The 115343-nt window shown below is 51.0% G+C and carries 84 protein-coding genes, 1 tRNA gene and 7 pseudogenes (2 of these 92 cut by a window edge); 49 read left to right on the top strand and 43 right to left on the bottom strand.

Translation table 11 applies throughout. The features are described 5' to 3' along the window. The 5 genes from glnP to GTPT_RS00810 form a co-directional block, all read right to left on the bottom strand. A protein-coding gene (gene glnP, locus GTPT_RS00830; RefSeq protein WP_025903898.1) for a glutamine ABC transporter permease GlnP crosses the window boundary here: on the bottom strand, positions 1–18 show its beginning. Its footprint begins 639 nt before the window's first position; only the first 18 of its 657 coding nucleotides appear in the window; it begins with the start codon at positions 16–18; its stop codon lies beyond the left edge, outside the window. Positions 19–72: 54 nt separating this feature from the next. Further along, on the bottom strand, positions 73–825 hold the full coding sequence (gene glnH / locus GTPT_RS00825; RefSeq protein WP_071780093.1) for a glutamine ABC transporter substrate-binding protein GlnH: 753 nt from the start codon (positions 823–825) through the stop codon (positions 73–75). A 273-nt stretch (positions 826–1098) separates the two neighbouring features. Next, entirely contained in the window at positions 1099–1659 is a 561-nt protein-coding gene (locus GTPT_RS00820; protein WP_241964865.1) for a carboxymuconolactone decarboxylase family protein, read from the bottom strand. Beyond that, positions 1656–2996 carry an aspartate aminotransferase family protein gene (locus GTPT_RS00815; RefSeq protein ID WP_029989745.1) on the bottom strand — a complete coding sequence of 447 codons (1341 nt, stop codon included), beginning with the start codon at positions 2994–2996 and terminating at the stop codon, positions 1656–1658. The genes GTPT_RS00820 and GTPT_RS00815 overlap by 4 nt, the downstream gene beginning before the upstream one ends. Before the next feature lie 107 nt (positions 2997–3103). Next, positions 3104–3967 (bottom strand): MurR/RpiR family transcriptional regulator, encoded by an 864-nt coding sequence (locus tag GTPT_RS00810; protein WP_025903902.1) that lies wholly within the window; start codon positions 3965–3967, stop codon positions 3104–3106. A gap of 1973 nt (positions 3968–5940) precedes the next feature. On the opposite strand from GTPT_RS00810, the gene GTPT_RS00805 reads away from it, so the two are divergent. Further along, a complete protein-coding gene (locus GTPT_RS00805) occupies positions 5941–6456 on the top strand; it encodes a GNAT family N-acetyltransferase (RefSeq protein ID WP_051170706.1) in 516 nt (171 codons plus the stop codon). 416 nt (positions 6457–6872) lie between these two features. Here the strand turns inward: GTPT_RS00805 and GTPT_RS17380 are convergent, their stop codons facing one another. The 4 genes from GTPT_RS17380 to pepA form a co-directional block, all read right to left on the bottom strand. Further along, positions 6873–7358: a putative adhesin gene (locus GTPT_RS17380; protein WP_338116812.1), complete on the bottom strand. Its 486-nt coding sequence runs from the start codon at positions 7356–7358 to the stop codon at positions 6873–6875. A 389-nt stretch (positions 7359–7747) separates the two neighbouring features. Beyond that, positions 7748–10603, bottom strand: coding sequence for a valine--tRNA ligase (locus GTPT_RS00795; protein ID WP_025903905.1), 2856 nt, complete (start codon positions 10601–10603; stop codon positions 7748–7750). A gap of 5 nt (positions 10604–10608) precedes the next feature. Continuing rightward, complete coding sequence (locus tag GTPT_RS00790) at positions 10609–11067, bottom strand: DNA polymerase III subunit chi (RefSeq protein ID WP_025903906.1); 459 nt, start codon at positions 11065–11067, stop codon at positions 10609–10611. A 121-nt stretch (positions 11068–11188) separates the two neighbouring features. After that, on the bottom strand, positions 11189–12700 hold the full coding sequence (gene pepA, locus GTPT_RS00785; RefSeq protein WP_025903907.1) for a leucyl aminopeptidase: 1512 nt from the start codon (positions 12698–12700) through the stop codon (positions 11189–11191). A 265-nt stretch (positions 12701–12965) separates the two neighbouring features. Here pepA and lptF point away from each other — a divergent pair, with 265 nt between their 5' ends. Together lptF and lptG are read left to right on the top strand one after the other, a co-directional pair. After that, positions 12966–14066, top strand: coding sequence for an LPS export ABC transporter permease LptF (lptF, locus tag GTPT_RS00780; protein WP_025903908.1), 1101 nt, complete (start codon positions 12966–12968; stop codon positions 14064–14066). Then, positions 14066–15142, top strand: a complete 1077-nt coding sequence (lptG, locus tag GTPT_RS00775) for an LPS export ABC transporter permease LptG (RefSeq protein WP_025903909.1) — start codon at positions 14066–14068, stop codon at positions 15140–15142. Before lptF ends, lptG begins: the two co-directional genes overlap by 1 nt. A 57-nt stretch (positions 15143–15199) precedes the next feature. Here lptG and GTPT_RS00770 read toward each other — a convergent pair whose 3' ends face one another. From GTPT_RS00770 to GTPT_RS00760, 3 genes and pseudogenes are all read right to left on the bottom strand, one after another. Next, positions 15200–18724: a S6 family peptidase gene (locus GTPT_RS00770; protein ID WP_051170707.1), complete on the bottom strand. Its 3525-nt coding sequence runs from the start codon at positions 18722–18724 to the stop codon at positions 15200–15202. A 268-nt stretch (positions 18725–18992) separates the two neighbouring features. Beyond that, positions 18993–20282: pseudogene (locus GTPT_RS00765) on the bottom strand (DUF445 domain-containing protein). 107 nt (positions 20283–20389) lie between these two features. Further along, positions 20390–21307 carry a LysR family transcriptional regulator gene (locus GTPT_RS00760; RefSeq protein ID WP_025903913.1) on the bottom strand — a complete coding sequence of 306 codons (918 nt, stop codon included), beginning with the start codon at positions 21305–21307 and terminating at the stop codon, positions 20390–20392. A gap of 158 nt (positions 21308–21465) precedes the next feature. Here GTPT_RS00760 and GTPT_RS00755 point away from each other — a divergent pair, with 158 nt between their 5' ends. Both GTPT_RS00755 and GTPT_RS00750 read left to right on the top strand, forming a co-directional pair. Next, a complete protein-coding gene (locus tag GTPT_RS00755; protein WP_025903914.1) occupies positions 21466–22893 on the top strand; it encodes a M20 family metallopeptidase in 1428 nt (475 codons plus the stop codon). Further along, complete coding sequence (locus GTPT_RS00750) at positions 22890–24152, top strand: MFS transporter (RefSeq protein WP_029991159.1); 1263 nt, start codon at positions 22890–22892, stop codon at positions 24150–24152. The genes GTPT_RS00755 and GTPT_RS00750 overlap by 4 nt, the downstream gene beginning before the upstream one ends. 59 nt (positions 24153–24211) lie before the next feature. On the opposite strand, the gene GTPT_RS00745 is transcribed toward GTPT_RS00750, so the two are convergent. The 3 genes from GTPT_RS00745 to GTPT_RS00735 all read right to left on the bottom strand — a co-directional run bounded on the left by GTPT_RS00745 (position 24212) and on the right by GTPT_RS00735 (position 27519). Next, positions 24212–25711, bottom strand: a complete 1500-nt coding sequence (locus tag GTPT_RS00745; protein ID WP_029991158.1) for a helicase HerA-like C-terminal domain-containing protein — start codon at positions 25709–25711, stop codon at positions 24212–24214. Between the two features lie 377 nt (positions 25712–26088). Continuing rightward, positions 26089–26763, bottom strand: a complete 675-nt coding sequence (locus tag GTPT_RS00740) for a MarC family NAAT transporter (RefSeq protein ID WP_029991157.1) — start codon at positions 26761–26763, stop codon at positions 26089–26091. A 240-nt stretch (positions 26764–27003) separates the two neighbouring features. Further along, complete coding sequence (locus tag GTPT_RS00735; protein WP_025903918.1) at positions 27004–27519, bottom strand: YjjA family protein; 516 nt, start codon at positions 27517–27519, stop codon at positions 27004–27006. A gap of 483 nt (positions 27520–28002) precedes the next feature. Here GTPT_RS00735 and GTPT_RS00730 point away from each other — a divergent pair. The 9 genes from GTPT_RS00730 (at position 28003) to GTPT_RS00690 (ending at position 38757) form a co-directional block, all read left to right on the top strand. Then, positions 28003–28087: transfer RNA gene (locus tag GTPT_RS00730), tRNA-Leu, on the top strand. A 199-nt stretch (positions 28088–28286) separates the two neighbouring features. After that, the gene (locus GTPT_RS00725; protein WP_029991156.1) at positions 28287–29546 is read left to right on the top strand and encodes a tyrosine-type recombinase/integrase; all 1260 of its coding nucleotides are present in this window, start codon (positions 28287–28289) and stop codon (positions 29544–29546) included. 258 nt (positions 29547–29804) lie between these two features. Beyond that, positions 29805–29972: a hypothetical protein gene (locus GTPT_RS17375; RefSeq protein WP_156022699.1), complete on the top strand. Its 168-nt coding sequence runs from the start codon at positions 29805–29807 to the stop codon at positions 29970–29972. Positions 29973–30107: 135 nt separating this feature from the next. Further along, complete coding sequence (locus GTPT_RS00720) at positions 30108–30689, top strand: restriction endonuclease subunit S (RefSeq protein ID WP_029991155.1); 582 nt, start codon at positions 30108–30110, stop codon at positions 30687–30689. Positions 30690–30692: 3 nt separating this feature from the next. Beyond that, positions 30693–32216: a type I restriction-modification system subunit M gene (locus GTPT_RS00715; protein WP_029991154.1), complete on the top strand. Its 1524-nt coding sequence runs from the start codon at positions 30693–30695 to the stop codon at positions 32214–32216. After that, positions 32206–33363, top strand: coding sequence for a restriction endonuclease subunit S (locus GTPT_RS00710; RefSeq protein ID WP_071780143.1), 1158 nt, complete (start codon positions 32206–32208; stop codon positions 33361–33363). The genes GTPT_RS00715 and GTPT_RS00710 overlap by 11 nt, the downstream gene beginning before the upstream one ends. A gap of 286 nt (positions 33364–33649) precedes the next feature. Continuing rightward, positions 33650–36931 (top strand): type I restriction endonuclease subunit R, encoded by a 3282-nt coding sequence (locus GTPT_RS00700; RefSeq protein ID WP_029991149.1) that lies wholly within the window; start codon positions 33650–33652, stop codon positions 36929–36931. A 30-nt stretch (positions 36932–36961) separates the two neighbouring features. Further along, complete coding sequence (locus GTPT_RS00695) at positions 36962–37684, top strand: M48 family metallopeptidase (RefSeq protein WP_029991147.1); 723 nt, start codon at positions 36962–36964, stop codon at positions 37682–37684. A gap of 158 nt (positions 37685–37842) precedes the next feature. Next, complete coding sequence (locus GTPT_RS00690; RefSeq protein ID WP_029991145.1) at positions 37843–38757, top strand: restriction endonuclease; 915 nt, start codon at positions 37843–37845, stop codon at positions 38755–38757. Here GTPT_RS00690 and GTPT_RS16850 read toward each other — a convergent pair. After that, positions 38720–38998: a helix-turn-helix transcriptional regulator gene (locus tag GTPT_RS16850; RefSeq protein WP_071780142.1), complete on the bottom strand. Its 279-nt coding sequence runs from the start codon at positions 38996–38998 to the stop codon at positions 38720–38722. The two genes, GTPT_RS00690 and GTPT_RS16850, sit on opposite strands and share 38 nt — an antisense overlap. A 156-nt stretch (positions 38999–39154) precedes the next feature. Next, positions 39155–39724 (bottom strand): inovirus Gp2 family protein, encoded by a 570-nt coding sequence (locus tag GTPT_RS00685; protein WP_029991143.1) that lies wholly within the window; start codon positions 39722–39724, stop codon positions 39155–39157. 495 nt (positions 39725–40219) lie between these two features. Between GTPT_RS00685 and GTPT_RS00680 the strand changes: the two genes are divergently transcribed. The 14 genes and pseudogenes from GTPT_RS00680 to GTPT_RS00625 all read left to right on the top strand — a co-directional run bounded on the left by GTPT_RS00680 (position 40220) and on the right by GTPT_RS00625 (position 49322). Beyond that, positions 40220–41206 carry a hypothetical protein gene (locus GTPT_RS00680; RefSeq protein ID WP_038010629.1) on the top strand — a complete coding sequence of 329 codons (987 nt, stop codon included), beginning with the start codon at positions 40220–40222 and terminating at the stop codon, positions 41204–41206. Between the two features lie 210 nt (positions 41207–41416). After that, positions 41417–42145, top strand: a complete 729-nt coding sequence (locus GTPT_RS00675) for a DUF3944 domain-containing protein (protein WP_029989658.1) — start codon at positions 41417–41419, stop codon at positions 42143–42145. A 59-nt stretch (positions 42146–42204) separates the two neighbouring features. Continuing rightward, positions 42205–42882, top strand: coding sequence for a helix-turn-helix transcriptional regulator (locus tag GTPT_RS00670; protein ID WP_029989656.1), 678 nt, complete (start codon positions 42205–42207; stop codon positions 42880–42882). A 54-nt stretch (positions 42883–42936) separates the two neighbouring features. After that, positions 42937–43401, top strand: a complete 465-nt coding sequence (locus GTPT_RS00665) for a hypothetical protein (protein WP_029989654.1) — start codon at positions 42937–42939, stop codon at positions 43399–43401. Positions 43402–43487: 86 nt separating this feature from the next. Next, complete coding sequence (locus tag GTPT_RS00660; RefSeq protein ID WP_029989653.1) at positions 43488–43847, top strand: hypothetical protein; 360 nt, start codon at positions 43488–43490, stop codon at positions 43845–43847. An 81-nt stretch (positions 43848–43928) separates the two neighbouring features. Next, positions 43929–44141, top strand: a complete 213-nt coding sequence (locus tag GTPT_RS00655; RefSeq protein WP_029989651.1) for a hypothetical protein — start codon at positions 43929–43931, stop codon at positions 44139–44141. Positions 44142–44239: 98 nt separating this feature from the next. Continuing rightward, positions 44240–45061, top strand: coding sequence for a DUF932 domain-containing protein (locus tag GTPT_RS00650; RefSeq protein ID WP_029989649.1), 822 nt, complete (start codon positions 44240–44242; stop codon positions 45059–45061). A gap of 71 nt (positions 45062–45132) precedes the next feature. After that, complete coding sequence (gene radC / locus GTPT_RS00645; RefSeq protein WP_029989648.1) at positions 45133–45603, top strand: RadC family protein; 471 nt, start codon at positions 45133–45135, stop codon at positions 45601–45603. A gap of 12 nt (positions 45604–45615) precedes the next feature. Then, positions 45616–45925 (top strand): annotated as a pseudogene (locus tag GTPT_RS16845) (type IV toxin-antitoxin system YeeU family antitoxin). 33 nt (positions 45926–45958) lie between these two features. Beyond that, positions 45959–46279, top strand: a complete 321-nt coding sequence (locus tag GTPT_RS00640) for a TA system toxin CbtA family protein (RefSeq protein WP_029989646.1) — start codon at positions 45959–45961, stop codon at positions 46277–46279. A gap of 113 nt (positions 46280–46392) precedes the next feature. Next, positions 46393–47229: a DUF4942 domain-containing protein gene (locus GTPT_RS00635; RefSeq protein WP_029989644.1), complete on the top strand. Its 837-nt coding sequence runs from the start codon at positions 46393–46395 to the stop codon at positions 47227–47229. Positions 47230–47550: 321 nt separating this feature from the next. Beyond that, positions 47551–47860: pseudogene (locus GTPT_RS17240) on the top strand (phage integrase central domain-containing protein); the annotation flags it as partial. 159 nt (positions 47861–48019) lie between these two features. After that, positions 48020–48874, top strand: a complete 855-nt coding sequence (locus GTPT_RS00630; RefSeq protein ID WP_029989642.1) for a YPO3983 family protein — start codon at positions 48020–48022, stop codon at positions 48872–48874. Next, positions 48858–49322 carry a DUF943 family protein gene (locus tag GTPT_RS00625; RefSeq protein ID WP_029989640.1) on the top strand — a complete coding sequence of 155 codons (465 nt, stop codon included), beginning with the start codon at positions 48858–48860 and terminating at the stop codon, positions 49320–49322. Before GTPT_RS00630 ends, GTPT_RS00625 begins: the two co-directional genes overlap by 17 nt. A gap of 123 nt (positions 49323–49445) precedes the next feature. On the opposite strand, the pseudogene GTPT_RS00620 reads toward GTPT_RS00625, so the two are convergent. From GTPT_RS00620 to GTPT_RS00575, 11 genes and pseudogenes are all read right to left on the bottom strand, one after another. Further along, positions 49446–49586 (bottom strand): annotated as a pseudogene (locus tag GTPT_RS00620) (transposase); the annotation flags it as partial. A gap of 418 nt (positions 49587–50004) precedes the next feature. Next, positions 50005–50871, bottom strand: coding sequence for a hypothetical protein (locus tag GTPT_RS17750; RefSeq protein ID WP_241964866.1), 867 nt, complete (start codon positions 50869–50871; stop codon positions 50005–50007). A gap of 288 nt (positions 50872–51159) precedes the next feature. Further along, positions 51160–51945: a hypothetical protein gene (locus GTPT_RS00610; RefSeq protein WP_241964867.1), complete on the bottom strand. Its 786-nt coding sequence runs from the start codon at positions 51943–51945 to the stop codon at positions 51160–51162. Between the two features lie 333 nt (positions 51946–52278). Next, a complete protein-coding gene (locus GTPT_RS00605) occupies positions 52279–61047 on the bottom strand; it encodes a hemagglutinin repeat-containing protein (protein ID WP_029989631.1) in 8769 nt (2922 codons plus the stop codon). A gap of 137 nt (positions 61048–61184) precedes the next feature. Continuing rightward, a complete protein-coding gene (locus GTPT_RS00600; protein WP_029989630.1) occupies positions 61185–61760 on the bottom strand; it encodes an Ail/Lom family outer membrane beta-barrel protein in 576 nt (191 codons plus the stop codon). A gap of 25 nt (positions 61761–61785) precedes the next feature. Further along, complete coding sequence (locus GTPT_RS00595; RefSeq protein ID WP_071780091.1) at positions 61786–62376, bottom strand: toxin-activating lysine-acyltransferase; 591 nt, start codon at positions 62374–62376, stop codon at positions 61786–61788. 9 nt (positions 62377–62385) lie between these two features. Next, positions 62386–63465, bottom strand: a complete 1080-nt coding sequence (locus GTPT_RS18015; protein WP_422396447.1) for a ShlB/FhaC/HecB family hemolysin secretion/activation protein — start codon at positions 63463–63465, stop codon at positions 62386–62388. 162 nt (positions 63466–63627) lie between these two features. Further along, positions 63628–64128 (bottom strand): annotated as a pseudogene (locus GTPT_RS18010) (POTRA domain-containing protein); the annotation flags it as partial. A gap of 309 nt (positions 64129–64437) precedes the next feature. After that, positions 64438–64950, bottom strand: a pseudogene (locus GTPT_RS00585) (transposase); the annotation flags it as partial. A gap of 488 nt (positions 64951–65438) precedes the next feature. Further along, positions 65439–66029: an Ail/Lom family outer membrane beta-barrel protein gene (locus GTPT_RS00580; RefSeq protein ID WP_029989625.1), complete on the bottom strand. Its 591-nt coding sequence runs from the start codon at positions 66027–66029 to the stop codon at positions 65439–65441. A 148-nt stretch (positions 66030–66177) separates the two neighbouring features. After that, positions 66178–66768: a ShlB/FhaC/HecB family hemolysin secretion/activation protein gene (locus GTPT_RS00575; RefSeq protein WP_025903939.1), complete on the bottom strand. Its 591-nt coding sequence runs from the start codon at positions 66766–66768 to the stop codon at positions 66178–66180. An 887-nt stretch (positions 66769–67655) separates the two neighbouring features. Between GTPT_RS00575 and GTPT_RS17745 the strand changes: the two are divergent. Then, positions 67656–67776 (top strand): annotated as a pseudogene (locus GTPT_RS17745) (LacI family DNA-binding transcriptional regulator); the annotation flags it as partial. 95 nt (positions 67777–67871) lie between these two features. On the opposite strand, the gene GTPT_RS00560 reads toward GTPT_RS17745, so the two are convergent. Next, on the bottom strand, positions 67872–69305 hold the full coding sequence (locus GTPT_RS00560) for a glycoside hydrolase family 32 protein (RefSeq protein ID WP_029989623.1): 1434 nt from the start codon (positions 69303–69305) through the stop codon (positions 67872–67874). Between the two features lie 215 nt (positions 69306–69520). Between GTPT_RS00560 and GTPT_RS00555 the strand changes: the two genes are divergently transcribed. Then, a complete protein-coding gene (locus tag GTPT_RS00555; protein WP_025903942.1) occupies positions 69521–70441 on the top strand; it encodes an aminoimidazole riboside kinase in 921 nt (306 codons plus the stop codon). A 60-nt stretch (positions 70442–70501) separates the two neighbouring features. Continuing rightward, positions 70502–71758 (top strand): MFS transporter, encoded by a 1257-nt coding sequence (locus GTPT_RS00550; RefSeq protein WP_025903943.1) that lies wholly within the window; start codon positions 70502–70504, stop codon positions 71756–71758. 186 nt (positions 71759–71944) lie between these two features. On the opposite strand, the gene GTPT_RS00545 is transcribed toward GTPT_RS00550, so the two are convergent. Together GTPT_RS00545 and GTPT_RS00540 are read right to left on the bottom strand one after the other, a co-directional pair. After that, complete coding sequence (locus tag GTPT_RS00545; protein WP_029989620.1) at positions 71945–73339, bottom strand: amino acid permease; 1395 nt, start codon at positions 73337–73339, stop codon at positions 71945–71947. A gap of 487 nt (positions 73340–73826) precedes the next feature. After that, positions 73827–74726 carry a LysR family transcriptional regulator gene (locus GTPT_RS00540; RefSeq protein WP_029989619.1) on the bottom strand — a complete coding sequence of 300 codons (900 nt, stop codon included), beginning with the start codon at positions 74724–74726 and terminating at the stop codon, positions 73827–73829. 116 nt (positions 74727–74842) lie between these two features. On the opposite strand from GTPT_RS00540, the gene GTPT_RS00535 reads away from it, so the two are divergent. The 6 genes from GTPT_RS00535 to GTPT_RS00510 all read left to right on the top strand — a co-directional run bounded on the left by GTPT_RS00535 (position 74843) and on the right by GTPT_RS00510 (position 81728). Continuing rightward, the gene (locus GTPT_RS00535; protein ID WP_029989617.1) at positions 74843–75616 is read left to right on the top strand and encodes a serine acetyltransferase domain-containing protein; all 774 of its coding nucleotides are present in this window, start codon (positions 74843–74845) and stop codon (positions 75614–75616) included. Next, entirely contained in the window at positions 75613–76503 is an 891-nt protein-coding gene (locus GTPT_RS00530; protein ID WP_029989615.1) for a VOC family protein, read from the top strand. The genes GTPT_RS00535 and GTPT_RS00530 overlap by 4 nt, the downstream gene beginning before the upstream one ends. Positions 76504–76515: 12 nt before the next feature. After that, on the top strand, positions 76516–77406 hold the full coding sequence (locus tag GTPT_RS00525; RefSeq protein ID WP_029989613.1) for an NAD(P)-dependent oxidoreductase: 891 nt from the start codon (positions 76516–76518) through the stop codon (positions 77404–77406). A 4-nt stretch (positions 77407–77410) separates the two neighbouring features. Then, positions 77411–78928 (top strand): aldehyde dehydrogenase family protein, encoded by a 1518-nt coding sequence (locus GTPT_RS00520; RefSeq protein WP_029989611.1) that lies wholly within the window; start codon positions 77411–77413, stop codon positions 78926–78928. 4 nt (positions 78929–78932) lie between these two features. After that, positions 78933–80096: an amidohydrolase gene (locus GTPT_RS00515; protein WP_029989610.1), complete on the top strand. Its 1164-nt coding sequence runs from the start codon at positions 78933–78935 to the stop codon at positions 80094–80096. A gap of 306 nt (positions 80097–80402) precedes the next feature. Further along, positions 80403–81728 (top strand): DUF3100 domain-containing protein, encoded by a 1326-nt coding sequence (locus GTPT_RS00510; RefSeq protein WP_029991081.1) that lies wholly within the window; start codon positions 80403–80405, stop codon positions 81726–81728. Between the two features lie 66 nt (positions 81729–81794). Here GTPT_RS00510 and GTPT_RS00505 read toward each other — a convergent pair whose 3' ends face one another. Continuing rightward, the gene (locus GTPT_RS00505) at positions 81795–83177 is read right to left on the bottom strand and encodes a M20/M25/M40 family metallo-hydrolase (RefSeq protein WP_029991082.1); all 1383 of its coding nucleotides are present in this window, start codon (positions 83175–83177) and stop codon (positions 81795–81797) included. Positions 83178–83688: 511 nt separating this feature from the next. On the opposite strand from GTPT_RS00505, the gene GTPT_RS00500 reads away from it, so the two are divergent. After that, on the top strand, positions 83689–84348 hold the full coding sequence (locus GTPT_RS00500; protein ID WP_029991084.1) for a DUF421 domain-containing protein: 660 nt from the start codon (positions 83689–83691) through the stop codon (positions 84346–84348). 192 nt (positions 84349–84540) lie between these two features. Here GTPT_RS00500 and GTPT_RS00495 read toward each other — a convergent pair whose 3' ends face one another. The 3 genes from GTPT_RS00495 to GTPT_RS00485 form a co-directional block, all read right to left on the bottom strand. Then, positions 84541–85362: an alpha/beta fold hydrolase gene (locus GTPT_RS00495; protein WP_029991085.1), complete on the bottom strand. Its 822-nt coding sequence runs from the start codon at positions 85360–85362 to the stop codon at positions 84541–84543. Positions 85363–85621: 259 nt separating this feature from the next. Then, positions 85622–87052: an APC family permease gene (locus GTPT_RS00490; RefSeq protein WP_051170873.1), complete on the bottom strand. Its 1431-nt coding sequence runs from the start codon at positions 87050–87052 to the stop codon at positions 85622–85624. A gap of 27 nt (positions 87053–87079) precedes the next feature. Further along, positions 87080–87850, bottom strand: a complete 771-nt coding sequence (locus GTPT_RS00485) for a carbon-nitrogen hydrolase family protein (protein WP_081671484.1) — start codon at positions 87848–87850, stop codon at positions 87080–87082. A 666-nt stretch (positions 87851–88516) separates the two neighbouring features. On the opposite strand from GTPT_RS00485, the gene GTPT_RS00480 reads away from it, so the two are divergent. The 5 genes from GTPT_RS00480 (at position 88517) to btsR (ending at position 95380) form a co-directional block, all read left to right on the top strand. After that, positions 88517–90250, top strand: a complete 1734-nt coding sequence (locus tag GTPT_RS00480) for a sulfatase family protein (RefSeq protein WP_025903946.1) — start codon at positions 88517–88519, stop codon at positions 90248–90250. A gap of 60 nt (positions 90251–90310) precedes the next feature. Continuing rightward, the gene (locus GTPT_RS00475) at positions 90311–91519 is read left to right on the top strand and encodes an anaerobic sulfatase maturase (protein ID WP_029991092.1); all 1209 of its coding nucleotides are present in this window, start codon (positions 90311–90313) and stop codon (positions 91517–91519) included. Between the two features lie 69 nt (positions 91520–91588). Further along, positions 91589–92674, top strand: a complete 1086-nt coding sequence (locus GTPT_RS00470; protein WP_029991094.1) for a porin — start codon at positions 91589–91591, stop codon at positions 92672–92674. A 292-nt stretch (positions 92675–92966) separates the two neighbouring features. Further along, positions 92967–94658, top strand: a complete 1692-nt coding sequence (locus tag GTPT_RS00465; protein WP_025903949.1) for a sensor histidine kinase — start codon at positions 92967–92969, stop codon at positions 94656–94658. Continuing rightward, the gene (btsR, locus tag GTPT_RS00460) at positions 94652–95380 is read left to right on the top strand and encodes a two-component system response regulator BtsR (RefSeq protein ID WP_025903950.1); all 729 of its coding nucleotides are present in this window, start codon (positions 94652–94654) and stop codon (positions 95378–95380) included. The genes GTPT_RS00465 and btsR overlap by 7 nt, the downstream gene beginning before the upstream one ends. 157 nt (positions 95381–95537) lie before the next feature. Here the strand turns inward: btsR and GTPT_RS00455 are convergent, their stop codons facing one another. Both GTPT_RS00455 and GTPT_RS00450 read right to left on the bottom strand, forming a co-directional pair. Further along, positions 95538–95738 carry a YbdD/YjiX family protein gene (locus GTPT_RS00455; protein ID WP_025903951.1) on the bottom strand — a complete coding sequence of 67 codons (201 nt, stop codon included), beginning with the start codon at positions 95736–95738 and terminating at the stop codon, positions 95538–95540. Between the two features lie 52 nt (positions 95739–95790). After that, a complete protein-coding gene (locus GTPT_RS00450; protein WP_029991138.1) occupies positions 95791–97944 on the bottom strand; it encodes a carbon starvation CstA family protein in 2154 nt (717 codons plus the stop codon). On the opposite strand from GTPT_RS00450, the gene GTPT_RS17710 reads away from it, so the two are divergent. Then, positions 97933–98124, top strand: a complete 192-nt coding sequence (locus tag GTPT_RS17710; protein ID WP_145959559.1) for a hypothetical protein — start codon at positions 97933–97935, stop codon at positions 98122–98124. The two genes, GTPT_RS00450 and GTPT_RS17710, sit on opposite strands and share 12 nt — an antisense overlap. Positions 98125–98522: 398 nt before the next feature. After that, positions 98523–99320 (top strand): SDR family oxidoreductase, encoded by a 798-nt coding sequence (locus tag GTPT_RS00445; protein WP_025903966.1) that lies wholly within the window; start codon positions 98523–98525, stop codon positions 99318–99320. A gap of 71 nt (positions 99321–99391) precedes the next feature. Here the strand turns inward: GTPT_RS00445 and GTPT_RS00440 are convergent, their stop codons facing one another. Genes GTPT_RS00440 through GTPT_RS00430 form a run of 3 tightly spaced genes read right to left on the bottom strand, consistent with a single transcriptional unit; the run spans position 99392 to position 103474 of the window. After that, positions 99392–101110 carry a solute:sodium symporter family transporter gene (locus GTPT_RS00440; RefSeq protein ID WP_038010614.1) on the bottom strand — a complete coding sequence of 573 codons (1719 nt, stop codon included), beginning with the start codon at positions 101108–101110 and terminating at the stop codon, positions 99392–99394. After that, complete coding sequence (locus GTPT_RS00435; RefSeq protein WP_029991134.1) at positions 101110–102138, bottom strand: aldo/keto reductase; 1029 nt, start codon at positions 102136–102138, stop codon at positions 101110–101112. The genes GTPT_RS00440 and GTPT_RS00435 overlap by 1 nt, the downstream gene beginning before the upstream one ends. Before the next feature lies 1 nt (position 102139). After that, positions 102140–103474, bottom strand: a complete 1335-nt coding sequence (locus tag GTPT_RS00430; protein WP_029991133.1) for an LLM class flavin-dependent oxidoreductase — start codon at positions 103472–103474, stop codon at positions 102140–102142. Positions 103475–103867: 393 nt separating this feature from the next. Between GTPT_RS00430 and GTPT_RS00425 the strand changes: the two genes are divergently transcribed. Both GTPT_RS00425 and GTPT_RS00420 read left to right on the top strand, forming a co-directional pair. Beyond that, positions 103868–105370: an MFS transporter gene (locus GTPT_RS00425; protein WP_051170881.1), complete on the top strand. Its 1503-nt coding sequence runs from the start codon at positions 103868–103870 to the stop codon at positions 105368–105370. Position 105371: 1 nt separating this feature from the next. Further along, complete coding sequence (locus GTPT_RS00420; protein ID WP_029991131.1) at positions 105372–106475, top strand: oxidoreductase; 1104 nt, start codon at positions 105372–105374, stop codon at positions 106473–106475. A gap of 37 nt (positions 106476–106512) precedes the next feature. Here GTPT_RS00420 and ahr read toward each other — a convergent pair whose 3' ends face one another. From ahr to GTPT_RS00405, 3 genes are all read right to left on the bottom strand, one after another. Then, complete coding sequence (gene ahr / locus GTPT_RS00415; protein ID WP_025903972.1) at positions 106513–107532, bottom strand: NADPH-dependent aldehyde reductase Ahr; 1020 nt, start codon at positions 107530–107532, stop codon at positions 106513–106515. A gap of 150 nt (positions 107533–107682) precedes the next feature. Further along, positions 107683–109335, bottom strand: a complete 1653-nt coding sequence (gene fumA / locus GTPT_RS00410) for a class I fumarate hydratase FumA (protein ID WP_029991130.1) — start codon at positions 109333–109335, stop codon at positions 107683–107685. Positions 109336–109484: 149 nt separating this feature from the next. Then, a complete protein-coding gene (locus GTPT_RS00405) occupies positions 109485–110999 on the bottom strand; it encodes an anion permease (RefSeq protein ID WP_025903974.1) in 1515 nt (504 codons plus the stop codon). 579 nt (positions 111000–111578) lie between these two features. On the opposite strand from GTPT_RS00405, the gene GTPT_RS00395 reads away from it, so the two are divergent. Continuing rightward, complete coding sequence (locus tag GTPT_RS00395; RefSeq protein WP_029990663.1) at positions 111579–114392, top strand: flavocytochrome c; 2814 nt, start codon at positions 111579–111581, stop codon at positions 114390–114392. 32 nt (positions 114393–114424) lie between these two features. Then, positions 114425–115343, top strand: partial view of an FAD:protein FMN transferase gene (locus GTPT_RS00390; RefSeq protein ID WP_051170803.1) — the 5' portion only. Its footprint extends 44 nt past the window's final position; only the first 919 of its 963 coding nucleotides appear in the window; it begins with the start codon at positions 114425–114427; the stop codon falls past the right edge of the window.

The following is a 115343-nucleotide window of genomic DNA, read 5'->3' as shown; positions in this document are numbered from 1 at the left end:
ACTGATGTCAAAATTCATAGTATTACCCGTACAGTGTAAAAAAACGGGGCCAGCCATCGCTGGCCCAAAAACTTACTTAGGTTCTTTATCGAACCATTTCAGATAAATTTTGTTATAGGTACCGTCAGCACGTAATGCTTTCAGTGCAGCATCGACACGGGCGGTGTAAGGGCTGTTTTTCTGCAGGGCAAAACCATACTGCTGCGGCAGCACGCTGTCGGTTTCACCGGTGGCTTTAATTTTTCCGTCACCGGCTGTTTTCACGTAGTAAAGAACGTTTGGTGAGTCGTGAACAACGGCATCAATATTACCGGCCTGCAGATCGAGGTAAGCATTGTCGATGTTCGGGAACTCAACGTAATCGGCTTTTACGTGTGCTTTCATAAAGCTGGCTGCCGCAGTCCCTTGTTTCAGACCAACACGTTTACCGGCCAGATCACTGAACTTAGTGATGCCGGTCGCTAAGCTTTTCACTGCCATCAGCAGGTCAGCGTTATAGTATGGGGAGCTGAAATCCACGACCTGAGCGCGAACCGGTGTAATGGTGATACCCGCCATGGCAACATCGATATTACGCGACTGCAGACCCGGGATCAGACCACTGAAATCCATCGGTTGCAGGGTGTAATCGACGTCCATTTTTTTCGCAATGGCATTCCACAAATCGATATCAAATCCGACGTACTTATCGCCTTGTTTAAATTCAAACGGAACAAACGCAGTATCCACGCCGACGGTTAACTTATCTTTTGCCATCGCATTAAAACTGAATGCTCCGGCCAGTAAAGCTAATGAAATCCCGACAGTATTTATTGTTTTCAGCATAGCGATTCCTTTGTATAGATCGGATGATGTGTGTCAGTCATAGTGATAAAAGCAATATATGTGCCACTATTTTTCCTTTCTGATAAGAAAGGAGAGTGAAAAGTAATATTATGATTTTTAATGTTTTTTAATATTACCCGGCGACTCACGGCTGACAGATTTCAGAAAAAAGGGGCAATAACTTTTACTTATAGGGTGATATGTTCAGGGGGCACTTTTTTGGTGCCCCATTTTGGAAGCGGGAGGATCTTTTTGGTGCCTCCCGGCGGTTGACTAAAAACCGTCAGGCATTGACGAGGGGGGCGTTCCGGCACAGTTCATGACCATAGCGAGCAGAGAGTAATAGCCATTGACGCCAATCAGATCCATCACGGCAGTTTCACCAAAATGGCTCACTGCTTCATGCCACAGGCTATCGCTGACTTCCTGCTGTCGGTGTAGCTGCTGACAGAAGTGGTACACCAGCCATTCATCTGCGGCTAAGTCATCCGGGGCAGGTTGTTGCTGATTGCGGATCGCCAGAATAGCGGCGGCAGAAATCCCCTGTTGCTGTGCCACCGGCGCATGGATCTCCCACTCCACCGGCTGAGACCAGTGCCTGGCGGTGAGCAGAATCGCCAGCTCGGAAAGCCTTTGTCCGATGGCACTCCGGTAGCGCAGATACTCGCCCAAACGCTGGACATGTGACATCAGCTCGGGACTGCGCAGCAATGCCTGAAACGGGGGCAGCAGTGCCCCCCGCGGGCCATTGATCACCTCTTCTGCTAAGAGACGTTGTCCGGGCGTCCACGCTTCCGGGGCCAGGTCAGGCAGGCGGTGAGTTCGTGCCATCATGACTGTCCCGCCGCTTTAGCGGTTTCCCGGATAATGACCTGTTTCAGTGTGCCCACCACAAAATCGAGCTGCGACTGTTCAATAATAAAAGGCGGAGCAATAAGGATGTGATCCCCTTGCTGTCCGTCAATCGTACCGCCCATCGGGTAGACCATCAGTCCTTTTTCCAGGCAGGCACTTTTGATGGCAGCATGCAATTTGTGTGCAGGATCGAATGCCGTTTTTGTTGTTTTATCCCTGACCAGTTCGACGCCGGCGAATAATCCGCGTCCGCGGGTATCTCCGACAAAATCCAGACCGGCCAGTTCGGCATGTAATTGCTGTAGCAGATAATTTCCCTGGTGTTGCACGCGATTCAATAAGTTTTCCCGCTCGATCACCTGCTGGACGGCCAGCGCTGCCGCGGCGGCGGTAGGATGGCAGATATAGGTATGACCATGCTGGAACATTCCGCTACCGTTACGCAGCGGTTCCATAACTTTATCGCTGACCAGTACGGCGCCAATCGGTTGATATCCGCCGCCCAGTCCTTTCGCCACTGTTACGATATCCGGGACCACATTGTCCTGTTCAAAAGCATGCAGTGTTCCGGTCCGGCCCATACCGCACATCACTTCATCAGCGATGTACAACAGGCCATATTTGTCACAAAGTTTCCTTACCCCCGCGAAATACCCCGGGGTCGGCGGTACAGCACCGGTCGTGGCGCCGCTGACGGTTTCGGCGATAAAACCGATAATTTTGTCCGCACCGGTATCAAGAATGGTCTGTTCCAGTTCGTTCAGCAGACGTTGGGTATACTGTTGTTCGCTTTCTTCCGGCAGGCGATCACGGTAGGCATTACAGGCAGAGACCCGCGCCACATCCATCAGCAGAGGGGCAAATTGCTTACGACGCCACTCATTGCCTCCGACGGCGAGGGCACCCAGCGTATTCCCGTGGTAGCTCTGACGGCGGCCGATAAAGGTGGTTTTTTCAGGTTGCCCGGTTTCCACGCAATACTGCCTGGCCAGTTTCAGTGCCGTTTCTACCGCTTCAGAACCCCCGGAAACGAAATAAACAGAATTCAGATCCCCGGGAGCCGTACGTACCAACTGGTCGGCCAGTTGCTCCGCGGCATCACTGGTAAAAAATCCGGTATGTGCATAAGCCAGCGTATCAATCTGCTGATGCAGGGCCGCCAGCACATCAGGATGACCATGACCCAGGCAGGAAACGGCTGCTCCGCCGCAGGCATCAAGGTAACGTTTTCCGGAACGATCGGTGATCCACACCCCTTGTGCAGAGGCGGCAACAGGGGGGGTAACCTTCAGACTGCGGTGAATAATATGGCTCATAGTGATCCTGTGGCGGCGATAAGCAGGGGAACTCCCCCCCGGACAGGGATCATACTCTCAGATCCATTTGAATCATTCAATCAATTAATGATTCAAATGGATCATTTTTAGGAGCTCTGTTTCCCGGGGAGGATATAGGTCCCGGAATCAATCAGATAGCGTTCAGCACTTTCTATGCGACGGATAGCGTCTTCGCCATGTCTGGCGACCAGCGCAGCCATAAGACATTCGGCAAGTCCCATCGCAGAAACAACAGAGGGGAAAAATGACGGGCTATGGGTGGAAAAAAGCAGGGTACAGGCAGCCGCCTGTGCCAGCGGGGACACTGCCGAATCTGTCACTGCAATCAGCGTCGCCCCGGCAGCTTGTGCATACGCGATGATTTGCAGCGTTTCGCGGGAGTAAGGCGCGAAACCGCTGATCATCACCACATCATCGGCACTGATCTCCCGGGTAAAAATCTCCTGATTATTGGCCAGCCCGTCAATCAGCGAGACGTGCCGGTGAAAGAGACGATAAATATAATGCAGTGACCAGGCGACAGAGAAGCTGGCGCGGAATCCGCAGATATAGACATGTGAGGCATTATCCAGCAGGGTAACGGCTTGCTCCAGGGCTTCCCGGTTATTATCCCTGGTCTGTTGCAGGTTAGTACCGAAGGCAGAAAAGACTTCATCATACAACGCCGGGTGCTGTTCTTTATCCTGCAATCCGTAGGCCCGTGAAGCATAGCTATCATCCGCCAGTCCCAGGGATTGTATAAAGGCCGATTTGAGTTCCCCCCAGCCCTGATACCCCAGGCGTTGAGCCAGCCGCAGCAGAGTGGCAGGTTTAACGCCTGCACTCCCGGCAAAGGCGCGCATTGACAGCACCACCAGCTCGCTGCTGTGTTCCAGGACAAACTCCGCGGCTTTTTGCAGTTCCGGGGTCAGCGCGGGGTAGAGTTCAACAATAATTTTTCGCGGGTCCATGTCGGCCTTTCTCCGGGTTTCGGGGTCGGCAGGGATGATACCTTGCCCCGGAGGGTAAGGGAAAGTGGCTGATTGGGGAGCCGGGGAAAACCGGATCAGGTTTTTTAATGATCAGACCGTGAGTGTTCCGTTCGCTTTGTGATAAGGCATGCTGTCTTAGCCCCGCCGTGGGCGATCGGGCAAAGGGCGCCAGGCCGCGCCCTCTGCACTCCGGGCCTTGCGACAAGCCTGCCCGCCGCTGGCGCGGTACCTTCGCTCACTCATTTGTCCTTGACGGACCGGTCACGATTCGCTCCTGCTCAGCGTGACCTCTCGCCGCGTCCCTGCGGCTCGTCCTGGACATATTCGCTCGCTCAGCGGTGCGATGTCGCCCGACCAACGGTGTTGGCATCCGCGGAAAAGCGGATAAAATTTTTGTCTCTGGTTTGTGGGTAAAGAGTTCGTCCGTTGTTTTTTCTTATCAGCACGATGAGTATTCCGTTCGCTTTATAATAAGGCATGCTGCCTTAGCCCCACCGGGGGCGACCGGGCAAAGGGCGCATGGCCGCGCCCTCTGCACTCCCGGCCTTGCGACAAGCCTGCCCGCCGCTACGCGGTACCTTCACTTACTCATATGTCCTTTACGGACCGGTCATGATTCGCTCCTGCTCAGCATGACCTCTCGCCGCGTCCCTGCGGCTCGCCCTGGCCACATTCACTCGCTCAGCGGTGCGATGTCGCGGTAAGTCACCGGGTGGGTGGCCCGGAGAAAACCGGGGGATTTTTGTCTCAGGTTTGTGAGTGTTCGGTTTATCTGTGTGTTTTTTGATCAGTGCGGTGAGTGTTCCGTTCACTTTGTAATAAGGCTTGCTGTCTGAGTCCCGCCGCAGGCGACCGGGCAAAGGGCGCATGGCCGCGCCCTCTGCACTCCCGGCCTTGCGACAAGCCTGCCCGCCGCTGCGCGGTACCTTCACTTACTCATATGTCCTTTACGGACCGGTCATGATTCGCTCCTGCTCAGCATGACCTCTCGCCGCGTCCCTGCGGCTCGTCCTGGCCATATTCGCTCGCTCAGCGGTGCGATGTCGCCCGACCACCGGTGCAAACATCCGAGGAAAAGCGAATTATGGTTTTGTTTTAAAATCGGGAAACAGTGGCGATGCTCCGGTGGAAGGTTTTGGGGCGCTATCCGCAGCGCCGAACGCAGAGTGACGGCCAGGCAGAGCCGGCATGGACGCCGGCGAAAGCACGGTTGAGCCAGGACGGCGAATCCGGGCGGGCCGTCAGGCCGGAGCGATAAGTGAGGGGACAGCGAGGACCTGCGCCAGGCGGGGATTGTTAAGGCCCGCGCCTTCGGGCCTTAATCCGTCCGCTGCCACGCGGCAACTGAAACTACTGTACGTATGACGGGCGGAATCTGCTCAGAGCGGATAACCGGGGAACCGGATAATTTGTTTGTGTCAGCACGGTGAATATTCCGTTCGCTTTGTAATAAGGCATGCTGCCTGTAATCCGCTGCGGGCGACCGGGCAAAGGGTGCATGGCCTTGCAACGAATGTTGACCCAGCCTTATGTTATCCTCTGGCATATCTTTGTCGTGGGGAATTTTTTTATTTTCTTATCGTGGTGATCTTACTTCCGGATATTCTGAGCTAATTATTTTTTCCGCTCGACCGCGAGTTAAAAAAACACACCTTACACATGGCTCCCGGGGGGCAGAACAGCCCGATATCCGGGGTAATAGAGAAACAACTATCAGTTTTTTCGTTTTTTCATTAAGAGAATATTTGTTGTTTCGTACAGCATCCTGAGTTTCACGCCTGAAGCCCTGAGCCTGTTGAACATACCTATGACTATTCACCTTCTCAATGTTCACCAGCGCAATTCAGGGGAGTTATAGTTTCAGCCTCAGAATCGCTCTGAGGGCGTTCGGGATGTGCGTGCAAAAGGGCTTATGTTGAATGTGATGTCTAAAAATAGAGATGGGGTGTTTAATGGATATCGTAATACGAGCTGTTGAGTTGAAAGATGCAGAGCAGCTAAAAAGTATATATAGCCAAAAAAATGTTCAGGAAAATATGTTGCAACTCCCTGCTCCATCGCTGAGTTATTGGGAAAGTCGAATTCAAAACTATACCGAAAAGGGATGGATTGGTTTTGTCGCTGAGATCGAAGGCGTTGTCGTCGGTGAGCTGGTAATTTTTACTCAACAGCATGTAAGACTCAGGCATGTTGTTTCTTTTGGTGTTGCCGTTGATATAAATCATTCAGGGAAAGGTATAGGAAAGCAGTTGATTCTTTTCTGTCAGGAGTATGCATTTCAATGGCTGGCAGCTAAGCGTCTTGAGTTAGAAGTATTTGCTAGCAATGATTCAGCAATCAGGCTTTATGAAAACTTAGGTTTCGAGATTGAAGGTAAGAAGAGAAATGCTGCATTGAAAAATGGTGAGTATCCAGGATGTTTTCCTTATGTCAAAATTAGCCATTTAACATCAGGGCCCGGAGTTTGATAGCTCCGGGTTTACGACCATTTACAATGCATCTTTATCCGAAGTGATCATGAAGGGCTTTCTGTCATCCTCCGGATGGGCCATAAATGCTTTATCGTCTTTGGATGCATCATACAATAGAAGCGATATGAGAATGCTGTAGTGGTTCCTGCGCTGGCTTCAGTGATGTATAGGTTTACCCGGTGGTTAATTTTCACTTTCCTGATTATCTTTTGTTCGAATGGTGGAAGGTTCAGCACCTTATTAATCCCGAAGGAGACAACCGTCAGCAGGATCAGGTAGCAGCTGTGTTTTGCATAGTCTATACCCATTCTGATCTACGCATGGTCGTCCGGGCAGGGGGCGCATGGTCGCGCCCTCTGCACTCCGGGCTGTGTATTCAGTGCCGGTGCCTGTTATCGCTATTTATAAATCAATCAGATCCCCGACGATGTGAATCGCATAGCTCTGCAGGAGAGAAAATGGATTTCGCGATAAGGCAATTCACCTGTTCTGACGGCATCAAAAATATGCTGAGTAGTGATAGTATCGACCGGAAGGATAACATCACAGTGGCCACCGGGGCGGGGAGTACATGCACGTCCTACCGCCATATCGGCTCGCAGCATGTAGTTTTTTACTACACTTCTCCCTGAATAATCTTTTATCGGTGAAGGTGAATCGTTCCTCTGTAACTGCTCATACAGGCCCATGACCTGACGGTTTGAGATAGTTTCGCCATGCCTGACATACCAGTTAGCCGTCACATTGGGCGGTATATGTGTCATCATCGTCATGCTGCCGAAAATAAAATATGAAGGTACAAATCTCCCGTGACTAATCACAGCGACCCGGCGGGCAGGGTAGGGGTTGCACCTGCGTACTATTATACGTTTTCCATTAATAAACTGAGTCAATTCCATTTGAAATACCTTTTCGGGATGGTTTTATGATAAGGCTTTGCCGTTGTCAGGATTTTACCGGCAGATGAGCAAATAATGCCGGGCTGTCGCCGTTTCCCTGATCCCCGGGAGACGGCTGACGGATGAATAGCCGTACGTACTCAAGAGTCGCATAGACATATCTCTTGCGTCAGATACCGGACAACGGATGTCTGTTATAACAAAAACCGATTGAACGGACACATAAATAATGCCGGTTTCGTGTATCTGATAATTTAAAATACTTCAGGCGATGGCGGAGTTGTTAATCAATGCCTCTCAGGCAGAGCGGCCACTATATCCGCCGGTTTTCAGACCACGGAGACAAAAAAGCCGGGACATGCCCGGCTTTCTCTTTTACTCAACCTCACTTACAGTGCAGCAATTACTGCCTGCTGTTCGGTCAGTTTGGTTTTGGCCTGCTGCAGGTCGGCTAAGCGCTCACGCTCTTTTTCAACAACCGCCGCCGGGGCACGGGCAACAAAACCTTCGTTGGACAGCTTCGCATTGATTTTTTCAATCTCTACGTCCACTTTGGTCTGCTCTTTTGCCAGACGCTCCAGCTCCGCTTCCTTGTTGACCAGACCGGCCATCGGGATCAGCAACTCAGCACCTTCCACCAGCTTGGTGACCGAGACCGGTCCTTTATCATCGGCTGACAGCAGAGTCAGGCTCTCCAGACGGGCCAGACGCTTCAGGAAGTTACGGTTTTCACCCACGCGGCGAATAACGTCTTCCGTTGCACCGCGTAATAACAGATCCAGAGGCTTGCTCAGGGCAATATTCATCTCTGCACGAATATTACGGACGGCGATGATGGCCTGCTTGATCCACTCGATATCTGCCTGTGCCTGCGCATCTTCTTTATCCGCTTCCCAGGCCGGGAACGGCTGCAGCATGATGGTGTCATCGCTGTTACCGGTCAGCACCTTCACACGTTGCCAGATGGTCTCGGTGATAAACGGAATGATCGGATGTGCCAGACGCAGTAATTCTTCCAGTACGGTGACCAGCGTATGACGAGTACCACGAAGCTCGGCTTCGCTGCCATTGTTCATCACCGGCTTGGTCAGTTCCAGGTACCAGTCGCAGAATTGGTTCCAGGTAAAGTCATACAGCAGGCTGGCCGCGATATCGAAACGATAGCTGTCCAGTGCCTCGCGGTAGGCTTTTACGGTGCGGTTAAATTCGCTCAGGATCCAGCGGTCAGCCAGTGACAGAACTTTCTCGCCACCGTTAAAGCCGCAATCCTGGTCTTCCGTATTCATCAGCACGAAACGGCTGGCGTTCCACAGCTTGTTACAGAAGTTACGGTAGCCTTCAAGACGCTTCATATCCCAGTTGATATCACGACCGGTCGACGCCAGTGCCGCCAGGGTGAAACGCAGGGCATCTGTCCCTGAAGGCTCAATGCCATCCGGGAACTGCTTCTCGGTACGCTTGCGGATTTTTTCCGCCAGCTGAGGCTGCATCATGTTGCCGGTACGTTTTTCGATCAGCTCCGGCAGGGAAATCCCGTCCACCATATCCAGCGGATCGATAACGTTACCCTTCGACTTGGACATTTTCTGTCCTTCGTCATCACGGATAAGCCCGGTCATATAGACCGTTTTAAACGGAACCTGAGGCTTGCCGTTTTCATCTTTCATAAAGTGCATGGTCAGCATGATCATGCGCGCAATCCAGAAGAAAATAATGTCGAAGCCACTGACCACGACGCTGGTCGGGTGGAATGTCCGCAGTGCTTCCGTATTTTCCGGCCAGCCCAGGGTAGAGAAAGTCCACAGACCTGAAGAGAACCAGGTGTCCAGCACATCTTCGTCCTGACGCAGTTCCGCATCTTCCGGCAGATTGTTTTCGGCACGAACTTCCGCTTCAGTACGACCGACATAGACATTACCGTCGTTATCGTACCAGGCCGGAATACGGTGACCCCACCATAACTGACGCGAGATACACCAGTCCTGGATATCACGCATCCATGAGAAATACATATTCTCGTACTGCTTAGGAACGAACTGGATCTCACCGTTTTCTACGGCTTCTACTGCAACCTTCGCCAGCGGAGCGGTACGGACATACCACTGATCGGTCAGCATCGGTTCGATAACGACACCACCACGGTCACCGTAAGGTACGGTCAGATCATGAGGCTTAATTTCTTCCAGCAGACCGGCAACTTCCACTGCGGCCACGATGGCTTTACGGGCCGCAAAACGTTCCAGGCCGGCAAATTCCGCAGGGATAGCGCCATCATAAACGTCGCTCTCTTCGCCGTTCGTATCATACACCTGTGCCTGAGTGCGGATATCGCCATCAAAGGTCAGAATATTGATCATTGGCAGCTGGTGGCGACGCCCGACTTCGTAGTCATTGAAATCGTGTGCCGGAGTGATTTTTACGCAACCGGTACCTTTTTCCATATCGGCATGTTCATCACCGACAATCGGAATACGACGGTTGATTAGCGGTAATACCAGGTATTTGCCAATCAGGTCTTTATAGCGTGGATCTTCAGGGTTAACGGCAACCCCGGTATCCCCCAGCAGGGTTTCCGGACGCGTGGTCGCCACCACCAGGTAATCTTTACCTTCGGCGGTAGTGGCTCCGTCGGCCAGCGGGTAACGGATATGCCACATTGAGCCTTTTGACTCGCGGTTTTCCACTTCCAGGTCTGAAATCGCGGTACGCAGTTTCGGATCCCAGTTCACCAGACGCTTGCCACGATAAATCAGATTTTCTTTATACAGACGGACAAAGACTTCTTTTACCGCATTCGATAACCCGTCATCCATGGTGAAGCGCTCACGCTCCCAGTCCACGGAATTACCCAGCCGGCGCATCTGACGGGTGATGGTTCCGCCGGATTCGGCTTTCCACTGCCAGATTTTATCGATAAACGCATCACGGCCGTAATCCTGACGGGTTTTACCTTCTTCAGCGGCAATCTTACGCTCAACGACCATCTGGGTAGCGATACCGGCGTGGTCAGTACCTGCCTGCCACAGGGTATTTTTCCCCTGCATCCGCTGATAGCGGATCATGGTATCCATGATAGTCTGCTGGAATGCGTGACCCATATGCAGGCTGCCGGTAACATTCGGCGGCGGGATCATGATGCAATAGCTTTCCTGGCTCTCATCACCATTCGGTTTGAAGTAGCCTTGCTTTTCCCAGTGCTCGTAAAGCGGCTGTTCTATCTCTTGCGGATTATATGTTTTTTCCATTTCTGCTATGTCGTTTTTGGCGCCGGTAGGGTTGCCGTATTCAATTGGAAACCGACGCTGCGATACGCTTTATAGCGGTCACGCGCCAGCTGCTTCAAAGATTCTTCATCAGGGACAAAGTCTATCACTTCATGGAAAGCGGTAGCAAAATCTGCAAACCACGGGAGCAGGGTGATCAGCAGGTCGCGGGAGGCATTCCCCCGTTTTTCCGGCCACGCCAGTTCAACCGGTGCGCCATAACGTGGCCCTTCACCGGCCAGATTATGGGGCACAAAGGAATCCGCCGGTCGCTGCCAGAGCGCTTCGTCCAGACGGACGGCCTGCGCTTCGTTTTCACAGGCCACCAGAATACGCTTACCCTCACGCCAGCGCGCCGCGGCCAGTTCACAGGCCATGGCTTCAACTGCAGACAGGGGCTCGTGTGGTGTATCGGGGCCGGGAAGGTAAAAGGTGGCATTTTTCATGCGATTGCCTGTATTCCATGAAGTAAAAAGAGTGACCAGGGTCACTCAGGGTAATCCGGTTTCTGCCGTGAAGATACCGGCAGGACAGCCCCCGGCTCAGCAGGGGACTGCCGGTACAACCTTACTCGTCGGTGCCCAGACCGGCACGGTTCAGCAGGAACTGTGACAGCAGAGGAACCGCACGACCGGTTGCGCCTTTGGCTTTACCTGAACGCCATGCAGTACCTGCAATATCCAGGTGCGCCCAGTTATATTTGCGGGTAAAGCGGGACAGATAACATCCGGCAGTGATAGCACCGCCAGGCCGGCCGCCGATGTTTGCCATATCCGCGAAGTTGGATTCCAGCTGATCCTGATACTCATCGCTCATCGGCAGACGCCATGCGCGGTCACCGGACTGCTCAGAAGCACTGATCAGCTCGTGCGCCAGCGGGTTATGGTTAGACAACAGTCCGCTGATATGATGGCCCAATGCTATCACACATGCGCCGGTCAGGGTGGCAACATCCACCACGACTTCCGGATCAAAACGCTCGACATAAGTCAGAGTATCGCACAGCACCAGACGCCCTTCGGCATCGGTATTCAGCACTTCAACCGTTTGCCCGGACATAGTGGTCAGGACATCGCCCGGACGTAATGCACGGCCGTCAGGCATGTTTTCACACCCGGCCAGCACGCCGACCACGTTCAGTGGCAGTTTAAGCTCGGCGACCATGCGCATCACACCGTAGACGGTGGCCGCGCCGCACATATCATACTTCATTTCGTCCATGCCTTCCGCAGGCTTGAGCGAGATGCCGCCGGCATCGAAGGTCAGCCCTTTACCGACCAGAACAATCGGCCGCGCATCGGCGTCAGGATGTCCTTTATATTCGATAACCGACATCAGCGATTCATTCTGCGAACCGGCACCGACCGCCAGATAAGCATTCATCCCCAGCTCTTTCATCTGCTGTTCGCCGATGACGCGGGTGGTGATGTTCTGGCTATAGGCATCCGCCAGTTGTCGTGCCTGAGACGCCAGGTACGCCGGATTACAGATGTTTGGCGGCATGTTGCCGAGATCTTTTGCTGCTTTCACCCCGGCGGATACTGCCAGACCATGCTGAATAGCACGCTCACCGCTGGTCAGTTCACGACGGGTAGGGACGTTGAAGACCATTTTACGTAACGGACGACGAGGCTCGGCTTTGTTGCTTTTCAGCTGATCAAAGCTGTACAGAGACTCTTTTGCTGTCTCAACCGCCTGGCGGACTTTCCAGTAATTGTTACGGCTTTTGACATGCAGTTCGGTCAGGAAGCACACAGCCTCCATTGAACCGGTGTCATTCAGCGTATTAATGGTCTTCTGAATAATCTGTTTATATTGACGCTCATCCAGTTCCCGCTCTTTACCACAACCAATCAGCAGGATGCGTTCAGAAAGAATGTTAGGCACATGGTGCAGCAACAGGGTCTGGCCAACTTTGCCTTCCAGTTCACCGCGACGTAGCAATGCGCTGATATAGCCATCGCTGATTTTATCCAGTTGCTCGGCAATTGGCGACAAACGACGAGGTTCAAACACCCCGACGACTATACAGGCGCTGCGTTGTTTTTCCGGGCTACCGCTTTTTACACTGAACTCCATGTATTCTCCTGAATCTTAAAGACAACAGCGTTTGCTATCGTTAGAATGTATAACTCTTATTCTTATTATGAAACAGTTATGCCATGACAAACAGTGGATTGGCGTCATAATAAGCTAAGATTCTGAGGACGATGCCTCAGTATCCTGAGAAGGTGGTCATACAATTTTAGCCACGATAGCAGCCATTGATGAAGTAAAATGGCTAATAAGCGTTGAAACTATCGACTTTCCTGCAAAAAGACAAGTTTTCACAGGCGTATTTAGCGTGATTATCATTAGATATCTGGTTCGGGAGACGCTCAAAAGTCAATTCGCCATTCTGTTTGTCCTGTTACTGATCTTCTTCTGTCAGAAGCTGGTCAGGATCCTCGGAGCGGCAGTCGACGGTGATATCCCGACAAATTTAGTACTTACTCTGCTGGGGCTAGGCGTGCCCGAGATGGCGGAGCTTATCTTACCATTAAGTTTATTCCTGGCTATCCTGATGACGCTGGGAAGGCTCTACACGGAAAGTGAAATCACGGTCATGCATGCCTGTGGTCTGGGCAAAGATGTGCTGGTCAAAGCGGCTCTGATCCTGATGTTGATCACCTCGGCCATGGCCGCGGTAAACGTCATCTGGCTCGGCCCCTGGTCGGCGAGATACCAGGATCAGGTCACACAAAATGCCCGGGCTAACCCGGGGGCCGCGGCGCTTGCCGCAGGGCAGTTCCGCACCTCAAACGACGGCAATATGGTGCTGTTTATCGAAAACGTGAAGGGGAATCAGTTCGGTAACGTGTTCCTGGCCCAATTGCGTCCGAAGGGGAATGCCCGGCCTTCCGTTGTGCTGGCTGATCACGGACATATGGAACAACAGGCAGACGGCTCTCAGACGGTGGTTCTGGATAAAGGCACCCGGTTTGAAGGTACAGCGATGCTTCGCGATTTCCGTATCACTGACTTTACTCAGTATCAGGCCGTTATGGGGTATAAAGAAGCGACCCTGGACCCGAACGACTCTGACCAGGCCTCCCTGTCTACGCTCTGGCATAACCATACTCCGGCATTCCGGGCAGAGCTGAACTGGCGTCTGACACTGATTTTCTCGGTGCTGGTTATGGCGCTGATGGTGGTGCCGCTCAGCGTGGTTAATCCTCGCCAGGGCCGTGTCCTTTCCATGCTGCCAGCGATGCTGCTGTACCTGATTTTCTTCCTGGTTCAAAGCTCTTTCCGTTCGAATGCGACCAAAGGCCGCCTCGACCCGGCCGTCTGGATGTGGTCAGTGAACGCAGGGTATTTCGTGCTGGCGATTGTGCTGAATCTGTGGGATACGCTGCCAATGCGGCGGTTCAGAGCGCGTTTCAGTCGCAGTGAGGTAGCCTGATGTTTGGAGTTCTTGACCGCTATATTGGTAAAACGATTTTCAACACCATCATGATGACACTGTTTATGCTGGTGTCATTATCGGGCATTATCAAGTTTGTTGAACAGCTACGAAAAACCGGCCAGGGTGCTTATACCGCACTCGATGCCGGTTACTTCACCTTACTGGGTGTTCCTACCGATCTGGAATTGTTTTTCCCGATGGCGGCCCTGCTGGGGGCCTTGCTGGGGCTGGGGAACCTGGCTCAGCGCAGTGAACTGGTGGTGATGCAGGCCGCCGGATTCACCCGGCTACAGATTGCGTACTCGGTGATGAAGACGGCGATCCCGCTGGTATTTCTGGCGATGGCTATCGGTGAGTTTGTTGCACCTGCCGGTGACCAGATGGCGCACAATTACCGTGCACAGCGAATGCTGGGCGGGTCGCTGTTGTCGACTCAGGGCGGGCTGTGGGCCAAAGACGGTAATAACTTCATCTTTATTTCTCACATCAGTAACGAAAACGAACTCAGTGGCGTCAGTATTTATCGCTTTAATGACCAGCGCCGTCTGACCGATGTCCGCTATGCGGCCAGTGCCGTCTGGGATAAGGCTGCCCGCCAGTGGGACCTGACTCAGGTGGATGAATCTAATCTTACCGATCCGAAACAAATTACCGGTTCTCAGCGGGTCAGTGATATCTGGAAAACGACACTGACGCCGGAAAAACTGGGTGTGGTCGCGCTGGACCCGGATTCCTTATCGATCCGTGGCCTGAATGATTACATTAAGTACCTGAAACAGAGTGGGCAGAAAGCCGGACGTTATCAGCTTAATCTGTGGAGTAAAGCGATTCAGCCTCTGTCGGTCGCGGTCATGATGCTGATGGCGTTATCCTTTATCTTTGGGCCGCTGCGTAGCGTATCGATGGGGACGCGGGTGGTCACCGGGATAAGTTTTGGTTTTCTGTTCTATGTCCTGGATAAGATTTTCGGTCCGTTAAGCCTGGTCTACGGCTTGCCTCCGTTCCTCGGGGCTATTCTGCCGAGTGCTGCTTTCTTATCTGTCAGTCTGTATCTGCTGATTAAACGACGCTGATTCAGGCAAAAAAAAAGGGGTCACCGGCAGGTGACCCCTTTTTTATTGAGCCGGATATCAGAACGTGAACTCCATCCCGCTAAGGATGTTCCAGTCATCGATACCCTCTCTTTCCAGCCGTTTCTGATACTGTACCCGCGTTGTCATTCGCAGATTATCGGTAATACTGATGGCCGCATCGGTATTCAGTTGCAGGCTATTTCCGCCACGACCGGCGCTGAACAGGCTTTGTGTCTGCCCGTCACTAATGACGACCTGACGGGCCGCCCCCGGGCGCAGTATAACGCGGGCATCCGCTCCCAGGCTCACACGCCCCAGCGTCATCCGGTAATTCACCCCGACCCTGAAATCAGGCGTATGCTGCATTTCATAGCTGACCCTGGCATTGTCCTCATCAGTAAAGGAACGGATCCGCAGTTGCTGCCAGTGCATGCCCAGTTGCGGAGTCAGACGATGATGACCGTATTGCCAGCCTTTCCCGGCCTCTATCCCTGTCAGCCAGCTACTGGCTACCGGTGTTGCGACTTCTCCCCGTAAGCCGGTGCTGACATGGCTACGAAAGCGGGTATAAGCGAGAGGGATTTCCAGTTGCCAGCCATTATCGTTCTGCCAGCGTAACAGGGTATTAATGCTGAGAGTATCCGCACTGCTGCGGCTGTCGCCATCTGCGGCAGAGGGCTTGACTGAAAGTGAGCCTTTACTTACTGCCAGACCGAATGTGAGTTGCTGTTCCCGGGCTTCGGGAGAGCTCCAGCGACTGCCCATCATCCAGCCATTGGATTTCGCGGTGGAATCATACCCGTAATTTGTGAAATTTCCGGCAGAATGATAGCGCTCATTACTGTGATATCCGTAGACAAAAAATGCAGAGCGGGGATCACGTACGCTGTCAGAAAACATTTGCTGTAAATCTTCACTCAGGCGGGAAAAGGCCCCGGGCAGAGAAATATAGGCGGGGACCTGAGGCGTTGTGGCTGGTCTGACCGGCAGAGGTTCCTGCTCTTGTTCCTGTTCCTGGCCTTGTTCCTGCTCAGGCTCCGGGTCGACCGGAATGGTGTTTCCCTCACTGTCGAGCAGGATGTTTTGTAAACGATAATCCCAGAACTGATTGCCTTCACCGTCAAGTAAGCGTTCACTTGCACTGGATTTCCCGGGAGCAAACGCATACAAACCGTAGGCCCAGGCACCCCGGGCCACATATTCGCCGGCCAGTTTGACGCGTTTTTCATCGGATTCGCCACCGACCTGTAATACCGAGATCCCCTCATTATTATCAGCCCGCTGATTACCATTACTGTCTGTATCCTGCCAGTCGGCCTGTGAGAGGATGCTGATAAGCAGCGGCGAACTTTCTGTGGTATTCAGGTCACCGGAAATAAGTAAGTGGTCACTGGCATCAGGAGAATACCCGGCCCTGAGGATCACACTGTTATTTTCACCGGCCGTCAGGGAGTTCATTTTCATCACCGAACTTTCGCCAGCAGAATAATGCAGCCCGGGATAATAAGTGACATCTGCATCCCCGGAGACGTCTGAGAAACTGCCGGCCCCGGTGAGCAGCGTACCTGACTGCAGTGTCAGTGCCCCGGTCACCCCGGAAAGGACTTCCAGCTCTCCCTGACTGACGGTGATACCGCCACTATTCTGGCTATATCCGGCCAGTGTCAGGCGACCTTCTCCGGTTTTCAGTAAAGACCCCTCACCACTGAGATTGGCATCAATCCGCGAAGCCAGTTCACCGGCAGTACTGATATTCTGGCTGATATCTGCAAGCAGTTGCGCGTCTGCCCCGTCCAGTACGGTCGTGCCTTTGAGTGTACTGCGGGCTAATAAGCGGAGCGTGGCGTTATCCGCTACCCGGAGGTCGGTCTCTACAGTGGCGTGCTCTGCCAGCGTCAGTGAACTGTTCTCTGCCACAAAGGCTGTTCCGGCAGTGTACTCTTGCGGCAGCCAGTCATCGTCATAGAGGACATTAGCGGCATGTAACACCTGCTGTCCGGATAACTGCAGGTCACCGGTACTGACCTGTAGCGTCCCCAGAGTTGCTCCGCCGCTGAGTAACCAGCTCCCCTCGGTGGTCAGATTGAGTGTCCCCCCGGCGTCTTCGGACCCCAGTGATCCGGCAAAGGTCTGCTGATCACCTGACAGGATAAGTTCGGAGGCCTGCGCTGCATTATTATTCAGCAGGCGGGCACCATCATCATTATGTTTTATCTCGCTGAATGTCAGCGACTGTCCGTTCATATCCAGTGTACCGCCACGGTAGCCGAACTGAATATTTTCGCTGTTGATCTGCCCGGCGCTGCCGAGCACGACGACCGGCCGGCCACTGACCAGTGTGATGACGGAAAAAGCCTGGCGTTGCCCGTCACTGTCAGCCTGCTGATTCAGAATAACTGTGCCGTCCCCGGTATTTAATGCTCCGGGATTAACGCCTGTTGCATTCACCAGTAATGTACCGGCCCCGATTTTATGAAGTGCATCGTCCGCCTGCCCGTTCACCTGCCAGTCGACAGTCATACCTTCATCGACTTCAATACCGCCGCCGACCCAGCGGGAATCCTCGTCCTGCTGACTGACCACCTGGTAATTCCCGGAAAACTGCAGTTTTGCCGCACCGTGATTGACAGACTGCTGCAAGACAATGGTGCCGCCGTCACCCTCAAACCGGAGATCTTTTGAGGCATCCAGTTCATCATTACTGGCTTGGGACGGAATCAGACTGTCCGCCACTCCGTGCCATGACCATTCATTCTCTCCCTGGCGAATGGCATCGGCAGACCAGACGATATCCCCGTCACCTGCCGTATCGGTAACGGAAGGATCGGTATTCTTCGCCAGGACGTCGGCGATTTCCTGGTCCCGGAGGTACAGAATATATCCGCGCAGGTTATAGGGGGCTGTACCGGCACCACTGGTCAGAACACCCGCCAGACGCCAGATTTTATCGACATTATCGTAAACCAGCATCGGGCTACCGCTGTCTCCGGACCTGGACATGGAATCCAGAGGCTGTACCGCCGGGTTATCGGGCGAGTAGTTGTACCAGCGTAGCCGCCAGCTTTCAAAGGTCGGGTTCAGGATAGTCCCGCCGGTTTTCCACTTGTATGCGCCGCTCAGCTTGGTCAGGGTTTGCGTTTCAGCATCGACCTGATATTGCGTACCGGAACCTACCCGGGTGTACCAGGTATAACGGTCTTTATTCGCCGCCAGCGTAGAACCTTTTACGGTTTCCAGCGGGGCGGCTTCGGTCACCACTTTATTTAATCGCGGGACATGGAAGTCATGGGTTGTCGAATTATTCCTATTAATTAATTTATAGCTTGTTTTAAATTTCGCATTATTTCCGAAAGAAACGGTCTTATATCCGCCATTATGTCGCACGCCGACAACATAAGAAGGGGAAATCAGGGTGGCATAGCCGGAAGAATTAACCGCAGAAAAATCCGGCATCGGATAGGATAAAATACCCGCCACACTGCCATCGGTTTTAAAAACAGAAATATTTTCAACGCCGGGACGGTATTTCCCCAAATTTTCCGCAAAGTCCCGATATTCCTGTACAGGAACATCTTCACGCATAACACCGGCGTTTCCGGGGAATGGGCTGAGAGAAAAACAACAGAAGAGAGTCACTGAAAGGGGTCTGTTCAATGTGTATAATCCTTATTTTATTGACAGGGTCTTCCTGACCCTTTCGTGTTTATAACGGATTAATGTAACCTTGTCCAGAGGCGGCAGGTGAGAATATATTCATTATGAGTGATGGTCTGTGAAATATATCCCGGAGTGATAAAGTCCGGGAATTTAACTGCAGGGACATCCTGTTTCGGAAATATTTAACTTCAGGTCAGGTAAATGAGTGGCCTATTATCCGGATAAACAGAGGGAGCTGTGATAATAAAAAAAGTAATAATCCTAATACTCCGCCGACCAGCGTACCGTTAATCCGGATAAACTGTAAATCACGGCCGATATTTTGTTCTATCTGGGCCGACAACTGGTGATCATCCCAGCTTTTTATCGTATCGCTGATATGGCGGGTAAGAAATCGTGCGACGTCCGGGCCTGCCTGAATAATGGCCTGCTCCAGATGATGCGTAAATGAGGCACGTAGTTGCGGGTCATCGCCCAGGGTACGACCGAACCATAGCGTGGCCCGGGTCAGATGTGCACCGGTCACTGAGTCCTCACGGGACAGATCCTGCTGCAGCCAGTCACGCAGGTCATCCCAAAGCCCTGTCGTATAGCGGTTGAAGGTTTCGTCTTCTTTCAGCCAGGTTTTAAGCCTTTCTGCACGGTCCTGCATGTGCGGATCCGTCTTCAGTGACTAAATAAAACGCAGCACCATCCGGTTAGCGCTGTCACGAAGCTGGTGGTGCTGATCCTGTGCCACATCCAGCAATAACGTATCTATTATTGCGGTCACCTTTCCGGCCCCTTTCTCGCCCAGCCACTCTGCCGGAACCAGCCTGGCCATCGTCGGATACTCTTTGCTGAACCACTGACTGATTTGTCCGGCAATAAATTGTCGTGACTCCGGGTTCGCCAGCATTTCTGTGATCTTTTTGATCAGGGTATCCAGCAGTTCCTGATGGCGATTTTCCCGCGTCAGACTCTCCAGCAATAAAATCGCGGCCTGACGGAAATCGACAGTTTCAATGGCCCGGTGGATCCCCTGCTGCATAAAGCGGCGGATGTTCTGATCATTCCCCGCCCGCAGAAAACCGGCAATCAGCTGGCGAATAAGTGCGCTGAGTCTGGCGGCATTTTCCGGTGCACTGAGCCACTGTGCCATTTTTTGCGCCGGATCGTGGCGTCGGATCAGTGCGATCATACTGTCGGTAGAGAGGAATTTTTCTTCGACAAACCGGCCCAGATTATCGGCAATTCGTTGTTTATTGCGCGGAATAATCGCGGTATGGCGACCGATAAACGGCAACGGGATGCGGCGGAACAGGGCGGTCACGGCAAACCAGTCGGCGAGTGCACCCACCATGGCCGCTTCTGACACCGATTTTATTGCCTGAATGGCCAGCGTTTGCGGCAGAAAGAGGGTCGCTACAAATACGCAGGTCACCACGGTTAACAGGCAGAGCGCCAGCCGTTTGGTTCTGGTCAGAGCGGAAATTTTATCCATACAGTCGCCTGAAAAGTAAACAAAAGAAAGAGCCAGTCAGTGACGGCTGCCGGCCTTCAGCATAGCAAGCGGATCAGAATTTTTCCTGCCGGGATCGCGTCGCGGGTTTATGCCGCGTCACCGGAATGGTCACTGCGTTGCTGTAACCGGGTGGTCAGGAACTCCAGAAACAGGGTGATCGCGGCGGACTGCTGACGTCCCGGTAGCAGATGGATCTGCAGGGTGCGCCGGGTAAGATGATTAATATCCAGATTGCGTAACACCAGCGGATGATCATGGTGATCATAAGGGACGGTAAAACGACTGCACAGGGTGACGGCCAGCGGCGTCTGGCGCAGAAAGTGGTACAGGGTCGCAAAGCTGTTACAGGTCAGCGTCGGTTCAATAAAGACGCCGTTCATCTGACAGGAGAGATCAAACAACTGGCGTACGGTGGTGCTTTGATCCGTCAGTGCCACCGGATAGCTGCTCAGATCCTGCAAATGAAAACTCTGGCTGGCCAGCGGATGCCGGGCGGACATCACGACAAGTACCGGGGCGGGCCAGCTACCGGCGATCTGTACTCCGCGCTCGGGGTGCAGGCAAAACTGCAGGGCTAGGTCACACTCACCGCGATGCAGACTTTCCGACACCTGTCGGGTATTCCCGGTTTGCAGATAGAAACTGACCGAAGGGTATTGCTCGCGGAACCGTGAACAAATCGCCGGCAGCAGGTCATAGGCGACGCCTTCCGTACAGGCGATGCGGATAGCCGTACGACGGATGGCGGTCAGCCCTTTTATCTCTGACAGGGTGACTTCCATATCACGCTGGCTTTGTCGCAGGCGGTGTTCGAAGAGTTTCCCGGCATCATTCAGCACCATTCCCCGGGCATGCCTGTCAAATAAAGTGACGCCGGCGTCCCGTTCCAGACGCCGTATCTGCCGGCTGATGGCGGAGGTGGCCACAAACAATTGCCGGCTGGCGGCACTTAATGAACCACTCTCGGCCACGGCCAGAAAATAACGAAGTTCGGTACTCAGCATCAGCTTGCCTTATAACGGTGCATGCCGTCTTTTTGTGCAGTTCAGCGTTGCTTTTAAAGCAAGGCTTATTTGATATTTTGATAATTGTGGCAAAGGTGGAGAGTAGCTTAGATTGTCTGAACAATAAAATAATTCTCATAATAAACGCGGACAGACAAATGACAGCAGAAAAAGCAGTAGCCAGCGCCAGTGCCTGGTTTGACAGCGGGGAGTTTAAACGAGTTCTGGCGCGCCGGGTGGCGATCCGTTCCGAAAGCCAGCGCGATGATCGTGATGAGGCCATCCACGCTTACCTGACGCAGGAAATTACCCCCGCGATGGAAGCGATGGGCTTTACCCTGACGCCACTGGCGAACCCGCAGGCCCCTGAACGGCCGATGCTGCTGGCCACGCGCATTGAGGATCCCGCTCTGCCGGTGGTTCTGTGCTACGGGCATGGCGATGTCGTGTTCGGTGACGATGAAAACTGGCGCAGCGGTTTAGACCCCTGGTCGCTGACCGAAGAGGGTGACCGCTGGTATGGCCGGGGCAGTGCGGATAATAAAGGCCAGCACTCGGTGAATATCGCGGCGCTGGAACAGATTTTTGCGCTGCGTGGCGGCAGCCTGGGGTTTAACTGCAAATTCCTGTTTGAGATGGGGGAAGAGATCAGTTCACCGGGTCTGGCAGAAGTGTGTGAACAGCACCGCGAACTGTTACAGGCCGACGTCTTTATTGCGTCTGACGGGCCAAGGCTGGATGCGGAAAGCCCGACGCTGTTTCTCGGATCCCGCGGGGCAGTAAATGTCCGTCTTACGCTGCATGCCCGTGATCGCGACTACCATTCCGGTAACTGGGGGGGCTTGCTGACTAACCCTGCTACCCGCCTTTGTAATGCCATTAGCAGCCTGGTCAATCAGCACGGGCAGTTACAGGTCGCGGCGCTGAAACCCCCGGCCATTACGGACAGTGTCCGTAAAATATTAAGTGAAATTGAACTCCGGCCGGGTGCGGACAGCCCGCAGATCGACCCTGAATGGGGTGAAGCCGGTCTGACCCCGGTTGAGCGGTTGTACGGCTGGAACACGCTGGAAGTGCTGGCGATGACCAGCGGTAATCCGCAGCGACCAATGAACGCCATTCCCGGAAAGGCCACGGCGGTCTGCCAGCTTCGCTTTGTGGTGGGCACTGACTGGGAAAATATTGCGCAGCATCTGGAAAATCACCTGGCTGCCGCTGGCTTTGCGGATGTAAAAGCAGAACTGTTACGGGGCAGCCCGGCGACCCGGCTGGATCCTGAAGATCCGCTGGTGGGCTGGGCGCTGGCATCGATGCAGAAAAGCAGCGGCAAAAAGCCGGCGTTACTGCCTAACCTGGGCGGATCCTTACCGAACGATGTGTTTGCCAATATCCTGCAACTGCCGACGCTGTGGATGCCACACTCGTATCCGGCCTGCGGTCAGCACGCGGCGGATGAACATATGCTCAAATCTATTGCCCGTGAAGGCCTGATCATGATGACCCACCTGTTGTGGGAATTCGGTGAAAAAGGTGAGCAGTTAGTGGCAGAGCATAAGGCATACCAGCAGCAGGGGCAGGGATCATGAGCACTCATCCGGCCCGTCAGGCTCCGAACCTGTACAAAACGCTGTTTTCCACCTGTGTCGGTAATGCGCTGGAATGGTTTGATATCGCGGTCTATGGCTTTTTTGCCCGGTATATTGCCCATGCGTTTTTCCCGACCGAAAATCCGTCCGTGTCATTGTTGCTGACCTTTGGCAGCTTCGGTGTCTCGTTCCTGATCCGCCCGCTGGGGGCGATTGTGCTCGGTGCGTATGCGGACCGTCATGGCCGGAAAAAAGCCCTGATGCTCTCGATAACGCTGATGACGTTCGGCGGCGCGATGATTGTCTTTATGCCGGGCTATGCCACTATCGGACTGGCGGCCCCGGTACTGATCCTGCTGGCGCGGCTGATCCAGGGGTTTTCCGCCGGCGGGGAGTTCGGCAGTTCGACCGCGTTTCTGGTAGAGCATTTTCCGCATCGTAAAGCCTTTATTGCCAGCTGGCAGTTCGCGACCCAGGGGGCCAGTACGCTGCTGGCCTCGGCGTTCGGACTGGGGCTGACCCAGTGGCTCAGTGAAACAGAAATTCAGCAATGGGGCTGGCGCATCCCGTTTATCTTCGGTCTGCTGATAGGGCCGGTCGGCTGGTATATTCGTCGTCATGTACATGAGCCGGAGAGCTTTGTCAGTCAGCAGCACGACCATTCGCCGCTGAAGCAACTGATGGGCAGCCAGCGTCATCTGTTAGTGCTGGCGATTGGCCTGATGGTGATCTCAACCGGGATCAACTACATGCTGAACTATGTACCGACCTACGCCACGAAAAACCTGCACCTGGCCGGTAAAACGGCCTTTACCGCCACCCTGCTGGCCGGGGTGATCCTGACGGTTGTGACTCCGCTGGCCGGGCTGTGGGCTGAGAAAGCAGGGCGCCGTCCGCTGATGTGGACATCGCTGGTATTACTGCTGATCACCATTTATCCGGCCTTCAGTCTGGTGGTGAACCATCCGGATGCCAATATGCTGATCCTGCTGGTGGGCTGGCTGGCACTGCTGAAGTCGGTCTATTTTGCGACCGTGCCTTCGATGATGGCCGACCTGTTCCCGGTCAGTACCCGTGCCAGTGGTATGGCAATCAGCTATAACATTGCGGTGACGGTGTTCGGGGGCTTTGCGCCGCTGATCTGTAGTCTGCTGATCAGTGCTACCGGGACCAGTCTGGCTCCGGGATACTATCTGATGGTGCTGGCGGTCATGAGCAGTGTTGCACTGGCGTACACCCGGCGTTATCAGCATGCCTGAGATGTAAAAAAGCAGAGGGGGCCATTGATGGCCCCCTTTTTGTGAACGGGATTTGCGGATTACTTCCTGCCACCAAACAGACTGCCGAGCACGCCACGCAGGATCTGGTTAGTGACCTGCCGGGTGGCGGTTTTTGCCATGGTCTGAACCACACCATCGTGCCGGCCGCCCCGTGGCCCGGTATAGCCGAACAGAATTTTCTTCAGGCCGTCGATGACCGGATTTTCCTCACCTGCGGCACTGCCTTTTGCCGCAGGCGCATGGCTCTGATCACCTGCCGACTGTATCCCTTTTTGCAGCAATTCATAGGCGGATTCTCTGTCCACGACTTCATCGTATTTACCATACAGGGGAGAGTGGTTGATCAGGCCGTTACGTTCGTCGGCGGTCAGCGGGCCCATACGGGAGCCGGGCGCAATCACCATCGCCCGTTCGGTGACGGACGGGCTGCCTTTTTCATCCAGAAAAGAGATCAGGGCTTCGCCGGTGCCCAGGTTACGGATGGCTTCTTCCGTATCAAAGGCCGGGTTAGGGCGCATTGTCGTGGCCGCCGCTTTTACCGCCTTCTGATCTTTCGGGGTAAAGGCCCGCAGGGCATGCTGTACACGGTTACCGAGCTGCCCCAGTACCGTTTCCGGGATATCCGACGGGTTCTGGGTCACAAACCAGACACCGACCCCTTTGGAGCGGATAAGACGCATCACCTGCTGGATTTTTTCCAGCAGCACGGCCGGGACATCATCAAACAGCAGATGGGCTTCGTCGAAGAAAAACACCAGCTTCGGTTTCTCTGCATCCCCGACTTCCGGTAACTGCTCATACAGTTCAGACAGCATCCACAGCAGGCTGGTGGCATACAGTTTTGGCATCCGGTAGAGCTTTTCGGCGCTGAGGATATTAATGATGCCGCGTCCCTCTGCATCGGTACGCATCCAGTCACGGATATCCAGCATCGGCTCACCAAAGAAATACTCTGCCCCCTGTTGTTCGAGAGCCAGCAGGCCACGCTGGATGGCACCGACCGATGCTGTACTGATATTGCCGTATTCGGTAGTGAAGGATTTTGCGTTATCACCGATGTATTGCACCATCGAACGCAGATCTTTGAAATCCAGCAATAACATGCCGCGATCGTCGGCAATCCGGAAGATTATCTGTAACACGCCGGACTGAATATCATTCAGGTTCAGCAGCCGGGCGAGTAACAACGGCCCGAGGTCCGACACTGTGGCACGGACCGGATGCCCTTGTTCACCGAAGATATCCCACAGCACGACCGGGTTGTCCTGCGGCTGCCAGTCGGTGACGCCGATGTTATCCAGCCGGGCCTGTAGCTTTTCGCTGCTGACTCCGGCTTTCGCAATCCCACTGAGGTCACCTTTTACATCGGCCATAAAGACCGGGACGCCGATGGCAGAAAAAGATTCCGCCATTTTTTGCAGGGTGACCGTTTTCCCGGTGCCTGTCGCGCCGGTGATCAGTCCGTGGCGGTTGGCAAGGGCCGGAAGCAGGTTCAGGGTCAGTTCCCGGGTGCGGGCGATGAGTAAAGGTGCAGTCATTCGATGTTAATCTCTGGGGTTAGCGTGAGTCTTTTTATCATCTCACTGTCGGTGGTGATGATCCAATCGGTGTTATCTTTTACACCGTCGGCCCCGGAAGGACGGCCTTCACAAGGCTCTCCGGCCGGTGTTTCTCAAACTATAGTCAGAGACACCTGAAAAATATACCCGGTTTCCTGCAGGGAATTGACGGGGGCTATCACGATCTGCACTTTATCAATGCAGCCGTCCCGCGGCCGGAGCAGGAAGCAGCAGGCGTTAAAGGAATGGGATTTCTGTCAGCAGGATGGCTCAGCGGGAGCCATAATATCCCTGTCGATCCGCGACACTAAGCACGCGGGTACCGTATGAAGGCCCCGCGATGCCGGGGACCGGATTCAGCTCAGATGAGTGGCAACGTCCAGCACACCGTTAATCACAAACTGTACGCCCATACACACCAGCAGGAAGCCCATCAGACGCGAAATCGCTTCAATACCGCCTTTGCCGACCAGACGCATAATCGCTCCGGAGCTGCGCAGGCATAACCACAGAAGGAGGGCCACCAGCAGGAAGGTGATCACCGGAGCGACATGTAACACCCAGACCGGAAAATCCCCGCTTTTTACGGTGGACGCGGTACTGATAATCATCGCGATGGTGCCAGGCCCGGCGGTACCCGGCATCGCAATCGGCACAAAGGCGATATTGACCTGCGAGTCATTAGGCTCAGCGGCTTTTATCTCTTCCTGCTTATGCTGTACCTCCAGGGTATCGTGAAGTTTCTGCACCGGGAAAAGCATCCGGAAGCCGATAAATGCCACAATCAACCCTCCGGCAATACGCAGCCCGGGGATAGAGATACCGAAGGTATCCAGCACTGCATTTCCTGCATACCACGCCATCATCATAATCAGAAAAACATAGACTGAGGCCTGGAATGCCTGACGGTTGCGCTCGCTGAAATTCATCCCGCCGGACAGGCCGAGGAACAATGCCACGCTGGTTAACGGATTGGCCAGCGGTAATAATACCACCAGCCCCAGCCCGATAGCCTTAATAAGTTCCTGCATAAAACCCTCGAATGTTCAGAACACCGGGGACCGCTGTTTTCCGGTTACCGGCAAGGAGACTCAATAAGTCATTTTTTCGCCTGCGCGGGGCACAGTATAGTGTGATGCACAGTGCGGGCAGGAGCGAAAGTTGCTTCGACACCTAATGCAAAACGGTAACAGAAAAGCGTGAACAGAGCAGCAAAGGGATAAAACAGGGGGAATAAACTCAGTGCAGGCAGGGCCTGCACTGACGAGGGATCACATGCCGAGGTATTTTTTACCCTGATCGAGAACCACGTTACAGGCTTTGGTTTTCAGTTTTTCACCCATCGCGGTATTGCTCAGGTTTTTCAGGCTGATTTGCTGATTATTACCGGTATTCAGCAGACCCTGAAGCCCTTCCAGATAACCGGTCTGCTTCTGTTGTGCGCTGGTATCCGTCAGGCCCAGTTTGCTTTTCAGCTGGTCGGTGACTGAAGAAACATTATTTTTTACCAGGTTGTTCTCTGCACAGTACTGCAGGATCCCGGTGGCGTTGCTCATACTGTTGGAACTCACTGCTTTATTACCGCCAGCCAGTAAACCGGTGATAGAGGATAAGGATAAGCCGCTTTCAGCGCCGGTACTTTTACCGCTGGTGGCTGAAGAGGAATCCATGAGATCCGACGCTGTGCTGCTCAGTTTATCCTGCCAGCTTGAAGCACAGGCGGAAGCACTCACCAGAGCGGTAATCAGGCCCATAGCCAGTAAAGGGGTGCGTGTCGATTTATTCATTAATACAGCCTCATTTTGCTTATCTTTTATTTCCGGTACTCAGTTTAGTCTGTTATTGCTTCGGATTAGTTCCTTTTTTCTGTTCCCCTGGCTATCGCGCGGCAAAATAGGATTTCTTCCCGGGCATTACCGCCGGGCCCGCCAGGGATTACCCGCCGGCAAACACAAACCACCCGGACGTACTCCCGGGGCTGATCACCGGCCACTGCTCGCTAAACGGCTGAAGCCCTTCGGGCCCCGTATTGCGGGACGGAATGCCCAAAAACCGGGACGTAAAGACCAAAGACCCCGGACATATCAGAGATTATTGCTATTCCGGCAGGACAAAAAGGGTGATAAAAGGGGGAGAGCGATGCCCATCCGGGCCTGTAACGAAAGCCGGAGTGTTTGTTTTTCCAGCGATTAACGCGTTACCTAATGGAATCATCTTGCACCCGCCACCACTCAGGGTATAATCCCGTTGTTTTCCGCATACCCTTCAGTGCCGAAGTGGCGAAATCGGTAGACGCAGTTGATTCAAAATCAACCATCGAAAGATGTGCCGGTTCGAGTCCGGCCTTCGGCACCATCGGAACATCAATAGACGTCAATGGACGTCTTTTTTTGTGCCTGAAATCCGCGATACACAAGGCTTTACGCGATTTTCCTTTCAACAGAAGTCAATCTGAGTCAACCCACATCAAGTCGCTTGTGAGTATAGAACCGAGTATATATGCTGGTTCGATAATGGTTGTATACTCACAGCGGCACATGGAAGGAGAACTTTTATGGCTCTGACAGATATCAAAGTGCGTTCTGCAAAACCGCAGGAAAAGGAATACACCCTTGTCGATGGGGATGGCATGTTTTTGCTTATTCATCTTAACGGTTCAAAATACTGGCGGTTCCGCTTTCGTTTTGGTGGTAAGCAGCACCTAATGGCGTTTGGAGTTTATCCTGAAACGTCATTAGCTGATGCTCGTCAAAAGAGGGAAGAGGCCAGAAGGCTTGTTGCTGCTGGAATCGATCCTCGCGAACACAAACGTGCGGTGAAAGAAGAACAGGCGAAAGAAAATATTACCTTTGAGTCCGTTGCCAGAGAGTGGCATGCCGCAAATAAAAAATGGTCAGAAGAACATAGCCGACGGGTGCTGAAGAGTCTGGAAGACAATCTGTTCTCTGCAATTGGCAAGCGCAGTATCGAAGAGCTAAAGACTCGCGACCTGCTTGCCCCCATTAAAGTCGTTGAGGCTACAGGTCGCTTTGAAGTCGCTTCTCGTCTTCAGCAACGAACAACTGCCATCATGCGTTATGCCGTCCAAAGTGGCTTGATTGATTACAACCCGGCTCAAGAGATGGCTGGGGCAGTTGCTTCCAGCAACCGTATCCATCGACCTGCACTTGAGCTGAAACGCCTACCTGAACTACTCCACCGAATTGACTGTTACACGGGACGCCTGTTGACCCGCCTGGCCGTTGAACTCACCTTGTTGATATTCATTCGCTCTAGCGAATTGCGCTTTGCTCGTTGGTCTGAAATAGATTTTGAAACGGCAATGTGGACGATACCGGCTGAACGAGAAGCTATCGAAGGGGTAAAGCACTCACACCGGGGTTCAAAGATGCGCACACCTCATTTGGTGCCATTATCTCATCAGGCTTTAGCAATCCTCAGACAGGTTCACAAGATTAGCGGCGAGCGCGATTTTGTTTTCGTTGGAGATCACAACCCTCGTAAACCGATAAGTGAAAACACGTTGAACAAGGCACTTCGTGTTATGGGTTATGACACAAAAGTAGAGGTTTGTGGGCATGGTTTCAGGACAATGGCCTGTAGTTCGCTGATTGAGTCAGGATTATGGTCTAGGGATGCGGTTGAGCGGCAGATGAGCCATATGGAGCGTAACTCTGTGCGAGCTGCGTATATTCATAAGGCTGAGCATTTGGACGAGCGTAGATTGATGCTTCAGTGGTGGGCGGATTATCTTGATGCAAATCGGGAGAAAGGAGTCAGTGCATTTGATTTTAAAAACATAAGGAACAGTTAAATATTCAATTAAAACAATGCATTAGAATAATTAAGCCATTAACGATCACAGCTTCTTAGGGGATAACGTTCTTCTGTAGAGCTGCTACTGTACATAAAAAACTTGTTGACTTTGATATCAGCCTGAGCAAATATAAGTGCATCAACTCACTTTTATTACAGTAGCGGTCGTACAGAGAAGAGTGATTTGTGCGATTGGTTCCAGCCTTTCGCGAACCTCAAACCCGAAGCGTCTAAACTAGGATAGGAGATCGAATCCATGGCATTTTATCAAGTTTCTTACGATTTGCAAAAGCAGATTATTACACTTAGCGTAACAACAGAAGTAAATCCGGCAGCGTCTGATGCTAACATTATGGCTTTACAAGGTTCATTATCGCTCACTAAGTTGCTGCGTAAATTCATTGGGCTGTTCTGGTTTTGGTAATATTACTCTCGCTTCACATATAAAGTTATGCAGGCGTGAATTATCAAAATAAGGGCTTCATGAGCTCATAGCTAAGCCCTTTTTATCCTCTTTAAGATTAGTGCATCAGTGATGATGCACTTAACTGAGGCCATTATGCCAACAAAGTTATACAAGATAGGTGATTTGGCTGATATTCGCTCAGGCTATACGTTCCGGGGGGCTGTCGAACCGGTGGCTGATGGAAATGTACGCATATTACAGATTAAGGACCTTGAGCTGGATTGGCAGAGAGATTATGACGCTTTACCGGCGATTAGTTGGGAGCAACGTGTTGAACCACCTTTCCTAAGACAAGGTGAAATCGTCGTTGCCGCCAGGGGGAACCGGAACGTTGCGGTTGTCTATAGCAGTGATATCCCAGTAGTAGCTACCAGCCAGTTTCTGATCATTACCCTTCGAAGGGAAGAGCGCGAGATAGCTCCTGAATATCTGTGTTGGGTACTTAACCATCCCGTGACACAGCAAATGTTTAATCGCAGTGGTACCAACATCCAGCTTATTACTAAAGCGGCATTGCTGGATGTGGAGATTCCTATACCACCGGTGCATACCCAACGACAACTTATTGAGCTCCAACGAGTCTGGCAGGAAGAAGATAAATTTATCAGCAAGTTACAAAAAAACCGCCACCAACTTGAGCTTGGTATTTTGCAAAAATTACTTAAGGATAAATAGGTTATGAGCAACAAAATCGATCAAGACCGTATTAACCGGGTGCTGTGGGGCGTATGCGATATCTTCCGTGGCACCATCAGTCCTGATACCTATAAAGACTTTATCCTTACCATGTTGTTCCTGAAGTATATTTCTGATGTATGGCAGGATCACTATGATGGATACAAAGAAGAGTATGGCGATGAGCCGGAACTGATCGAAGAGATGATGAAGAACGAACGGTTCGTTCTGCCAAAAGAGGCCAGTTTTTATGCGCTTTACAAACGCCGTAATGAACCTGGCAACGGCGAGCGTATCGACGAGGCGCTTCACGCCATTGAAGAAGCTAACGGCACCAAGCTGAAAGATGCCGGGAAAAGCGTTTTCCAGGACATTACTTTCAACACCGATAAACTTGGCGAAGAGAAACAAAAGAACGGGATCCTCAAAGAGCTTTTGGTGGAGTTCGCTAATCCAGAGCTGAATCTTAAGCCTAGCCGCGTGGGCGGGTTGGACGTAATCGGTAATGCGTATGAATACCTGATCGGTAAGTTTGCCGCCAACAGTGGTCAGAAGGCGGGTGAGTACTATACCCCACCGGAAGTGTCTGAACTGATGGCGGAACTGTTGGATCCTCAAACTGGCGACACTATTTGCGATCCAGCCTGTGGTTCTGCATCCTTGTTGATGAAATGTGGCCGTAAGGTAGTACAGCATCATGATTCTAAACAGTATGAGCTCTATGGCCAAGAAGCCATCGGCTCAACCTGGTCGCTGGCGAAAATGAACATGTTCCTGCATGGTGAGGATAACCACAAAATTGAGTGGGGCGACACCATTCGTAACCCCAAACTGCTGGATAAAAATGGCGATTTAATGCTGTTTGATGTGGTTACCGCTAACCCACCGTTCTCGCTCGATAAGTGGGGGCACGATGACGTGGAAAACGATAAGTTTGGTCGTTTCCGTCGAGGCATGCCACCAAAGACTAAGGGTGATTACGCCTTTATTCTGCATATGATCGAAACCATGAAGCCTAAAACTGGGCGTATGGGGGTTGTAGTCCCTCATGGCGTGCTGTTCCGTGGTTCAAGCGAAGGCAAAATCCGTCAGAAGCTGATTGAAGAAAACCTGCTGGATGCAGTGATTGGGTTACCCGAAAAACTATTTTTTGGTACCGGTATTCCTGCAGCTATTCTGATTTTCAAAAAGCAGAAAGTTGACGATAAAGTGCTATTTATCGATGCCAGTCGTGAGTATGAGCCGGGTAAAAATCAGAATAAGTTGAGTGCGGATAATATTGCCAAAATAGTTAAAACCTATCGTGATGGCGATAACGTCGATAAATATGCTTATCTTGCCAGCCAGCAGGAGATCCGCGACAACGACTACAACCTGAATATTCCCCGCTATGTCGATACCTTTGAAGAAGAACAGGAAATTAACCTGATGGCAGTCCGCGCCGAGCGCAAGCAACTGCAAGCGCAGCTGGCTGAGCTGGAAGTGGAAATGGCGGAGTATCTGGAGGAATTGGGCTATGGTGCCTAATGGATGGAAAATAATACCTATCAAAGATGCTTGTGAAGCTATCATCGACTGTGTAAACAAAACTGCGCCTGTTGTGGATTATAAAACCAATTTTAAGATGTTGCGAACTACCAATGTCCGTAATGGGCGGGTAAATACCCAGGATGTGCGTTATGTAACAGAAGAAACCTACTTACAATGGGTAAAAAGGGGAAAGCCTAAAAGAGGAGATATCATTTTTACACGGGAAGCGCCTGTTGGTGAAGCCGGCATTCTTGAGGAAGATAATGGGGTATTCCTAGGTCAAAGAACCATGATGTACAGAGCAAACAATGATCTAGCTGATAATTACTATCTTTTTTACTCATTATCAAGTGAGTATTGTCAAAAGCAGATTGATAATTTTAGTAACGGGGGGACCGTAGCACACATGCGTGTGCCCGATTGTGGAGAAATATTGATTAATCTCCCACCTCTTATCGAACAGAAAAAAATCGCCCAAATCCTTTCTACATGGGATAAGGCGATCGCTACCACTGAACAACTGCTCACCATAAGCCAGCAGCAAAAAAAAGCACTGATGCAAAAATTGCTTACGGGAAAGAGGCGTTTCTCGGAATTTAAGGGGGATTGGAAGAGCGTAGAGTTAGGTTCTCTTCTGGAATATAAGCAACCTACCCCCTATTTGGTAAAGTCAACTGATTACAACAATGATTATGAAACCCCAGTTCTTACGGCTGGGAAAACATTTATTCTTGGTTATACCAATGAACCAGAGGGTATATATAAAGATAAATTACCCGTGATTATTTTTGATGACTTCACAACAGATAGTAAGTTTGTTGATTTCCCTTTTAAAGCTAAATCAAGTGCAATGAAGATACTTACGGCAAGAGAGGGTATTTCTATCAAATATGTATTTGAGGCTATGCAGATGCTTGATTTCACAATTGGGGGGCATCAACGTCACTGGATATCTATCTTTTCTAATCTAAAAATAGCTATCCCTGAGATAGCTGAACAGCAAAAGATTGCTTCTGTTCTCTCAACTGCTGATTCTGAGATCAAAACTCTAAAACAACAACTCAATCGCTTGGAACAAGAAAAAAAAGCCCTGATGCAGCAACTGCTCACCGGTAAACGCCGGGTGAGAATGGAGGCGGAATAACGGGTAAGCATCTACCGCAAGCTTCGGTGGGTGAGTTCCTGTTGTTTCAAATCGACGATGGCCGTGCGCGTGTTGAGTGTCGCTTTCAGTTAGATATGCAGTGGCTTACTCAGGCATCCATGGCTGAGCTATATGATAAGGATGTTAGTACAATTAAGGAAGATCTGATCAACATCATTGCTAAAGTCGAGCTTGCTCGAAGTTTAACCACCCGGAAATTCCGGATAGTTCGTCAGGAAGGAAAGCGTCAGGTTTCCAGAGAGATAGAGCACTATAAGGGAGTATAATGAACACCCAATATGCCCCAAAATTTCAGGAAGAATACAGTGCTAAGCTTCCGGCTTTGGCGCTGCTGAATAACCTTGGCTGGTCTTACCTTTCTCCTGAAGAGGCTTTGGCTACCCGGGCAGGTAAACCCGATCAGGTTGTGTTGACCCACCTGCTCAGGGAGCAACTGGCAAAGCGTACTTTTACGTTTGGTGGGCAGGAATATTCTCTTTCTGACAAGGCTATTGATAATCTGATTGCTGAAGTCAACAGCCCGGCCTTGAATCAGGGCTTACTCGCTGCCAATGAGCGTCTCTATAACCACTTGATGTATGGGATTTCCGTTACCGAGTTTATTGATGGTAAAAAGGCGAACCCAACTATTGCCTTAATCGATTGGCATCATCCAAAGAATAACAGCTTTGTCTTTACCGAAGAGTTCACAGTAACGCGCGCTAACGGTGTTGGATCCCGTAGGCCTGATATTGTCTGTTTTGTGAACGGTATTCCATTGGTGGTCATTGAGGCAAAACGTCCGGATGGTAATGCTAAAAAAACCCCAACCATTGGTGAAGGAATATCACAAACTCTGCGCAATCAGCGGCACGATGAAATTCCGCGCTTGTTTGTTTACAGCCAGTTGCTGTTATCGATTAATGGTCATGATGGTCGGTATGGTACTTGTGGAACATCGGCTAAATTTTGGGCCACCTGGCGTGAAGAGGACCTCTCTGATGCTGAAATGTACGTCATCAAGAACCAAAAACTTCTACCTGAACAGCTAGATAAGCTTTTTGGTCACAGACCGGTAGCAGCCAGAGAATGGTACCAAGGTTTGGTAGCTGCGGGAGAATTGGCAGTGACCGGGCAAGATAAGCTGTTAATCAGCCTATTGTTGCCTGAACGTCTCCTAGATATGGTTCGCTTTTATACACTGTTTGATAAAAAGGTCGGCAAGGTTGTTGCTCGTTATCAGCAAGTTTTTGGTATCAAACGCTTGATTGAGCGTATCAATACCAAAAGACCTGATGGTAGCCGTGAGGGTGGCGTTATTTGGCATACCACTGGTTCGGGTAAATCGTTGACGATGGTATTTCTGAGTAAAGCGCTTATCTTGCATGAAAGTTTAAAGCAATGCCGCATTGTGGTAGTTACCGACCGCGTCGATTTGGAAAACCAGCTTAGCCGTACCTTTATCTCTAGTGGAGAGCTCTCTGGGAAGAGGGACAAGTCAGCGGCGATCGCGACATCCGGTAGGCGTTTGGCAGAGCAGATTGGTAAGGGCACTGAGCGTATTATCTTCTCGTTGATCCAGAAGTTTAATACGGCCATCAGGCAGCCTGAATGCATCAATACCAGTTCAGATATTATTGTGTTGATTGATGAAGGCCACCGTAGCCAGGGTGGTGAAAACCATATCCGCATGATGCAGGCGTTGCCGAAAGCCGCATTCGTTGCTTTTACTGGTACTCCATTGCTGAAAGATGATAAAACGACCAATAAATTTGGTTCTATCATCCATGCTTATACGATGCAGCGAGCAACGGATGATAAAGCCGTAACACCACTACTTTATGAAGAGCGCATTCCCGATCTGGATGTGAATGAACGTGCTCTCGATAGCTGGTTTGAGCGAATCACCGAAGGATTAAGCGACCAGCAAAAAACCGATCTTAAACGCAAATATGCCAGTAAAGGGCAGATCTACACCGCAGACGATCGTATTCGTCTGATTGCATTAGATATTGCCAATCACTTCGTGAAAAACATCGACGAAGGTTTAAAAGGTCAGCTTGCTTGTGACAGTAAAGCCGCTGCCATCAAGTACAAGAAATATCTGGATGAGGTCGGGCTGTTTGAATCCGCGGTGGTGATCAGCGCCCCTGACACGCGTGAAGGTAACACCGAGGTTGATGAATCTACCGCACCTGAAGTTGTTAAATGGTGGAAAGAGAATGTCGGTCAACAGGATGAACAATCCTACACCAGAAATGTGATATACCGCTTTGATAAAGACGATTCGCTGAAATTGCTGATTGTGGTCGATAAGCTGCTAACCGGCTTTGATGAGCCCAAGAACGCTGTGCTTTACATCGATAAGCAGCTCAAAGGACACAACCTGATTCAGGCGATAGCTCGAGTAAACCGTTTACACCCTAAGAAGAAATTCGGTCTGCTCATAGACTATCGTGGCATTCTTAAAGAGCTGGATACCACCATAGAGAAGTACCAGAAACTTGCATCCCGCACTCAGGGTGGTTATGAGATTGACGATCTCGCTGGGCTCTATAATCAGATGAGCACCGAATACAAACGTTTACCGCAGCTTTATAAAAACCTGTGGGCGATTTTTGACGGTGTGAAGAACAGGCAAGATACCGAGCAACTGCGTCAGGTATTGGTGCCACGCATTGAAGAAAAAAATGGCGAATTGGTCGATGTGCACCTGAAAATACGTGAAGACTTCTACGAGGCATTGACTGAATTTGCCAGTTGTTTAAAAGTTGCATTGCAATCAGCCACCTTCTTTGAAGACAAGAGCTTCAGTGAAGATGATCGCCGTCATTACAAAGAGACGGTGAAGCAGTTCTCCAGTTTACGCCAGTTAGTGCAGCAAGATGCCGGTGAGCGTATCGACTATGATGAGTATGCCGAGCAGGTCAAAAAGTTACTCGATAAGCATGTTGTTGGCGTAGCAGTTCGGGAGCCTGATGGTGTTTACGAAGTAAACAAGATGGGGCAAGCGCAGCCAGAGGAGTGGAGCGAAGATAAAACCCGTAACGAAACCGACATCATAAAAACGCGTGTTACTCGTATGATCGAGCAAGAACTGCGTGATGATCCCTATGCGCAGGAGGCATTCTCTAAGCTATTACGGCAAGCTATCGAAGAAGCTGAGAAGTTATTCGAGCATCCGCTCAAGCAATATATGCTTTTCCGGGAGTTTGAAGAGCAGGTGCAGGAACGCCGTTTGAATGATATTCCAGATGCATTCGCCGGCAACCATCATGCTCAGGCTTACTTTGGCGTATTCAAGAAAATGCTGCCTGAGGTTTTCTCGATTACCGATTCACAAGTTCAGGATAAGTGGATAAAACTGGCGTTTGATGTGGATCGTTCAGTTGAAACCTCGGTGGCAGAAAACTCGATAAACCCGCAGAACATTGAAGCAGATATCAGGAAAAAGTTGCTGCCATTGATGTTTAAAGAATGTAAAGCCATTGGCGGCGGTATGGACCAGGCGAAGAAGATCGTCGAGATGATTGTACAAATTACCCGTGTCGGATTGAGTGGAGTGTAAGCTGTGCCCATTCACACGCAAACGCAGGCTATGAGCTTTATCTACGGAGACGAGTGGATCAACTTTGATCGTGAGTCTCGTCCCTATGCAACAAGCCGCGTGTTGATTAAGGTGCACCCTGATTGCCGGGTGGTGGTTTCTGCGCCTGAAGAGGCTGATGACCTGGCCGTTCTGACGGCAGTAAAGAAGCGTGGGCGCTGGATTTATCAGCAGCTTAGGGATTTCCGCAGACAGCTTGAATACATTACTCCGCGTAAGTATATCAGCGGCGAGAGCCATTATTACCTTGGCAAACAATACTTGTTGAAGGTGATTGAAGAACCTGCGGGGGTACAACGCGTAAAAATGTTGCGCGGAAAGCTGGAAGTTACCTTGCGTCAGAAGAGCCCTGAAAAGGTCCGGCAGCTTCTTATTGATTGGTATAAAACTCGTGCCAAAAATGTTTTCGCCAAACGGCTCGAAGCCATGCTCGAGCAGGCTCTGTGGGTAAATGCTCCGCCCCCATTGCGTGTTCTAACCATGCAAACACAGTGGGGGAGTTGTTCTCCTGGCGGTCGGCTCACCCTTAACACAAACTTGGTTAAAGCTCCCCGAGAATGCATCGACTATGTAATTTTGCATGAGCTATGTCATCTAGCTGAGCACAATCATAGCGAGCGTTTTTACCGTCTGATGGGACAAGTTATGCCGGAGTGGGAAGTTGTCAAAACGCGGTTGGATGAGATGGCTGGGGTGATATTTTCTGATTTATGACGTGGAGATGAGACTTGATCTTGGTTAGTAAAATCAGTGAGGTATATGTTCATACCCTCACCAGTTGGAAGTGCGCTCAATTGCTAAGTAACTAAACAGACTTTAGTTGATTGTTTTGACGCAACAGATCTAATAAAAACATTATCAGGGATGTATATATGGCCGTTCCTACCTACGATAAATTTATTGAACCAGTTCTCCGTTTTCTGGCAGGTAAACCTGATGGCGTACCTGCTCGTGATGCGCATGAAGCTGCGGCAGATGCACTTAATCTTGATGATAATCAGCGAGCAGAAGTGATAGCCAGCGGTCAGTTGGTTTATAAAAACCGGGCAGGCTGGGCACATGACCGTCTGAAGCGAGCTGGATTATCGCAAAGTTTATCTAGAGGAAAATGGTGCTTAACCCCAGAAGGGATTAAATGGGTACAGGTCCATACCCAGCCACTTACCGAAGAGCAAGTGAACCACTTAGCTTTTGATTTCATGAACGTGAAGTTAAAACAGCAGCCAGATGCTGTCGATCTTGATCCAAGACCAGCTGCACTGAACCAGGAAGAGTTAGCAAAAAGCAGCCCGGACGATCGTCTTGATCAAGCGTTAAAAGAGCTACGGGATGCTGTTGCTGATGAGTTACTGGAAAACTTGTTGCAGGTATCCCCAGCGCGTTTTGAGGTTATCGTCCTGGATGTTCTTCATCGTCTGGGATATGGCGGACATCGGGATGATCTTCAGCGCGTAGGTGGTACTGGAGATGGTGGTATCGACGGAATTATTTCACTTGATAAATTGGGGCTGGAAAAAGTTTACGTGCAGGCTAAGCGCTGGCAGAACACTGTTGGTCGCCCTGAACTTCAGGCGTTCTATGGTGCGCTGGCCGGACAGAAGGCCAAACGAGGAGTATTTATTACTACTTCCGGCTTTACTTCTCAGGCGCGAGATTTTGCCCATTCCGTTGAGGGAATGGTACTGGTTGATGGTGAACGTTTAGTTCATTTGATGATTGAAAACGAGGTTGGCGTTTCCTCTCGTTTGGTTAAAGTGCCCAAACTGGACATGGATTACTTTGAGTAACGTGTGAATCCGAGCCGGAGCGACAGCTCCCCCGTGAATCCTCAATGCGTTGCTGCATCCAGCTCTCCACTTCGCTTTTAAACCAACGTGAGCTACGTCCCAGCTTGATGGGTTTTGGGAAAACTCCGTCCTGAATAAGTTTATAAAACCACTTGTCGGTCATGCCGGTATATGTAGTGATAAAAGTCATGTCTATAAGCGGGTCTTCAGCACTAAGAATGGGGTTATTGATAGTAGCCATGGAATCTCTCCCTCTGAAAATTAATGATGGGAGGAGTCCGGCGTGGTTGAGTTCTATTGCACGCCAGTACTCCTTCAGAAGATAGGGATTGCCAGTAAAAAAATATCTGAGCGCCTTATCGGCCTCGATAGGCTGGGGCGAATCTTGACGGGAAAATCAGCGTTGGCTGCATCCAAAATTACGTTCGCCATCACCGGTAACTTTGGTATGGTCTTTTGCAAGATATGAAGCCCGTACTAATGCCTCCTGTAGTTGCTCTTTATTCCCGCGGTCAATCCAGTACACCGGGCTTTCCGGAAAGTGTGCCAGCGTTGCATACTCCTGAGTACCCACCCGTAAGGCGCTACACCACGCCTGTTTGATTAAACCTGCTAGTGAAGCCGGATCGTTATAGTTGCCTGCGGAACACCAGACTTCGCGATTAAGCAACAACACCATGTGATAGTGCTTTTTACCGTTGCGTTCTCCATATTCCTTTGCCCAGATATAACGCAGGTCGGTCATGCGTTTTCGGTTGCCCTCGCGGTGTTTACGAAGCAGGTACATTGCAATCTTTACTTTCAGAGAGTCTATAAATCGGGAGATGACAGCAGCATCTGTAGCTGCTGGAACATTGGGTAGTCGTAGATCAACCCTCAGCATTAATACTCGCGGATAAGCCTTAAGGGCGTTCAGTAAGGTGTCGGTAATACGTTGTTGCCAGAAAGGATTAAAGGTTTTGTTCATTGTTGAAATCTCCAGTGGTTTGTTTTTCACATCAATGACTGGAGCTGTAAAAAAATACTCTTAAAAATAATACGTCAGGTAATTAAAACTGAGATTTGATGTTTCAACCTATCTTGATTAAATCATTTCTGATTACAGAAGGGTTATGAAGATAACCCATAGCTTTAAGCGTAACAGAGAGAAAGGATGTATCAGGTATATATTACCAATCCGACAGTTTGTGCTATGTAAAGTGTGTACATTCGGTGGCCATGCACCATCAACCTGCTCCTGGCTAGTCCTTCAGTCACTCTGGAGTTAACGTTGTATGGGGAAGTTGATTGACTATGCCATTAAAGTGCCATCAGTCCCAGTATTTAAAGGAATTTTGTGCTATGAATGGAACGTTTTTTCCTTGTTTTTTCCTCTATTAGGCATCATTTTTAACACGAAAAATCTTCATTAACACTTTGGCTTAAGTTATCCTAAAAGGAGGCTTGAGAGAAGGAACTGGACATGAGTGATGAGCGTATAAAAAGGATGAGAATCAAATCTGCGCAGGAATTGTCAGGAGATGAACCAATGCTGATAAGGGAATATCTTTCAACCTTTCCATTGTCTATGCTCGGGCGCATATTAATATCGCTAAATATAACGATAGCAAACTCAAATTTCCCTCAGATAGCCAATAACGCCCCGGCATTAATATATTTTATTTGTTCGGGTGTCGCTTCTGACAAAATAAAATCTCCTTTTTATAAGATAAATAAACTTGTAAAAGATGTAGAAAGTGACGCTTTCTCCGATGGTTGTATTGTATGGCTTAAAAATGATATCGAGGCATGCCACTATTTCTGGTGGAAACTGATGCAGCTCGAATGGAAAGGTGTGTTTAAACTGCTCAGAGCGGATAATATACATCTCTACAGTGATGTGGGGAGTAAGCAGCAAGCTCAATGCATTTCTGATACATTTTGTTTGCCCAGAGTCGTAGGCGGACATAAAGAACGCTATAAATCCATTTTTACCTTATTAAGTTTGTTGCCATTCAAAAATACTGAAATAAATCTTCTGATTTCACATTTATCCTGTAACTACAAGAGAGATAAAGAGATATGCAGGCATGAGGTCAATGTCACCTCTTTGATGAAAAGCAAAGAGTCGGTTTCTTTTTCAGTTTGTTACTTAAAGAAAAAAAATATGTTCCTGGCTGATTTAGAACCTCTCACGGAGAGTGATAGTAAATACGCATTAATCACACAGCTTTATATGCTTACAAGAGAAGACAATTTTAAAGAGTTAGTCACCTCGTTGACTAAAGCCTGGTCACAAAAGAAGGTACGTGAAAAAAGAAAAGAGACGGATAAAAAACAGACTGCCGAACTTCTCGGCTTGAGCAAAGAAAGCATCAGGATGCTTAAGGAATTATCAAAAAAACACAGTATGGGCCAATCAGAACTGATGGATCTGGCTATACAGTCTTTGTTCGAACAAATGCAATAATTCATTATAAAATCAGACATATATCATCATAATGGATGACGGTAGCTTCCGATCTCAGTGTGTATGTTTTAGTCGTAGTTGTCACGGGACTATGACACTCAGTGTCGCATTCAACTCCATCCGCGTAAAAACTCACCATTTCAGAAGACATATCCGTGCCACAGCCCCCCTTAAAGTGTGAACTCTCACTACACTGACTGAGGAAGATCAATGGCTGTCTACCGTAACGACCCCGATTTAAACCTGCTGGGCCAGTGCAGCAATGAAGAGCTGCAACTACTGGTTTCTATTCTGACCACTGACCCTCGTGACGGCGACATCCGCTGGACAGAGAGCCTGACCAGCACCCCGGAATACCGTCTGCTGGCACCGGAACACCGCCGCTACTGGCAACTGATAGCGGCTGAACTTCAGCGTTACGGGGCCAATACGCTGGTAAGTTTGATTAGGCTGGGGCAGGGCGTGACCTATCGAGAAATCCTTGGTGATGTTTGCGACAAACTTGATGTGAACTTCAACCTGAAAAGCACCACCGAGACCATTGAGTTGTGCCTGCTGATGAAGGTGCTGGAGAAAAGCCTGGACCAGATGACATCCGAAGAACTGGCTACCTTTTCCCGCAATATGCAACTCGACCTAACCACCCCCACCCCTCAGCTCATTTTGATGGCAGTTCAGGCAGCCATACGTACCTCCTCGCTGGCTGCACTGGAGCTTGCCACCGTACTGTCTGCAAGCGTCATTACCTCACTGGGAGGCGTCGCCACTTGGGGCACGGTGGTGGTGGCATCCAGAGCATTGTGCGTTATTGCCGGTCCCGTCGCCATTGCGCTCAGTTCGGCGTGGATGATTTCCGACATTGCGGGTCCGGCTTACCGGGTCACCATACCGGCCTGCATCATCGTAGCCTGGCTCCGGCAGCAACGTCTTTCCCGCTAATCCATTTTTCACTGCCAGCAGATGACTGGTACCAATATTTTCTGCTGGGAGCACATAACATGTCTGAACAGGGACACCGCTATGATCGGTTGGCCAGCCGTCTCGCCATCCTGGTCAGTCGCCTCTTTATGGGCGAATCACTCAGCGTCAGACAATTGGCTCAGGAGTTTGGCGTTTCTGAGCGCACCGTTCAGCGCGACTTGCGTGAGCGTCTGCGTTATCTCGACATCGAATATTCCCGTGGAAGCTTCCGGCTCCTGGATGCCCGGGGTCCCTTTCGCACCAACAGCGACATTCTCCGCTTTGCCCGGATAACCAGCGTGGCGCATTACTTTCCTACTCTGGATCCCAGGCTGCTGTCGGTGTTGCTCGACAGTGGTCAGGATTCCCCCTGCCTTATCTGGAATGCCCCGCCACGTCAGGCACCTGCGTTGTTTGGTGGTTTCCAGGCCATCGTTCAGGCCATCATCCGTAATCGCCGTGTTCACTTTCTGCATCAAGGTCATCAGCAGTCTGCAGTGGCCCCTTACCGGCTTATCTGTCTGGACGGGGAGTGGTACTTGGTGGCCGTATCGAAAGATCGCATTCAGGTGTTCACTCTTTCAGCCATCACTGATGTGGTGATGACCCTCAGCGGTTTTGTGCGAAACAGCCATATCACTCGCATTTGTCAGGACCCGAGATTTATTCAGGCCCTGCCGCATTATCAATATATCAGCGGGCTCATCAGGGAATGAGCCCGTATTCCCGTCCGTCAGGACAATTTGCTTTACTCACAAAAGGATACATTCATGAAAAATTCATCACTCAGCGCGTTGATGCTGGTCTGTGGCCTTGTTCCGGTCATAGCGCAGGCTTTTGGAAATAAGGACACTTGGTCCAGTGGTTGGGGCCAAGGCGTATCAGAGTTTGTTATCAAGGGGAAAGGTCAGTCACAGTTATATTTATCCTGTGAGGATTATGGCTCACAGCCGGCTACGGTCATATTTACGGACGCCAGTGGGCATGAAGTCAGTATGGATGAAGATAAAAACCTTCAGGTCAGCATTGACGGTGGAGAGGCCATTGATATCAGTGAGTCTGGCAGTCGTCTCGGCAGCAATAACCTGGTGCTGGCCTGGACACAGTTGCGTAACGGCAAACAAGTCTCGGTATCCGGCGAAGGTATTAAGCCAGCTACCTTCACGCTAGCTGGGGCTGCGAAGGTGCTGCCAGAGTTTGGCACACACGGCTGTGTGGCAAAGGCCTCACTCTGATTTGTACCTGTTTTTACCTTCTGTTGCTGGTAATGAATGATGATATTCGTGTTCCGGCGATACGTTACTCTTAAAAGGAATACGCTGTGAAAATCAAACAATGGTTGATACCCGCACTGCTTTTATTGTCTGCTTCGGCGCTGGCCGAGCCAACGTCTCCAATAAAAGTGGAGACCAGTGATTATGTTCATCCTGCCGGAACACGCTACGCCACTGTAGTGGTCACCTCGCTGGATGACAGTGTGAAAGTTGAAAACATTGACGTTAATCGGGGCAACTGCCGCATCGACAACAAAAAGTTTATGTCCTCCGTTAACAAGGAAACCATTCTGCCGATCACTCTGCGCTACGGGCAGTCCGTCAAAGTGAATTTTTATAATGAGTGCGTGGCTTCGGAAGTGGTAGTCACCACCGACAAAGGGGCGTGGCGCTACACCTATAACTGAGTAGTCTCTCCGTTTCATCTCCCTCCATAAAAGACGTCACATCACCAACGGACTGCCGTCAGGCAGTCCGGAGCAAACCTTATGATTTTTCTAAAAATGCTGGTGACCGCTTTGGGTCAGGTTCTGACCTGGTACGGCGGTCAGCAGGCCCGACAGTTTATTGAAATCCGCTTTCGTCAGGCCGGTCACGATGACGACAGCATAGATGCAGCCAGAGAAGCAGCCACGCTGCTGGTGACCGCGCTGATAACGGCCCTGATGGCGCAGATATTACGGATCCTGGACAACTTCTGAGCCGCCTTCTGCTGCAACGATCACTGAACCTGCATATCGCCCCTGCCTCCTCACTGAGCAGGGGCTTTTGTTTTTTTGCCCCAAAATCTAAGGAAATTATCATGAAATTAGCTAGCCGCTTCGGAGCTGTAAACCTCGTTCGCCGCGACCGCCCTCTAACCCGTGATGAACTGGCGCATTACGTACCGAGTGTCTTTAGTGAAGAAAAGCATGAGTCACGTAGTGACCGATACACCTACATCCCGACCATAACCCTTCTCGATAACCTGCAGCATGAAGGCTTCCTTCCGTTCTTTGCCTGCCAGACCCGTGTACGGGACCAGAGCAAGCTAGAACACACCAAACACATGCTGCGCCTGCGCCGCGAAGGCCAAATCACTGGCAAACAAGTGCCGGAAATTATTCTGCTTAACAGCCATGACGGCTCCAGCTCATACCAGATGTTACCGGGGCTATTTAGATCGGTTTGCCAAAATGGGCTGATTTGCGGTGAGAGTTTTGGTGAAGTGCGTGTTCCTCATAAGGGTAACGTAGTGGAGAAAGTCATTGAAGGGGCTTACGAGGTACTGGGGATATTTGACCGAGTGGAAGAGAAACGTGATGCCATGCAGTCGCTGCTGTTACCACTACCCGCTCAACAGGCGATGGCAAAAGCCGCATTAACCTATCGCTTTGGTGAAGAGCATCAGCCGGTAACGGAATCGCAGATCCTTTTCCCGCGTCGTTGGCAGGATGAGAGCAACGATCTCTGGACCACCTACCAGCGAATTCAGGAAAACCTGATTAAAGGCGGGTTATTGGGGCGAACGACCAAAGGTAAGCGTGCTCATACTCGTGCCGTCAAAGGTATCGACGGTGATGTGAAGCTCAATCGCGCCCTGTGGGTGATGGCCGAGAATATGCTGCAGCTTGCCTCATGAACCTTTTTATAATCCCTTCCCTCAGGCCTTGCCAATAAACCGGCGAGGCTTTTTATTTTAAGGAGACAAATATGTCTGTATTCAATTTATCGCCGGTATTTCCTGCAAACGAGCAACGCGTCATTCGTCGGGCGTTACGCCTGCTGGAGAAATACCAGCGTCAACCGAGTGAGCCATTTACTTCCACCAGCTTCACTAAAACCTGGCTGCAATTACAGATGGCTCATCAGGAGCGTGAAGTTTTTATCGTGATGTATCTCGACAATCAGCACTGCCTGCTGGGATGCGAAACACTGTTTACCGGCACACTTAGCCATACCGAAGTGCATCCCCGCGAAGTGGTTAAATTGGCTCTGAAACACAATGCCGCTGCGGTAATTCTGGCTCATAACCATCCGTCAGGTACGACAGAAATCAGTCAGCAGGATAAACACATCACTCAGCGGATAGTGAAAGCGTTAGCACTAGTAGAAGTGCGAGTGCTGGATCATTTGGTTGTTGGGAATGAAGTGGTTTCTTTTGCTGAGCAGGGTTTGCTTTAAACGAGTGTTTTCATGTCATTCACACCACCTCATGAATGGGGGCTACAAAGCGATATCACCCCACGATTTGTCGCAAGATTAGTTCAGGAAGGCAACCGGCTGTATTACCTGGCTGACAGGGCTGGATTGACGGGAAGCTTTAGCCCAGAGCAGCTACAAAGCCTGGAAAATGCTTTCCCACTGTTTATAGAGCAGTTAGAAAATATGTTTAAATCCACAGCAGCAACATCAGATGACCATTCAGCTTACAGGTCTAACTTGTATAGCTGATACCCTTAGTAGCTGCGGCTACGTTTACCTCACTGTTTATCCCGCCCAATAACGTCTTCTCTCTTCTTTTATCAGGACCCAAATTATGCACATTTCATCTGTACCGGCCATGGTGCCGGTTTCGTCACGTCTGTCGCCTGTGCAGGTGTGGCAGCAACTGTTAACGTATCTGCTGGAGCATCATTACGGTCTGACACTTAACGACACGCCATTCCACGACGACGCGGCCATCCAAGAGCATATTGAAGCAGGTATTACACTGGCTGATGCAATGAATTTCCTGGTGGAACGCTATGAACTGGTACGCATCGACCGCAAAGAATTTACATGGCAGGAGCAGACACCATTTCTGACCGCGACCGATATTCTCAGAGCCCGTCGAGCTACCGGATTAATAAATACCTGAATTCTTCGAGCCCAATTCCTGATTTTTACCTCTGAACTTCCCACCTTTTTTATTCATCGCATAATGCGCCTGCCACTCCCGGCAGGCGTGTTTGCTTTTATGGACGGTTAACGATGCAAACAGAACCCGACGTGTTGACGGAACACAATGAGCTCATTCTTTCGACCAGTATCGAACGTGTAGTCGCTGGACGCGATTCCGCGCTAAAACAGATAGAACAACTCATTGAACAGCTTGATGCCATTTCACGGTTAACCTCAGAAATTGGCGGTGGTACAGCGCAAGATTGGGCGATGAAGCCAGGGCACCGCTACGATAGTTGGCTGACTGAGAAGGCAGATAAAGCGATGCCTGCCGTCACTCGCAATATCGACAGTAGTATCTGGCGCGATTTGATGCTGAAGTCCGGCATGATGGCCTTAATGGATGCACAGGCTCGCGACCAGTGGCACAAGAACCTGGAGGAGGGCGATCTTCCTGCTATCAGTGAGGCGAACATTCTCAGTACTTTTGAACAGTTACATCTGAACAAAATGGAAGTCTTTGAGCGCGGGATCATTAACGTCTTCAAAGGCCTTTCATGGGATTATAAAACCAATAGCCCCTGCAGCTTTGGTAAGAAGATAATCATTAACAATTTGGTAACTCATAACCGCTGGGGCTTTAGCCTTAACTGGGGTTGGCGGAGGGATCAGTTGGCTGACCTTGAGCGGATGCTGTTTTTACTTGATGGCAAATCAATACCTGACAACCGTGGTGATATATCTATCCGATTGATGGAACATATTCGGGATAACCCGGCTAAGAATGCTTACGAGGATGAATACTTCAGCATCCGCTACTTTCAGAAGGGAACAGCCCATCTGACATTCAAGCGTTTGGAGCTGATAGAAATGATGAATGACATTATTGCGAAACACTATCCTGGGGTATTAGCTAAGACCAATTGAAGTAGAGAGTTTCAGTTGCTCCCTGCTGAAGAAATTGTCTAAAAATGGGAGTGCATGCATTTTTTTACTCATTGATTTTAAATGATTGCTAACTAAAATTGATTGAGTATACAAGTGAGTATATAGACTAATGTTAGATGTTTTTATATTTAATTAATTCAGTGGATTAGATTGATTTGGCGAGTCCGGACTTCGCACCAATAGTATGCAAAATCAAGTCACCCAAGGGTGGCTTTTTTGTGTCTGAAATCCAGTAGCCGCAAGGCTTCGCAGTGTGCTGAGGTATTTTAACGTCCATTGCAACCCTCACCCACAAGGGGGGCACAATCGGAAGCTGAGGGAGCATTTACCTTTGAGACTATCGCCCGCCAGTGGCACGCCAGTAATCTGACATGGAGCGATGACCACCGCCAACGAGTTTTAACTGCTCCGGAAAGCGACATCTTCCCTGCTATTGGTACCCTTGATGCCCGGACATTGAGAACCAGCCAGCTTCTGGCACCGATTAAAGTTGTTGATGCTGCCGGGAAACATGACACCGCCCGGTGTCTGTAACTGCGGGTAGCAGCAATTATACGTTACGGTACTCAGAAGATAGTAATGGCCCAATCCGGCTAACGTTATGGCGGGGGTCTCGCTAATTGTATAACTATGTACTGCCCGGTGCAGCTTTCTGCAGGAATCTGAAAATCACAAACAAGTGACACTGCAGGATTTACACTACCGTATGTCGCGGCATATTATTCACTGCGAAAACCCTGCCGGACGATAACACAAGGAGTGTGTCACGATGGTTGCACTACAGTTTCCCTTCACCTTGTTCAGAACCCAAAAATGGATGGACGACTACGGTGCGAGTGATATGCGCTGCGGCGATCTGACCGAAGCACAGTTAATATCCCAGTACCGGCTGGATTATATCTCTGACCGGGTTGATCCCTGGACGCTTACCCGGCGTTCCTCAATGGATCGTCCTCAGTCCATGTTCTGCTGCAATTTGCGCGGCCAGGGTGAAAAGATTACCCGCCAGCAATGTGCCGCAATGCTGTTTGATGAATTTCGCTCGTTATCCCGCAAATTTTCCCTTTACGGGCCCTACAGCCACCTGATCGAAAAGATGATCACCCACATGCAGCACGGCAACGGTACACCCTTCCGTGATATCTCGCTGGACCGGGCATTGAAAGAGCAGGTGCTTAAAGATAATTCTAAGGAAAATAGTACGCGATTATTCTTGAAAGAAGCATTCAGAAACAATATAGATTGGGAAAATCAATACTTCCCAATACATAAAAAAGATGAGTTAAGAACGGCTATCCTGAAAGGGAAACTTCCAAAATTCGACAGATTCCAGGATAGTTTTAACGGGATGGGAATTACCGTTCATGATATATGGGCGGCGCATATTACAATTAAATCATTACAGATTGATAATGACCGTTACCGGGCAGTGGTGAATTATAAAGTTCAGGATCATTTTGGCCTGGATAGCGACGACATACTGAAAACAAAATTCGGCCAGTTCCATTTCTTCCGTATCTGGTTTGTGCTCCAGCGATACAATCAGTTTGGCTTCAGGCCATTCATGACCAATATGGAAGCCTCTGTAGAGATGACTGGTGAGCGCAATGAAAGCAAAAAGTAAAAAGATACTATTTATGCTATTACTGATTGGCTTTGGCGGGATTGGCTACGTTACCTGGTTGCAGTTGCGCCCAATAGTCATTGTTGCAGTACATGAAGATCGTCATTTTAGTGATATTTTAGTTAAAAACTTCCCTTTAACAGACAAAGGAAAAATAAACTGGTGGCTGGAAAATAAGGATATGCTTAAAGAAAAATATGGCATTCCTAAACCAGAATCAGATGGTTCCTTTACTATCGTTTTCTGGTTGTTCGGTGACGGATATAAAGAAACGGATGGTTATGATCGGCTTTGTTTTGACGATATGAAGACAAAAACAAACTGCATTGATAAAAATAGAGCTTTTTCGGTTAGCAACAGCAAAAATATGGGAATTTCGTTTATTGCCCATAATGGAATATATCGTATGAGGGGAAGCGGAGATATAATAAAAGATAAAGACGATTAGAACCGCTTCCCTCGCGTAATGACAGCAATAAAATCATCCGTCTTCCCAACCTTGCACCAGCCATGAGGAAGTAGCAAAATGCTAAGGAGGCTATCCCGGCAGGGAGAAAAGCGGCAACGCCTTACCGCCAAACTTTGAACGCCATTTATAAAAACTGGCACTGCTGATGCCATGTTCCCGGCACAGTTCAGAAACCGGAGTACCCGCTTCCGCCTGCTTAAGAATGGCGATGATCTGGCTGTCAGTAAAACGTGATCGCTTCATAGAAATCCCCCTGAATTCAGGTTAGTAGAACATTCTACTTATGAACACACCGATTTTTCGGGGGGATTACCCTACCGCCACGCCCTGGCATCACGCCTGGCACCCGCGCATTTTAACAACAGTTACAGCCCATCTGAAGTAACTGGCTGGTTATAAAGTAAAATCCCAGCCTTTGGGCTGGGATATACAAAGACTCATCGATAATAGAAATACCAAAACATAAAACCAGCAGGGGGACCCATCCAGGTTAATTTGAGACAAGTAAATAAATCTTCCGATGAAAATGGAAAATTATCATTCATATCCCAAGCCAACCATGCTCCTAATAGACGGCCAAACATTGTCAGAACAAACAACACCAGACTCATTGAGCTGCATAAATATAAAAGGTTAATTAATGACTTGGTGCTATTTCTCATCACTCACCTCCGCTATCTTTCAGCTTATCCTGAATCATACCTGATACAGCAGAGTCGCCAATATTACCTATTATTGATGGCAGTGGATGTTGGGGAGCTGGTTTAGTTATTGTCCAGACTCCTGTTGGGACCCACTCATATTGCTTTGATATTGGATTCAATTTTTTATCAAACGGCACTTTTAGAACATTACCCGCAGCATAACCAGCGGAAGCACCGGCCTTACTCACTAATGCCGCCATAAACGGATCGTTACCGCTGATCTCTGCCTGGTAATAACCACCTGCGGCATTCCATGTGACCGTTGGATTATAACCTTTACCTGCAGTGATTCCTCCAACAACTACGGACCCGATTAGGTCTGAAAGTTTCACTTCACCTGTTGTGCCGTATTGAATACCTGCCCCCAATCCAGCACCAACTCCAACCGCAATAAGCTGCTCTTTGGTATTATTCACCGCATTGGTTATGATTGCCTTACCATCCATTATCGCGACAGGCCAGGAAATCGGATCCATAACCCGATCACCGGTCGTGATATTGTCTTGCAGAAATTGAAGGTCCGTCCCATTCAGATAATTCACCAGGGCTGCTGCTGTCGGATCTTTAAGTTTTTCATCCAGCCGGATTTGTGACGGGTCCGCATCATTCGCTACATTGGTCGCGCCCTGAATCAGTTCCTGCCAGGTTATGCAGGCAACACCGCCGCCGGTACAGGCTTCCTGTAGCTCTTTACTGTTTTTGTTGCTGATTTCGATATATTTCTCAGCAACTTTAACGCAATCGCCCCCGGATGCCTTACAGTCCTGCATTTCTTTATCAAGCTGACGCGCCTCTGTTGAGCTTAGATAATTATTCTCCACCATAACTCAATCCCGACCTGACGATGAGGTCGGGATTGGTAGTTTACTTATTTGTAAATTTTTTATTCTTTCGTTCGAGTAGCCATGATTTTAACCAGAGGCCGCTCCCGAGAATGAGTCCTCCGGGTAATGCCCTACGTAGTGCATAAATCGACTCTTGTAAGAAATGAAAATTAAACTCATTACCAGTTTTCAAGTAGAAAATAACAGTAATACTTAGACTCAATAAAAAAATTATTAAAAAAATTGCAGCTACCCAATAAATAATGAGAAAAATAAAAAAACGGGAGATTAATTTTTTTGAATCTCATTATTTATTCCTTCTTGTTGATCTAACTGATCTTTAACTTTATTACCAGCCACTTCAGATGTAAGGGAACCGATAGCAGCTTCAGCTACGTCAGAAACCGTTTCTTTAACCGCTGGCTTCATTATTTCTGATACAATTTTTCCAGCGACACCTCCTGATACACTACCAAAACCTGCGCCAAGAGTAGAATTAGTAGGATCTTCCCCCTTAATTCCACTCCCTATCGCAGCACCGCCCATATTGATTGCAGCAGATGTTCCTATACCTTTTCCGGTCGTTGCTGCTGAGGTTATCCCGGCCATAATCACATCGACATAACTGAAAGGATCATTTCCGGTAAGCTGAACACCGGCATTCACCCCCGCACCTATGGCCGCATTAAGCGCCATTCCCTCTTTTATCGTGGTGCCCAACACGCTACTCCCAAACATCAGCGGCGCATCTCCGATACTGGCATTGGATTTATGATATCCCCAGGTGTTCATAATGGTCTGAGCTTTAGACATCGCCTCAGAGTCGGGATTACGTTTCACATAATCCTGACCGGATAACAGATCTTTAACCAGCTCCTGTGATACCGCCGTGCCATATTCCTTCTCCATCTCAGCAGCATACACTCGCAGATAACCCTGCTCAGCACTACTCATTTGTGAAGGGTCTCTGGTAAATTTATCAACCAGGGCATCACTACGTTTATCGGCGTTTTCCAGCTTAATGAGTTCGTTGGCTGCGGCGAGAGATTTATCGCCTTGTTGTATTTTTTGCACGGCCTGATTCAGTTTGTCGGACGATGTGGCCCCCGGGAAGTTATTCTCCACAACAATCCCAACCACAAGGGTTGGGATATGCCGGACTAATTATGCTGCTTGTAATTATAATAATAAATAAGCCAACAACCTATAGCACCTATTCCCCCTCCGCCAATGCCTATTTTCACACATTGCATAAAATCAATATTGTTAAAATTTAACACTCTATCAGAATAGATTGATAAACTTATTTCAATTACAGCTTCTATCAGGATGAATCCCAAAGATGTAGCTGAGATAAAGGATGTGACGAGATATAAAAAGAGTAAAAACCATTTTTTTTGGAGATACTCATTTTTTATCTCCTTGTTTATTTAATTCTTTTCCTATCCTGTCATTAACTACTTCGGTAGCTCCTGAGCCAAATATATTACCTATGACTCCTGGTGCTGGATTCAATGGCAACGGCTTACTGATCCCCATCCCAACGTCAACCCATTCCCAGTTTTTCCAGTTCGGATTGATAACTTTATCCAGCGGCCCCTGGATAACCTTACCCAATCCATATCCTAATCCCGATGCTGCACTACTACTGATAGCACCAGTAAGTGGATCATCACCTTTAATATAGTTTGATGTTGCGCCTCCCGCTGCATTCCAGCCGACTGTTCCTAATAACCCGGTATTCGATGTGGCCGCGCCAACCCAGCTGGCTATTAACACATCGGTATAATTTACTTCACCATTTACCACATACTGGATAATAGTATTAGCGCCACCACCGATTACCGCTGTAATTTGCGCTTTTTTTGGCAACACACCCAATCCAACTGTCCCGGCCAGTTCTGCGGAGACAACTGCATTACCCTTCGCTATATCACCAGCCAGTTTCGCTTTATCTTCCGTCGTAGCATCTGGTGTTTTACCCAACCAGAACCCAAGATCTGAGCCAGCCATTGCACTCAGCGAGTTATTCTCAACCGCATTTTTACCCGCCTGAGCACCGGAAACCGCGTCGGCGGTGCTGTTGCCGGTCAGGCCGCCGGCGAGGCCTGCGGCCAGTGTGCCGAGTGCGGATATCGTCTGTTTCTCTGTTTCCGTGAGTTCACTGATCGTTTTACCCGGATATAACTGAGCCATTACCTGTTTTGCCATCAGCTCTCCGCTGACTGCGCCTGCGGCACCGGCCAGTGCATTGTTACCGGCCGCATACGAGGTGACGGCTCCGACAACTGCATGGGCTATCGCTTGCGCCTGCGGATTGCCGTCGGTCAGTTTATGGATCTGTTCAGCCAGATACGGCGATGCCGCGCCACTGACAGCTTGCCCGATATTACCTCCGGCCAGCCCCCGGACCGCGGCGGTGGCGGCCTGAATTCCCTGCTGCAGGGCGCTGCCGGTGCCGTAGGATGACATCGCGGTGTTAAACGCCTGATCGGCTATCTGTTTTTCGGTAGGGGAGAGATTGCCCTGACCGGCCAGTTGTTCTCTGGCGGCCTGAAGGGCTGCCGGGTCTTTTTTCGCTTTCTCCCCGGCTATCTGACCCTGCGTCCGCGCAATGTCCGCCGCCTGATTGCCAATCTCGCCAATCAGTCGCGCTTCTTTCAGCCGATTCTGCTCTTTCTCTTTATCAAAGATGGGGGAGAGTGTCTGGCTGGCATGTGCGACATCGCGGCTTAGTTCCTCCGTATCCTGCGTCTGATGGTCCTTATTCCGCAGGGTGAGGGTACCTTCTGATACCGCCGACCGGGTAGTGGAACTGTCGTTGCCACGGCTGTTAACGCCTGTCAGCAGGCCGTTTGCCAGGTTGCCTGCGAACTGGCCGCCCACACTACCGCCCGTGTTTACCCCCATGCTCTGGTGCTCAACGCTGTAACCGGCACTGTTTTTGATATCAGTGAAGCCTAACGTGCCGGTGTCGAGACTGTTACGGCTGGCATCGGCCGTCGAGCCGATCACCGCGCCGTTAAGTTGCGTATGGTCACCGACGGTGACAGCAAAGCCCCCCTTACCGGCGAAGATCCCCGTCTGTTCCTGCACGCTTTGGTAAGTACTGTGCATATTATCGCGGCTCAGGTTGACCGAAATAGCGGGGCCGTTGGTGCTTACGCTGCCGCCGGCACTGGCATTCTGCTGTTTCGAATCGTAGTTATCGGTATCCTGCTCGCTGGTCAGGGTCAGGTGACGCCCTGCGTCCAGCGTCACTTTTTCACCGCCGATCTGCGCTCCGGTAAGGGTCGTGTCACGGCCGCTGCGCAGGGTCAGCTGATTGCCGGCATTGATAACGGTTTCATTATGGCGGGTGCCGTTGCCGCTTTCACTGCCTTTGCCCTTATTGACGCTGGCATTAAGCGATAATCCGATACCGCCCTGACCGGCATCGATCCCCACGCCCACAGACGTGCCGTGGCTCTCATTTTTGCCTTCGAGCGTCTGGCTTTCCAGCGCAGAAAAGAGGTTAACGTCCCTCGCCGCCCCCAGGTTCATATCCTTGCCGGCCTGCAACCGGCTGCCCTGAACGTTAATATCGGTGCCGGTCGCGTTTATCGTCAGGTTGTTCCCTGCGGTCAGCGTACTGCCCTGGCTCCGGTTCTGCGTGCTGGTCTGTGTGGATGTTGATGACTGACGGCCATACGACAGGTTAACGCCTGCCATGCTGCCGGGACGGCTGCCCGTCGCATCAGCCAGCGAAACGGCCTGCGCCGCCTGTACGCCGCTCAGAGCCGCCTTCATTCCCTGCAGGGCGGCCAGCCTGCCACTGCTCTCTGTACCGGCATCACTGGCGGCAGACACTGCAGTATTTATCGCGCTGCCGACTGTCCCGGAAAGTGCCAGCGTCAGGCCACTCTGTTTCTGTTCTGTGGTGTGCGTTTGCGAGCTCTGGTGATCTGCCGCCAGCAGGCTGACGTGTTTACCGGTCAGATTCACATCGCTGGCTGCCAGCACGTCTGAACCTTGCGTGGTCAGCCCGCTTCCTGCCGTCAGAGTAACGCTGCCCCGGGTACTGCCGACGGTACTGCCCGTGCTGCTCAGGGTGTTGCCGTCATCGGTGGTTTTCAGGCTGCGGGTGCCGAGGCTTACGCCGATGCCGCCCGTGCCGGAAAGGCCAGATTTTTTCTCGCTGTAGAAATGCGATTCCTGGTGCTCTGTGGCTGCCGCCAGAATATTCAGATCATTCCCTGCAGTCAGACTGACGTCCTGCGTACCCGCCACACTGCTGCCGGTGACCGTCAGGTCATGCCCGGCGCTCAGGCTGATACGCCCACCCTCCAGCTGGCTGCCCCCGACGGTCTGGTTGCTGAAACTGTCCCGCACTTCGGTGGTGGTTTTGGACATCAGGCCGCGGTTACCGGTGGCTTTAAAGTGCTGATCAAACGTTTCGGTATCGGTGCCGTGGCGGAGGCTGATGTCATCACCGGCCGTCAGGCTGAGCTGTTGCCCGGCGGATAATTTCCCGGCGGTCACATCGATATTCCTGCCGGCATCCATGCGGATATCCCCGCTACCGGCTACCTCACTGCCTGTCTGCTGACTGGCGGACTGGTGCAGCCAGTTCTCCCCCCACTGAAGGTTATCTGTGCTGCCGGTGGTCACCGTGTTCAGACTAATGTCCCGACCGGCGATAATCGACGTACTACCGCCATCCCCCTGGTGACTCACCTGCGCGGCGGTCAGGCTGACATCTCGACCGGCTTGTAATACCATCGCCCCCTCCGGATGCTGAACACTGAAACCGGCCACCCGGTCAATCGTGGTCCGGACAAAATCACCCCCGGCACTTTCTGCGCTGCGCGTGGTGGTAAGGGCGTTAATGTCCCGCCCGGCAAGCAGAGAGAGGGTCTGGTTGCCCGAGAACAGGCCGCCCGTATTGCTGATATCGGTACGGGCCTGCACCGCGACAGCATTCCCCTGAATCAGCCCGCCCTGTTGAATGATATTCTCCGCCAGCATTCGGGTATTTTGCTGAGCGGTGATCTGTCCGCTGTTGTTCAGGTCACCGCTCAGCGTCAGGCTGACGTTTTGACCGGCCAGCAGTGCGCCACTGCCGTCCAGGTCACCCGCCTGCAGCCGTGCATACACCTGCGGCACCAGCACCTGCTGCGTACTGCCATCGGCAAGCTGAACGGTTTGCGTCACCAGCCAGACCATATTGCCGGTTATCAGCTTCATCTGCTCTGCGGACAGGGCAACGCCGGGGGTCAGGTGATACTTCTGACCGAAGGCGATACCTTCGTTCATCAGCGCTTTGTACTGCTCTTCATCATTTTTCGCCCCCTGAAGATAGCGCTGTCCCGTCAGGGCAAGGATCTGCTCACGGATAAGCCGCTGTTCATAATAACCATCGCCCAGGCGTTTCAGCACATTGTCAGGGTTGCGGGTGAAGGCATCCATCATGTAATCGGAACCCAGCCATTTTTTCTTATCGGTAAAGCGCGGATCGGTTTCCACCAGAAACGGGCTGTTATTTTCAGGATGGGTGCGGAACAGGCTGTTATCCGGCAGGCGGGTGTCGGGACCGACCCCGCGGATCACGCTGCCCGGTGATTCTGTCGTCACCTCGAACGTTTTACCGGCGGGCAGGGGCACTGCACCCGGTACCCCGGGATTGACACTGTCTGCCCCGGGCAGGGGAGTCAGCTCATCTGCCTGCCGGAGTTCGCCGCTGATCTCGCTGCCCTGATGGTCAGTCACATTCAGGCCGCTGCCTTGCCCGTGGGTATATTCCTCTACCGTACCGGGTTTCAGGGTAATGGCCTGAATGATCGCCGGGGGCAGATAATCCGAGACATCCACCCTGGAGGAATCACCGTGTTTTTGCTGATGGCGGTAGTAAAAAATGGCTTTACCGGCATCGGTTATCTCCCGGTGGCCTTCGGCGTCCACGTTATTGAGAGTACTTCCCTGCAGTGCCAGCGCGCCACCGGCGACAATCCGGCTCTTGTCATTGAGTACCTGTCCGGCATTGATGCTGAGGTTCCCCCCGGAGAGGATGTTCGCCGGGTCGCTCTCTTTGATCCGGTCTTCCGTAATGGTGCGGGTGTAAGTGAAATGGGTAAAGCGGTCCCCGTCGGTGGTGTTACAGATAACCCCTTCAATACAAAGAGTATTAACCTCATCCTGATAAATATAGATGGTGTAATCTTTATCGTTATAGCGAACGCCATTGTGCAGGCGTGAGACCTCGTACTCAGAAATCGCTTCCTGAGAAACCAGTACTTTTTCCAGCGTCAGGTGGTCGTTGATATTGTTGATGCCGGCAATGTTCAGGGTCATATCCCCGGCAGATTCGATCGTCGCACTGTGGTTATTCAGCACCGCAGCCTGGCCGGTCGCCTGTCCGTCGGCATTGAGGGCACCGCCGATGGCCATCTCCCCGTCGCTGTAGATCAGGGAATGATCGCGGTTATTAATGGTGGTGGCTCCGATATCCAGCCGTTGCCGCGCCGCGAGGGTGGCCGCCTGTCCCTTCTGCCCAAGGTTGTTGAGCGTACCGGCACCGATGGCCAGCACATCCCCGTAGAGTCGACCGCTGCCGGTATTACTGACGGTCTGTCCGTTGATCCGGGTGTAAACCCCGTCAATCAGACCATAGTTTGTCAGGCTCTGCTTTGCATTCAGTTGCGTGGTACCGGCGTTGATTTCCGCCGCTGCATCATTGACGATATCGTTCGCCGTCAGCGTCAGGGCATTACCCGCCCGCATCAGCGACGCATTCGTCAGGTTCCCCCCGGTGGTCAGGTTAAGGTCACCACTTGCCTCGACGGTACCGGTATTCATAAAGGTCTGCGTCAGGTTAAGTGTCAGGTCACCCAGCGAGAGCAGGTGGCCGTCGCCGGTCAGGGTATCGGCGGTCATCGTCAGCTGTTTGCCCGCCTCAGCCTCACCGTCGCGGTTGATGATTTGCCGGGCCTGCGCGCTGAGGCTCTGTTGTGCACTCAGCAGACCGGCGTGGTTATTCAGCACGTTGCTAAGCGTCAGCCCCATAGCATCGCGGGTCAGGATCTGCCCGTTGCTGTTATCCAGGTCGCCGGCCTTAAGGGTCAGTGTCTCCGCGCGGATCCCCAGCCCGGCCTCCCGGGTATTCTGATTAAGCACCTGCAAGGCATTAAGGGTGACATTAACCGCTCCCTGTATCAGCCCCGCACTATTATCCAGCACCGATTGCGCCACACTGAGCACCATATCCCCCAGTGAGCGAATTTGCCCCTGACGGTTATCGAGTGACGAAAGCGTCAACTCCGGTGACGCCTGACCGGCAGGCAGGCCCTGCGGTGGGTTACCGGCTACGCCGGTGATGACTGTCATCGCTTCACCGGAGGCCAGTAATCCCTGCTGATTATCCACGGTCGCGGTAGTCAGCGTCATGTCACGGCTGCTGATGGTTGTGCCTTTCGTATTTTCCAGCGCACCGGTATTCAGAGTCAGGTTCCCCTGGCTGATGATACCGCCAGTGTCACCGCTGCGCTGATTACTCAGTAATGCCCCGTGGGTATCAATCAGCAGGTCCTTAGCACTGCGGATCAGGCCGCCGTCATTGTTTTGTATGCTCCGCCCGGAGAGCGAAAGGTGGCCCTGTGCTGAGAGCTGGCCATCGTTATTATTGAGCGAAGAGGTTTGCAGGGAGGCATCGCCGCCACTCAGGATGTTACCGTGGCGGTTGTCCAGCTCACCACTATGAATAGCCAGTTCCCCGGTCGCAATCATCTGCCCGGCAGAGTGATTATCGACAGGCTGGTTATGGGTCGTCAGATTCAGATTTCCACCGGATTGCAGCAGGCCGCCCTGATTGTTCAGGGCACCGCTGTTCAGCGACAACGCCTGTTGGGTCAGCCATTTTCCGGCCTGATTGTTAACAGCCCCGCTGGTGGCGGTCAGTGATTTCGCCGCAATAAGGCCGTTATGGTTATCGATATCTCCGGTGATGAGTTTTATGCTGGCGTCACTGATAATACCCCCCTGATCCCCGCTGTCAGCATTGAGCAGGGCGTGGCCCCGGCTGTTAAGCGTTAATGCTGCGCCTGACTGGATCAGGCCGCCGCGGTTATCCACCGCATCGCTCAGTGAGGTTAACTCTCTCCCGGCGGCGATAATACCGGCACGGTTATTCAGTTCTCCGCCGGGGAGCAGTTGCAGAGTCGTGTCACTGGTGGCGATCAGTTGTCCCTGCCGGTTATCCAGTGCTGCCGCGGTCAGCGACAGAGCGCCTTTTGAAAACACTTCACCATGCTGGTTATCGAACCGGCCGGTGATCTCCAGGCGCATCAGCCCGTTACCACTTTGTATCATCCGGCCTGAATGGTGTGATAGCGCATCGGCACTGAGCGTAATCCCCGCCGCCCGGGTCAGCGCGTTATCCAGGCCGAGTACCGACCCGCTCAGACTCAATGCCCCGTTACTGATGATCTTCCCATGTTCGCCGTCTGTCCGGCCGGTGGTGATCATCAGCTGGCCGTCACCGGCATGTAAAATCGTCCCCTGCTGATTGTCCAGCGTCCCGCTGGTTAAGATCAGGTTGCGGCTGTTAGTGGCGAGGTTGCCTTCGCGGTTATCAATGCCTCCGGCATGTACCAGCTGCAGATCCCCGGTTCCCGTTTGCTGCACAGTCCCTTTCCGGTTGGATAGCCGGTTGGCTGTCAGGTGAAGCTGACCCGCGGCGAGCGTACCACCGTCGTTGTTAAGCGTTCCCCGGGTGCTGGCCGTCAGCTGATGGGTGGCGGAAAGACGGGCGTCAGTGGTAAGGATATCTCCCTCACTGGCCTGCAATAACAGGCTGTCGCCATAGGTCTGGCTGCCTGCGATATCGAGTGATGTGGCACTGGCGGTCAGTTTGCCGGCAGCTATATTCTGTCCGCTGGCCTGTAATTCGCCGTGGCTGGTCAGCGTTAACTCTCCGGAGGAACCGAGGGTACCGTCACCGGCGATCCCGGCGGCGAGTACGCTTTTCTTCCCGCTGTGGATCCCGGCAGCCACAATGCGGGTATCCGCCCCTGCGGCGATAATGCCGGTATTACTCAGGCTGGCCTGACTGGTGATGTCCGTCCGGCCTGCGGCATAGACGGTTCCCTGATTCATCAGCGTCGCCGATGATGCCAGTTGCACATTCTGCGACGCGTTGATGGAGCCGCTGTTAGTCAGGGTGCCATCGGCATTGATGACAACATCACCGGCTGCCGCACCCAGTGCCCCCGCATTATGCACACCCACGCCGGATTCGGTGCCCAGCAGGCGAATTTTTTGGGCATACATCCCGCCCAGCTGTGAAACATCCACCGCCAGCAGTGGCCGGAGGCTGCCGTCATCGGTTTTTTTATCAATGCGCTGGTGTGCGGCATCGACCTGATTACGCCCGGTCGTCACGTTCAGTGCCTTCGCCCAAATCCCGGCGTTCACTTTTACGGCGCGGGAGATCAGGTCAGTGCTATCCTGACGGCTGCTGTCCAGCCCGTAGCCCTGAATAACAATCTCGCCCCGGTTAACGTCATACCCCGTCAGCTGCCCTTTCTCCATCAGCACCTGACCGGTGGTCAGGGTGGCGCGGTTAGCGTTAATAAAGCCGCACCCGTCACAGGTGATCCCCGCAGGGTTGGCGATGACCACCTGCGCCTTACGCCCGGCGACTTCAATAAACCCGTTGAGCTGACTGGGGTCGCGCGCATTCACTTCATTGAGGATGATCTTCGCTTCGCCTCTTGCCAGCCACGGATTGCCGTTAACCATGCCGGCTATTTGCGTTTGGGTGCTGGCGTGTGAGTTATTGAGCACCACGCCTTTACTGTCCACATCAAACTGACGATAAACGTTGCGTGATACACCGCCTGCACCCGGGGTCTGTATATTGACCTGCGGTGTACCGTTAGCGGTGTTGATTATGGTCGGCTGCTGACTGCCCGGGGCATGGCCATCCGCGACGATCCCCGCCTGAACGGGCTGGACCGCCCCCTGAGCCAGCAGCAAGGCAAAACACAGGCGGTGCAGTTTTCCTGTTATCTGCCTGAGGGCAGGGCGGGGGCGGGCGGAAGGCGACGACGTTCCTGCGCGGCCTGAACCTGCAATATCCGGCACAACCATCAGCAAACCGCGTGCTTTGTTGAAAACAATACGGTAGAGATTCTTATTCATGACAGCATCCTTGCTATAAAATAACTGTGTGCAGCGTAATGACTATTTTCTTATTCCCTGATACCGCCAGCGCACGGTGTTGCCAGGGAATAAGAAAATACAACGCAACATCCCGGCATCCACCGGGATGCCTCAGGTCAGAAGCGGTAGCCTATGCCGATATTGAAACCGTTAATGGCATGGTTTTTATAATCGTCATTGATGCTGGTACCTTCGTAGCCAATATCAATCGCAACGTTGTTAACCGGGTTAATCTGTATGCCAGCCCCATACATAAAGGCGGCTTTAGTCTTCCGGCCATATTCTGTGCCCATATCACGGTAAGAACCGGATTCATAATTCAGCCAGGAAGACGAGTATTTGGCCCGGTCGACATTGATACCCAGCAGGCCATAAACACTCACCAGCGCGTTAAACCGGTAAGCAGGGCCGGCAGACAGAGAAAAGTAATTAATATCTGCTTTGTTATGAATAATATCTTTGGACCCGGAGGGAGAATATTCAGCCTTGCTGGTCATATAAGTAAATGAGCCGATAACACTCAGCGGTGAATTCCACTCATAGCGGTATTTTATATTCACCCCGTTCAGGCCTTTTGCATCCTGTATTTTACTGTGCGCATAGCCCAGAGATACGGTCTGCTCATTTGCCAGCACTGGCATACTCAGGCCCAGACAGGCAGCGAGTATGGAAGCAGTTAATAATACTTTCATCGTTAAGTCCTTTTATTGTTGAGGGTTAGTCCCGGGTGACGGCCTTGTCAGGCTGAAACCCGCGGGTAAGGTATTCCCGTTGACCGTTCGGGAATTCAGGAAGAGGGACCATTAACGGGTTCGCCTCACGCCAGGCGATGGCCTGCTGGTGGCTGACCTGGTCTCCTTTAAAATTGATCACCCGCGGGCCTTTTTCGGCTCCGCGGTGATAAAGCGCGCGTGCGCAGCGTTCAGGAAAAAGTATCCTGCCGAACAGATCGCGCATGGACAGGGTGTCGCCAAAAGGGGCTATCCAGTCGCGGATCCACATTCTTTCGCCGCTGGCCCAGTCCCGCTCCTGCACCATGATCGCCGGTTGTGACAGATAGCGCCGTTCGGCGATATCGTCCAGCCACATCCAGCTCATAAACACCCGTGGCGTTGTGCCGCGACTGACCAGTACATACTGCTGGCGATTAATTAGCGGCAGCAGCACCGTCGGTAGTGCATGGATCGGCAGATCCCGATGCTGCGGTGAGTGCATCCACAGCCAGACGGCAGCGCCGAAAGCTTCTGCCTCGCTCATTTCCCCGCCGATGATCATCGGTGAATGCACATCATAAGGACCGGTCTTCATCTCTGCCTCTCAGTACTGCCAGTTAAGGTTAAAACCGAGCGATACCGGGCTGGTTTTGAAACCTTCAGGTTTGGAGAACGGCACGGCGGCAAACAGGTCATAACCGGTGTTAAATGCCGAGCCGCGGATACCGAGGGCGCCCCCGGCCAGATGGTTACCTACCAGATTTTGCGTGCCATTGCCCCCCGTTTCACCGTAATCAACGCCCAGATAGAGTTCCTGCAGCGGGACCGGTGTCGCCAGGGCGATTTCATTGCGCACGAACCAGCCGCGATCGGCATTCAGCGAACGCTCACCGTCAAAACCGCGCACTGTCCAGCGGTTACCGATAGCAAACTGATCCTGTGGCGTCAGCGGGGTGGTGCTGAACTGGCGCTGGTATTGTAGGTTATAACGGAGTTTCTGCTTCGCCAGTGTGAAGGGGAGATCGAGCTGAGACGATATGCGGATAATTTTGCTCAATGCCGTGGCATCCCCGAAATTTTCTTCCGGAGCAGGCAGGGCGCCGAACCAGCGGGTACCTCGCTGATAACTGATACCTGCATCCAGCGTGGCCCGGGCAATATAATGGCGATGTTGCAGCCCGATACGCCAGGCGGCGGTATACCGCCGCTGCACTTCAACTTCGGTATCGTTGATATAGTTTTTCGATTCGCGGGCCAGCACATCGTAAGTCAGGGTGGTTTTCTGACTGCCGTTACGATGCAGCACACGGCTGACCCGGAAATCGATATTGCTGCTTATTCCGCTGTAACGATAATCACTGTTCAGGCCGGCGACCGTCTGGTGATAGCGATAACGGTTGGCGGTGATGCCCGACATCCAGTAACCGGCAGGAACCGAATAGTGGCCGGTGATATTCCCCGAACCTTTTCCGCGTTGACTGTCCAGACTGCTGCTGGCGGAAATATAGGCTAAATCGCTGAGCGAAAAGGGGTTATCCAGAAACAGTGTCAGCCCCCCCTGATAACGGCCGGTACTACGGGTTCCGGAGTCATCCAGCGAAGCGGCAACCCGCCACAGACGCCGTTGCTGCCAGTGCAGGGCAATATCACTCTCACCTGGCTGACCGCCAGGCAGGATTTCCATGCTGGCCTGCACCGAAGGCAACCGCTGTAAATTCTCCAGCCCCTGTTCGATGTCGCGCAGATCCAGAAGAGTACCGTTGCGGACGGGGAATGCGTTATACAGCGTAACGTAGTGGCCGCTGTCCGGTGTCAGTGTGAGCTGGCGGATAGCCCCCGGGATCACTCTTAGCTTCAGTTCGCCGCCGGTGAGATCCTGCGGCGGGGCCAGCACGCGGGTCGTGATATAGCCGTGATCCACCAGACGGTTTTGCAATGTGCTCATCAGCAGGTTGATGCCTTTTGCGCCCAGACAGTGACCGATCGCCTGGTGGCTGAGACGTTGCAACGGTAACCAGTGCAGCAGGGTATCAGTGCCCGAAAGAGTGACCCGGGAAAGAGTAAAACACGGGGTTTCCTGCGGAAAAATTATCCGCCCGTGACGGCCGGCAGACGGAGACAGGCGAACATCGGGGACCGTCGGGGTCAGACGCTGCTCTAATGCCCGCTGTTGCTCCTGCTGATGGATCCATTGTCTGTCACCCGTGTTCAATGCGGGCGGTGACCCGGGGACGGGCGGCTGAAGAACCGGTGCGGGTAATACCGGCAAGGCCAGTAACGGCAGCGGTAAGAGGATCAGCAGAATAAGATAAGCGCGGCATCGTGCCGCATTTAGCGTAAAAATCATGACATATCCTTGTCAATGAAGCGTAAATATCCATTTATGCTTTAAATACATTCATAAAATGGCACTTATTGCAGAAGTTAGCAATGAGCAGTTTTTTTAATATACAGGGCGCTTCACATAATTAATTGATATATGCCTGACCTGTAATGGTTCAGAGAGGGAACAGAAAAGAGTATTTTTTCATCGGGCTGCTTATTTCTGTTTCCTGCCGCTGTACGTGCTGCTTCTTCTGTTTACCGGATGTTGTGGGCCGGGGGCGCGTCTTCCGGGGATCAGCAATGCTCAATCTGAGTGGAAAACAGCCCTGTATTACCTGAATAGCTGCGGCTGATATCGCTTCACATTTGCCAGCCCATGTTTGCCTCCGGGGAATGGACTGACAATTTCCACAAAATGGTGAACCTTTCTCAGCAACTACCACATTGGACGGCACTGATGATACCGGGTTATCGTGTCGTGCAAAGCCTGCTATAACCGTTTAACGTGATCCACCCACGGCGGGTTAACGGGCTGATAAATTACCCTGAATTTCGGGTTTACTGTCAGCCAGTGCTGTGTTCCACGGCTCTTATGGATGATGTAGTTATCGACATTAAGGGTGACCGTTTTAGCACGAGGGTAACCTGCCTTGAAGTTTTTAAGCATACTGATAAAAAACACCGAACTTTTGCAGCTACCTCCAACGTAGCTGGCTTTGCCAGTACCGCGGTGCAGCGCCCTGGCCTGGGCGTATTTTTCCTTCAGCCCCGGTGTGATCACACGCTTTTGCTGTCCGCGCAGTTGTCAGTCTGCCCCGGTTTTGGGATGAAGGTGGATACCCACTTATGATCGGCATCGTTCAGTCCGGTTGATGATTATGGCTGGTTTGGCGATTTATTCAGATCGCACAATCAGGGCTGAGTTCCCTTTAAGTGATCGACTATACCGCGCAGCTATTTAGCCGTGAGGCAGGGAGAAAATATTTTTTCGGTTCAGATTGCCATTGGCTCCGGCGAAGGGAATATTCTTTTCAGGTTTTATGGAAGACCCGATTTTTCCTAAAAACGACCCGTGTCTGCTTATTATTAAGTATCATTTCATTCCCGGGGTAAAATGTGTCTTTCATTATGGGATTGATAATATCAATAGTCCGTAAACCATAGGTATTAAGAGAAAATTATCATTTCATAACCTGAGTGGTTATTTTAGTCAGTGCTGTCCGGCATCGGTGGGGTTTTTATAGGAGGGTATTCCCTGATCCCGCTATCAGGCGGTTATAAAATCAGGGAATAAAAAAATCAACATCCCGGCAGTGACCGGGATGTATCAAATCAGAACCGATAGCCTACGCCAATATTGAAACCATTAGTCGTGAATTTTTTATCGCTAATATTAACGGAGGAAGCTTCGTAGCCAATATCAATGGCAATGTTGTCAATCGGGTTTATTTGCACACCAGCACCATACATGAGGAACGTTTTGGTTGACTGTAGATCTTGATCGGTACTGCGATTCGAGCCGGTAATACTTTCCCAGGTAGAAGTTGCGTGGGATTTATTATAATTAATCCCGAGCAGACCATAGACACTCAGCCAGGAGTTTAACCGGTATGCGGGGCCGGCAGACAGAGAAAAATATTTAACATCCATATTTATATTAACAATATCGCCCATATCAAAAGATTTTTTAGTATTGCTGTTCAGGTACGTGAATGAACTTATCACACTCAGTGGTGAACCCCAGTCATAACGGTATTTTACATTCACTCCGTTAAGGTTTTTTATACCCTCCATGCCCATGTCTATGCCCATGTTAATGTTACTGTGCGCATAACCCAAAGAAACCGTCTGATCACTTGCCAGTACTTGCGTACTCATTCCCAGACAGGCGGTTAATACAGAAGCCATGAACAATACTTTCATAGATAAGTCCTTTTATTTTTTGTGGGTTAATATTGGGTTCATACCGTTTCAGGTTGAAACCCATGGGTGAAGCATTCCCGTATCCCCTCCGGGGTATTCAGGAAGAAAAACCATTAATCAGGGTCTGATTTGCATCTCTGCCTTAGTCTTACAGGTTGAAGTCAGCACTGAGTGACATAGGGTTAGTTTCGAAACCCTCAGGTCCGTAGAATGGCACCGCGGAAAAAAGGTCATCGCCTTTTTTAAATGCCGAACCGTGAATACCAATCGCGCCACCGGCCAGGGGATTACCTGCCAGATATTGTGTGCCATTATTACCCATTTCGCCGTAATCAACGCTCAGATAGCGTTGCTGTGCAGCAACCGGCATAGCCCGGAGGATATCATTATGTATCCACCCGCTTCGATCGGCGTTCAGCGTGCGCTCACCGTTAAAACTGCGTACCGCCCGGCGTGGGCTGATAGCAAACGGATCCTGAGAGAAAATCATATGGCTAACTCTGCCGGGAGGCGGAGAAAGGCGAATGTCGGGTGCATTCGGAGTCAGGGACTGCTCAGATGGAGGCAGCACCTGCTGATGAGTCAATGACTTGTCACCCGCATTCAGGGCTTGCAGAGAGCCGGGAACGGGTGTCTTCAAAGACACAGGGTGTACCGGGGCTGCAAACACAAACAGCGGTAGTAATGTCAGCAGAGTAAGATATGCGCGGTATCGCGCCAGATTCGCACCAAAAATCATGACATATCCTTGTCAATGAAGCGTAAATATCCATTTTATGCTTTAAATGCATTTATAAAATGACACTTTTTTTATAATTTAGCAATATGTTGTTTGCTAACTGAGCATGCGATGCCGGCTGCCTGACAACATGGCGCAGAGCCAGTAACGGTTTTCCCGTGGAGTCAGAAAAGGTAATTTTTTCACAGAACCGTGCGTAGCGGTTGCCTGGCGCCGGGCCTATCGTCTGAATAATACTTTTCTCTAAGGGGTCTGATGAGGTCACTCATACTCACTGGCGGGGAAAGCGATGCCGCCGACCTGTCTCCGGGAAGCTGCCCTTAAAATCCGGGGAAGGGGATCTGAAAGGCTACGTCAGAACAATCATTCATTGGCCTTAAAATGACGCAAACATCAGTGAATTCGGCGGATAATTGTCGTGTGCGGAGTCAAGGTCCGGATTAAATCATATCTGTTCCAATGCCGGGTCTGTATATCATTCCTCGCAGCAGGGACAGCCACCTGGCAGGCCATCGAGCTTCGCCGTATTTTTAAAAAGTGTCACCGAAATTGTCATGATGGCGACTTAAAAAGACGTTTAACATATCGGTTTATATTGCTTAATACCGGCTATTTCTTATCGGGGGATCATCTGCTCCATGGATAAGATGTGAGAATATAATAAGGCTTCCGGATATTAGTTTTCCCAGCTATTTCATAGAGATAATGTAACAGGTACCTTTTACCGCTTTTCTCTGTCTGAATCCATCATCTGTCGTGGGGTTGTTTAAACGCCGTAAGCCAGCCTCTTTGCCGGGACAGAGAGCAATCTCCCGGTTCAGGGATAGCGCAGGGACAGGATGGGAGGGGATTGCTACAGTACCGTTTTTGCGGTCAGCGGGTAAAATATGACTTCACTGAAAGATGTTTGCGCGTCTTGCGGGCGTCTCAATGATGACCGTTTCCCGGGTGATGAATAACTCTGTTTCTGTCCGGGCGGACACCCGGGACCGCGTGTTACAGGTGCTGCTGGCGAAAGGGATCCGTATCCCTCAGGACGTAGCGAGGGCAGCCGCAAGCGCCTTCATTGCCCGCAGCTGCTCCGCTATTCCGCCTGAGGAGGGTTAACGCAGTGACCAGAGAGCGCCCGTCATCAGCCCGGCCTTACCACCGGCAGCGTAGAGGGTAAGTTGTCGCTCTCCGGGCCGCGGATAGATCCGGCTACTGAGCACTGCTTCGCCATCATTGACGAAGACTTCTGCGGAAGACATGTCCAGAAAAATCCTCAGGGACAGCGACTCCTCCGGAGGTAACGCAATACTGCGATACCCATCAATATGCTCTTCCGGGCTGTGACGCCAGAGTATCAGCCGGCCCGCCTGATTATCGACATATAACTGCAGGCTGCTCCCGAGCCTGAGTCCGTAATGTTCGGCATCGCTTTTCCGCAGATCCCACTCCAGCGTGACTTCCACCGCCTGTGCGTTCTCATGTAATACGCACGTTTCGGTGATTTCCCCGGCGGCGATCCCCTGATGTGGCCCGCGCAGCGTTTCGGCTTCCCGCACCGGGCGCTGGATCAGTTTACCTTCACGTTCGGAGAGTTCACGGGCCAGCGTCAGGCAGCCGGACCAGCCTTCCTTTTTGGAAGGCATAACAGCTCCCCACATATCCATCCAGCCAATAATTACACGTCTGCCGTCACTGGCCGTAAAGCTTTGCGGGGCGTAAAAATCATGGCCATTATCAAGTTCGGTAAAAGGGCCTGAGGGGATAAAATCACTCCCCGGAGACCATTGACCCGGGATGATCCCGCTCTGGAACAGGTTACGTTTCTGGTAACCTTCCGGCGACATCCCCTGGGGGGAAAACATCATATAATGGTGTTTTCCGAGTCCGAAAAGATCCGGACATTCCCACATATAGGTTTCACCGTCACCGGCCTGACCGAGCACGCGATCAAAGGTCCATTCACGTAACGAACGGCCACGGTAAAGCAGGATCTGCCCGGTATTGTCCGGGGTTTTTGCCCCGACCACCATCCACCAGTTGCCGTCCTGCTGCCATACTTTCGGGTCCCGAAAATGCATAATGCCTTCCGGAGGCATTAACACAACCCCCTGTTTCTCGAAATGCACGCCGTCCCGGCTGGTGGCCAGGCATTGTACCTGACGGATTTCAGCATCATTGCCTTCCCCTGCCAGCCAGACATGGCCGGTATAGATCAGCGACAGAACGCCATTATCGTTGACGGCACTGCCGGAAAAACAGCCGTCCTTATCTTCATTGTCGCCCGGCGCCAGGGCGATAGGTTCATGATGCCAGTGCACCATATCTTTGCTGGTCGCATGTCCCCAGTGGATAGTTCCCCAGTTCTCATTTAACGGATTATGCTGATAAAACGCGTGGTAGCGGTCGTTAAACCAGATCAGTCCGTTGGGGTCATTCATCCATCCCGCCCGGGGGGCGAGGTGGTAATGCGGGTAAAAGGTGTCACCGCGACGGCAGCAAAGCTCTTCAAGCGCCTTCTGCGCCTTATCCGGACGGGATTGAGTCATATTCATTATCCTGATTCAGTAAATTCACCTGATTGTTAACGTTAACCATGACAAAGATAAAGCCGCTGAGTGTGCTTTTTGTGATGTTATTCGCAAATGTTAACGTTAACCACCCGGATTTGTGATCGAATATGCATATTGCCGATAATTCGCAACGTATTTCGGATAAAGCAGTTTATCAATGTGCTTATGCAGGATAAGCACAGGATAAAAACATGTCAGTTAATGTGTGGGTGTTAGGGGATGCGGTGGTGGATCTGTTACCGGAGGCCGATGGCCGGCTACTGCCGTGCCCCGGAGGAGCACCGGCCAATGTGGCTGTCGGTATCGCCAGGCTGGGTGGCCGCAGTGGCTTTATCGGCCGGGTGGGGAGTGATCCTTTTGGTGCGCTGATGCAAAGGACACTGATGGCAGAGGGCGTGGATACCGCTTACCTGACTAAGGATAAATGGCACCGGACGTCGACCGTACTGGTGTCGCTTGAACAGGGTGAACGGTCATTCACCTTTATGGTTCGTCCGTCCGCTGATCTGATGCTGGAAAAAACCGATCTGCCCCGATGGCATCGCGGTGAATGGTTACATCTCTGTTCGATTGCCTTATCGGCTGAACCCTCGCGGAGTAGTGCATTGGCCGCGATGTCAGCACAACGGCATGCCGGCGGCTTTGTCAGTTTTGACCCGAATATTCGCCAGGATCTCTGGCCGGATACCCGACGATTACACCAGTGCCTGCAACAGGCGCTGCAGCTTGCCGATGTCGTCAAACTTTCAGAAGAAGAACTCACCTTTATCACCGGAGAGCCGCTCAGCGATCAGGTTATCCGCACGCTGGCGACCGGAAATGATATCCGCTTGTTACTGGTCACCCGGGGAGGCGAAGGGGTTGAGGTTTTCTGCCGGGGGAACGTCCGTCATTTCCCGGGCATGCCGGTGACCTGTATCGACAGTACCGGTGCAGGGGATGCCTTTGTGGCCGGCTTACTGGCCTGGCTGGCGGCAAAAGGCTTTCCGGAGAATGAAGAAGAATTACAACAAATGATCGACCAGGCCCAGTGGTGTGGTGCGCTGGCGGTAACAGCAAAGGGGGCGATGACGGCACTGCCCCGCCGACAGGCATTGGCTCAGGGAAAGTAACAGGAAAACCGCGCTTCCCATGGACAGGATTTCCATTTCATTAACGACAGGCAGGTGATTATGACGCTGAATATTCCCTTCAGAAATGCATACTACCGTGTTGCTTCCGGTTACTCATTTCTCTTTTTTATTTCCTGGTCATTATGGTGGTCGCTGTATGCCATCTGGCTGAAAGGTCACCTGGGGCTGACAGGCACTGAATTAGGGACGCTGTACTCCGTTAATCAGTTCACCAGTATGCTGTTTATGGTGGTCTACGGCATTATTCAGGACAAACTCGGCCTGAAGAAAACGCTGATCTGGTGTATGGGGATCGTGCTGATCCTGACCGGGCCGTTTATGATTTATATTTATGAGCCGCTGCTGCGTAGCCACTTTTCGGCGGGCCTGATGCTGGGGTCACTCTTTTTCGGGCTGGGGTATCTGGCCGGTAGTGGTCTGCTGGACAGCTTCACCGAGAAAATGGCCCGCAGTTTTCACTTCGAATACGGGACTGCCCGTGCCTGGGGGTCTTTCGGTTATGCCGTCGGGGCATTTTTTGCCGGTATCTTTTTCAGTATTAATCCTCATATCAATTTCTGGCTGGTGTCGTTATTCGGTCTCGCGTTTATAGCGATCAATTCCCGGGCGAAATTTCAGCCTCAGCATTGTGTGACGACCGGGGAAGGCCGCGTAAAAAAAGAGGATTTCCTCGCGGTGTTTAAAGATCGTAATTTCTGGATCTTCGTGCTGTTTATTGTCGGGACCTGGTCTTTTTATAATATCTATGACCAGCAACTGTTCCCGGTCTTTTATGCCGGCCTGTTTGAATCTCATGATGTCGGCACACGTGTTTACGGCTATCTCAACTCGTTCCAGGTCATTCTGGAAGCACTTTGTATGCTGGTGGTCCCCTTCTTTGTGAACCGCGTTGGCCCTAAGAATGCGTTACTGCTGGGGGTGGTGATTATGATGCTGCGGATCCTGTCCTGCGCGCTGTTTGTTAACCCTTATATTATTTCGCTGGTGAAGTTATTGCATGCGATAGAAGTGCCGCTGTGTGTGATTGCTGTGTTCAAATACAGCGTCGCCAATTTTGATAAACGGCTCTCTTCGACGATCTTTCTGGTGGGATTCCAGATTGCCAGTTCCATAGGGATTATTTTCCTGTCTGCGCCGATCGGGATCCTGTTTGATAACGCAGGTTACCGGACCGTGTTTTTCGCCATCTCCGGTATTGTGTTTCTGATGTTACTGTTCGGAATGGTGTTACTCAGTAAAAAACGGGAGCGTCCTCAACCTGTGCCTGCGGCAGACACTGCGGCCGGGGCAATATAGAACCGCAATAGCCGCGGGGGGAGATATTCATCCCGATGTATTTGCCGGTAATAACGACCATGGAGGTCATTTATTACCGGCATTCGGAAGTGAGTTCCGATGGCCTCTTTGCCGTAAGTTGCCTCCCGCATAAGCGTGCAATTGCGGGAATGTGATGAGGCACCTTATGAGAGGACACTGTAACTGTTAGTGACTGCTGGCTCTCTGTGTTATCTCTCTGTGAAGAGCAGGCTGACGATTATAGCCAAATAAATAATAGAAAAGAGTTAGCATACCGATCCATCCCAACCCGACAACGACTGCCCCGCGTAATTCAGGTTGCATTAACATGATAATTAATACACCAAACATAAACAGCAGTGCCAGTATGGAGCTAAGTGGATATAAAGGAACCAGTAGAAGAGTTTTTGCCTTATCCTGAGCGGAAAGTCCGGCACGAAACCTGAGCTGAGAGAACAGGATGATGATCCAGGTCCAGATAGAGGCAAAGGTAGATACCGCGCTTAACCAGACAAAGACTTCCCTGGGGGCGAGGTAATTGAGTGCTACTCCGATAAGCAGCATGATTACAGAAAAAGTAATCGCAGGCACCGGGATACCTCGCTTGTTAATCTTTTTGAATACTGCTAGTGCATGACCTTGTTCTGAAAGATTTAACAGCATACGACCTGTGCTGAAAATACCGCTATTACAGGACGAGAGCGCAGCAGTAATCACGACAAAATTAATGATTCCGGCAGCTGAAGGTATACCCATTTTTTCAAAAGTCATCACAAAAGGACTGCCCTGAGTACCAAGTTCATTCCAGGGATAAATAGACATTATGATAAATAAAGCGCCGACATAGAAAATAAGGATACGCCAGAAAACGGTATTAACAGCTTTACTTATTGATTTCTCGGGTTCTTTAGCCTCTCCTGCTGCAATTCCTAACATCTCAATACCGCCGTATGAGAACAGGACGAGCGGCAGGGCCATCAGGAGGCCACTCACTCCTGCCGGAAAAATGCCACCGTGAAGCCATAAGTTATGGATACCGGTAGCAATACCATGATTTCCTAATCCGAAAATAATCGCACCCAGACCAGAAATGATCATTAATACAATGGTGACAATTTTTATCATGGCGAACCAGAATTCAAATTCGCCGTAAAATTTTACTGAGAAATAGTTAACGCTGGCCATAATAATGAGAGCCGAACATGCCCAAATCCAGTTAGCCACATCGGGAAACCATACATGCATATAAATCCCGACAGCAGTAATTTCCGCCATACAGGTGACTATCCACATAAACCAGTATGTCCAGCCGGTAAGGTAACCCGTCAGTGGACCCAGGAAATTCCTGGCGTAGCGGCTAAAAGAACCTGATACAGGGTTAGTGATTGCCATTTCACCGAGAGCCCGCATGACAATAAAAATAGCCAGGCCGCCAACCAGGTAGCCGATCAGTATTGAAGGGCCTGCTATTTTTATCGCAGTGGCAGATCCAAGAAACAATCCGACACCAATGGCTGCCCCCAAAGCCATAAGACTAAGGTGACGCCCTTTTAGTCCGCGTTTTAGTTCACCTTGTTGCATAGAAATACATCTCCTGCTTATCGGTTATTGAGTCAATGTGTTTTATATAAGTAAGGTATCAGTTACTGACAGGGGGTTTCTAAAGCAAGATATAAGCCAGGTATGATTAATTGGTTAGTAATATAAGTAATTAACGCCAAGGTGGTTGTGTTATTTTGTGTCTACTTATTGAGTTCTAAGGTTTTTTGTTTTTCTTAAAGTTTAACTGAGGGTGGTTTATTTGTTTTCTTTGGTTTTGTTTTATGTCTGATAACTTTTTATATTGCACTTAAATGGTGATTTATAGTTTATTTTGGTGCATCATCTTTATATTTTTTATTTTATTTAAACGCATTCGCACCCTTTATTTTAAATAGAGGGTGTTTATATTTAATTATAATGTAAGTGAAGGATACCATGTGTTCGGATATTCCGTGATAGTTTCTATTCAGATTATTGTTGCTATAATCAGAACGCACCTTACCCCTTGGCCTGGCATGGGTAAGAGTCATCCCTTGAACAGCGTGCTGAGTATCTGTTGCAGTAATTTGTTTACACCACTCCCCAACTGTCGTCCGAGTCGCGTGACAATGTGGGTTTCCGTTGCGGAGAAAAAGTTATGATGTAATGGCAATGCAACAAGTTGTTTATCCGCCACTTCTTTTTCGACCATAAAGCTGGGTAACAGGGTGAGCCCGCCATCTCTGGCATAGGTTTTCAGCAACATAAGGTTATTACATACCAGGGTCGGATCAAGACTAATACCAGTGTCTTCCTCAACGACAGTGACTATCTGCCGGATACCATGTGAAACCCTTGTCAGTGCAATTCTGTATTGTGTCAGGGTATGCATTTCAATCCGTTCATTTACAGATGCTATCGGATGTTCAGGATGCGCGATAACGCATAACGGATGGATAAATGATTGGTGAGAGCGGAGCTTTGTATCGCGAGCGGGGTTAAAGAGAATACCGATATGGGCTTCATCTTCTGCGATAGCCCGGATAACCTCATTACTTCCGCAGACTTCAACCTGAATACGTATACCAGGATAGCGGCACGAAAATGCAGAGATTATGGTAGATACACTGTCGATATATCCCTCTCCAATCGCCAGTGTAATGCTTCCGGAGTGTAGCCCGCGCAATGATTGTAATGAATCCAGTAGCAATTCCTGCTGTGCAACATGCTGATGATGATATTCTAATAGCCTTTCTCCCGCCTCTGTCGGGTTTATTCCTCTGCGATGTCGTTCGATTAATGGTGTAAATAACTCCTGTTCCAATTGTGAGATTTGGCGGCTAACTGCCGATGGCGCTACGTTCAGATAGTCAGCCGCTGCTCTCACACTTTTAAGCCTGACAGCTTCGAACAAGTATTTAATTCTGTGGTCATTGATTCCGCTCATAACACCCCTTATCTGTGTTGCCTTAAACGCAACAAATTATAGAATTTGTGAATATTGTATGAAATTAACACTGAAGTCTATAGTGTGGTTAACTTTTATCTGAGAGGTTTGATGATATGTTATGGGATTTAATTCGGGAACAAGCTGTAGGAATGTTAAGCATTAATCCACGACTGTCTGATTACCTCAATTCTTACATTCTCGATTTTGACGATTTCAATGATGCTCTGGCATTCCATGTAGCAGAAAATTTGGGTAAACAAGTTCGTCAGATTGATATTGAAAGCTGGTTCTCAGAAGTTCTCGCTGCAAACCCTTCAATTTACCAGGCCACTGAAAAAGATATTTTAAAATTAGTTACCGTTAATCCTGCATGTCCGGATGAATTAACCGGGTTATTAACTTCCCGTGGAATAATCGCAGCGGCAGCACAACGTATTTCTCACTGTATTTATCTGACAGGGGATATTCGTAGCGCAGCTTTGGTACAGAGTTGGATTGCCTTGCAAATGAATATTGATATTCATCCTGCCGCAGTCTTAGGCGCCGGGTTATTTATTGACCATGGGATAGGGATTGTGATCGGTGAAACGGCCATCGTCGAAGATGATGTCAGCATCTGGCATGGTGTTACTTTGGGCAGCACGCTCAGAGAAGCAGGTGACAGGCATCCAAAAATAAGAAGGGGCGCTTTGCTATGTGCTGGCGCGTCGGTGCTGGGCAACATTGAAATCGGAGAAGGCGCGATAGTTGCTGCAAATGCAGTCGTCACGAAAACGGTTCCCGCAAAAGTTATTGTCGCCGGGTGTCCCGGTAAAGTGCTGGGAGCAGTCCCGGATGAGCTGAATACTCTTACATCAAAGACAGTTAAAAATAAGGAATTCTCATGACAGCCCCGAACCAGAAACGTTTCGGTATCGATCATCCTTTGGTTACCGTCAAAGACCATGCGAGTGCGCTTGAAGGGTATATGAAAATGGGATTTGCACCTTCTCCCGTCAGTTATCACCCATGGGGTACGGTGACATCGCTTATGATGTTTCCGGATAATTTTATTGAACTTATCGGTGTTGATGACCCTGCTAAATTCGGAACGAATGCGGTTGATGGATTTTGTTTCGGACGCCAGCTGGACTCTTTCCTCTCCCGGGATCAGGAAGGAATTTATCTTGTTGCTCTACATAGTAAAAATGCCAACGCCGATGATGAATTTCTCCGCAATCAGGGATTAAAAGGGCAAGGGAGGATCGATTTTCGACGCAAAATGACTCTTCCGGACGGGACTCCTGATGAAGCAGTGGTTTCGCTGGGACTGTTTGTCGATCCAGAGTTGCCGGATGCCTCAAACTTTATCTGTCAGCAACATAGACCTGAACTTATATGGGTACCTGGCTGGCAGAACCACCCGAATGGCGTCAATGGCATCACGGCAGTGACCTACCTGGCAGAACCTTCCGAGCTGTCCGGGCGGTGGCGGGCTATTTACGGAGACCGCGTCACTTTAGATGACGGGGTTCTGACTGCTGATACCGGATGCGGAATTCTTCGTGCGATGAATGCAGCGACAGTAGAACATTACTACCCGGGCATTCCCTTACCTTCCGGAAAATCTAATGAGCCTCACGGGATAGCTATCTCTATGAGCACGAAAACACCCGATGTGCTTAAGGAGATATTGACGTTACAAAATATACCCTTCGCGACGGTTAATGGCAGCATCGTGGTTGCTCCGGAATGGACAGGTAATGTCATTTTCGAATTTCATGAATATTTATAAACAGGGGGAATTATGTCCGAAAATACCGGCGTCATTGGATTAGGTAATATGGGTGCAGGTATGGCATCCACACTGCATAAAAAAGGTTTTTCTGTCATTGGTTACGATCTATCTGAACAGGCAAGAGGCCGTCTGCAGGAGAAGGGGGTTTCTTGTGTTGATAGCTGTGAAACATTATTAAAACAAGTCAGTATTGTCATCCTTTCCTTACCTAAATCTGAGCATGTTGAAGCTGTTTGTCTGAAGGATGGCGGGATTGGCACTTATGGTCAGCCAGGCTTAATTGTCATCGACACAACGACTTCTACCCCGGAAGTCAGTCGGCGGGTAGCCTCCTGCCTCAAAGAAAAAGGGATAGGGTTCGTTGATGCGCCTGTCTCCGGCGGTCCGGCAGGTGCGGCCGCCGGAACGATGGCAATGGTTATTGGGGCAGAAGAAGAACAACTGACTAAAATTATGCCGGTTTTAAAGGCAATGAGCAGTACTCAAATTCATATTGGCAGTTGCGGGGCAGGTAATGTTGCAAAAATTGCCAATAATTTGCTTTGTGCGACTCATCTTATTGCTACGGCAGAAGCCCTCTCGATGGCAGCAAAAGCCGGGGTCGATCCGCAAAAAGTGTTGAACGGTATCAATGCCGGTTCGGGGAGTAGTTCGGTCAGCAAAGTATCGTTTGAAAAATGGATCCTGAATAAAGCTTATAATTCAGGATTCACAATGGCGTTGATGCGTAAAGATGTCGGGCTGGCAAACACGCTGGCTGAACAGTTAGACCTTCATTTACCGCTATCTTCTTTTGTCGGTCAGCAATGGCATAAAAGTATTGCCACTATTCCGGATAATGAAGACTTCAATTATATCGTCACCCAAACAGACGAAAGTCTATTTTCCCGTGGAGAATAACCTAATGAATAATGAAAGACTTCAGAAACTACTTGCCTATTACTTACCAGCAGAATGCGGTGTTGCCAGTTTAGTGGGTGGTCAATTTATTCGTGGTAACGGTGAAATAATCAGAGTCCGGAAAGCGCATGATGGTAGTGAACTTTACTCATACCGTGATGCAGATGAAGCATTAATCCCTCAACTCGCTGATGCCACAAAAAATGCCGGTACCGCCTGGTGGGCGCTGACCGCTCAGGCCCGGGGGCGGATAATGTATCAGATTGGAGCGGAGGTTCGTAAGGAAGCTGCCAATATCGCTGAAATTGAAGCCATTGCTTCAAACAAGCCGGTCAGGGATGCTATCGGTGAAGTACAGAAAGTCGCAGAGATGTTTGAATATTATGCCGGCTGGACAGATAAACTCCATGGAGAAGTGATTCCTGTACCTACCACACATCTTAATTATGTCACTTATGAACCTCTGGGGACGGTTCTGCAAATCACTCCCTGGAACGCTCCTGTGTTTACAGCGGGCTGGCAGATAGCACCTGCAATTGCTGCAGGGAATGCGGTGATCCTTAAGCCGTCAGAGCTCACATGTTTAACCTCTTTGGTACTGGGCATTCTGATCGAAAGGGCTGGCGCACCAAAAGGCCTGGTCAATATTGTTGCAGGATATGGACATACTATAGGCCAGTCACTCATTGCAAAAGCGCCTATCCGTAAGGTTGTCTTTGTCGGTTCTCCTGCTACCGGACGTCATATTGCTGTAGCCGCAGCGCAACGCTGTATTCCTGCGGTGCTCGAACTAGGGGGGAAATCGGCCAATATTATTTTTGATGATGCAGATTGGGATAAAGCATTGCGCGGAGCCCAGGGAGCCATTTTTGGTGGGGCAGGACAGAGTTGTGTTTCCGGCTCCCGGTTACTTATCCAGGAAAATATTTATCATATGTTTGTAGCAGATATGGCGACAGCCTCTGCAAAATTTAAAGTCGGTAATCCGGAAGACTCTGAGACTCAGATTGGCCCGATTAATAACGAAAAGCAATATAAGCATGTCTGTAATATGCTTAATAAAGCCAAAAATGAAGGCGCTGTAGTTGCCGGAGAATTTACTGTTCCGGTACCGGACTCTGAGGGATTCTATATTAATCCAACGATTCTGACAGGGCACAATGACATGTATGTCGCACAGGAAGAAATTTTTGGGCCAGTCGTTGTTGCAATCCCTTTTAAGGATGAAGCCGATGCTATCCGAATCGCTAACGAAAGCCGTTTTGGTCTGGCCGGGGCTGTATGGACGAAGGATGTCGGTCGGGCTCATCGTGTTGCGAAGCAAATTAAAGCAGGGACTTTCTGGATTAACGGTTATAAAACTATCAATGTCAGTTCACCTTTCGGAGGATACGGCGAGAGTGGATACGGGCGTTCTTCCGGGCTTGAAGCCTTACGGGAGTATAGTGAGGTTAAAAGTGTTTGGGTAGAAACTGCCGAAAACCCACTGGTTAATTTCGGCTACGGGGCACAGGAGAAATAAACCCATGACAATCCCCACAGAACTTATTGCCGAGGCAATTTCCTGGAGACATGAATTTCATGCTAACCCTGAACTTGCCTATGAGGAATACCGGACATCAGCAAGAATTGCTGAGTTACTGAAAAGTTTTGGTCTGGAAGTGAAGGTCGGGATAGGGGGGACCGGTGTTGTAGGTACGCTTCGTCATGGTCAGGGGCCATCCGTGGGTCTCAGGGCTGATATTGATGCCCTGCCCCTTGACGAGTTAGGGAGTATTTCTCATCGCTCCCTGACGCCAGGATGTATGCATGCGTGTGGTCATGATGGACATACGGCCATATTACTGGCTACCGCAAAATTGTTGAGTGAAACGCTGGATTTTCATGGCACGCTATATTTTATTTTCCAGCCAGCGGAAGAAGGGCTTGCCGGGGCGAAAGCGATGATTGACGATGGTCTGTTTACTGACTTCCCGATGGACAGCATCTATAGTTTGCATAACTGGCCAGGTCTCGATGTCGGTTATGCCGGCATCAATGAAGGCGCGATGATGGCTTCGCTGGATACCTTCGATATAACAATCACAGGTAAGGGATGCCATGCAGCGATGCCTGAGTGCGGGACAGATAGCATATTGGTTGCAGCTGAGCTGGTTCTGCGGTTGAATACGATTGTTTCGCGCCAGTTATCGCCGTTATCAAATGCCGTGCTGAGTATTACTCAGATACATGCCGGGGATGCATACAATATATTACCTGAGAAGGTTGTCCTCCGTGGCACGGTACGATGCCTGCAACCAGAAACGCGTGAAGTGATTGAAAATTTAATAAGTAAAACAGTAGCTTCAGTAGAAAAACAAGGAGAGGTCAGTACGCATTTCTGTTTTACCCGGGGGTATCCCGTAACACTTAATCACAGCAAAGAAGCAGATAACGTCCGTAAAGCGGTGATCATGGCGCGTGGTGAGTCTCGGGTTCGCTGGAATATACATCCATCTATGGCCTCTGAAGATTTCTCTTACATGCTGGAGAGCTGTAAAGGGGCTTATTTTTGGTTAGGAGCCCGGGAAGAAGATGCGAGCACTCATCATCCATTGCACAGCCCGTATTATGATTTTAACGATAATATTATAGAAGATGGTATTGCTATCTGGCAGGCACTGGTAAGTAATCTTCTCAGTAAATTATAAGACTTTATTCTTATGTATGAGTGTTTATGTCTTTAATAAATGCCATGCTAAAACATAAAAACAAAATTAACTCCGTTCATTTTTGTATTTCTGCGTAAGAAAGGTGATTTGGTCAGGGATGGAACCCTCTTTTTTATTTTATTTATAATATTACCTTATGGTTTTACTTGTGTTCTGATTTTGGCAACAAACGAATTTCCTGGTTTGATTGTTATTTATTATCCTCTCACGTAGCTTTTATAAACGTTAAATCTTATTAACGTACGCTACGAATATAACGCGACGACCTAGGTCGGGGGGGAGTAAATGACTCATTTGGTTTGTGGTGGATTAAATTCTTCTAAGCATTTTTCAACTTCACTTGTTCTTTTTTGTTGGGCAGTTGTGGTTCTTGTTATCTCTGAATTCATAGGTCCTGTTGTTTTTAATATTCTTAGTATTAAATTCATGCTCCTCCCTATGATTTGGGCTCTGATCGCAGGTGCATTGATTGGAATTGCAGGTAACAAATTTAAATATCCTTTATTTATCAGAACAGAGCACCAAAATCTGGCATCTGAATTATTACAGCCAGCATTACTTTTTTTTACGGCCAAACTCGGATTGGTAGTAGGGCAGGAAATTCCTGTGATCATTTCAGCAGGATGGGCTCTTTTATTTCAGGAAGTTGGTCATTTTCTGGGGACTATCATACTTGGGATGCCATTAGCTTTATTGTTGGGTATCAAACGGGAGGCAATTGGAGCAACCTTCTCTGTCGGGCGTGAACCTAATTTAGCAATTATTAGTGAAAGATATGGGATGAACTCTCCTGAAGGTAGAGGAGTGATGGCTGAATATATTACAGGCACTTTACTAGGTTCTGTTTTTATTTCAATTGTGGCAGGTGTTATGACCGGCCTGCACTTATTCGACCCCCGATCCCTTGCCATGGCGTCCGGAGTGGGTTCAGGAAGTATGATGGCTGCTGCTTCAGGAACAATTGCAGCACAATTAGATGCGAAAAGTGCTCAAGATATTATGGCACTGGCTGCAGCATCTAATCTCATAACCAGTACTTTCGGGACATATTTTACTCTATTTATTTCATTGCCGCTCGCTATTTTCACCTATAAATTTCTTGAGCCTATATTAGGGCGGACTAGCCGTATAGATGAAAAGAGTAGCCAGTTAAGTGATAATCTCCTGCAGGGAAACACTAAACTGCCATGGAGATGGAAAATACTGGCCTGGGGCATGACAGCGGTTCTGTCCTTACTTTCAGGGTTTATCGGATCACATCAGGTATCATTGACAATGGTTGTGGGGTGTTTACTTCTGGTAATTATTTCAATGATCGGGGATTGTATGTATTTCTTATTAAGAGGAAAAATCCCATCTGTTTGCATAGTTTCTTTAATTGCAATGTTGATTACTTCGCCATGGTGCCCATGGGAAAAATATATTTTATCATTTACCGGAAGTATAAGTACATTGTTTATCATAACACCAATGTTAACTTTGGCCGGTTTATCAATAGCACGAGATTTAGCTGAGTTCAGGAAGCTTGGTTGGCGGATAATTTTAGTATCCTTAATGTCTAACCTGGGTACTTTCGTTGGTTCTGCTGTCATTGCTGAAATTTTTCTCTAGTTACTGTGGAAAGTGAATGACTCAGAATGAGATACCCTCGATATATTTTTAGGGTATCTCATTAATTTATTCAGCTAAATCCCAAAAAAGTCCGGTCATTATCTGTAAACCCTCCTGAATTATTGTTGTTAGTAAATGCTCATCCGGAGCATGTTGTGCACAGGATGGGTAGGAATGAGGGATCCATAATGTGGGTAAACTCAGTACGTCAGAAAACGCAGCATTAGGTATTGAACCCCCAAGGTTTGGCAGGATTGTGATTTTTTTGCCCAGGCTGTCTTCCATAGATTTTTTTGCCCGTATCACCCAGGAGTTATTTTGATTCAATCGGGTTGCCTGCATAAAGTGTGACTTATCTTCATACAGGGTGATATCATTAATCCCCTCTTTTTTAAGTGTATTTCGGATGGCGGTGAGAAATTTTAGTGGATCACTTTCTGTAACATACCGGATATGGCAGTAGGCTTTAGCTGATCCTGATATTGCATGTGTGGGGGTAACCGGATTACCTGAATCCAGTGCCAGAACACTGAATGAGTTCCAGCCATAGAGTTTTTCACTCAGACTGAGTCCAGGTTCTCCCCATTGTTCAAAAATGTCGGGTGAACTGTTTGAAATTGATGGGCGTATTTCTATGCTACTCAAAGAATTCTTCACGTCTTCAGGTATTTCTTTAGGTTTTAACTCCTGTATTTTTATTCGACCATTATGATCCACGATACATGAAATAGCATTTGATAATATAATCCCCGGGTCTTTAATAATTCCGCCCCAATTCCCGGAGTGGAAGTCCTTATCTCTTAACTTTACTTCCATACAAAAATTGAAAACACCACGAGACCCTAAGTATAGTGTAGGAATGTTATCGGCTATCCGAGGTCCATCAGAAGCAATAAAAACATCTGCTGCAAGCAGTTTTTTGTTTTCGGAGCAAAAGTCGATAATTCCAGGAGAGCCATTTTCCTCTCCCATTTCTAATAGTATTTTTATGTTTAATCCTATGTTACCTTTTTTTAATTCAATGATGGATTTAAGGGATAATATATTTATAAGGTGTTGACCTTTATTATCTGCAGTGCCGCGGCCATAGATTTTATTATCTTCTGATGAAATATGCCATGGCGAGCGCCCATCCCCCCAGCGTTCATCCATTCCATATATGACATCGCCATGTCCGTACAGTAGTATTGTGGGAAGTTTTTCATCTTCGAAACGATGCCCTACCATAAATGGAGGTTTACCACTGACAGGGTTTTCATAAGATTTGCATACAAAATCCATATCAGTAAGCAGTGGCATCATGAATTCATGAATATAGGCATATAAATCTGTTTGGTTTTCTTCTGCCTGACTGAGCGTTCTCATATTGACTGCCTGAGAAAGTATTTTTAGGAATGTTCCACTTTCATAGTATTCCATAATGGAATTAATAGCGTCGTGTTTTTTCATTTTATTGACATCCAAATGTTGATGTTAATTTCTATTTTATATTCTTTAAAATGTTGAACGTCATATTATTTTTTTATGGGCTGGTTTTTAAATGATTTTCACTTAATGTTATTGAAGGCGAATGAATTTTACACGCCATATAAGTTATTTTATTCTTTTTTACCTCTCCCAGTGATACCTTTCATTGTTTTTAACGGATATTTTAAAACCTCTGTTATATGTGAGAGAAAGCATCAGATAAGGGTATTCGCGGATAGATGATATAGTTAAGAGAAGAATTAATTTAGTGTTTTTCTGCCTCTGTAAGCTCCGTGTCTGCCTGGTATTAACCATGTCCGGTTTTCCTCAAATTGAAAATATAGAATTTTTTCTGTATTTTTACTATACTGGGGCGGACAGATATTCAGAAACTCCGCTGTATTTTTGTTGATTTTATGTTTCATTTTTGTTTTGTGTTTGGGTTGTTTATTGTCAGGGTGATTATAGGCTGTTTTCACTACGGGATGTGACTATGGAATATTATGCAATTGTTCTGTTGAAATTCGTGATCGGTTTTGTGGTAGTGATTTCACACCTTAACTTTTCAGGGAAAACGCAACTGTCCCAAATGACGCCGGTAGATTTTATCGGTAACTTTGTGCTGGGGGGGATCATCGGGGGGGTGATCTACAGTGATGCTATCCCGATGCATCAATATATTCTGGTGCTGTTGATCGGCGTGATGCTGATTTCACTGCTGAACTGGGTGAGTAAGCATATCTGGTTTTTCCGGACGTTTACTATCGGAGAGCCGATCCCTATCATCAAAAATGGTAAGTTCCTGATGGATAATATCCTGCGCAGACGCAATAAAATCGATATTATCAATGTGGCTTCGCAACTGCATTCCCAGGGGATCCACTCCTTCCAGGAGATACGTTACGCACAGATCGAGCCGAGCGGTTCACTGTCTGTGGTGTGTGAGGGCAGCAAGATGCCGTCAATTATCGTGATGAAAGATGGCCGGCCAAGAACGTCAGAACTGAATATTATTAATAAAGATGAAGAGTGGCTGGATGCCAAACTCGAAAACCTGAATATCCAGCGCAGCGATGTATTTATCGTTGAGTTCTGGGATGGCAGTCTGAACGTTGTCCTGCATGACGGGCAGGTGACACGGGACGTCGCCTGACGCGACTGCCCGGGCGGTAGTCGCCTACGCAGAAAGTGATAAAGAAGAATACTGATATTTGTCTGCGACTCTGTACGGGTATCACTGACTTGCTGTCCATGGCAGCGGTGTATCTGCACCGGCAACGGGCACGGTGCTTGTCAAAGGCCCTCTTTTCAGGCAGTTGTACAACGAGGGCCTTTTCTGTGCGGATTACAGTGTCTGCAGAAACGCCAGCAGATCATCATTCAGCTGTTGTGCGTGGGTCACGACAAAGCCATGAGGCGCATTATCATAAATCTTTAGTGAAGAATTTTTAATCATTTCAGCCGCCAGTTTACCGGTCGTTTCAAAGGGAACGACCTGGTCATTGTTGCCGTGGATCACCAGTGCCGGCACATCAATTTTTGCCATATCAGGGCGAAAATCGGTCTCAGAAAATGCCGTGACACACTCAACCGTTGCCTTCAATGATGCCAGTAAGGCGATATTTAGTGTCTGTGCCCGTATGCCATCAGACACTGTCTGCCCGGCATTTGCCCCGTAAAACGGAGTCGCAAAATCACTGATAAACTGCGCTCTGTCTTTCAGCAAGCCCTGGCGGATATTCCCGAAGACGGATGCGTCCACGCCTTCAGGGAAATCAGGTTTAGCCCCCAGTAACGGAGTCACTGCGCCCAGCAGAACCAGACCATCAATACGTGAGCTTCCGTAATGGCTGATATAGCGGGCAACATCCCCCCCGCCCATGGAAAAGCCGACCAGAGTGACGTCCTGCAGATCCAGATGAGTCAGTAAGTCATGAATATCGGAGGCCAGGGTATCGTAGTGATAACCCTGCCAGGGTTGTCCGGAACGTCCGAATCCCCGACGGTCAAAGGCGATGGCACGATAGCCGTTATCTGCCAGAAAATTGAGTTGCGTATCCCACATATCGCTGTCCAGAGGCCAGCCATGGCTGAATACGACCGGTTTCCCGGTCCCCCAGTCTTTAAAGTAGATCTGCGTGCCATCCTGAGTTTTAAAAGTACACATAGGTATCCTTTTCGCTAAGAGAGGGTTGCAGCAGGGCTGTGTTTCCGGGCCTGCCTGCCGGGGGGCGGGAAAAGCAGGTGATTTCCCGGCCAGTGAATAAAGTATAGCGTTTGCGGAATAACCCGCGTCAGGCGGCATCTTTTATTCTACGGAGAAAGCATCGGGGGGGAGGGATGAAACAGGATAAGACGGGATGAGAGTATGATCACTGGCATAAAAAAGCCCCGGAGCTGGCCGGGGCGCGTAGATGGCAACTCGCTTAAGACTCCATACCGGCTACCAGTAACTGTTGTTTATTTATGACCAGGTAACCCCCGACTAACGCCAGAACCGGGATCACGGCCAGCAGGGCACTGACCAGTATGCTGCCCCCGGTCAGGGTGGTGAAGTTAGAAAGCACCATGATCAGTGAAGCTGAAAGTGTCAGTACGGAAACCCCTGGCAGGACACGGGTTTTCCAGTGTCTTCCCTGAACCAGCGATTTGTTTTTATTGAAGAACACCACCACGGAAAGGCTGGTCAGTAGCATCAGTAAAACAATACCGACGGTGGCAATACCTGCCATATAACCGAATACCTGAGTCAGCGGCTGCAGTTTGCATAATGCACAGATAACAATCAGTACCAGCGCGGTGGCAGACTGAACCAGTGAGGCATTAGAGGGGGATTTATGCTGATGGTGAACCTCAGACAGGAACTTAGGCATATAGCCCTGACCGGACAGCACATATTTGTAGCGGGCTAACACATTATGGAAGCTCAGAACACAGGCAAAAATACTGCTGATCAGCAGCACCTGGATGATGTTACTTAACAGTGCGCCGTTATACTGACGGGCAATATCCAGCAGCATATTTCCGTTACCATTCAGCGTATTGTTAGCGACAGTCACCGCGTGGGAGGCACCGGTCGCTTCAACCATGGCCCAGGTAGAGAAGGTATAAAATACACCGATAATCACTACTGCCAGATAGGTGGCACGGGGAATGGTCTTACCGGGGTTACGGGATTCATCGCGGAAAATAGCCGTTGATTCGAAACCGATAAATCCGGTCAGGGCAAACAGTACCGCCATCCCTAAACCATGAGAAAAGGCCGTGGAAGGTTCGAATGAATCCAGGTTGATACCGCTGGCACCCCCTTTCGACAGAACGGAGAAGTTCATGATTAAAACCACTCCAATCTCCAGCACCAGCGCAATTCCCAGGATCTTTGAGCTGAGCTCAATATGACGGTAACCCAGAATAGCGACGGCGGCAATCGCCAGCACAGAGTACAACCACCATGGATGCGCGGTCCCTCCGTAATGTACCACCAGGTCATTAACGGCCCAGCCCATATAGCCATACACCCCGGCCTGAATGGTGGTGTACGTCACCAGTGCCAGCCAGGCGGCACCCATTCCTGCACGGAGGCCCAGACCCTGGGTAATGTAAGAATAAAAGGCACCGGCATCTTTCACATAGGGTGTCATTGAGACAAAACCGACCGCAAATACCAGCAGGATCAGCGAGGCGATAAGAAAGCCAAAGGGTGCTCCGGCGCCGTTACCGATGCCGATAGCCAGCGGCACATTGCCGCCGATCACTGTCAAAGGTGCTGCCGCGGCAATGACCATAAAGACGATGCTGCCAACGCCCAGATTCCCGCTGAGTCCGGCGGATTTTAGTGTCGATTTACTGTCACTCATACTGGTATCCTCTGAGTTTTGTATTATTCACAATATGTCGGTTCGCAGATCGGTCAGGTAAGGGTTATCCCGCTGTGCCTGAATCACCTGAGATGGATCTATCTGTGCGTAAAGCAGTTGTTCCTGAGTTTCTGAAGCCTGAGCTATCACCTGTCCGTCCGGGCCAGCCACCAGGCTTAACCCCACGTATTCCAGGTGTTCTTCCTGGCCTGTCTGATTAACGTAAGCCACATAGAGCTGGTTTTCCCAGGCCCGGGTGGCTATCAGATGTTTATTAACGAAGTCGAAAGGCTTCATCTGTGCGGTGGCGACGGCAACCAGATGTGCGCCTGCATTGGCAGCGGCACGAACGGTTTCCGGAAACTCGACGTCGTAGCAGATAAGTAATGCGATATTTACCCCGTTACAGGGAATGATGCAGACCGGTTGATCACCGGCGGTGAACTGACTTTTATCCAGCTCACCGAAGAGGTGTGTTTTGCGGTAAATCCCGGAAATTTCCCCCAGCGACGAAATAAAGTAACTGGCATTAAAGACCTTACCGTCCGCAGCCAGCGGGCCGCCTGCGATAATGGCTATCTGCCATTTACCGGCCAGCGCCTGCAGTGCTGCGAGGGGAAATGTCTCTGCCATCTCACGGGTACGTTCGTTAAGGACATATCCGGAAAGAAACATCTCGGGGGTGATGAGTAATGACGCGCCCTGACCTGCAGCTTCCTGTAACGCAGAATCCAGTCTGGCCAGATTCGCGGTGTAATCACAGTGGCTGCTCTGTGTTTGCCAGATAGCGATTTTCATTATTTCCCCTTTGAGCGTTGACAGAATTAATAAGCAATTAGCGTGCCAGTCATTCCGTCCCGGAGATTTTGTGTTAATACATAAGAAATTATTGAGAATACGGTGATATGAAGTGCAGGAGACGCTGCAAAATAAAAAAGGGAGAGAAATATGAGCAGGCCGGATGCCCCGGGTTGGTGCAGTCAGGCCGAATGCTCAATAACTGTGCACCAGGGGAGGGCAATGAAAAATATCCACTCCAGATCTGCCGGAGGGCTGCATCAGCTATTTCCGGGGGCAGAGGGCCTAAATAAATTTCCATCGCTCTGTACTTAATAAGAATAAGATAACTGATTAACTGATTAACTGATTAACTGATTAACTGATTAACTGATTAACTGATTAACTGATTAACTGATTAACTGATTAACTGATTAACTGATTAACTGATTTCGTTGCGGGATATTTTTATAGCATTGGTGATTTTCCTCACATTAAAAATATATCAGTCTGCTACTGTCTGAACCACCTGAATTGAGTCAGGCAGATTATTAAGATCAACGCGAATTCATCGCGCTCTCTTCTATGAGTAATAAAAATAAATCAGGAATATTTCAGCCAGGGTATTGGCTAATTATAACCTGTATTCATTCAATGAATACGGGTAATTGATAAAGGACGCTATCAATGATGAAACCTCTTTTATTGTCATCGATGATTACCGGAATGCTTATTGCCCCGTCAGTCAATGCAGTAAATACTCACTTCCAGCCACAAATTAGCAGTGACCGTCCCAATATTATCCTTATTGCTACCGAGGATATGAATGCCAGAATCGGAGCCTTTGGCGATAAGGTGGCCAATACGCCTAATCTGGATGCGCTGGCGAAAGAATCGGTCCGGTTTACCAATGCATTTACGATGGCGGGGGTGTCTGCACCTTCACGTGCAGGGCTGATTACGGGGGTATTTTCTCATACCATCGGGTTACAACATATGCGCACCGCAACAAGGCCGGAAGGGGCCTATGTCGGCGTGCCTCCCTCCTGGGTCAAAGGCTACCCTGAGTTACTGCGGCGCAGTGGCTACTTTACCTATAACGATACCAAGACCGATTACCAGTTTACCCGCGGGCATGCCGATGTGGGGCCGTTCTCATTATGGAGCGAGCACGGGGACTACGGCAATATGGACGATTTAAGGGTGCCGGTGGCCTGGCGTAACTACGATCTGCAGGGTAAGCCGTTCTTTATGAACTTTAACCCGCAAATTACCCACGAGTCGGCGCTCTTTAGCGACAATAATACGCCGCAAGGGTTTGAGTATATTACGAAAGTATGGAATGAACTCCGCTCACATTACCGGTATACACCGACTGACCCGGCCAATGTGGTCATTGAACCCTGGCTGGTCGATACCCCGGATACCCGCCAGGAACTGGCTCAGCTCTATGACAATGTTCAGGTGATGGATCAGCAGGTCGGTAATCTGATCCGGGCGCTGAAGAAAGATAAGCTCTGGGACAATACGATTGTTATCTTCACCGCCGATAACGGCGATGGTCTGCCGCGTAAAAAGCGGGAAGGTTATGATTCCGGAACCCATGTTCCGATGATGATCCATATCCCGGCGAAATACCGGCCGGCAGGCTGGCCTGCGGATGGTAGCAGCGATGACCGGCTGATTTCCTTTGAAGATCTCGCGCCGACCCTGCTTGGCTATGCCGGTGTGCAGGTACCTGACTATATGAAAGGTATTGATCTGTCGAAGGATAATGCGCCGCGACGTGAATATGTCTACGGTTCGAGAGGGCGGATGGATAATCTGAAAATGCGTTCGCTGTTTGTCAGAGATAAAAACTTCCAGTATGTGCGTAATCTGGATAGCACGCCGGGCGGTGCCAGTATCCCTTTCCGTAACGCATTACGCAGTATGCATGACCTGGTGAATGCGCAACAGAATAAGCAACTGAATCCGGCACAACAGGCCTGGTTTGAACCGCGTCCGGCCGAAGAGTTTTACGACCTCAGAAAGGATCCGGCGCAGTTAAAAAATGTCATTACCGACAGCGCCTATCGTGCAGAAATTGCCCGTTTTCGTCAGGCGATGGATGACTGGCGTGATCAGGGAAATGATACCAACCTGATCGATGAAGGACAGATGGTTACAGATCTGCTGGATACTCAGGGCCGGCAGCATGTCACCTTATCTCCGGTCGTTATGCAGGATGAGGTCAATCATAAGATCTACCTGAGTAACCGGACCGAAAATGCCTCTATCGGTTACAGCTGGGATGGTAAAACCTGGCAGCTTTATACCGGCGCGATCACACCGCGTTCAGATAAGTCAGTCCTTCATTTTAAAGCAGTGCGTTACGGCTGGCAGGAAAGTCCGTCAGAGCAATGGACGCCGGCACATTAATCCCCGCAGTGATGCAGTGTTGCCTGTACGGGCAGCACTGCCCGTAGACGGAAGCTGATCATGAATCGTCCTTTTGAGCATTTCCAGGTGATTGCCAAACCCTCCGGGTCGGTCTGTAACCTTGACTGTACTTACTGTTTTTACCTGGAAAAAGAGCGGTTATATCCGGACAGAAAAAACCACTGGAAAATGGATGACACCACGCTGGAAGCGTTTGTCCGGCAGAATATTGAGGCAGGGACCTCAGAGGTGGCGGAGTTTATCTGGCAGGGCGGTGAACCGACATTGATGGGCATTGACTACTTTGAAAAGGCCTTGGATCTGCAACAGCGTTATCGCGGCAACCGGCAAATTAATAACTATCTCCAGACGAACGGTATGTTACTGGACGATAGCTGGGCCCGTTTTCTGAAAAAACACCACTTTCTGGTGGGGATTTCTCTGGACGGTGACCGTGTCAGTAATGACCGCTGGCGTCAGACCCGCGCAGGAAAGAGCAGCTATGAGAGCGTGCTGGCCGGCATCCGCGTACTGAGGCAGCACGGCGTGGCGTTCAATACATTAACGGTGGTTAATGCAGAGAATGTCAGGCGTCCGCTGGAAACGTACCAGGCGCTGAAACGGGCCGGCAGCCGTTATATTCAGTTTATCCCGCTGGTGGAAAGAGCCGCGAATAAGCCAGGCCCGGACGGACTGACGCTGATATCACCGGATTTCACCGGACAGAGCGAGGTGACTCCCTGGTCGGTTCCGGCACAGGCATATGGCCGGTTTCTGAACAAAATTTTTGATCACTGGCTGCTGAATGACACGGGCAGTGTGTTTGTGATGAATTTTGAACAGACGATGACACAACTGGCCGGGGGACAGGGATCCTGCGTCACTGCGCCGACCTGTGGTGCGAACCCGGTGATGGAAGCGAACGGGGATGTCTATTCCTGCGATCACTTCGTCTACCCGCAACACCGGCTGGGAAACATACATCATTCGGATCTCCGGGATCTGATCAACTCTGAACAGAATATCCGCTTCGGCCAGCATAAACTCCGTCACCTCGACCCTGACTGTCTCCGTTGTACGTTCCGGCCACTCTGCCATGGAGGGTGCCCGAAACACCGGTTTGAACAGACGAATAAAAACTATTTATGTGCCGGTTATAAAGAATATCTGCGGCATTGTTTACCTTCAATGGACATTATTCTTTCACTACTTAAATCAGGGAGGTCTCCGCAAAAAATAAAACGCTATTTCAGACACCACACCGCATAACAATAAAATTAACGCAACAGGATAGGTTGCAAAATAACATAAATAAATATTATTTCAGGATGAATTAATATGATGACGATTAAAAATACTTTCGGGGTAATGCTGTTAGCCGGACTGTCCTCTTTTCAGATGAATGCTCATGCTGTACCGATTTATGATCAGGGCGGAAACCGGGTGCATCTTGACGGACGTGTACTGGGGCGTCACTTCTTCAGTCAGAATAAGGCGATGAGTGGCGATGCGGTCATAGCCCGTATTAATTTATGGGCAGAAACCGACATCAATGATCAGATGTACGGTTACAGCCGTTTCGAACATGATTTCCGGGCAAATAAGGCCGAAAGTGAGCCTGGGGAAGATTATACCCGTTATGCCTATGTCGGTATCTCGGCCGGAGAATATGGGTATTTCGATTACGGAAGGAATGACAGTGTTTTTTATGATGTTGTACGCTGGACGGATATTTTCCCTGTCTGGGGTGCGGGTTCTTTTTCTATTGATAACTTCCTGTCACGCCGCAGTTCCGGCTCTTTTTCCTACCATAACCGGGATCTTTTTACTCTGGTGAAAGGGCTGGAAGCCGGTTTCCAGTTTCAGGGGAAAAAAGAAGGTAATACCCCGGCGCTGAAACAGAATGGCAACGGTTATGGTATGTCTTTGACGTATAAAATCCCGGATACCGGTATTTCTCTTGGCGGGTCCTATATCCGTTCGTCGCGGACGGATGCACAGAAAAAACTGGCGCTCGGTAGCGGGGACAATATGGAAGCGTGGGTGGCCGGGACAAACCTGGAACACGCCCCTTTTTATGCGGCCGTATTGTATTCAGAAAGCCGTAATTTGAACCCGGTCCGTAGCAGCGCGCTAAATATTTCCGGGTTTGCGAACAAAGCCAAAAGTTTTGAAGCGGTAGCCTCCTGGAATACACCTCTGAGCATTACGGCATCTGCCGGATATATACAATCGCGGGGGGAAGGTCTTGAATCCATCGGTAATGCCTGGCTGGATAAAGCATTGGTATTTTTCGCCGCCTATCCGTTTAATGATAACTTCCGGATCACCACGGAATATAAAAAGAGCCTGCTGAAGAAAGATAATGCGCTTCGTCTGGCAAATCAGGATGCGGTAGCCGTTACCATGATCTATGTCTTCTGAGGCCCGTCCCGGAAATCATACCGACAGGCACGGGTCCTGAGCAGGCATTTGACGGAAATGCGGCGATATGGACCCGTTCAGGGCTAAGGTGTTGCATACAGGCTCCGGTTAATGAAACAAGAGATCAATGGTGCAGATTTCTGCGGTGACAGAGGGCAATCCTCAGCGCTGTCACATAAATCTTTTGCGGTACTGACTGACGAAAAGCCGTGGTAAATTTCGGCGCTGGCGCAAAGAAAGGCCTGTCCGGAAACGCTATGCTCGCAATTTGTCAGAGACAGGGCGATTGCAGATGCATGAAATACGTTTGATATTACTGTTGTTACAGCAAATGTGTGTCTTTCTGGTCATCGCCTGGCTGATGAGTAAGACGCGCCTGTTTATTCCGCTGATGCAGGTGACGGTGAGGTTTCGCCATAAGCTGCTCTGCTATATCACTTTTTCTTTCTTCTGTATTGCCGGAACCTATTTCGGCCTGCATATCGATGATTCCATTGCCAATACGCGGGCTATCGGTGCGGTGATGGGGGGGCTGCTCGGGGGGCCTTCGGTGGGGATCCTGGTCGGACTGACCGGTGGTCTGCATCGCTATTCTCTGGGAGGAATGACTGCCGTCAGTTGCATGATCTCAACGGTGATCGAGGGGCTGCTGGGTGGCCTGCTGCATCGGTATCTGGTTCGCCGTGAGCGGGCAGATAAAATCTTCAGCCCGCTGACCGCCGGGCTCATTACTCTGCTGGCTGAGCTGGTACAGATGCTGATTATTTTGCTGATTTCGCGGCCTTATACGGAAGCGCTCTCATTGGTCAGCGATATTGCCGCCCCGATGGTTATCACAAATACGGCGGGTGCGGCGCTATTTATGCGTATCCTTTTGGATAAACGTGAGATGTTTGAACGATACACCTCCGTATTTTCTGCGACGGCATTACGGGTTGCCGCTGCCACTGAAGGGATATTACGGCAGGGATTTAATCAGGAAAATAGCCTGAAAGTCGCTCAGGTCCTGCACCGGGAGCTGGATATCGGTGCCGTAGCGATAACCGACTGTGAGAAGCTACTGGCCTTCACCGGGATCGGCGATGATCATCATCTGGCCGGGCGGCCGGTATCGTCTGATCATAGCCGCCGTGCCATTGAAACCGGTAACGTCGTCTATGCTGACGGTAATGAGGTGCCTTACCGTTGCCGGATCAGCCCGCAATGCCGGCTCGGATCCTCACTGGTGATCCCGTTACAGGGAGAAAACCAGCGGATCATCGGCACCATTAAGCTGTATGAAGCGAAAAACCGCTTATTCAGCTCGATCAATCGCACTCTGGGAGAAGGGATCGCCCGGCTATTATCCGCACAGATCCTTGCCGGTCAGTATGAACGCCAGAAAGCTCTGCTGGCGCGCTCAGAGATTAAACTGCTGCATGCCCAGGTCAACCCTCACTTTCTGTTTAATGCGCTGAATACCTTACAGGCGGTGATCCGCCAGGACAGTCAGCGGGCCGGTTTACTGGTGCAGGATCTGTCGACCTTCTTTCGTAAAAACTTAAAACGCTCGTCAGAAATTGCAACTCTGGGCGATGAGCTGGAACATGTGCAGGCTTATCTGCAAATTGAGCAGGCGCGTTTTCAGTCAAAACTGAAAGTGACCCTGCAGATCCCGGAGGAATTACGTCATTACCGGTTGCCGGCATTTATTCTGCAGCCGCTGGTGGAAAATGCGATCAAACACGGGACATCACGGCTGTTCGGGGTCGGGGAAATTACTATCTTTGCCCGCCGTCAGCCACTGTGTGTGGAAGTGACCGTGCAGGATAATGCCGGTCTTTATCTGCCGGATAATCATCACGGGCAGGGGATGGGTATGGGGCTGGCTGATAAACGACTGAAAGCAAAATTCGGCAATGATTACGGGATTACGGTGACAGTGGACAGTGAACGCTATACCCGCGTCACGCTTCGCTTACCGGCGGAGACCGGGCCATGCTGACGGTATTGATCGTGGATGATGAACCCCTGGCACGGGAAAATCTGCGGGTGTTACTGCAATCATTCCCGGATATTGAGATTGCCGGCGAAGCGGAAAATGCGATAGAGGCAATGGCGGCAATTAACCGTCTGCAGCCGCGGGTGGTTTTTCTGGATATTCATATGCCCCGTATCAGCGGGCTGGAAATGGCCGGGATGCTGGATACCCGGCAACGGCCCCATATTGTTTTTCTTACAGCCTATGATGAATACGCATTACAGGCCTTTGATGAGAATGCCGTTGATTACCTGTTAAAACCACTCCGGGCTGACAGACTCGAAAAAACACTACAACGCCTGCGGCAGGCAGAGGAGCCGCAGGATCTCAGCCGGATAGAGGTGACCCAGAGGCCGCTGAAATATATTCCCTGTAACGGTCTGAACCGTATTTATCTGCTGCCGATGGAAGACGTTGCCTGTGTCAGCAGCCGCATAGGGGGTATCTATGTGACCGGGCGGGATGGAAAAACCGGGACGACGGAGTTGACCCTGAGGACGCTGGAACGGCGGACCCCGTTGATCCGCTGCCACCGGCAACATTTGATCAACCTGGATCTGCTGAGTGAGATCCGCATGCATGAAAATCATCAGGGGGAGCTGGTGATGAAAAACGGACAGATCGTTCCGGTCAGCCGCCGTTATCTGAAGGTGCTGAAGGCGATCCTCGGGTTATCATCCCCGTGACGACCGGGCTGTCATACGGCCCGGTCATGACTTCTCTGCCCCGCCAGTTATGCGGGGACCGTCAGGCCGGGGAGGGTGATGCAGTCATTCGCGGGGAGCTCCTGGCGCTGGCCCCGCGGGGCAACCATGCCTGACAGTCGGTATTGATATTACCGCTTCAGCAGCAGCGCATTCCCCCCTTACCATTACCGCCATAGCGGGCCTGCTGACGTTCGCGGAAAAATTCTTTATAACTCATCACCGGCTGATCAGGATGTCTGAGCTGCATATGCGCCACATAGGTTTCATAATCTGGAATACCCACCAGCATTCTGGCGGCATGTCCGAGGTGTCTGGCTACCGAAGCTGCTTTACTCATCACTTCTCCTCCGTCACCGGCCCGGCAAACGCGGGCCGTGACCTTGCGTAATTTAATGGCCGGAGGTGGTTTTAACACCGCCTTCAGGGATCGGGACATAAGGGGTTTCTTTGTCGGTACGTTTCGGTATCCGGCTTGCCTGACGCCATATTTTCAGGCCGTAAATCATAATGCTGTAGACCACTACCAGGAACAGGATGCTCAGCCCGGCATTGGTGTAATTATTAATCACGATATGTTGCATATTGCTGACCTGTTCCGGCGTCAGGGAACTGCCCGCTACACGTAAACGTGACTGGTACTCCCGGGCCATATAGAAAAAGCCTTCCAGTTGCGGATTATTGCTGAACAGCTTCAGACCTAAGGCCCGGGTGGTACAGATCAGTAACCAGATGGCCGGCAGCAAGGGAACCCAGACATACCGTTGCCGTTTCATTTTGATAAGAATGACACAGCCCAGCATCAGTGCGACGGCGGCCAGCATCTGATTGGAGATACCGAACAACGGCCACAGACTCTTCACGCCACCCAGCGGGTCCACGACGCCCTGATACAGTAAATAGCCCCATAATCCGACGCAGCCGGCTGTACCGATAATACCGGCGGGCAGTGACTGTGTTTTTTTAAGGAAAGGAATAAAGTTACCGAGCAGATCCTGCAACATATAACGCCCGGAGCGGGTACCGGCGTCCAGAGCGGTCAGGATAAATAACGCCTCGAACAGGATCCCGAAGTGATACCAGAATCCCATATCCGCCATTGGCATAATTTTATGGAAAACTTCGGCAATTCCCACGGCCAGCGTCGGTGCTCCGCCGGCCCGGTTCAGTACCGACGGTTCCCCGATATTTTGGGCTGTTTGCAGGATCTGTTCCGGGGTGATCACAAATCCCCAGGAACTGACCGTGGCGGCTGCCCGGGCAGTCACCTCCTGTAGTTGTGCCATGATCAGCGGGGCATTATCGCCTCCCATCTGATGCAGATCAGGCATGGTGATCCCAAGGGTAGCGGGCGGGCTGTTCATCGCAAAATACAGACCGGGTTCGATCACCGAGGCCGCGACCAGAGCCATCATGGCCACAAAGGATTCCATCAGCATGGCACCGTAACCAATAAAACGGGCATCGTTTTCGTTGGCCAGTAGTTTCGGGGTCGTCCCGGAGGCTATCAGTGCGTGAAACCCTGACACCGCGCCACAGGCGATAGTGATAAATAAAAACGGGAACAGAGCGCCTTTCCACAGCGGGCCGGAACCATCGATAAACGGCGTGACTGCCGGCATTTTCAGATCCGGGTTCAGGATCACAATCCCGGCAGCCAGACCGACAATCACCCCGATTTTCAGGAAGGTGGCCAGGTAATCTCTGGGGGCCAGGATCAGCCAGACCGGTAACAGTGCAGAGACAAAGGCATAGCCAATCAGGGTAAACGTGATGGTGGTATCTTTAAAGGTCAGTGCCGGGCCCCAGTAAGGATCATGGGCGATCACACCACCGAACCAGATAGAAAGCAGCAGCAATACCAGACCGATCACCGACACTTCACCCACACGACCCGGCCGTAAAAAACGCATATAAATCCCCATAAACAGGGCAATAGGCACGGTAGAGCATACCGTGAAAACGCCCCAGGGACTTTCGGCCAGTGCTTTCACCACAATCAGTGCCAGTACCGCCAGAATAATAATCATGATCAAAAAACAGCCGAACAACGCAATGGTCCCGGGGACCGGGCCCATCTCTTGTTTAATGATCTCTCCGAGGGATGCCCCGTTCCGGCGTGAGGAAATAAACAGCACCATAAAGTCCTGTACCGCCCCGGCCAGGACGACCCCGGAGAGCAGCCACAGCGTTCCGGGCAGGTAGCCCATTTGTGCGGCCAGCACCGGCCCGACCAGCGGCCCCGCTCCGGCGATGGCGGCAAAGTGGTGGCCGAACAGGACATAGCGGTTGGTCGGGACGTAGTTCAGACCGTCATTATTGAGTACGGCCGGGGTTGCCCGTGTCGGGTCCAGTTGCATGACTTTGCGGGCAATATAGAGACTGTAATAGCGATAAGCCACCAGATAGACAGACACCGAGGCGACGACCAGCCACAGGGCGCTGATAGTTTCACCGCGCCGTAATGCCACGATGGCAAGGCATCCGGCCCCGAGTATCCCTAAAAAAACCCAGGGAAGATGCCTGAGAAATTTATGTTTATCCATAAGTTATCCATACAGTTAGCTGATAAAGAAGTTAACGGTTCTGAGGTCTCCGGTCTGAGCCGGGGAGAGTGCCAGCCCGGTCAGTGGCGGCACTCCCATCCTGTCGGTTTTTGTTCGCAGGCGGGAAGAAAAGCGGGTCAGTGGCGATATAGCGGAAAAAGCGGTTACCGGGGGATATGAGTGGTTTTCTCCGGCGCGGAGAGCCAATAGATTTGTGATGAACGTCGCATCCGGTGGCAGACTTTCGGGTCAGGAAGAGGCTGCGGACCTGAAATATTAAGTATGATTTTCTGATTAAAAGAAAAACCGTGAGGGAGTTCACCCGGTGTGAACGGCAGGCTCCTGCGGAATAAAAGCCAGCACTATGCCGGGGGAACTAACTAACGCAAGGGCTGGCTCAAATATTGTTATGTTACTGACAGGTCATTATGTCAGCGAATTTGTCACTCTCTTACTGGTCTGTCGGGGGGCTGTCTGCCCGACCTGTCTCTTCGGTTTTTCCCTGTCTTTTTGAGTAACCGGCGGATCCGTGTCTACACTTAAGGGGATATTTTATTCTGCAGACACAGGAGTAATGGATGATTTTATCTCTGAAAAACCAGGTGGCGTTAATTACCGGTGCCAGTTCAGGTATTGGCTACGGATGTGCCGAAGCCCTGGCGGCTGCCGGTGCCAGCGTGGTGATTAATTACCGCAGCCAGCCTGAGCCGGCAGAAAAACTTGCCAGCAGCATTCGTGAAAAGGGCGGTCAGGCCATTACGGTGCAGGGGGATGTGTCAAAAGAAGAGGATGTCGAAAACCTGTTTGCGAAAACCCTCGAAGCCTTTGGTGCCCTGGATATTCTGGTGGCTAACTCCGGCCTGCAGCGGGATGCCATGATAGCCGATATGAGCCTCGCCGAGTGGCAACAGGTCCTGGATGTGAACCTGACCGGACAGTTTCTGTGCGCCCGGGCGGCCGTCCGGCAGTTCCGTCAACAGGATCGCGCGTCTGTCAGCCGGGCAAAAGGTAAAATTATTCATATGAGCTCGGTGCATCAGTTGATCCCCTGGGCCGGTCATGCCAACTACGCCGCCTCAAAAGGCGGGCTGGATTTGCTGATGCGTTCGCTGGCACAGGAGCTGGGTGAGGAGAAAATCCGTATTAATGCCGTTGCCCCGGGTGCCATCGCCACGGCGATTAATAAGGAAGCGACGCAGGGAGAGGCGGCCGAAAAACTGCTGGAATTGATCCCTTACGGACGTATCGGGGTGACCGAAGATATTGCCAACGCTGTCGTCTGGCTGGCCAGTGACCTGGCGGATTATGTGCACGGCACCACATTATTTGTGGATGGCGGGATGAGTCTTTATCCGGAATTCCGCGGTAACGGCTAACGACCTGCGGCCCCGTGGCTTACCGGGGCCGCAGGATCTGAAGGGCCGTGCGTGATCTCTGGGTGTGTGGCCTATGCCCGCAAGCCGTTACCGGCAAGCGGGCGCGATTTTGACCGCCGGGCGTAGCGCAGATGGGCGATCAACGCCAGACTCCAGACCAGCACCATCGCAATATACCAGCCTTGCTGTAAGTGCCCGCTCACCAGTCCGAGCGGGGAGAACGTCAGATACAGACTGACCAGTGCCGCAATCAGCGCGATACTCACCGGCACCGCATAGCGCCAGCCTACCAGTTCACTTCCGCTGTCAGGCAGGCGGCCTTTATTGCCCGAGGGCAGATAATGGTTCAGAGCAAACAGCAGTAACATTTCACAGGCAAATAATATCCCCATCAGATGAATAAAGCTGATCCCCCAGCGGGCATCCACGTTCAGTCCCAGAATAAAAATACCGTACAGCAGGGCATGAAACACCAGCACCACTTTTGCGGCGATGGCGGGCGGCCGGGAGACGAGAAAGGCAAACAGCACTATCGCAATGACCGGCATATTAAAGAACCCGGTGAAACGGCGTAACAGGGTGTAGATACCGTCCGGGGCATGGATTAACAACGGGGCACAGGCAATAGAGATAATGGCGACCAGCAGGGTCATTTGCTTACCGAAACGGATCTGTTGGCGGTCTGTGGCTCCGGGGCGGCGGTGCAGATAGAAGTCATAAGTCAGCAGCGTAGCAGACGCATTCAGTATGGCATTAAAGTGACTCATTACCGCACCGAGGATGATGGCGACAAAGAACCCTTTCAGCCACCAGGGCAACAGAGCAGCAATCAGGGCCGGATACGCCAGGTCCGACGAGACCAGCGGATGCCCGCGGAAATAGTGCCAGGCAATAATGCCGGGCAGCATCATCAGTAATGGCAGGATCAGCTTAAACGCCCCGGTGAGCAGAATACCTTTCTGTGCTTCCTCCAGTGAACGGGCGGCCAGGCTTTTTTGCATAATGGCCTGGTTGGTACACCAGTAAAACAGGTTGGCAAAAATCATCCCGGTAAACAGGGTGCTGAACGGCACACTGTCGTGGGCATTGCCGATCATATTCAGTTTTTGCGGATTCTGACGCAGAAGCTCGTGTACCCCTTCCTGAAAATGGCCGTGTCCCAGCGCGATAAAGCCGAGCACCGGGACCAGGAAAATGATCGCCAGCAGAAACACACCATTGATAGTATCGGAAACCGCAATCGCCCGCAGCCCGCCGAACACGGCATAGGCCGTCCCGATGGCTCCGGTCAGACAGATCATGGCGACCAGGCTGCTCTGATAACTGATCCCCAGCAGTTGCTGAACATTAAAGATTTTCTCCAGCGTCAGCGCCCCGAGGTAGAGTGATGAAGGGCATAACACCAGGGTATACGTCATCAGCAGCAGAATACTGACAATTTTGCGGGCGGTCCGGTCATAACGGGATTCAATAAACCCGGTCAGGGTGGTAAAGCCGCTTTGCATATAGCGGGGAAGGAAGAACAACGCCAGCGCGATAATGGCAATAATGGCCGTGGCTTCCCATGCGATGGCACTGAGATTATGCAGGTAGGCATCGCCGTTCAGGCCGATCAGTTGATCAACGGACACATTCGTCAGCATCATGGAACCGGCGATAAAACCGAAGCTCAGCTTGCCGCTGGCCATAAAATACTCCCTGGCACTGGTATTTTTGATCCGCCGTGTCAGCCAGGAAGAGATCAGAATGATCAGCAACAGCGTTGCCAGGGTAGTTATCAGTGTAAACATCAGGCCTCCGGTCGGGGGTCGTTGATCCTGCCAAACAGGCTGCTGCCATCGATGGCATAGTGGTCGATGGCCTGCAGTTCACGGGGGGTAAAGTCGGTATTTTCCAGCGCCTGCAGATTGTGCTGCAGTTGCGCCACCGAGCTGACACCGGTCAGCGCGGAAGTCACTTCCGGTAAGCGGAGAACCCAGGCCAGCGCCATCTGTGGCAGGGATTGTCCACGCTGTCGGGCGATGGCCTCCAGCCCCGCAATCCGGGTGTAATTCTGCTCACTCAGTTCACGCTGATCGATACTGGCGCGTGGCTTATCCGCCGGAGTGGCGGCGGTGTATTTACCGCTCAGTAATCCCTGGGCGAGGGTACTGAAGGCAATGATCCCGGTGCCCTGTGCGGCACAGGTTTCCAGCAGGTTTTGCTCAATCCAGCGGTTGAACAGGTTATAGGCCGGCTGATGAACAATCAGTGGCACATGCCACTGACGTAACAGGCGTGTGATTTCCCGCGTCTGTGCAGAGGGGTAAGAGGAGATCCCGACATACAGGGCTTTCCCCTGGCTGACCGCGGTGGCTAATGCCGAGGCGGTCTCTTCCAGCGTTGTGTCCGGGTCATAACAGTGAGAGTAGAAGATATCCAGGTAGTCCAGGCCCAGTCGCTGCAGGCTCTGGTCAAGGCTGGCCAGCAGGTATTTGCGTGAACTGCCGCCTTGTCCGTAAGGCCCGGGCCACATGTCATACCCGGCTTTACTGGAGATGATCAGTTCATCGCGGAACGGGCGGAGATCTCTGCGGAAAACCTCACCGAAATTCTGTTCGGCGCTGCCATAAGGGGTTCCGTAATTATTCGCTAAATCAAAATGGGTTATCCCGGCATCGAATGCGCTGTGCAGCAGGGCACGCTGTTGTTCCCGGGTGGTGTTATCACCGAAGTGTTGCCATAAACCGAGGGAGATCCGCGGCAGTTTCAGGCCACTCTGACCACAATACCGGTAAGGCATGTCCTGATAACGCTGTTTTGCAGGCTGGTAATGCATATTAATTTCTCGCAGATGACGGGGAAAACGCGGGGACGGATAAACCAAGATGGCTGCGTAGGGTATTACCCTGATACTGTTTGCGGAACAGGCCGCGCCGTTGCAACTCCGGGACGACCTGCAGTACAACCTCTTCCAGCCCCAGCGGCAGGTGCGGCACCATAATATTGAAACCGTCCGCGGCATACTCTTCGAACCAGCACTGCAGTTCGTCGGCAATCTGCCGGGGAGTACCTTTCAGGGTCCGGTGCCCACGGCCTCCGGCAATGCGTAACCCCAGCTCTGCCAGCGTCAGGTTTTCTTCGGCGGCCAGCGCCAGTAACAGGGCCTGACGGCTTTGCTGGCCGGAGTCTGACAAGGGAAGTTCGGGAAGGGGTTCATCCGGTGGATAGCCGGACAAATCAAAATTCCCCAGCATTCTGCCCAGCAGTGCGATCCCCACGTCCGGCTCGACCAGTTGCTGGAACTGCTCATATTTTTCTTCGGCCTCAGACTGAGACTGTCCGGTGATCAGCAGCACGCCAGGCATGATTTTCAGGCTGTCTTCGGTCCGGCCGGAGAGGCTCAGGCGCTGTTTCACATCCCGGTAAAACGCTTTGGCTTTGTCGAGTGTTGGCTGGGCGGTAAATACGACATCCGCCGTGGCTGCGGCCAGTGCTTTGCCGTCTTCGGACGAGCCGGCCTGTACAACGACGGGTTTACCCTGCGGTGAACGGGCAATGTTTAATGGCCCCCGTACCCGGAAGTAATCGCCGTGATGGTGAAGCGGATGCATTTTTTCCGGGCGATAGACCTCGCCGCCTGGTTTGTCATACACAAACGCATCGTCTTCCCAGCTATTCCAGAGCCCTTCAACCACACGGTAAAACTCACGGGCGCGTAAATAACGTTCCTGATGACTGAAGTGCTGTTCCCGGTTGAAATTAGCGGCTTCGTTGGCGGCATCAGACGTCACCAGGTTCCAGCCCGCACGCCCGCCGGACAGGTGGTCCAGTGACGCGAACTGACGCGCAATATGGTATGGCTGATTGTAGCTGGTGGTCGCGGTCGCAATTAAACCGATATGCTGTGTCACCGCTGAGAGGGTCGCCAGCAGTGTTACCGGTTCAAAGTAATTAGAGCGCGCCATTTTGTGGGCCACCGGCGAGTCAAAGACCGCCAGGCTGTCGGCAATAAATAAGGTGTCCAGGCAGGCGCGTTCGGCAAGCTGAGCTATCCGGATATATTGCTGAATATTCAGCGGGTCGGGTGCAACATCAGGGTGCCGCCAGGCGGCCACGTGGTGTCCTGCCGGATGGATAAATGCACCTAATGAGAGTTGTTCATTTCTGGCCATAAGCACTCTTAACTGATTAATATTATTGCTTAAACTATATCCACGCTTTTTCGTTTTATTTAATATCAATTCGTGCACAGATTATCCGGAAATTAGCTAAGCCCTCGTCGTTGCGGCTTATGAGACAGGTCCGGCAGACGCGGGAGCTGACGGATACGGGGCGTTAATAGCGGGGGACTTTCCGGTAAGGTATTCGGTTTTCTTTTTATTCCGGTGCACGCGGACCGGTCATACTCTCACCGGAAGCACAGGTTTCAGGGCAGGGGAACGGCACGGCGGAGAGGGTAAAAGACTTGCGGTTTTTCAGGAAATATGGAAATCTGGACATTGAGACGTCCAAACGTCTAAACAACCTTTCTTCTCATAAAATATCACTGATAAACATCGCAAACTATGACTCAACATTTAGCTGACGGATCGTCAGGTAGCTCCACACCAGAGAATAATTACACTCTTCGTAGCGCGGCAGATGTCAGCCGGCTGGTCAATAACTCAACGCATGCCAGAAGCAATGCCCGGATCATCGTGGCCATCGCACTCGGTGGTGTCTTCCTGGATGCCTATGATTTAGGTGCGCTGGCATTCGGCGTGAAAGACATTACCCGGCAGTTCGGACTGAGTCCGGAAGGTATCGGGATGGTGGTTTCTGCCATTACTCTCGGGGCCATCGTCGGCGCCGTCATCGGGGGTTATCTCACCGATAAAATCGGCCGTTACCGTGTGTTTATGGCCGATATGTTTTTCTTTGTGTTTGCCGCCCTGCTGGGAGCGCTGGCACCGAATGCCGAAGTCCTTGGCGTCAGCCGCTTTATTATGGGGCTGGGGATTGGTATCGACTTACCGGTCGCTATGGCCTTTCTGGCCGAATTCTCGCGGCTGAAGGGACGGGGAAATAAGGCTTCCAGCATTGCGATGTGGTGTCCGACCTGGTATGCGGCCATCTCGGTCTCGTATCTGCTGGTGCTCGGGCTATTCTATTCATTGCCCGCCAGTCAGAGCGAATACCTGTGGCGGTATATCGTGGGCTTCGGGGCGGTACCGGCGCTGGTGATCCTGACGGTGCGTAAACGTTACATGACCGAATCGCCGGTCTGGGCGGCGCAACAGGGGGATTTAACCTCTGCGGCGAGGATCCTGCAGACGGCCTATAATATCCCGGCCACCGTCGGAAAAGAGGCGGCGTTACACCCGGAAAGTGGTCTGAAACGGCGTACCACCGGCTGGAAAAGCTACGGTGTATTACTGCAGGGCGACTATCTGAAACGTACAGTGCTGAACAGCGTGATGTCTTTTGTTTCGCCGTTTGCTTATGCGGCTATCGCGTTCGGACTGCCGATTATTATCTCGACCCTGTTTAAACAATCGATGCTGACCACTATCCTGGTCTCTCTGGCACTGAACCTGCTGTTTGCCTTTACCGGCGGACTGGCCGCTGTTCGTCTGGTTCCGAAACTGGGGTCGCGCAGTATGACGATTGCCGGGTATACCTGCCAACTGGTCGCGCTGCTGGGTCTGGCGCTGTCCGGACGTCCGGAAGATACCGCACAGGCCGTTGCCTGCTGTGCTTTCCTGGCACTTTTTCTGCTGGGGCAGGGCTTCGGGCCGGGCGCGCATACCATGGTGTACGCATCGCTCAGTTATCCGGCGTCGATTCGTGGGGTGGGTGTCGGTTTCAACCAGACGATCACGCGTTTCAGCTCGACGCTGGCACTGTTTCTGTTCCCTATCCTGACCGCGACCCTGGACACCGGGTTGTTTTGGGTTATCGCATTATCACCGGTCATCGGCCTGCTGGCGTTGTTGATCATTCGCTGGGAGCCGTCAGGGTATGATGTGGATGCCGAAGATTATTCATCTGTAAAACATGAAAATACACAGCCTGTCGGGGGAGTCTGAGATGCCATTTACCGAAATACAGGTCGTACCGGGACCGGCCAATTATTACTGCTTCCCGGGGGCATTGCGCGAGCTGGAAAATTTTTATTCCGCCGCAGACCTGGAGCAGGCGTTCTGGATCTATGGTGAACGGGCGATTGCGGCGACAGAGTCTTTTCTTCCGGCCGCCTGGTCTCTGCCTTCGGCCGGAAAGCACTGCATACGTGAACATTGCAGTGAACCTTTAATCAGCCAGTTACTGGCGCAGGCCGGGGACCACCGGAAAGTGATTATCGGTATCGGGGGCGGCTCCGTGATGGACAGTGCAAAAGCACTGGCGGATCGTCTGAAATTACCGGTGGTACTTATTCCCACCATTGCAGCCACCTGTGCTGCCTGGACGCCGCTCTCGGTGTGGTACAACGCCCACGGAGAGAACATTGGTTATGAAATCTTTAAACAGTCTAACCATCTGGTGCTGGTGGAGCCGGAAATTATTCTGAACGCGCCGGCCGACTACCTGCTGGCCGGTATCGGCGATACCCTGGCGAAATGGTATGAAGCCCGGGTGCTGCTGCCGGATGAAACCGCCAGCAGTGTCCCTTACCTGGCAAAGACGGCATTGAAAATGGCAGAAGGTCTGCGTGACCTGCTGTTCAGTGACAGTGCTGCTGCCCTGCGGGATCAGCAACAGGGTACACTGACCCCGCGTTTTATCTCGGTGGTGGATGCGATTATTGCCGGTGGCGGGCTGATAGGCGGGCTGGGTGAACGTTTCACCCGTGTCGCTGCTGCACATGCTGTGCACAACGGGCTGACCGTATTGCCGCAAACCCACCGTATTCTGCACGGTATTAAGGTGGCTTATGGCATTCTGGTCCAGTCGGCCTTACTGAATCAGCAGCAGGATATCCGTAAGCTGTTGCACTTTTATCACCAACTGAAATTGCCGGTCACGCTGGCGGAGTTGGGTGTCTGTCTGTCAGATCGTGAAGAGATGGATAAAGTGATCGCGCATACCTTACGCCCGCGGGAGACCATTCATCTGTTGCCGGTGGAAGTGACGGCAGAAACGCTGTATCAGGCGATGGCAGCCATCGAACGGGCAGGAAAGTCAGCAGAATAATGCGAAAGGCCCGGCAGGATGCCGGGCCGGGTCGCGGTCAGAAATCCGCTTTCAGTACCGCACGGTAACGGGCTTTACCGTCACGTACATACTGCAGAGCTTCATTGATTTTTGACATCGGGAACAGCTCGGTCTGAGGCTTCACACCGGAGCGGGCAGCCAGTTTTACCAGGCTGCGTAACTCATGCGGAGAGCCGGTCGATGACCCGGAAATGCTCCGGTCACCGGCAATCAGCGTAAAGGCCGGCACTTCAAACGGTTTCATCACGGCACCCACGGTATGGAAGCTTCCGTTGTAGGTCAGTGCCTGGAAGTACGGCATCCAGTCCAGATCAACATTAATGGTGTTGATAATCAGGTCGAACTGTCCTGCCAGGGCTTTCAGGGCTTCCGGATCGCGGCTGTTAACCACTTTATCGGCACCCATTCCCAGAATTTCCTGCTCTTTAGACGGCGATGAGCTGAAAGCGGTAACTTCACAGCCCATGGCATGCAACAGTTTAATGGCGATATGGCCCAGGCCACCGATACCAATCACACCGACACGACTGGTTGCCGTGATGTGATGTTGCAGCAGGGGTTTAAATACCGTGATCCCGCCGCACAGCAGCGGACCGGCAGATTCGATATCCAGCGCTTCCGGAAGCGGGATCACCCACTGCCAGTCGGCACGAATTTTTTCAGCGAAGCCACCACGGTTCAGGATAGTCGGCACACTGCCTTGTTTACAGTTACTGTGACTGCCGCTGATACAGGCATCACAATATCCGCAGCTGCGTGCTGTCCAGCCAATCCCGACGCGCTGGCCGACTTTCAGGCCTTTGTTCTCTGCAGCACTCCCCAGGGCACTGACGCGGCCAACCACTTCGTGACCGGCAACCAGAGGGTACTGAGATATGCCCCATTCATTGTCAATCATCGACAGATCGGAATGACAAATACCACAGTACTCAACCGTGACTTCAACATCTTCGGCAGCAAGTTCACCGGCATCAAATTCCTGCAGTTCCAGTGCTGCGCCAGCTTCGGCGGCGGCGTAGCTTTTAATCTTGCTCATGAAGGTCTCCTTTCGGTGATGTGGTTATCACTTTAAAGCATGGCAGATGACAGCCATTAAAAAAAGCGATGCAGAGAATAATATGATGCGGAGGAAAATAGTTATCCGATATTGCGATAACGGCCGGTGATACCCACCGGCCGCAGGAGATCAGGCAGACTTTGCACATCCGCCACATTGATTTTGCAGAATTTGGGTAAAGAAATCATTACCCTTATCATCCACCAGGATAAAAGCAGGAAAATTCTCAACTTCAATTTTCCATATCGCTTCCATACCCAGTTCCGGATACTCGACACATTCCAGGTTCTTAATACTTTGTTGTGCCAGCACCGCTGCCGGTCCCCCGATACTGCCCAGATAAAATCCGCCATGTTTTTTACAGGCATCTGTCACCTGCTGGCTGCGGTTCCCTTTGGCCAGCATAATCATGCTGCCGCCGTGGGACTGCAGTAAATCCACATAAGAGTCCATTCGTCCGGCAGTGGTTGGCCCGAGTGAACCGGAGGCATAACCGACCGGTGTTTTCGCCGGGCCGGCGTAATAGACCGGGTGATCTTTGATGTACTGCGGGAGTTCTTCCCCGTTATCCAGGCGTTCTTTCAGTTTTGCATGGGCGATATCCCGTGCGACGATAATCGTCCCGTTCAGCGAAAGACGGGTCGATGCCGGATACTGGCTGAGCTGAGCCAGGATTTCCTTCATCGGCCGGTTCAGGTCGACGCTGACGACTGTGCTTTCCTCAGCATTCTGCAGGGCCTGAGGAATAAGGCGTGCCGGGTTGTGTTCCAGCTTTTCTATCCACAGTCCTTTACGGTTAATTTTGGCTTTAATATTACGGTCAGCCGAGCAGGAGACGCCCATACCGATCGGGCAGGAAGCACCGTGGCGAGGCAGACGGATCACACGGATATCGTGGGCAAAATATTTGCCGCCGAACTGTGCCCCCAGACCGAGATTCTGTGCTTCTTCCAACAGTTCCTGTTCCAGCGCAACATCGCGGAACGCCTGACCATATTTATTGCCTTCGGTCGGCAGGCCATCATAGTAATGGGCGGAAGCCAGTTTAACGGTTTTCAGGGTGCTCTCTGCGGATGTCCCGCCGATCACAAAGGCAATGTGGTAAGGCGGACAGGCTGCGGTACCCAGGGTACGCATTTTCCCGACCAGATAATCCTTGAGTTTACCCGGGCTGAGCAGGGCTTTGGTTTCCTGGTACAGATAGGTTTTATTGGCAGAACCGCCCCCCTTGGCAATACACAGGAACTTATATTCGTCGCCATCCACACTATAGAGATCAATCTGTGCCGGCAGGTTGGTGCCGGTATTCACTTCCTGGTACATATCCAGCGCAGCATTCTGGGAATAACGCAGGTTATCCTGCTGGTAAGTATTGAACACGCCCTGGCTGAGAAAGACTTCATCCCCGCCACCGGTCCATACCCGCTGACCTTTTTTACCGACGATGATCGCGGTCCCGGTGTCCTGACAGGAAGGCAGGATACCTTTGGCAGCAATTTCGGAGTTACGCAGAAACTGCAGCGCAACATATTTATCATTTTCGCTGGCTTCCGGGTCATCAAGGATATCGGCCACCTGTTGCTGATGGGCGGTGCGCAACATAAACGAAGTATCATGGAATGCCTGCTGAGCGAGCAGAGTCAGTGCTTCCGGGGCGACTTTCAGGATCTCCTGCCCTTCAAATTCAGCGACTGATACATAATCGCTGCTGAGCAGGTAATAGTCGGAGTCATCTTTGGAGACAGGAAACGGGTCCTGATAATGAAAAGGGATAGTTGACATGTTTTCTCACTTAAAGAGCAGCCGACGGGCTGCTGCTATGTTTCGCAAAATACCGATGGTAATGGAAATTCTCTCCCGGTCCCCGATACGTTGCCGGGGCCGGGAGAGGCTCATTGACATAAATACCTGCAGCGATAAAAACGACGCTGTTATCCGAAGATCATCATCATCCAGGGGTAGCCGATGACAAGTAATGCGACCAGGAAGATAGCACCAAAAATGGTGCCCAGACGCCAGTAGTCTACGGTAGGCAAATAGCCACTTCCGTAGTATATCGGGCTAGGCCCGGTCCCGTAAGGGGTGATAATGCCCATCACACCCAACGAAGTGACCATCATCAGACAAAAGACCTGCATATTCATGCCCGGAATGGTGGCGGCGATGGTCAGCATAGCCGGTAATAATGCAGTGGTATGTGCGGTGGTACTGGCAAACAGGTAATGCAGCAGATAAAAGGCAATCACCAGTACAATCAGCGCCACGCCCGGCGAGATACCGCCCATCAGTGCACCGCCTTCTTTCCCCAGCCAGCCAATAAAGCCGGTGGAAGAAAGACCATCCGCCAGAGCAACCAGCGTTGCAAACCAGGTAAATGTATTCCAGGCGGCTTTATTACCTGTGATATCGCTCCAGTTAAGTACCCCGGTCCATAACATCAGGGTGATCACCAGCAGAGCCGCCATGGCAGGTTCAATCCAGCTGGCGGCAAAAATCCACATGGCCAGTGCGCAGCACACAAAAACCAGCAGCAGAATTTCGTTACGTGAAAGCTTACCCAGTTTTTCCAGCTCACGGGTGGCCCAGCGGGGCACCTCATCGTTAATCTTCACCTCCGGCGGATAAAACAGATAGGCCAGCAGGGGCATCGCCAGGATCAGGATAATACCGAGCGGCAGGAAGGCCAGAAACCAGTTCCCCCAGGAGATAGTAATTCCGGTAATACTTTTCACCAGCGCCAGCGCCAGCAGGTTGGGAGCCAGTGCGGAAAGGAACATTGAGCTGGTGATACAGGCGGCAGTAATGGCAACCCACATCAGATATGAACCGATACGTCTTGCACTGGGGTCATTCGGTTTGGACCCATACAGCGGAGGCAGGTTGGCAATGATCGGGTAGATAGTCCCGCCGCTACGCGCCGTATTGGAGGGCGTAAACGGTGCCAGTAACAAATCGGCGAAGGTAATGGCATAACCCAGAGTCAGGCTACGACGTCCCAGATATTTGACCAGTATCAGTGCCAGTCGACGGCCGAACTGCGTTTTATCGTAACCGGCAGCAAACATAAAGGCCCCGAAAATCAGCCAGACGGTTGAGTTACCAAATCCGCTGACGGCCCATTTAAATGACTGGCCTGCCAGTTTGAAACCTGGTGCCGCTTGCTGTTCCGGGCTGAACAAGAGCCAGTGGCTGAAGAGGGCGATAACCACCACTCCGGTCAGGCCGATAACGGCACCGGGCAACGGTTCAAAAATCAGCCCGACGATGACCCCTACAAACACCGCGAAGAAATGCCAGGCATAAGGCGGCAGACCGGCAGGCACGGGGACGAGTAAAAGCAGAAGGGAGACGACGATGGGAAGGAGCAATAATATCAGACGATTTTTTTTGCCGGTGGCGGGGGGAACTCCCGTCGCGGGCTGAGTTGCATTTGATTTTACGTTCATAGTCAGTTTCTGTATGGAGTTAGAATAGTCATGGAAGTAGCGTGCAGATATATTGCGTTTCCGGTGTCAGAACGTATCTGTGGTTCAGAATAGCCTTTACGCAAAATTATTATTATGCAGAGCATGTTACATCATCTGCGTAACGGATAAAGTTTTTATATGATCTATTATCTCTTTTTTTTACCGTTGATCCTGATCAATGAAATATAACTATTTTTTTATTTTTAAATTATTTTTTGTAATTGCCTTTTATATCAGTTACCTGCTTATTTACCGTCAGCCGGATGCCCTTCCTGCCCGGAGGGATGGCCGGAGTAAACACGGTTTCATGATGATTTTAATGGTTTTTCAGTCTTTTAATGATAACTGTCCCCCTATATTATTCTGTAATAAAAGAGAGTGAAAACTGTTAACAGAAAAATATTTTATCATTCCTTTTTGTTGCCTTTGCACTTTAATTAATTTATGTCATAACTTGTGTCTTCTGTTTTTGCTTGAATACGGATATCGGACATGACCTGAATAACGGGGTTCCGATAACGGCCTTAAGAAAATAGTCCTGAACATCCGGAGCAGATAATGACGAATTGTAACCCGCAGCTATTAGATCCCCTGACGCTTCCTTGTGGTACGACCTTAAAAAACCGGCTGGTAATGGCCCCGATGACAACCTGTGCCGGTTTTCATGAAGGCAGCGTGACCCGGGAGCTGGTGGAATACTATCGACAGCGTGCGGGTGATGCTGCAGCCATTATTGTTGAATGCGCCTTTGTGGAAGATAACGGCCCGGCATTCCCCGGGGCGATCGGTATCGATAAAGACAGTAAAATCGACGGTCTGGCAAACATCGCCAGTGCTATCAAAGAGCGCGGTTCAAAAGCAATTCTGCAAATTTATCATGGCGGTCGAATGAGCGAACCGATGCTGATTGGCGGCCGGCAGCCGGTGGCCCCGGATGCTATCGCCATGCCAAGGGAAGGCGCTGTCACCCCCCGCGCGCTTAAAGCGCAGGAAGTGGCGGACATGGTGGAAAAATTCGGGCAGGCGGTCCACCGGGCCATCCTGGCCGGCTTTGATGGCGTTGAAATCCACGGAGCGAATACTTACCTTATTCAGCAGTTCTTCTCACCGCATGCTAACCGGCGAAATGATGAATGGGGGGGGAGTCGTGAAAAACGGGCCCGTTTCCCGCTGGAAGTGCTGAAAACGGCCCAAAAGATGGCAAAACAGTATGCGCCGCCAGGGTTTATTATCGGCTACCGTTTTTCTCCTGAAGAGATCGAAGAACCGGGGATCCGTTTTGACGATACGCTCTTTCTGCTGGATAAGCTGGCTGTCCAGGGGCTGGATTATCTGCACTTCTCAATGAACCATATTTTGCGCAGTTCGCTGGTCGATACCGCAGACAGTGAGCCGTTAATCGATAAATACATGGCAAAGCGAACCGCGGCACTGGCTCGTGTCCCGGTGATTGGTGTCGGCAGTGTGCTGAGCCAGCAGGAAACCACGCAGGCACTGACTCATGGTTACTCGCTGGTCGCCGTCGGGAAAGGCAGTATTGCTTACACTGACTGGGCCACAAGGATCATAGAGGGGCAGACTCTTTCGCTGGCCATCGACAGTACTCAGCGTGAAGCCTTATTTATTCCCGAGCCTTTGTGGTACTTCCCCCAGGTCGCGGCGATGGTCCGCGATGTGAGTCTGGCGGGCGGGAAGTTTATGCCCGGCCACTACAGTGAAACCTTACATGATGAGCAGGGAGAATGCCGCATCACGGTCACTCTGGCGGAGGATCGCATCACAGATCTCGAACTGTCTACCACAGAACCGGCTGAGATCGAATTTACCACCCATTTTAATGAGCTACGCGCGCGGATCCTGGACGCTAACAGCCCTTATGTGGATGCGGTGACCGGAGCCACGACACAATGCGAAGCCGTGAAAAAAGTGGTCGCCAAAGTGCTGATGTCATCCGCAAGAGAGCGTTTACAGCAGGCTGGCGGTGATGGCGGGGCCGTCGCACACTATGATGTCGTGGTGGTGGGCAGTGGCGGTGCCGGGCTGACGGCCGCGATACAGGCCAGCGAGTCGGGAGCCAGCGTGCTGATTGTCGAAAAAATGCCGATACCTGGCGGCAATACGCTGAAAGCCTCGGTAGGGATGAACGCGGCCGAAACCCGCTATCAGGCACTGAAAGGTATCAGTGACAGTAAATCTCTGTTTTATGAGGAAACCCTGAAGGGCGGCCACGGAAAAAATAACACCGTGTTGTTGCATGAATTTGTGGAACAGGCACCTCAGGCGGTGGACTGGCTGGCGAAGCATGACATTGTTCTGAGTGATATCACTATTACAGGGGGAATGAGTATCGATCGTACTCATCGCCCGGCAGATGCTTCAGCCGTCGGGGGCTATCTGATCAGCGGCTTATTAAAAAACATTCAGCAGCGCACGGACATTGAAATGATGACGGATACCACCGTCAGTGCGATTGACTCTGCAGATGGCCGGGTTACCGGGGTGACTTTACTGAATGAGCAGCAGGAAAGTTTCCGGGTGCAGTGCCAGAGTGTGATCGTGGCGACCGGCGGGTTCAGTGCCAATCAGGAGATGGTGGTCAGTTACCGCCCGGATCTGGCCGGATTTGTGACCACCAACCATCCCGGCGCGACCGGCAGCGGGATCGCGTTGTTACAGTCCATCGGTGCCGGTACAGTGGATATGGGCGAGATACAGATCCATCCCACCGTAGAACAAACCACCTCTTACCTGATTTCTGAATCTGTCCGTGGCGGCGGGGCTATTCTGGTCAGTCAGAAAGGCGAACGATTTATCAATGAGATGGACACCCGGGATAAGGTTTCTGCAAAGATCATCGGCCTGCCGGAAAAATCAGCCTGGATTGTTTTTGATCAGCAAATCCGTGAACAGAATAAGGCTATTGAGACCTATCTCTCGCGGGGGTTTGTGGTGAGCGCCGACACCCCGGAAGCACTGGCCGAAAAGACGGGGATGGATGCCGCACGGTTGCAGGCGACGTTAACCTGTTTTAATCAGGTCGTTGAAAAGAAACAGCCGGATCCTTTTGGTCGCACCACAGCCCTGCGCCAGCCCGTCAGCCAGGGGCCTTTCTATGCTATTCGTATTGCTCCGGGCGTACACCACACGATGGGCGGCGTAACGATTAATACCCATACTGAGGTATTGGATGAAAAACAGCAGCCACTGGCCGGTATTTTTGCGGCGGGTGAAGTTGTCGGGGGGATCCATGGCGGCAACCGTATCGGCGGTAATGCCGTGGCAGATATTGTGATCTTTGGCCGGATTGCAGGTGAAAACGCCGCGGAATATGCCCTGGTACACCGGAACTCACCGGCCGTCACCTCAGCCTGACAGGGCACGGGCGCTAGCTTTCAGGAGAATGTATGCCGGAGATCCCGGGCCGATACCATTATTCGGCGGTGATGATGGGGACACGCGTTGAACTGCAGCTGGCGGCACATCAGCCGGATCTGGCGCGTCAGGTCTTCCACCGGATTAAGCAGATGGAAGACCTGCTGACCGTGAACCGGCCGGACTCCGCACTGATGTCTGTTAATCGTGCCGCCGGGTCTCACCCGGTGGTGGTGCCACCGCAGGTATTTGCACTGCTCTGGCGGGCCAGGGAGGTCAGTTTTAGTGGCGGATGTTTTAACCTGGCGATTGGCCCGCTTGTGCGGCGCTGGAAGATCGGGTTCAGCGGAGATTCCGTACCTCCGGCGGCGGATATTGCTGAATTATTACCGCTGACCGATCCGCATGCGATCCGTATGGATCCGCAAGCCGGTTCAGTCTTTCTGACACGGCCCGGGATGTCTGTCGATGCCGGTGCGATTGCCAAGGGGTACATGGCTGATCAGATCTGTGATTTCTTGCAGGAGCAGGCTGTTGATCACGCGCTGATCAATCTGGGGGGGAATATCCGGGCCATCAGCCCGCCCGGCTCTGATGGCTGGTCGGTCGGGCTACAGGTACCTTTTGCCGGCCCTGAGGCATTACTGGGGAGCATCAGATTATCACAAGGCTCGGTGGTCACCTCCGGAGTGTATGAACGGTACTTCGTCCATCAGGGGATCCATTACCATCATATTCTGGATCCGCGCAGTGGCTATCCGCTGGATAACGATTTACTGAGCGTAACCGTGATTTCACCGTACTCCATCGATGGCGAAATATACTCAACGCAGTTATATGGTATGGGGCTGGAAAAGGGTTGTGAGTGGCTTGCGACACAGACGGATATTGAGGCCATTTTCGTGACCCGTGACGGGCATTTAATTTGCCCGTCACAACGACAGTTTCGCT

Origin of the sequence: Tatumella ptyseos ATCC 33301, assembly GCF_000735525.1 — a bacterium.
In the GTDB taxonomy this organism is placed as follows: domain Bacteria; phylum Pseudomonadota; class Gammaproteobacteria; order Enterobacterales; family Enterobacteriaceae; genus Tatumella; species Tatumella ptyseos.
This window is presented reverse-complemented; position numbering and strand designations above follow the sequence as displayed.

Bases quoted from the DNA above. Each gene is read 5' to 3' on its own strand.
- glnH (WP_071780093.1), bottom strand. From the start codon at position 825: ATGCTGAAAACAATAAATACTGTCGGGATTTCATTAGCTTTACTGGCC.
- GTPT_RS00820 (WP_241964865.1), bottom strand. From the start codon at position 1,659: ATGATGGCACGAACTCACCGCCTGCCTGACCTGGCCCCGGAAGCGTGG.
- GTPT_RS00815 (WP_029989745.1), bottom strand. From the start codon at position 2,996: ATGAGCCATATTATTCACCGCAGTCTGAAGGTTACCCCCCCTGTTGCC.
- GTPT_RS00810 (WP_025903902.1), bottom strand. From the start codon at position 3,967: ATGGACCCGCGAAAAATTATTGTTGAACTCTACCCCGCGCTGACCCCG.
- GTPT_RS00805 (WP_051170706.1), top strand. From the start codon at position 5,941: ATGGATATCGTAATACGAGCTGTTGAGTTGAAAGATGCAGAGCAGCTA.
- GTPT_RS17380 (WP_338116812.1), bottom strand. From the start codon at position 7,358: ATGGAATTGACTCAGTTTATTAATGGAAAACGTATAATAGTACGCAGG.
- GTPT_RS00795 (WP_025903905.1), bottom strand. From the start codon at position 10,603: ATGGAAAAAACATATAATCCGCAAGAGATAGAACAGCCGCTTTACGAG.
- GTPT_RS00790 (WP_025903906.1), bottom strand. From the start codon at position 11,067: ATGAAAAATGCCACCTTTTACCTTCCCGGCCCCGATACACCACACGAG.
- pepA (WP_025903907.1), bottom strand. From the start codon at position 12,700: ATGGAGTTCAGTGTAAAAAGCGGTAGCCCGGAAAAACAACGCAGCGCC.
- lptG (WP_025903909.1), top strand. From the start codon at position 14,066: ATGTTTGGAGTTCTTGACCGCTATATTGGTAAAACGATTTTCAACACC.
- GTPT_RS00770 (WP_051170707.1), bottom strand. From the start codon at position 18,724: ATGCGTGAAGATGTTCCTGTACAGGAATATCGGGACTTTGCGGAAAAT.
- GTPT_RS00760 (WP_025903913.1), bottom strand. From the start codon at position 21,307: ATGCTGAGTACCGAACTTCGTTATTTTCTGGCCGTGGCCGAGAGTGGT.
- GTPT_RS00755 (WP_025903914.1), top strand. From the start codon at position 21,466: ATGACAGCAGAAAAAGCAGTAGCCAGCGCCAGTGCCTGGTTTGACAGC.
- GTPT_RS00750 (WP_029991159.1), top strand. From the start codon at position 22,890: ATGAGCACTCATCCGGCCCGTCAGGCTCCGAACCTGTACAAAACGCTG.
- GTPT_RS00745 (WP_029991158.1), bottom strand. From the start codon at position 25,711: ATGACTGCACCTTTACTCATCGCCCGCACCCGGGAACTGACCCTGAAC.
- GTPT_RS00740 (WP_029991157.1), bottom strand. From the start codon at position 26,763: ATGCAGGAACTTATTAAGGCTATCGGGCTGGGGCTGGTGGTATTATTA.
- GTPT_RS00735 (WP_025903918.1), bottom strand. From the start codon at position 27,519: ATGAATAAATCGACACGCACCCCTTTACTGGCTATGGGCCTGATTACC.
- GTPT_RS00725 (WP_029991156.1), top strand. From the start codon at position 28,287: ATGGCTCTGACAGATATCAAAGTGCGTTCTGCAAAACCGCAGGAAAAG.
- GTPT_RS17375 (WP_156022699.1), top strand. From the start codon at position 29,805: ATGGCATTTTATCAAGTTTCTTACGATTTGCAAAAGCAGATTATTACA.
- GTPT_RS00720 (WP_029991155.1), top strand. From the start codon at position 30,108: ATGCCAACAAAGTTATACAAGATAGGTGATTTGGCTGATATTCGCTCA.
- GTPT_RS00715 (WP_029991154.1), top strand. From the start codon at position 30,693: ATGAGCAACAAAATCGATCAAGACCGTATTAACCGGGTGCTGTGGGGC.
- GTPT_RS00710 (WP_071780143.1), top strand. From the start codon at position 32,206: ATGGTGCCTAATGGATGGAAAATAATACCTATCAAAGATGCTTGTGAA.
- GTPT_RS00700 (WP_029991149.1), top strand. From the start codon at position 33,650: ATGAACACCCAATATGCCCCAAAATTTCAGGAAGAATACAGTGCTAAG.
- GTPT_RS00695 (WP_029991147.1), top strand. From the start codon at position 36,962: ATGAGCTTTATCTACGGAGACGAGTGGATCAACTTTGATCGTGAGTCT.
- GTPT_RS00690 (WP_029991145.1), top strand. From the start codon at position 37,843: ATGGCCGTTCCTACCTACGATAAATTTATTGAACCAGTTCTCCGTTTT.
- GTPT_RS16850 (WP_071780142.1), bottom strand. From the start codon at position 38,998: ATGGCTACTATCAATAACCCCATTCTTAGTGCTGAAGACCCGCTTATA.
- GTPT_RS00685 (WP_029991143.1), bottom strand. From the start codon at position 39,724: ATGAACAAAACCTTTAATCCTTTCTGGCAACAACGTATTACCGACACC.
- GTPT_RS00680 (WP_038010629.1), top strand. From the start codon at position 40,220: ATGAGTGATGAGCGTATAAAAAGGATGAGAATCAAATCTGCGCAGGAA.
- GTPT_RS00675 (WP_029989658.1), top strand. From the start codon at position 41,417: ATGGCTGTCTACCGTAACGACCCCGATTTAAACCTGCTGGGCCAGTGC.
- GTPT_RS00670 (WP_029989656.1), top strand. From the start codon at position 42,205: ATGTCTGAACAGGGACACCGCTATGATCGGTTGGCCAGCCGTCTCGCC.
- GTPT_RS00665 (WP_029989654.1), top strand. From the start codon at position 42,937: ATGAAAAATTCATCACTCAGCGCGTTGATGCTGGTCTGTGGCCTTGTT.
- GTPT_RS00655 (WP_029989651.1), top strand. From the start codon at position 43,929: ATGATTTTTCTAAAAATGCTGGTGACCGCTTTGGGTCAGGTTCTGACC.
- radC (WP_029989648.1), top strand. From the start codon at position 45,133: ATGTCTGTATTCAATTTATCGCCGGTATTTCCTGCAAACGAGCAACGC.
- GTPT_RS00640 (WP_029989646.1), top strand. From the start codon at position 45,959: ATGCACATTTCATCTGTACCGGCCATGGTGCCGGTTTCGTCACGTCTG.
- GTPT_RS00635 (WP_029989644.1), top strand. From the start codon at position 46,393: ATGCAAACAGAACCCGACGTGTTGACGGAACACAATGAGCTCATTCTT.
- GTPT_RS00630 (WP_029989642.1), top strand. From the start codon at position 48,020: ATGGTTGCACTACAGTTTCCCTTCACCTTGTTCAGAACCCAAAAATGG.
- GTPT_RS00625 (WP_029989640.1), top strand. From the start codon at position 48,858: ATGAAAGCAAAAAGTAAAAAGATACTATTTATGCTATTACTGATTGGC.
- GTPT_RS17750 (WP_241964866.1), bottom strand. From the start codon at position 50,871: ATGGTGGAGAATAATTATCTAAGCTCAACAGAGGCGCGTCAGCTTGAT.
- GTPT_RS00605 (WP_029989631.1), bottom strand. From the start codon at position 61,047: ATGAATAAGAATCTCTACCGTATTGTTTTCAACAAAGCACGCGGTTTG.
- GTPT_RS00600 (WP_029989630.1), bottom strand. From the start codon at position 61,760: ATGAAAGTATTATTAACTGCTTCCATACTCGCTGCCTGTCTGGGCCTG.
- GTPT_RS00595 (WP_071780091.1), bottom strand. From the start codon at position 62,376: ATGAAGACCGGTCCTTATGATGTGCATTCACCGATGATCATCGGCGGG.
- GTPT_RS18015 (WP_422396447.1), bottom strand. From the start codon at position 63,465: ATGGAAATCCTGCCTGGCGGTCAGCCAGGTGAGAGTGATATTGCCCTG.
- GTPT_RS00580 (WP_029989625.1), bottom strand. From the start codon at position 66,029: ATGAAAGTATTGTTCATGGCTTCTGTATTAACCGCCTGTCTGGGAATG.
- GTPT_RS00575 (WP_025903939.1), bottom strand. From the start codon at position 66,768: ATGATTTTTGGTGCGAATCTGGCGCGATACCGCGCATATCTTACTCTG.
- GTPT_RS00560 (WP_029989623.1), bottom strand. From the start codon at position 69,305: ATGACTCAATCCCGTCCGGATAAGGCGCAGAAGGCGCTTGAAGAGCTT.
- GTPT_RS00555 (WP_025903942.1), top strand. From the start codon at position 69,521: ATGTCAGTTAATGTGTGGGTGTTAGGGGATGCGGTGGTGGATCTGTTA.
- GTPT_RS00550 (WP_025903943.1), top strand. From the start codon at position 70,502: ATGACGCTGAATATTCCCTTCAGAAATGCATACTACCGTGTTGCTTCC.
- GTPT_RS00545 (WP_029989620.1), bottom strand. From the start codon at position 73,339: ATGCAACAAGGTGAACTAAAACGCGGACTAAAAGGGCGTCACCTTAGT.
- GTPT_RS00540 (WP_029989619.1), bottom strand. From the start codon at position 74,726: ATGAGCGGAATCAATGACCACAGAATTAAATACTTGTTCGAAGCTGTC.
- GTPT_RS00535 (WP_029989617.1), top strand. From the start codon at position 74,843: ATGTTATGGGATTTAATTCGGGAACAAGCTGTAGGAATGTTAAGCATT.
- GTPT_RS00530 (WP_029989615.1), top strand. From the start codon at position 75,613: ATGACAGCCCCGAACCAGAAACGTTTCGGTATCGATCATCCTTTGGTT.
- GTPT_RS00525 (WP_029989613.1), top strand. From the start codon at position 76,516: ATGTCCGAAAATACCGGCGTCATTGGATTAGGTAATATGGGTGCAGGT.
- GTPT_RS00520 (WP_029989611.1), top strand. From the start codon at position 77,411: ATGAATAATGAAAGACTTCAGAAACTACTTGCCTATTACTTACCAGCA.
- GTPT_RS00515 (WP_029989610.1), top strand. From the start codon at position 78,933: ATGACAATCCCCACAGAACTTATTGCCGAGGCAATTTCCTGGAGACAT.
- GTPT_RS00510 (WP_029991081.1), top strand. From the start codon at position 80,403: ATGACTCATTTGGTTTGTGGTGGATTAAATTCTTCTAAGCATTTTTCA.
- GTPT_RS00505 (WP_029991082.1), bottom strand. From the start codon at position 83,177: ATGAAAAAACACGACGCTATTAATTCCATTATGGAATACTATGAAAGT.
- GTPT_RS00500 (WP_029991084.1), top strand. From the start codon at position 83,689: ATGGAATATTATGCAATTGTTCTGTTGAAATTCGTGATCGGTTTTGTG.
- GTPT_RS00495 (WP_029991085.1), bottom strand. From the start codon at position 85,362: ATGTGTACTTTTAAAACTCAGGATGGCACGCAGATCTACTTTAAAGAC.
- GTPT_RS00490 (WP_051170873.1), bottom strand. From the start codon at position 87,052: ATGAGTGACAGTAAATCGACACTAAAATCCGCCGGACTCAGCGGGAAT.
- GTPT_RS00485 (WP_081671484.1), bottom strand. From the start codon at position 87,850: ATGAAAATCGCTATCTGGCAAACACAGAGCAGCCACTGTGATTACACC.
- GTPT_RS00480 (WP_025903946.1), top strand. From the start codon at position 88,517: ATGATGAAACCTCTTTTATTGTCATCGATGATTACCGGAATGCTTATT.
- GTPT_RS00475 (WP_029991092.1), top strand. From the start codon at position 90,311: ATGAATCGTCCTTTTGAGCATTTCCAGGTGATTGCCAAACCCTCCGGG.
- GTPT_RS00470 (WP_029991094.1), top strand. From the start codon at position 91,589: ATGATGACGATTAAAAATACTTTCGGGGTAATGCTGTTAGCCGGACTG.
- GTPT_RS00465 (WP_025903949.1), top strand. From the start codon at position 92,967: ATGCATGAAATACGTTTGATATTACTGTTGTTACAGCAAATGTGTGTC.
- btsR (WP_025903950.1), top strand. From the start codon at position 94,652: ATGCTGACGGTATTGATCGTGGATGATGAACCCCTGGCACGGGAAAAT.
- GTPT_RS00455 (WP_025903951.1), bottom strand. From the start codon at position 95,738: ATGAGTAAAGCAGCTTCGGTAGCCAGACACCTCGGACATGCCGCCAGA.
- GTPT_RS17710 (WP_145959559.1), top strand. From the start codon at position 97,933: ATGTTTATCCATAAGTTATCCATACAGTTAGCTGATAAAGAAGTTAAC.
- GTPT_RS00450 (WP_029991138.1), bottom strand. From the start codon at position 97,944: ATGGATAAACATAAATTTCTCAGGCATCTTCCCTGGGTTTTTTTAGGG.
- GTPT_RS00445 (WP_025903966.1), top strand. From the start codon at position 98,523: ATGATTTTATCTCTGAAAAACCAGGTGGCGTTAATTACCGGTGCCAGT.
- GTPT_RS00440 (WP_038010614.1), bottom strand. From the start codon at position 101,110: ATGTTTACACTGATAACTACCCTGGCAACGCTGTTGCTGATCATTCTG.
- GTPT_RS00435 (WP_029991134.1), bottom strand. From the start codon at position 102,138: ATGCATTACCAGCCTGCAAAACAGCGTTATCAGGACATGCCTTACCGG.
- GTPT_RS00430 (WP_029991133.1), bottom strand. From the start codon at position 103,474: ATGGCCAGAAATGAACAACTCTCATTAGGTGCATTTATCCATCCGGCA.
- GTPT_RS00425 (WP_051170881.1), top strand. From the start codon at position 103,868: ATGACTCAACATTTAGCTGACGGATCGTCAGGTAGCTCCACACCAGAG.
- GTPT_RS00420 (WP_029991131.1), top strand. From the start codon at position 105,372: ATGCCATTTACCGAAATACAGGTCGTACCGGGACCGGCCAATTATTAC.
- ahr (WP_025903972.1), bottom strand. From the start codon at position 107,532: ATGAGCAAGATTAAAAGCTACGCCGCCGCCGAAGCTGGCGCAGCACTG.
- fumA (WP_029991130.1), bottom strand. From the start codon at position 109,335: ATGTCAACTATCCCTTTTCATTATCAGGACCCGTTTCCTGTCTCCAAA.
- GTPT_RS00405 (WP_025903974.1), bottom strand. From the start codon at position 110,999: ATGAACGTAAAATCAAATGCAACTCAGCCCGCGACGGGAGTTCCCCCC.
- GTPT_RS00395 (WP_029990663.1), top strand. From the start codon at position 111,579: ATGACGAATTGTAACCCGCAGCTATTAGATCCCCTGACGCTTCCTTGT.